Origin of the sequence: Pseudomonas sp. EA_35y_Pfl2_R111 (assembly GCF_963970955.1) — a bacterium.
Classification (GTDB): domain Bacteria; phylum Pseudomonadota; class Gammaproteobacteria; order Pseudomonadales; family Pseudomonadaceae; genus Aquipseudomonas.
In genome coordinates this window covers 55844-166322 of record NZ_CAXAOM010000005.1, presented here as the reverse complement: position 1 = coordinate 166322, position 110479 = coordinate 55844, and the positions used below count along the sequence as shown (strand labels likewise).

112 protein-coding genes (2 of these 112 cut by a window edge) are annotated in these 110479 nt (G+C 60.9%); 64 read left to right on the top strand and 48 right to left on the bottom strand.

Annotation, left to right across the window (positions count from 1 at the left end):
• Positions 1-818: the 5' portion of an amidase gene (locus AACY25_RS18445; protein ID WP_339526562.1), read on the bottom strand. Its footprint begins 892 nt before the window's first position; 818 of the gene's 1710 nt are visible here — the first part of the coding sequence; it begins with the start codon at positions 816-818; the stop codon falls past the left edge of the window.
• Positions 819-907: 89 nt separating this feature from the next.
• Positions 908-1612: a glutathione S-transferase N-terminal domain-containing protein gene (locus AACY25_RS18440; RefSeq protein WP_339526557.1), complete on the bottom strand. Its 705-nt coding sequence runs from the start codon at positions 1610-1612 to the stop codon at positions 908-910.
• Between the two features lie 136 nt (positions 1613-1748).
• Between AACY25_RS18440 and AACY25_RS18435 the strand changes: the two genes are divergently transcribed.
• Together AACY25_RS18435 and AACY25_RS18430 are read left to right on the top strand one after the other, a co-directional pair.
• Complete coding sequence (locus AACY25_RS18435; protein WP_339526555.1) at positions 1749-2186, top strand: HIT family protein; 438 nt, start codon at positions 1749-1751, stop codon at positions 2184-2186.
• 116 nt (positions 2187-2302) lie between these two features.
• Complete coding sequence (locus AACY25_RS18430; RefSeq protein WP_339526553.1) at positions 2303-2728, top strand: 3-isopropylmalate dehydratase; 426 nt, start codon at positions 2303-2305, stop codon at positions 2726-2728.
• A 24-nt stretch (positions 2729-2752) separates the two neighbouring features.
• Here the strand turns inward: AACY25_RS18430 and AACY25_RS18425 are convergent, their stop codons facing one another.
• The gene (locus tag AACY25_RS18425) at positions 2753-3655 is read right to left on the bottom strand and encodes a LysR family transcriptional regulator (protein WP_339526551.1); all 903 of its coding nucleotides are present in this window, start codon (positions 3653-3655) and stop codon (positions 2753-2755) included.
• A 141-nt stretch (positions 3656-3796) separates the two neighbouring features.
• Between AACY25_RS18425 and AACY25_RS18420 the strand changes: the two genes are divergently transcribed.
• Positions 3797-4555 (top strand): SDR family NAD(P)-dependent oxidoreductase, encoded by a 759-nt coding sequence (locus AACY25_RS18420; protein WP_339526550.1) that lies wholly within the window; start codon positions 3797-3799, stop codon positions 4553-4555.
• Between the two features lie 82 nt (positions 4556-4637).
• Positions 4638-5924: an FAD-dependent oxidoreductase gene (locus AACY25_RS18415; RefSeq protein WP_339526548.1), complete on the top strand. Its 1287-nt coding sequence runs from the start codon at positions 4638-4640 to the stop codon at positions 5922-5924.
• Between the two features lie 268 nt (positions 5925-6192).
• On the opposite strand, the gene AACY25_RS18410 is transcribed toward AACY25_RS18415, so the two are convergent.
• The 4 genes from AACY25_RS18410 to AACY25_RS18395 form a co-directional block, all read right to left on the bottom strand.
• Positions 6193-7455, bottom strand: a complete 1263-nt coding sequence (locus AACY25_RS18410; RefSeq protein ID WP_339526546.1) for an MFS transporter — start codon at positions 7453-7455, stop codon at positions 6193-6195.
• An 83-nt stretch (positions 7456-7538) separates the two neighbouring features.
• Positions 7539-8663 (bottom strand): alkene reductase, encoded by a 1125-nt coding sequence (locus AACY25_RS18405; RefSeq protein ID WP_339526544.1) that lies wholly within the window; start codon positions 8661-8663, stop codon positions 7539-7541.
• Between the two features lie 261 nt (positions 8664-8924).
• Positions 8925-9602: a type 1 glutamine amidotransferase domain-containing protein gene (locus AACY25_RS18400; RefSeq protein WP_339526542.1), complete on the bottom strand. Its 678-nt coding sequence runs from the start codon at positions 9600-9602 to the stop codon at positions 8925-8927.
• Between the two features lie 59 nt (positions 9603-9661).
• Positions 9662-10255 (bottom strand): TetR/AcrR family transcriptional regulator, encoded by a 594-nt coding sequence (locus AACY25_RS18395; RefSeq protein WP_339526540.1) that lies wholly within the window; start codon positions 10253-10255, stop codon positions 9662-9664.
• Between the two features lie 172 nt (positions 10256-10427).
• On the opposite strand from AACY25_RS18395, the gene AACY25_RS18390 reads away from it, so the two are divergent.
• On the top strand, positions 10428-11378 hold the full coding sequence (locus AACY25_RS18390) for a GlxA family transcriptional regulator (RefSeq protein ID WP_339526538.1): 951 nt from the start codon (positions 10428-10430) through the stop codon (positions 11376-11378).
• A gap of 360 nt (positions 11379-11738) precedes the next feature.
• Here the strand turns inward: AACY25_RS18390 and AACY25_RS18385 are convergent, their stop codons facing one another.
• Together AACY25_RS18385 and AACY25_RS18380 are read right to left on the bottom strand one after the other, a co-directional pair.
• The gene (locus tag AACY25_RS18385; RefSeq protein WP_339526537.1) at positions 11739-12002 is read right to left on the bottom strand and encodes a hypothetical protein; all 264 of its coding nucleotides are present in this window, start codon (positions 12000-12002) and stop codon (positions 11739-11741) included.
• 218 nt (positions 12003-12220) lie between these two features.
• Positions 12221-13126 (bottom strand): LysR family transcriptional regulator, encoded by a 906-nt coding sequence (locus AACY25_RS18380; protein WP_339526536.1) that lies wholly within the window; start codon positions 13124-13126, stop codon positions 12221-12223.
• Between the two features lie 143 nt (positions 13127-13269).
• On the opposite strand from AACY25_RS18380, the gene AACY25_RS18375 reads away from it, so the two are divergent.
• On the top strand, positions 13270-14013 hold the full coding sequence (locus AACY25_RS18375; protein WP_339526535.1) for an SDR family oxidoreductase: 744 nt from the start codon (positions 13270-13272) through the stop codon (positions 14011-14013).
• Positions 14014-14493: 480 nt separating this feature from the next.
• Here the strand turns inward: AACY25_RS18375 and AACY25_RS18370 are convergent, their stop codons facing one another.
• The 3 genes from AACY25_RS18370 to AACY25_RS18360 form a co-directional block, all read right to left on the bottom strand.
• Positions 14494-15222, bottom strand: a complete 729-nt coding sequence (locus tag AACY25_RS18370) for a substrate-binding periplasmic protein (protein ID WP_339526533.1) — start codon at positions 15220-15222, stop codon at positions 14494-14496.
• Between the two features lie 29 nt (positions 15223-15251).
• The gene (locus AACY25_RS18365) at positions 15252-15863 is read right to left on the bottom strand and encodes a LysE family translocator (protein ID WP_339526532.1); all 612 of its coding nucleotides are present in this window, start codon (positions 15861-15863) and stop codon (positions 15252-15254) included.
• Between the two features lie 148 nt (positions 15864-16011).
• Positions 16012-17085 (bottom strand): hypothetical protein, encoded by a 1074-nt coding sequence (locus AACY25_RS18360; protein ID WP_339526531.1) that lies wholly within the window; start codon positions 17083-17085, stop codon positions 16012-16014.
• Between the two features lie 350 nt (positions 17086-17435).
• On the opposite strand from AACY25_RS18360, the gene AACY25_RS18355 reads away from it, so the two are divergent.
• The 3 genes from AACY25_RS18355 to AACY25_RS18345 are packed head-to-tail and all read left to right on the top strand — an operon-like array spanning position 17436 to position 19395.
• Positions 17436-18557, top strand: a complete 1122-nt coding sequence (locus AACY25_RS18355) for a beta-ketoacyl-ACP synthase III (RefSeq protein ID WP_339526735.1) — start codon at positions 17436-17438, stop codon at positions 18555-18557.
• Entirely contained in the window at positions 18557-19168 is a 612-nt protein-coding gene (locus AACY25_RS18350; protein WP_282876503.1) for an RNA polymerase sigma factor, read from the top strand. The genes AACY25_RS18355 and AACY25_RS18350 overlap by 1 nt, the downstream gene beginning before the upstream one ends.
• Positions 19162-19395 carry a zf-HC2 domain-containing protein gene (locus tag AACY25_RS18345; RefSeq protein WP_339526527.1) on the top strand — a complete coding sequence of 78 codons (234 nt, stop codon included), beginning with the start codon at positions 19162-19164 and terminating at the stop codon, positions 19393-19395. Before AACY25_RS18350 ends, AACY25_RS18345 begins: the two co-directional genes overlap by 7 nt.
• A 111-nt stretch (positions 19396-19506) precedes the next feature.
• Here AACY25_RS18345 and AACY25_RS18340 read toward each other — a convergent pair whose 3' ends face one another.
• Positions 19507-20040, bottom strand: coding sequence for a hypothetical protein (locus AACY25_RS18340; RefSeq protein WP_339526525.1), 534 nt, complete (start codon positions 20038-20040; stop codon positions 19507-19509).
• Positions 20041-20167: 127 nt separating this feature from the next.
• Between AACY25_RS18340 and pgm the strand changes: the two genes are divergently transcribed.
• From pgm to AACY25_RS18325, 3 genes are all read left to right on the top strand, one after another.
• Positions 20168-21820, top strand: coding sequence for a phosphoglucomutase (alpha-D-glucose-1,6-bisphosphate-dependent) (gene pgm / locus AACY25_RS18335; RefSeq protein ID WP_339526524.1), 1653 nt, complete (start codon positions 20168-20170; stop codon positions 21818-21820).
• Positions 21821-21954: 134 nt separating this feature from the next.
• Positions 21955-22113 carry a DUF3309 family protein gene (locus tag AACY25_RS18330; protein ID WP_339412443.1) on the top strand — a complete coding sequence of 53 codons (159 nt, stop codon included), beginning with the start codon at positions 21955-21957 and terminating at the stop codon, positions 22111-22113.
• A gap of 104 nt (positions 22114-22217) precedes the next feature.
• On the top strand, positions 22218-22580 hold the full coding sequence (locus tag AACY25_RS18325; protein ID WP_339526523.1) for a winged helix-turn-helix domain-containing protein: 363 nt from the start codon (positions 22218-22220) through the stop codon (positions 22578-22580).
• 10 nt (positions 22581-22590) lie between these two features.
• Here the strand turns inward: AACY25_RS18325 and gluQRS are convergent, their stop codons facing one another.
• Together gluQRS and dksA are read right to left on the bottom strand one after the other, a co-directional pair.
• The gene (gene gluQRS / locus AACY25_RS18320; protein WP_339526522.1) at positions 22591-23478 is read right to left on the bottom strand and encodes a tRNA glutamyl-Q(34) synthetase GluQRS; all 888 of its coding nucleotides are present in this window, start codon (positions 23476-23478) and stop codon (positions 22591-22593) included.
• A gap of 63 nt (positions 23479-23541) precedes the next feature.
• Positions 23542-23985: an RNA polymerase-binding protein DksA gene (gene dksA / locus AACY25_RS18315; protein WP_090251641.1), complete on the bottom strand. Its 444-nt coding sequence runs from the start codon at positions 23983-23985 to the stop codon at positions 23542-23544.
• 196 nt (positions 23986-24181) lie between these two features.
• Between dksA and AACY25_RS18310 the strand changes: the two genes are divergently transcribed.
• Together AACY25_RS18310 and sfsA are read left to right on the top strand one after the other, a co-directional pair.
• Entirely contained in the window at positions 24182-25363 is a 1182-nt protein-coding gene (locus tag AACY25_RS18310; protein ID WP_339526520.1) for a pyridoxal phosphate-dependent aminotransferase, read from the top strand.
• Positions 25353-26060, top strand: a complete 708-nt coding sequence (gene sfsA / locus AACY25_RS18305) for a DNA/RNA nuclease SfsA (RefSeq protein WP_339526518.1) — start codon at positions 25353-25355, stop codon at positions 26058-26060. Before AACY25_RS18310 ends, sfsA begins: the two co-directional genes overlap by 11 nt.
• A gap of 167 nt (positions 26061-26227) precedes the next feature.
• Here the strand turns inward: sfsA and AACY25_RS18300 are convergent, their stop codons facing one another.
• Positions 26228-27406: a glycosyltransferase family 4 protein gene (locus tag AACY25_RS18300; protein ID WP_339526516.1), complete on the bottom strand. Its 1179-nt coding sequence runs from the start codon at positions 27404-27406 to the stop codon at positions 26228-26230.
• Between the two features lie 58 nt (positions 27407-27464).
• On the bottom strand, positions 27465-28367 hold the full coding sequence (gene bsrA / locus AACY25_RS18295; protein ID WP_339412430.1) for a LysR family transcriptional regulator BsrA: 903 nt from the start codon (positions 28365-28367) through the stop codon (positions 27465-27467).
• 82 nt (positions 28368-28449) lie between these two features.
• Here bsrA and AACY25_RS18290 point away from each other — a divergent pair, with 82 nt between their 5' ends.
• A complete protein-coding gene (locus tag AACY25_RS18290) occupies positions 28450-29559 on the top strand; it encodes an SRPBCC family protein (RefSeq protein ID WP_339526514.1) in 1110 nt (369 codons plus the stop codon).
• A 15-nt stretch (positions 29560-29574) separates the two neighbouring features.
• Here AACY25_RS18290 and cysZ read toward each other — a convergent pair whose 3' ends face one another.
• Positions 29575-30327 carry a sulfate transporter CysZ gene (gene cysZ, locus AACY25_RS18285; RefSeq protein ID WP_339526512.1) on the bottom strand — a complete coding sequence of 251 codons (753 nt, stop codon included), beginning with the start codon at positions 30325-30327 and terminating at the stop codon, positions 29575-29577.
• A gap of 273 nt (positions 30328-30600) precedes the next feature.
• Between cysZ and trxB the strand changes: the two genes are divergently transcribed.
• Positions 30601-31548 (top strand): thioredoxin-disulfide reductase, encoded by a 948-nt coding sequence (gene trxB, locus AACY25_RS18280; RefSeq protein ID WP_339526510.1) that lies wholly within the window; start codon positions 30601-30603, stop codon positions 31546-31548.
• A 57-nt stretch (positions 31549-31605) separates the two neighbouring features.
• Here trxB and AACY25_RS18275 read toward each other — a convergent pair whose 3' ends face one another.
• From AACY25_RS18275 to AACY25_RS18265, 3 genes are all read right to left on the bottom strand, one after another.
• Complete coding sequence (locus AACY25_RS18275) at positions 31606-32193, bottom strand: putative glycolipid-binding domain-containing protein (RefSeq protein ID WP_339526508.1); 588 nt, start codon at positions 32191-32193, stop codon at positions 31606-31608.
• 172 nt (positions 32194-32365) lie between these two features.
• Complete coding sequence (locus AACY25_RS18270; RefSeq protein WP_339412422.1) at positions 32366-32710, bottom strand: HopJ type III effector protein; 345 nt, start codon at positions 32708-32710, stop codon at positions 32366-32368.
• Positions 32710-33000: a DUF1244 domain-containing protein gene (locus tag AACY25_RS18265; RefSeq protein ID WP_339412420.1), complete on the bottom strand. Its 291-nt coding sequence runs from the start codon at positions 32998-33000 to the stop codon at positions 32710-32712. The genes AACY25_RS18270 and AACY25_RS18265 overlap by 1 nt, the downstream gene beginning before the upstream one ends.
• 264 nt (positions 33001-33264) lie before the next feature.
• Between AACY25_RS18265 and AACY25_RS18260 the strand changes: the two genes are divergently transcribed.
• Both AACY25_RS18260 and AACY25_RS18255 read left to right on the top strand, forming a co-directional pair.
• A complete protein-coding gene (locus AACY25_RS18260) occupies positions 33265-34266 on the top strand; it encodes an SDR family oxidoreductase (RefSeq protein ID WP_339526506.1) in 1002 nt (333 codons plus the stop codon).
• 23 nt (positions 34267-34289) lie between these two features.
• A complete protein-coding gene (locus AACY25_RS18255; RefSeq protein ID WP_339526504.1) occupies positions 34290-36089 on the top strand; it encodes a glycoside hydrolase family 15 protein in 1800 nt (599 codons plus the stop codon).
• A 1-nt stretch (position 36090) separates the two neighbouring features.
• On the opposite strand, the gene folX is transcribed toward AACY25_RS18255, so the two are convergent.
• The 3 genes from folX to folM are packed head-to-tail and all read right to left on the bottom strand — an operon-like array spanning position 36091 to position 37758.
• Positions 36091-36465: a dihydroneopterin triphosphate 2'-epimerase gene (gene folX, locus AACY25_RS18250; RefSeq protein ID WP_339412416.1), complete on the bottom strand. Its 375-nt coding sequence runs from the start codon at positions 36463-36465 to the stop codon at positions 36091-36093.
• Positions 36465-37025 (bottom strand): GTP cyclohydrolase I FolE, encoded by a 561-nt coding sequence (gene folE / locus AACY25_RS18245; RefSeq protein ID WP_339412414.1) that lies wholly within the window; start codon positions 37023-37025, stop codon positions 36465-36467. Before folE ends, folX begins: the two co-directional genes overlap by 1 nt.
• A 22-nt stretch (positions 37026-37047) precedes the next feature.
• Positions 37048-37758 (bottom strand): dihydromonapterin reductase, encoded by a 711-nt coding sequence (gene folM, locus AACY25_RS18240; RefSeq protein ID WP_339526502.1) that lies wholly within the window; start codon positions 37756-37758, stop codon positions 37048-37050.
• A gap of 265 nt (positions 37759-38023) precedes the next feature.
• Between folM and AACY25_RS18235 the strand changes: the two genes are divergently transcribed.
• The gene (locus tag AACY25_RS18235; RefSeq protein WP_339412410.1) at positions 38024-38320 is read left to right on the top strand and encodes a hypothetical protein; all 297 of its coding nucleotides are present in this window, start codon (positions 38024-38026) and stop codon (positions 38318-38320) included.
• Positions 38321-38324: 4 nt separating this feature from the next.
• On the opposite strand, the gene AACY25_RS18230 is transcribed toward AACY25_RS18235, so the two are convergent.
• Complete coding sequence (locus tag AACY25_RS18230) at positions 38325-38750, bottom strand: thiol-disulfide oxidoreductase DCC family protein (protein WP_339526500.1); 426 nt, start codon at positions 38748-38750, stop codon at positions 38325-38327.
• Positions 38751-38841: 91 nt separating this feature from the next.
• On the opposite strand from AACY25_RS18230, the gene AACY25_RS18225 reads away from it, so the two are divergent.
• Positions 38842-39795 carry a MerR family transcriptional regulator gene (locus AACY25_RS18225; RefSeq protein WP_339526498.1) on the top strand — a complete coding sequence of 318 codons (954 nt, stop codon included), beginning with the start codon at positions 38842-38844 and terminating at the stop codon, positions 39793-39795.
• Positions 39796-40003: 208 nt separating this feature from the next.
• Positions 40004-41782: an acyl-CoA dehydrogenase C-terminal domain-containing protein gene (locus AACY25_RS18220; protein WP_339526496.1), complete on the top strand. Its 1779-nt coding sequence runs from the start codon at positions 40004-40006 to the stop codon at positions 41780-41782.
• Positions 41783-41931: 149 nt separating this feature from the next.
• Here AACY25_RS18220 and AACY25_RS18215 read toward each other — a convergent pair whose 3' ends face one another.
• Positions 41932-42543: a hypothetical protein gene (locus AACY25_RS18215; RefSeq protein WP_339526494.1), complete on the bottom strand. Its 612-nt coding sequence runs from the start codon at positions 42541-42543 to the stop codon at positions 41932-41934.
• Between the two features lie 53 nt (positions 42544-42596).
• Entirely contained in the window at positions 42597-43058 is a 462-nt protein-coding gene (locus AACY25_RS18210; protein ID WP_339412401.1) for a PAS domain-containing protein, read from the bottom strand.
• A gap of 112 nt (positions 43059-43170) precedes the next feature.
• On the opposite strand from AACY25_RS18210, the gene AACY25_RS18205 reads away from it, so the two are divergent.
• The 8 genes from AACY25_RS18205 to AACY25_RS18170 all read left to right on the top strand — a co-directional run bounded on the left by AACY25_RS18205 (position 43171) and on the right by AACY25_RS18170 (position 48965).
• Positions 43171-43623, top strand: a complete 453-nt coding sequence (locus AACY25_RS18205; protein ID WP_339526492.1) for a flavodoxin — start codon at positions 43171-43173, stop codon at positions 43621-43623.
• On the top strand, positions 43623-44090 hold the full coding sequence (locus AACY25_RS18200; RefSeq protein WP_339412397.1) for a cupin domain-containing protein: 468 nt from the start codon (positions 43623-43625) through the stop codon (positions 44088-44090). Before AACY25_RS18205 ends, AACY25_RS18200 begins: the two co-directional genes overlap by 1 nt.
• Before the next feature lie 99 nt (positions 44091-44189).
• Positions 44190-44972, top strand: a complete 783-nt coding sequence (locus AACY25_RS18195; protein ID WP_339526490.1) for a class II aldolase/adducin family protein — start codon at positions 44190-44192, stop codon at positions 44970-44972.
• Positions 44969-45874: an alpha/beta fold hydrolase gene (locus AACY25_RS18190; protein ID WP_339526488.1), complete on the top strand. Its 906-nt coding sequence runs from the start codon at positions 44969-44971 to the stop codon at positions 45872-45874. The genes AACY25_RS18195 and AACY25_RS18190 overlap by 4 nt, the downstream gene beginning before the upstream one ends.
• A complete protein-coding gene (locus AACY25_RS18185; RefSeq protein ID WP_339526486.1) occupies positions 45853-46383 on the top strand; it encodes a DUF1569 domain-containing protein in 531 nt (176 codons plus the stop codon). The genes AACY25_RS18190 and AACY25_RS18185 overlap by 22 nt, the downstream gene beginning before the upstream one ends.
• Positions 46384-46487: 104 nt before the next feature.
• A complete protein-coding gene (locus tag AACY25_RS18180; protein ID WP_339526484.1) occupies positions 46488-46949 on the top strand; it encodes a hypothetical protein in 462 nt (153 codons plus the stop codon).
• Positions 46950-47091: 142 nt separating this feature from the next.
• Positions 47092-48003: an SDR family oxidoreductase gene (locus AACY25_RS18175; protein ID WP_339526482.1), complete on the top strand. Its 912-nt coding sequence runs from the start codon at positions 47092-47094 to the stop codon at positions 48001-48003.
• A gap of 194 nt (positions 48004-48197) precedes the next feature.
• Positions 48198-48965, top strand: coding sequence for a crotonase/enoyl-CoA hydratase family protein (locus AACY25_RS18170; protein WP_339412388.1), 768 nt, complete (start codon positions 48198-48200; stop codon positions 48963-48965).
• 9 nt (positions 48966-48974) lie between these two features.
• Here the strand turns inward: AACY25_RS18170 and AACY25_RS18165 are convergent, their stop codons facing one another.
• Both AACY25_RS18165 and AACY25_RS18160 read right to left on the bottom strand, forming a co-directional pair.
• Positions 48975-50513, bottom strand: a complete 1539-nt coding sequence (locus tag AACY25_RS18165; protein ID WP_339526480.1) for a sigma-54-dependent transcriptional regulator — start codon at positions 50511-50513, stop codon at positions 48975-48977.
• A 21-nt stretch (positions 50514-50534) separates the two neighbouring features.
• Positions 50535-51602 carry an AraC family transcriptional regulator gene (locus AACY25_RS18160; protein ID WP_339526479.1) on the bottom strand — a complete coding sequence of 356 codons (1068 nt, stop codon included), beginning with the start codon at positions 51600-51602 and terminating at the stop codon, positions 50535-50537.
• Positions 51603-51761: 159 nt separating this feature from the next.
• On the opposite strand from AACY25_RS18160, the gene AACY25_RS18155 reads away from it, so the two are divergent.
• Complete coding sequence (locus AACY25_RS18155) at positions 51762-53588, top strand: long-chain-acyl-CoA synthetase (protein ID WP_339526477.1); 1827 nt, start codon at positions 51762-51764, stop codon at positions 53586-53588.
• Between the two features lie 30 nt (positions 53589-53618).
• On the opposite strand, the gene AACY25_RS18150 is transcribed toward AACY25_RS18155, so the two are convergent.
• Positions 53619-53921 (bottom strand): I78 family peptidase inhibitor, encoded by a 303-nt coding sequence (locus AACY25_RS18150; protein WP_339526475.1) that lies wholly within the window; start codon positions 53919-53921, stop codon positions 53619-53621.
• Between the two features lie 238 nt (positions 53922-54159).
• Positions 54160-58518, bottom strand: coding sequence for a DEAD/DEAH box helicase (locus tag AACY25_RS18145; protein ID WP_339526473.1), 4359 nt, complete (start codon positions 58516-58518; stop codon positions 54160-54162).
• Between the two features lie 145 nt (positions 58519-58663).
• Between AACY25_RS18145 and AACY25_RS18140 the strand changes: the two genes are divergently transcribed.
• The 9 genes from AACY25_RS18140 to AACY25_RS18100 all read left to right on the top strand — a co-directional run bounded on the left by AACY25_RS18140 (position 58664) and on the right by AACY25_RS18100 (position 65793).
• The gene (locus AACY25_RS18140) at positions 58664-59593 is read left to right on the top strand and encodes an ABC transporter ATP-binding protein (protein WP_339526471.1); all 930 of its coding nucleotides are present in this window, start codon (positions 58664-58666) and stop codon (positions 59591-59593) included.
• Positions 59590-60351, top strand: coding sequence for an ABC transporter permease (locus AACY25_RS18135; protein ID WP_339412381.1), 762 nt, complete (start codon positions 59590-59592; stop codon positions 60349-60351). Before AACY25_RS18140 ends, AACY25_RS18135 begins: the two co-directional genes overlap by 4 nt.
• 159 nt (positions 60352-60510) lie before the next feature.
• Positions 60511-61740, top strand: coding sequence for an RNA polymerase sigma factor (locus AACY25_RS18130; protein WP_339526469.1), 1230 nt, complete (start codon positions 60511-60513; stop codon positions 61738-61740).
• A 135-nt stretch (positions 61741-61875) separates the two neighbouring features.
• Positions 61876-62220: a YciI family protein gene (locus AACY25_RS18125; protein ID WP_339526467.1), complete on the top strand. Its 345-nt coding sequence runs from the start codon at positions 61876-61878 to the stop codon at positions 62218-62220.
• Positions 62221-62275: 55 nt separating this feature from the next.
• Positions 62276-63061, top strand: coding sequence for a DUF899 domain-containing protein (locus AACY25_RS18120; protein WP_339526465.1), 786 nt, complete (start codon positions 62276-62278; stop codon positions 63059-63061).
• A gap of 17 nt (positions 63062-63078) precedes the next feature.
• Positions 63079-63507: a YybH family protein gene (locus AACY25_RS18115; RefSeq protein ID WP_339526463.1), complete on the top strand. Its 429-nt coding sequence runs from the start codon at positions 63079-63081 to the stop codon at positions 63505-63507.
• A gap of 173 nt (positions 63508-63680) precedes the next feature.
• Complete coding sequence (locus AACY25_RS18110) at positions 63681-64091, top strand: HPF/RaiA family ribosome-associated protein (protein WP_339526461.1); 411 nt, start codon at positions 63681-63683, stop codon at positions 64089-64091.
• Positions 64092-64347: 256 nt separating this feature from the next.
• Positions 64348-64818 carry a hypothetical protein gene (locus AACY25_RS18105; protein WP_339526459.1) on the top strand — a complete coding sequence of 157 codons (471 nt, stop codon included), beginning with the start codon at positions 64348-64350 and terminating at the stop codon, positions 64816-64818.
• Positions 64819-64941: 123 nt separating this feature from the next.
• On the top strand, positions 64942-65793 hold the full coding sequence (locus AACY25_RS18100; protein WP_339526457.1) for a CAP domain-containing protein: 852 nt from the start codon (positions 64942-64944) through the stop codon (positions 65791-65793).
• 138 nt (positions 65794-65931) lie between these two features.
• Here the strand turns inward: AACY25_RS18100 and AACY25_RS18095 are convergent, their stop codons facing one another.
• Positions 65932-66357 carry a helix-turn-helix domain-containing protein gene (locus AACY25_RS18095; RefSeq protein WP_339526455.1) on the bottom strand — a complete coding sequence of 142 codons (426 nt, stop codon included), beginning with the start codon at positions 66355-66357 and terminating at the stop codon, positions 65932-65934.
• Between the two features lie 72 nt (positions 66358-66429).
• On the opposite strand from AACY25_RS18095, the gene AACY25_RS18090 reads away from it, so the two are divergent.
• A complete protein-coding gene (locus AACY25_RS18090) occupies positions 66430-66939 on the top strand; it encodes a DUF2938 domain-containing protein (protein ID WP_339526453.1) in 510 nt (169 codons plus the stop codon).
• Positions 66940-66949: 10 nt separating this feature from the next.
• Here the strand turns inward: AACY25_RS18090 and AACY25_RS18085 are convergent, their stop codons facing one another.
• Positions 66950-67531 carry an NAD(P)H-dependent oxidoreductase gene (locus AACY25_RS18085; protein WP_339412367.1) on the bottom strand — a complete coding sequence of 194 codons (582 nt, stop codon included), beginning with the start codon at positions 67529-67531 and terminating at the stop codon, positions 66950-66952.
• Between the two features lie 152 nt (positions 67532-67683).
• On the opposite strand from AACY25_RS18085, the gene AACY25_RS18080 reads away from it, so the two are divergent.
• Both AACY25_RS18080 and AACY25_RS18075 read left to right on the top strand, forming a co-directional pair.
• Positions 67684-67989, top strand: a complete 306-nt coding sequence (locus tag AACY25_RS18080; protein WP_339526451.1) for a putative quinol monooxygenase — start codon at positions 67684-67686, stop codon at positions 67987-67989.
• Positions 67990-68087: 98 nt separating this feature from the next.
• The gene (locus AACY25_RS18075; protein WP_339526449.1) at positions 68088-68687 is read left to right on the top strand and encodes a DJ-1/PfpI family protein; all 600 of its coding nucleotides are present in this window, start codon (positions 68088-68090) and stop codon (positions 68685-68687) included.
• A 56-nt stretch (positions 68688-68743) separates the two neighbouring features.
• Here AACY25_RS18075 and AACY25_RS18070 read toward each other — a convergent pair whose 3' ends face one another.
• Entirely contained in the window at positions 68744-70096 is a 1353-nt protein-coding gene (locus AACY25_RS18070; RefSeq protein ID WP_339526447.1) for a sensor domain-containing protein, read from the bottom strand.
• Between the two features lie 211 nt (positions 70097-70307).
• Between AACY25_RS18070 and AACY25_RS18065 the strand changes: the two genes are divergently transcribed.
• The 3 genes from AACY25_RS18065 (at position 70308) to AACY25_RS18055 (ending at position 73034) form a co-directional block, all read left to right on the top strand.
• Entirely contained in the window at positions 70308-70991 is a 684-nt protein-coding gene (locus AACY25_RS18065; protein ID WP_339526445.1) for a response regulator transcription factor, read from the top strand.
• Positions 70981-72240: a sensor histidine kinase gene (locus AACY25_RS18060; RefSeq protein WP_339526443.1), complete on the top strand. Its 1260-nt coding sequence runs from the start codon at positions 70981-70983 to the stop codon at positions 72238-72240. Before AACY25_RS18065 ends, AACY25_RS18060 begins: the two co-directional genes overlap by 11 nt.
• A gap of 65 nt (positions 72241-72305) precedes the next feature.
• Positions 72306-73034: a carbonic anhydrase gene (locus tag AACY25_RS18055; RefSeq protein WP_339526441.1), complete on the top strand. Its 729-nt coding sequence runs from the start codon at positions 72306-72308 to the stop codon at positions 73032-73034.
• A gap of 53 nt (positions 73035-73087) precedes the next feature.
• Here the strand turns inward: AACY25_RS18055 and AACY25_RS18050 are convergent, their stop codons facing one another.
• Positions 73088-74470 (bottom strand): CSLREA domain-containing protein, encoded by a 1383-nt coding sequence (locus AACY25_RS18050; RefSeq protein WP_339526439.1) that lies wholly within the window; start codon positions 74468-74470, stop codon positions 73088-73090.
• 242 nt (positions 74471-74712) lie between these two features.
• A complete protein-coding gene (locus AACY25_RS18045; RefSeq protein ID WP_339526436.1) occupies positions 74713-75399 on the bottom strand; it encodes a GNAT family N-acetyltransferase in 687 nt (228 codons plus the stop codon).
• A 168-nt stretch (positions 75400-75567) separates the two neighbouring features.
• On the opposite strand from AACY25_RS18045, the gene AACY25_RS18040 reads away from it, so the two are divergent.
• The 3 genes from AACY25_RS18040 to AACY25_RS18030 all read left to right on the top strand — a co-directional run bounded on the left by AACY25_RS18040 (position 75568) and on the right by AACY25_RS18030 (position 76993).
• Positions 75568-76311 carry a class I SAM-dependent DNA methyltransferase gene (locus AACY25_RS18040; RefSeq protein WP_339526434.1) on the top strand — a complete coding sequence of 248 codons (744 nt, stop codon included), beginning with the start codon at positions 75568-75570 and terminating at the stop codon, positions 76309-76311.
• A 167-nt stretch (positions 76312-76478) separates the two neighbouring features.
• On the top strand, positions 76479-76703 hold the full coding sequence (locus AACY25_RS18035) for an addiction module protein (protein WP_339526432.1): 225 nt from the start codon (positions 76479-76481) through the stop codon (positions 76701-76703).
• Positions 76700-76993 (top strand): type II toxin-antitoxin system RelE/ParE family toxin, encoded by a 294-nt coding sequence (locus AACY25_RS18030; protein WP_339526430.1) that lies wholly within the window; start codon positions 76700-76702, stop codon positions 76991-76993. Before AACY25_RS18035 ends, AACY25_RS18030 begins: the two co-directional genes overlap by 4 nt.
• A gap of 102 nt (positions 76994-77095) precedes the next feature.
• Here the strand turns inward: AACY25_RS18030 and AACY25_RS18025 are convergent, their stop codons facing one another.
• The gene (locus tag AACY25_RS18025; RefSeq protein WP_339526428.1) at positions 77096-77797 is read right to left on the bottom strand and encodes an FMN-dependent NADH-azoreductase; all 702 of its coding nucleotides are present in this window, start codon (positions 77795-77797) and stop codon (positions 77096-77098) included.
• A gap of 118 nt (positions 77798-77915) precedes the next feature.
• On the opposite strand from AACY25_RS18025, the gene AACY25_RS18020 reads away from it, so the two are divergent.
• Positions 77916-78815, top strand: coding sequence for a LysR substrate-binding domain-containing protein (locus AACY25_RS18020; protein WP_339412349.1), 900 nt, complete (start codon positions 77916-77918; stop codon positions 78813-78815).
• A gap of 112 nt (positions 78816-78927) precedes the next feature.
• On the opposite strand, the gene AACY25_RS18015 is transcribed toward AACY25_RS18020, so the two are convergent.
• The 3 genes from AACY25_RS18015 to AACY25_RS18005 all read right to left on the bottom strand — a co-directional run bounded on the left by AACY25_RS18015 (position 78928) and on the right by AACY25_RS18005 (position 80464).
• On the bottom strand, positions 78928-79428 hold the full coding sequence (locus AACY25_RS18015) for a hypothetical protein (protein WP_339526426.1): 501 nt from the start codon (positions 79426-79428) through the stop codon (positions 78928-78930).
• Between the two features lie 223 nt (positions 79429-79651).
• Positions 79652-79960 (bottom strand): hypothetical protein, encoded by a 309-nt coding sequence (locus tag AACY25_RS18010; protein WP_339526424.1) that lies wholly within the window; start codon positions 79958-79960, stop codon positions 79652-79654.
• Between the two features lie 150 nt (positions 79961-80110).
• Positions 80111-80464, bottom strand: coding sequence for a MerR family transcriptional regulator (locus AACY25_RS18005; RefSeq protein WP_339412343.1), 354 nt, complete (start codon positions 80462-80464; stop codon positions 80111-80113).
• A gap of 83 nt (positions 80465-80547) precedes the next feature.
• On the opposite strand from AACY25_RS18005, the gene AACY25_RS18000 reads away from it, so the two are divergent.
• Positions 80548-81363 (top strand): aminotransferase class IV family protein, encoded by an 816-nt coding sequence (locus AACY25_RS18000; RefSeq protein WP_339526422.1) that lies wholly within the window; start codon positions 80548-80550, stop codon positions 81361-81363.
• 285 nt (positions 81364-81648) lie between these two features.
• On the top strand, positions 81649-82179 hold the full coding sequence (locus AACY25_RS17995; protein WP_339526420.1) for a DUF421 domain-containing protein: 531 nt from the start codon (positions 81649-81651) through the stop codon (positions 82177-82179).
• A gap of 294 nt (positions 82180-82473) precedes the next feature.
• Here AACY25_RS17995 and AACY25_RS17990 read toward each other — a convergent pair whose 3' ends face one another.
• The 4 genes from AACY25_RS17990 to AACY25_RS17975 form a co-directional block, all read right to left on the bottom strand.
• Positions 82474-83004 (bottom strand): REP-associated tyrosine transposase, encoded by a 531-nt coding sequence (locus AACY25_RS17990; protein WP_339526417.1) that lies wholly within the window; start codon positions 83002-83004, stop codon positions 82474-82476.
• Positions 83005-83999: 995 nt separating this feature from the next.
• Positions 84000-85658: a P-loop ATPase, Sll1717 family gene (locus AACY25_RS17985; RefSeq protein WP_339526414.1), complete on the bottom strand. Its 1659-nt coding sequence runs from the start codon at positions 85656-85658 to the stop codon at positions 84000-84002.
• Between the two features lie 126 nt (positions 85659-85784).
• Positions 85785-87035: a ribonucleotide-diphosphate reductase subunit beta gene (locus AACY25_RS17980; RefSeq protein ID WP_339412336.1), complete on the bottom strand. Its 1251-nt coding sequence runs from the start codon at positions 87033-87035 to the stop codon at positions 85785-85787.
• A gap of 398 nt (positions 87036-87433) precedes the next feature.
• Positions 87434-90343 carry a ribonucleoside-diphosphate reductase subunit alpha gene (locus AACY25_RS17975; protein ID WP_339526412.1) on the bottom strand — a complete coding sequence of 970 codons (2910 nt, stop codon included), beginning with the start codon at positions 90341-90343 and terminating at the stop codon, positions 87434-87436.
• Positions 90344-91059: 716 nt separating this feature from the next.
• On the opposite strand from AACY25_RS17975, the gene AACY25_RS17970 reads away from it, so the two are divergent.
• Positions 91060-91782 carry a response regulator gene (locus AACY25_RS17970; RefSeq protein WP_339526410.1) on the top strand — a complete coding sequence of 241 codons (723 nt, stop codon included), beginning with the start codon at positions 91060-91062 and terminating at the stop codon, positions 91780-91782.
• 10 nt (positions 91783-91792) lie between these two features.
• Complete coding sequence (locus AACY25_RS17965; protein WP_339526408.1) at positions 91793-93394, top strand: ATP-binding protein; 1602 nt, start codon at positions 91793-91795, stop codon at positions 93392-93394.
• 127 nt (positions 93395-93521) lie between these two features.
• Here AACY25_RS17965 and AACY25_RS17960 read toward each other — a convergent pair whose 3' ends face one another.
• The 4 genes from AACY25_RS17960 to minC form a co-directional block, all read right to left on the bottom strand.
• Positions 93522-94157, bottom strand: a complete 636-nt coding sequence (locus AACY25_RS17960) for an RluA family pseudouridine synthase (RefSeq protein ID WP_339526406.1) — start codon at positions 94155-94157, stop codon at positions 93522-93524.
• A 61-nt stretch (positions 94158-94218) separates the two neighbouring features.
• Entirely contained in the window at positions 94219-94473 is a 255-nt protein-coding gene (gene minE / locus AACY25_RS17955; protein ID WP_025165363.1) for a cell division topological specificity factor MinE, read from the bottom strand.
• Positions 94470-95285 (bottom strand): septum site-determining protein MinD, encoded by an 816-nt coding sequence (gene minD / locus AACY25_RS17950; RefSeq protein WP_339526404.1) that lies wholly within the window; start codon positions 95283-95285, stop codon positions 94470-94472. Before minD ends, minE begins: the two co-directional genes overlap by 4 nt.
• Positions 95286-95386: 101 nt before the next feature.
• The gene (gene minC / locus AACY25_RS17945) at positions 95387-96112 is read right to left on the bottom strand and encodes a septum site-determining protein MinC (protein ID WP_339526402.1); all 726 of its coding nucleotides are present in this window, start codon (positions 96110-96112) and stop codon (positions 95387-95389) included.
• 154 nt (positions 96113-96266) lie between these two features.
• Between minC and AACY25_RS17940 the strand changes: the two genes are divergently transcribed.
• The 11 genes from AACY25_RS17940 to alaS all read left to right on the top strand — a co-directional run.
• A complete protein-coding gene (locus AACY25_RS17940; RefSeq protein WP_339526400.1) occupies positions 96267-97193 on the top strand; it encodes a lipid A biosynthesis lauroyl acyltransferase in 927 nt (308 codons plus the stop codon).
• 125 nt (positions 97194-97318) lie between these two features.
• Positions 97319-98524 carry a patatin-like phospholipase family protein gene (locus tag AACY25_RS17935; RefSeq protein ID WP_339412325.1) on the top strand — a complete coding sequence of 402 codons (1206 nt, stop codon included), beginning with the start codon at positions 97319-97321 and terminating at the stop codon, positions 98522-98524.
• A gap of 267 nt (positions 98525-98791) precedes the next feature.
• The gene (locus AACY25_RS17930) at positions 98792-100012 is read left to right on the top strand and encodes an aspartate aminotransferase family protein (protein WP_339526398.1); all 1221 of its coding nucleotides are present in this window, start codon (positions 98792-98794) and stop codon (positions 100010-100012) included.
• Positions 100013-100187: 175 nt separating this feature from the next.
• Entirely contained in the window at positions 100188-101204 is a 1017-nt protein-coding gene (aruF, locus tag AACY25_RS17925; RefSeq protein ID WP_339412322.1) for an arginine/ornithine succinyltransferase subunit alpha, read from the top strand.
• 11 nt (positions 101205-101215) lie between these two features.
• A complete protein-coding gene (astA, locus tag AACY25_RS17920) occupies positions 101216-102232 on the top strand; it encodes an arginine N-succinyltransferase (RefSeq protein ID WP_339526396.1) in 1017 nt (338 codons plus the stop codon).
• Positions 102233-102323: 91 nt separating this feature from the next.
• Positions 102324-103787: a succinylglutamate-semialdehyde dehydrogenase gene (gene astD / locus AACY25_RS17915; RefSeq protein WP_339526394.1), complete on the top strand. Its 1464-nt coding sequence runs from the start codon at positions 102324-102326 to the stop codon at positions 103785-103787.
• Positions 103784-105148: an N-succinylarginine dihydrolase gene (gene astB, locus AACY25_RS17910; protein WP_339526392.1), complete on the top strand. Its 1365-nt coding sequence runs from the start codon at positions 103784-103786 to the stop codon at positions 105146-105148. Before astD ends, astB begins: the two co-directional genes overlap by 4 nt.
• Positions 105149-105239: 91 nt before the next feature.
• Entirely contained in the window at positions 105240-105527 is a 288-nt protein-coding gene (locus AACY25_RS17905; protein WP_339412316.1) for a topoisomerase II, read from the top strand.
• 29 nt (positions 105528-105556) lie between these two features.
• A complete protein-coding gene (gene astE, locus AACY25_RS17900; RefSeq protein WP_339526390.1) occupies positions 105557-106567 on the top strand; it encodes a succinylglutamate desuccinylase in 1011 nt (336 codons plus the stop codon).
• Between the two features lie 176 nt (positions 106568-106743).
• A complete protein-coding gene (gene ltaE, locus AACY25_RS17895) occupies positions 106744-107748 on the top strand; it encodes a low-specificity L-threonine aldolase (protein ID WP_339526388.1) in 1005 nt (334 codons plus the stop codon).
• Positions 107749-107870: 122 nt separating this feature from the next.
• On the top strand, positions 107871-110479 hold the 5' portion of the coding sequence (gene alaS / locus AACY25_RS17890; protein ID WP_339526386.1) for an alanine--tRNA ligase. It continues 16 nt past the right edge of the window; the window shows 2609 of its 2625 coding nt (coding positions 1-2609); the start codon lies at positions 107871-107873; its stop codon lies off the right edge, out of view.

The window sequence follows — 110479 nt, the reverse complement described above, 5'->3', positions numbered from 1 at the left end:
GCCAGGTCGGCATAGGCCGCTGGACGCACGTCGGAGGCCTTCGGGATCGCGACCCAGGGCTGCAGACGCCAGAGGTCACCACGGTTGTCCGGGTCATCGGCGACCACGATGTCGAGCACTTCGAGCAGATCGGCCATGGTTCGCGCATAGGGCACCACCACGTCCATGGTCGGCGTCAGCGGCCAGTTGCCGCGCACCGAAATCACCCCGCGCGACGGCGTGTAGGCACACAGGCCATTATTCGAGGCTGGGCCGCGACCGCTGGACCAGGTTTCTTCAGCCAGACCAAAAGCGGCAAAACTGGCGGCAGTGGCCGTGCCGGCGCCGTTGGATGAGCCCGAGGCGAAGGGCGCAGTAAGGTAGGCCGCGTTGTACGGGCTTTCCGCCCGGCCATAGACGCCGCGCTGCATGCCGCCGTTGGCCATGGGCGGCATATTGGTTTTGCCCAGGCAGATGGCCCCGGCGCCGCGCAGACGCTCGACGGTAAAGGCATCGCGATGGGCAACCAAGTCCTTGAAGGCCGGGCTGCCGGAGGCGGCGGTCAGGCCCTTGACCAGGTAGCTGTCCTTGGCGGTATAGGGGATGCCGTCGAGCGGACCGAGCGTCTCACCACGGGCGCGGCGTGCGTCGGATGCTTCTGCTTCCTTCAGTGCTTCAAGGTTAGGCACGACGACTGCGTTGAGTTGAGTCGATGTGTCGGCGCCGTTGTAGGTATCGATACGGGCGAGGTAGGCCTGCACCAGTTCGACCGCCGTGGTCTGGCCGGCTTCGAGCGCGGTGCGCAGTTCGGCGATGGAAAGCTCGGTTACCTCGATCATGCTGTCACCGCTGGCTGTTGAAGAGCGTTGTTCATATCAGTTCTCGTGACGCTGTTGGGTACGCATTGAATCGGTTGCTGGCGGTTCTTCTAACCGCGCGCTGGCGTGGCCAATCCCTTGATCACCGCTGGTCGAGCGACAAAGGCTTGCAGCACCCGCTGCACATTGCTGAAGCGCTCGAACTCCACCAGCTCGCTGGCCTCGTAGAAGCCCACCAGGTTTCGTACCCAGGGCAATACGGCGATATCGGCGATGCTGTAGTCCTCGCCCATGATCCAGCTACGGCCTTGCAGGCGTTGGTCGAGTACGCCGAGCAGGCGCTGGGATTCGGCTACGTAGCGGTCGAGCGGACGTTTGTCCGGGTAGTCCTTACCGGCGAATTTATGGAAGAAGCCGAGCTGGCCGAACATCGGGCCGATGCCGCCCATCTGCCACATCAGCCACTGCAGGGTTTCATAGCGGGTGGCGGGGTCCTGGGCTAATAGCTGGCCGGTCTTTTCCGCCAGGTAGATCAGAATCGCTCCGGACTCGAACAACGCCAGCGGTTTGCCGCCTGGGCCGTTGGGGTCGAGGATCGCCGGGATCTTGTTGTTGGGGTTGAGCGAGAGGAATTCTTCGCTGAGCTGATCGTTGCTGTCGAAGCTGACCAGGTGCGGCTCATAGGCCAGGCCGATCTCTTCGAGCATGATCGAGGCCTTGACGCCGTTTGGCGTGGGCAGCGAATACAGCTGCAGGCGCTCGGGGTGCTGGGCGGGCCATTTTTGCGTAATTGGGTAAGCGGTAAGGGCTGACATGGACGCTCCGAATGAGGTGGCGGAAAGGCTCAGGATAACGGTGATTGGCCATTTGGTCAGGTTGCAGATTTTTCCCCGCGCGCAGAAATCGGTATGGTTGGGGCCATCTCAACCCTCGCGCACTGGAGAACCCCCGATGAGCCTGCACGGCGAATACGACAACCAGAATATCTTTGCCCAGATCATCCGCGGCGAGGCCCCTTGCTACAAGTTGTATGAGGATGAGGATGTGCTGGCCTTCCTCGATGTGTTTCCGCAGTCCTTCGGTCATACCTTGGTAATCCCCAAGCGCTCGGCGGCGCGCAATATTCTGGAGATCGATGGCGACAGCCTGAACAAGGTGATGGCCGTGGTGCAGAAGCTCACGGGCGTGATCATCGACGAGCTGGAGCCAGCCGGGGTGCAGGTGGCGCAATTCAATGGCGCGCCGGCTGGGCAGACGGTATTCCATATTCATATGCATATCGTGCCGCGCTACGTCGGCGAAAAGCTCAGCGTGCACGCCGGCGGTAAGGCCGAGCCGGAAGAGTTGGCAGCATTGCAGGCGCGTCTGCTCAAGCGCATCGCGGGTTGATAAAAGCCTGGTTGCGGCGGCGCATCAGTCTGCACTTGAGGCCGGCCGCGTCAGAGGCAATACTCAAGCCGTTTTGCGGTTTTCTTTACTGTTTTCTGCGCCCATGGAGGGCTCCCATGCGATTGATTTGTGCCGTTTTACCGCTGTTGCTGTTGGCCGGCTGTTCGTCCTGGAAGCCCGCGCCAGAGGATGTCAAACCCGTGCCGGCGGACCGTTTGTTGGGCTATCAGGAGCCGCTGGGGCAGGGTGGAGAGTTGCAGGTCAATCGTGATGTCGGCGGCATGGGCGGCGGCTGCTATGTCGCTGTACTGGTCGACCGTAAGGTGGCCGCGCGCATCGGCGTGGGTGAGCAGGTGCGTTTCCAGGTACCAACCGGCACGCGGGTGCTGAGCATTGGTATTGATGAGATGGACGACACCTTGTGCGGCATGGGCCGCCTGCGTCGTGAACTGGCGGTGAAGGTTGAGCCGGGTTCGCAGCAGAATTTCCGCATCGTCAGCGATAACCGCAAGGGCTTTGACATCCTGCCGCTTAACCAGTAACGCGTCGCTTACCGGTGCCTGCTCTCAGGCGCCGGTGTGCTCGGCCAGCAACGCCTCCAACCACTGCATAAATGCCCGCACCCGCTGCGGCTGATGACGGCGCTGGGCGTAGAGCAAGCTGAGTGGCATGGGCGGTGGCAGATAATCCGGCAACAGGCTGTGCAGATGCCCGCTGGCCAGCAACTCGCTGACGCCGATCAGCGGCGCCTGAATAATCCCCAGGCCGCCCAGGCACGCGCCTTCATAGGCATCGATGTTATTGACCGTGACATTCCCCACCATCGGCAGTTGCTGCAGCGCGCCGCCGGCCAGGTATTCGAAACCGTCTGAGCGACTGCCGAGCACCGGCACGTAGTGGATGAGCCGATGCTGGGCCAGGTCATCAAGGCTCTGCGGCGTGCCGTAGCGCGCCAGGTAGGCGCTGCTGGCGCAGTTGACCATGGGCAATTGGCCGAGCGGTCGTACGATCAGGTTGGGCTCGTTGACCACACCGATGCGCAGCACGCAGTCGAAGCCTTCGCGCACCAGATCGACGCGCCGATCACTGCTGCTGATCTCCAGTTCGATACCTGGGTGCTGCGCGATAAATTCGCCCAGACGCGGTGCCACCAAGCGCCGCGCCACGCCGGTGGGCATATCAATGCGCAGGCGACCGCTAAGCTGCGCGCCGTCCTGGCGGAACAAGCCTTCCAGCTCCTCCATATTGGCCAGCATGTCCTTGCTGCGTTCATACAGCACCAGACCGTCCTGAGTCGGTTGTACTTTGCGTGTGGTGCGGTGCAGCAGGCGCGTACCGAGCAGGGCCTCCAGGCTCTGGACCTGCTGCGACACGCTTGACCTAGGCAACCCAAGGCTGTCGGCCGCCTGGGTAAAACTAGCCAGCTCGCTGACACGGACAAAGGTGCGCAGCAGTTCCAGGGTGTTCATGGGCAGGCGCTCCACTGGATTGTTCGTGGTTGATGATCAGTGTTTTCAATTTTGCTGAGTTTATCCAGCTTAACGCGAGCAATAACCTGTGCTCACTGATTTCAACCACTGCAGTACTCGTCAACTAAAGGGAGCACGCATATGACCCGTAAAATCGCACTGATCACTGGCGCCAGCCGCGGCCTGGGGCGCAACACGGCCCTGCACCTGGCAGCGCAGGGCATCGACATCATCGGCACTTATCACAGCCAGGCGGCTGATGCGCAGAGCTTGGCGACCGAGATCGAACAGCTCGGCGCACGTGCACTGATGCTGCAACTGGATGTCAGCCAGAGCAGCAGCTTTGCTGCGTTTGCCGCCGCTGTTACTGAGGGCTTGCAGAGCACATTCGGTCGCGGCGATTTCGATTTTCTGATCAACAACGCCGGCATCGGCATCCACGCCAGCTTCGTTGAAACCAGCGAGGCGCAGTTCGATCAGCTGGTGAATATCCAGCTCAAGGGGCCGTTCTTCCTCACTCAGCAGCTGTTGCCGCTGATCGCCGAGCAGGGCCGCATCGTCAACATCTCCACCGGTCTGGCGCGATTCAGCTTGCCGGGTTATGCCGCCTATGCGGCGATGAAAGGGGGCATCGAAGTGTGGACGCGCTACCTGGCCAAGGAGCTGGGACCGCGTGGTATCAGCGTCAATGTGCTGGCCCCCGGCGCCATCGAGACCGACTTCGGTGGTGGCGTGGTGCGCGACAACAGCGAGGTCAACGCCTTTATCGCCGCCAATACCGCCCTGGGCCGGGTCGGCCTGCCGGACGATATCGGCGGGGCGATTGCCATGCTACTGAGCGACGGCGGCCGCTGGATCACCGGGCAGCGGATTGAAGCTTCGGGCGGTATGTTCCTTTGACGCTGTTCATCCTGTGATCGGTCTGGCTACGTTTATCTGGCAGAGGCGTAGAATCCGCCCGGTTTAATACCGGAGACGGATCGTGAAGGGATTGCCGATTGCCATTGTTGGGGCCGGTACGGCGGGGTTGGCCGCGGCGCTGTTCCTCGCCCGCCAGGGTTTTAGCGTGCGCCTGTTGGAGCGTGTAGCGGAGCTGCAGCCGGTGGGTGCCGGGGTGTTGTTGCAACCTTCGGGGCTGGCGGTGTTGCAGCAACTGGGGCTGTTTGCCGAGTGCAGCGGCCTGGGGGCTGCGGTCAGCCGCTTGTACGGCACCTCGGGCAATGGCCGGGTGATTCTCGATACCCGTTACGCGCATTGGCAGGCCGGCAGCTTCGGCATGGGCATTCACCGCAGCGTATTGCTCACGGCTTTGCTCAACGCGGCGCGGCAGGCCGGCGTGCAGATCGAAACCGGCGTGCATATCAGCCGTTTCACCCAGCACGCCAGCCATGTGCAGCTGTATCGTCAGGACGAACAGCGTGTCGAGCAGCCATTCGGCGAGTTCGCTGCGCTGGTGCTGGCCGACGGCGTGCGCTCGGCCCTGCGCGGGCAGATGCAGGTCAAACAGTGGCTGCAGCCTTACCCCTGGGGCGCGCTGTGGAGCATTGTGCCGACTCCGGCTTCGTCGCCAAACGCACCGGATGCCACGGACCTGCGCCAGTGGTATCGGGACTGCGCGCAGATGTTCGGCATCATGCCCACCGGGCGTACTCACCTGAACCGCGAGCAGGCCCTAAGCAGCCTGTTCTGGAGCCTGCCGGTGGCGCAGTTTGGCGCTTGGCGCGAAGCCGGCTTGGCCGCCTGGAAAGCCCAGGTGCTGCAACTGGCCGGCAGCGCTGCCGAGCCCTTTGTTGAACTGATCGAGTGTCCAGAGCAGCTGAGCCAGGCGGTGTACGCCGATGTGCGCATGCAGCGCTGGCACGATGGCCGGGTAATCGCCATCGGCGACTGCGCCCACGCCATGAGCCCGCAACTGGGCCAGGGCGCGAATATGGCGCTGGTTGATGCGGCGGCTTTATCCGCTGCGGTTACCGGGCAGAGCACACCGAGCGACTGCGACTGGTCAGCCGTTTTCGCCGCCTACGCCAGCAGCCGGCGTGACCACTTGCGCTACTACCGCCAGGCCAGCCGCCTGCTTACCCCGCTGTTCCAATCTCACAGCCGCAGCCTGGCTTGGCTGCGCGACAGCGTTCTGCTGCTGGCCCGGCACAATCCATTTGGCCGTGCGCATGCGGTCAGCACCTTGGTGGGTGGGCGCAGTGGTTGGCTGCTGAGTGGCGCGGCGCGACCGTTGCAGGTATGGAATGGGCAGGCCAATGACGGCGGCTGATTTTGGTCGATTACAGCCTCTTGCAACTGGCAGCAGTCGGCCAGGAGCAGACACTCGCTTCCGAGGCAGAACGCCAGAAGCTCGATCAGTAGCTGAGAGCTGATCGCTACTATGTGAGAGTTATATTTGAGCTTCGTCGGGTTCACAATCTGACGAAAAACGCGCTGCAAAAGACTTTGAATAGTGCCGAGTAAAAACTATCGCCTTTCTTCACAGCGCCTCGGCTTGTGCTGCACGGAATGACAAGAGATCACTGCTGTCAGAAACCTCAGCCACAGCAACACCCCTTCAGCCTGCGATTACGGTAAGGCTGCAAGAACGGGGTCACCATCAACATAAGCCCCCCTACTGCCACCAACAGCCACAAGGCCGACTGGAAGTGACCCTCACTGTCACGCAGGTATCCCATGAGTAGCGGACCGGCAGCGCCGACCAGATAACTCTGCAACATCACAAAGGCAGTCCAGGCGCCAGCCTCCTCAGGTGTCGAAGCATTGTCCAGCGGTAAGGTCATACCCAAGGTAAAGGCACCTCCGGTACCAAAAGCCGCAATCGCAGCAGTCACCAGTGGCATGGCATCAGGCGCAACGGCCATCGCCAGGCTGCCCAGCAAGGCGATGCTGGAGCTCGCAGCAAGCAACAGACGTCGATCATCGCTGCGGCTGAGCAAGCCAAACACCGGGTTGGCGAGCATGAACCCCAGGGTATAACTGGCCAGGATCAAGCCTGCCGAGCTGGCGCTCTCGCCACGCTCGATATACATCGGTGCCAACCAGGCAACCAGGGCGTAGAACACCAGGTTGTTGCAGGCGAAAAACAGTGCGATCAGCCAGGCCGTGGGATTGCGCAGCGGCATCCTGGGCATCTGGGTCGAAGAGGTAGATACCGGCGCTCTCAGGCTCCGATGCTCGATGCCCACCCAGGCCATGATCGCCAGCAGTGCCGGCAGTACCCAGAAACCGCCCGCCCAACGCCAATCACCAATTAACTGATCGATCGGCCCGGTCGCCACCGCAGCAACTGTGCTGCCCAGACCGATGGCCGTTGCATAAATACCCATGAACAACGCGATACGATTCGGCGAGCGCGCCTTCACGTAACTGGAAAACAGCGTTCCGGCGACCGCGATACCCGCCCCCACTGCCGCAGTACTGGCAAACAACTGCCCAATGGAACCAGCCATCGCACGCAAGATGATCGCGGCGCCCAGCACGATCAGCGCCAGCAGGATGATCCGGTCACGCCCAAATCGATGCGCCAGCCAGGGTGTGGGCAATGCCAGCAATCCCATCAGCAAGGTTGGAATCGTGGTCAACAGCGAAGCCTGGGTATGTGTCAATCCCAGTTCATTGATTATGGACGTCAGCAATGGCCCCATGGAAACGATGCCTGGGCGCAGCGTGAGCGCGACGAGCAGGATACACACGACCACTGCTGCGGCTGACGGAGCACGGACCTCGCTGCCAGCCGAGACCGGATACGCCAGGCCTGGCGTGACATCGCGCTTGATCGGTACGGATTTGACAGACATGACGAAGACTTCCTACGCAGTGAGCAGTTACGCAGGCGTGTCCCCGTCCATTCGCGTCGAGGCCACGCCGCCAGATGTGAACGTCAGTCCGAGTAGGTCGGGTAGTCCGTCAGGCCCTTCTCCGCGCCACCGTAGACAGTGGCAGGATCCAGCGGGTTGAGCGGCCAGCCATTGGCGATGCGTTCGGGTAGATCGGGGTTGGCGATGAAGGGACGACCGAATGCGATCAGGTCGGCCAGCCCGGCCTCGATCAGCCGCTCACCACGCTCGGCGGTATAACGACCGGCGTAGAGAATCTTCCCGCTGAAGTTCGCGCGTACGTCACGGCGGAAGCTCTCGGGCAGATCCGGCGCGTTGTCCCAGTCCGCCTCGGCGATCGACACATAGGCCACACCTGCTGCCTCCAGCACCTTGATGGCTTCGATATAAGTGGTGTGCGGGTCTTCTTCGACCAGACCGATGTACACCCGGTCCTGATCGGTGCCGGTGAACAACGTGGTGAAGCGCACACCAAGGCGATCCGCGCCTACGGCAGCGGCCACGGCATCCACGATCTCGCGCAGAAAGCGCAGACGGTTCTCCAGCGAGCCACCGTAAGCATCATCGCGCTGGTTGGAATGTGCGGAGATGAACTGGTTGACCAGATAACCGTTAGCGGCGTGAATTTCCACGCCATCGAAACCGGCGTCGATGGCATTGCGTGCCGCCTGGGCGTACTGCCCCACCAGATCGCGGATTTCAGCCAGCTCCAGTGCGCGTGGAAGCGACGGCTGAACCAGCTCGCCGACACCAGGGCCGGTCTGAATGAACGCCTTGACCTTCTGCGCCTGAATGGCGGATGGCGCCACGGGCGCCTGCCCGTCAGGCTGAAGCGCGTTATGGGAAACGCGACCGACGTGCCAGAGCTGGGCGAAGATCACTCCACCTTCGGCATGTACCGCTTCGGTCACCTTGCGCCAGCCATCAATCTGAGCCTGGCTGTAGATACCGGGCGTCCAGGCATAACCCTGGCCACGCGGTTCGATCTGGGTGCCCTCACTGACCATGAAACCGGCACCGGCACGCTGGCGGTAATAAGTGGCCATCAGATCAGTCGCGATATCGCCTGGCTGGGCGCTGCGCTGACGAGTCAACGGTGGCAGCACGATGCGGTTCTTGAGGGTGATGCGTCCCATGTCGATGGGGGTAAACAGCGCGGCGTGTTTCATGATTCCTGTCCTCTGTGCAGGCGCCTGCACTTATCGACAGGCGCACGGGCGCGAATGGGCGCGCCTGGCGCCCAATGGGCTTGATGAGTGGGAGTGCGGCCCCTCTGCTCGAGAGGCCGCTCAGGCGTTACTTCTTGATCAACGGCAACTACTACTGCGGTGTTGTTGTGCGGTAGCGTTCGCGAAGGCGCTCAGAGCGGGTGCAAAGCACGCCCGCCCATTGCCTGCACGGGTTCGTCTGAACCCGGCAGATATCGCGAATCAAGCCAGCAGCTTGAGCAAAGCGTTGGCAGCAGACTCGGAACTAGCAGGGTTCTGACCAGTGACCAAGCGTCCATCGACGACAATGAAAGGCTGCCAGTCGCCAGCTTTCTCATAGCGTGCGCCAAGTGCCTGGAACTCGTCCTCGATGAGGAAAGGCACCACGTCGGTCAGCTCTACAGCCGCTTCTTCGCTGTTGGTGAAACCAGTCACCCGGCGGCCCTTGATCAGCGGCTCGCCATTCGCAGCCTTGACGTGGCGCAGCACGCCCGGAGCATGGCAGACGAAACCGATTGGCTTACCGGCGCGCTCGAAGTTTTCGATCAGAGCGATGGAGATGTCCGACTCTGCCAGATCCCACAGAGGGCCATGGCCGCCCGGGTAGAACACCGTGTCGAAATCCTCAGCCTTCACCTCACTGAGCTTCACCGTGCTGGCCAGGGCCTGCTGCGCGGCCGGATCAGCAGCGAAACGGTGGGTCGTCTCGGTCTGGAAGTCCGGCAGATCACTCTTGGGATCCAGAGGGGGGTGGCCACCTGCTGGCGATGCCAGCACGATATCAGCGCCTGCGTCCTTAAAGACGTAGTACGGGGCGGCGAACTCTTCCAGCCAGAAGCCGGTTTTCTTGCCGGTGTTACCCAGCTTGTCATGGGATGTCAGTACCATAAGAACTTTCATGATCATTGCCTCGTATTGAGCATTGCATTGGTTTCGACCGACCTTTGCCGGCCATGGGTTCACTGGTTATCAAGAAGACTTCGTGTCTGCAGCAGGACCTCTTCGAACGTATGGTGGGTACGGGCGATCTTGGTCATCACACTGGCCCCCAACCACATCGCATAGAGCCTCAGTGCCAACTGAGCAGGCGTAGTAACGATCGTTACCGTGCCATCCTCCACTCCTTTGCTGATCGCAGCCTCCAGCCGCTCGACGATCTGCGCGGTACCGCGCTGAAGTGCCAATCGCATCGATTCGGAGAGATCGGCGACTTCGGCACCCAACTTCACGGCCAGGCATTTACCGCACTCGACCTGACTGGTCTGGTTGGAGATCCACAGTTGCCAATAACGCATCAGCGCGTCATGGGCGCTGGTTGCTGGGTTCTGAAAAATACGATCCATGTCAGCGAAATAGGTCTCGAAGTAGTGCTCCAGCAGCGCCGTGCCGAAAGCGTCCTTCGAAGCGAAGTAGTGGTAGAAGGAACCCTTCGGCACGCCCGCGGCATTCAGCACCTCATTCAGCCCAACAGCAGAAAAACCTTTGCGGGAGATGATCGATTGGGCGGCGTTGAAAATGCGCTGCCGGGTCTGGTTGCTCTCATTGGTTGTCATGGCTGCCTGTCTCAGTAGACCAGTCGTCTAGTTCGTTGGGGCCATGTTAGGAATCGCCACTGACAGCAGCAATGTCATATCCGCAAGGATTTCGGACATGCACGACAAGCCGATTGCGCAAACCACCTAGCCCTCCGACAATCAGTGAATGCCCGCAGAAAGGAAGTGATCGATGCATACCGTGGCATTAGTGGTCTACCCGCAATTCCAAGCGCTGAGCCTGTCGGTCGGTTCCGTTTTCGAGTGCGCCAACCTTCTGCATGGCGCACCGGTCTACGGATTCACTCTGGTATCGGAGGCAGGTGGAACCGTGGTGTCGTCTCAGGGCTTCTCGGTCAATACCGAGGCTCTCGGCCTAGCTGGCTATGACACCATCATCGTCAGCGGCTACCTGGAGTTGGGTGAACCCAGTCCCGAGCTGCTGACATGTCTGTCGATTGCCAGCGAACAATCGCGGCGTATTGCATCACTGTGTACAGGTGTCTTCGTACTCGCCGAAGCCGGCCTGTTGGAGGGCAAACGAGCCACGACTCATTGGTTGCACGTGCCCGAGTTCAAGAAACGTCATCCCACCGTCAGAATCGATGATGATCGGCTGTTCGTGGTCGACGGGCAGATCTGGACGGGGGCAGGCATGAGTGCCGGGGTGGATCTGGCCCTGGCAATGGTAGAGAACGACCTGGGCCCTGACCTGGCCCGCCGCGTGGCCCGCAAACTGGTAATCGCCCAGCGCAGAGGAGCCGAGCAATCACAGCTCTCGGCGCTGCTGGAGATAGATCCGAAATCCGACCGCGTGCAGCTGGCCATGGCCTATGCGCGCGAAAATCTGCGTAGCGATCTCTCGGTCGAGGCACTGGCAGATGTCGCGCGACTAAGCCCTCGTCAGTTCAGCCGGGTGTTCCGCGAGGAAACCGGGAAAACGCCGGCGAAAGCAATCGAAAGCCTCCGATTAGAGGCCGCGCGCGTGATGATGGAGACGAGCCGTCATCCAGTAGAAGTGATCGCACGCGAGACTGGTTTCGGCGATCGTGAGCGCATGCGTCAGGCGTTTCTACGTGCCTATGGCAAGCCGCCGAAGCTGATGAGGGATGATCTATACGGAACAGCTAATGGCCATGGCTGAGCTCTCTGATCAGACCCCATCACCGAAAGATATATCCGCTTACATTCATAGCATCTTGTCTAGCGTGCCAGAGAGGCAACTGTCGTGCCTCCAAACTTTTCACAGGAAATTAGTCAAGGTTAGCTGGCGCTCGCAACAGGCAGCTTCCGGCCAAAAGCAATGGGATGGGCTCCCCCTCGCCTCGACATCTGAGCGCCAGACTGAAGGTGCGAACCACAGTTAACAGCGAGAGGGAGTCCACACATGAAGCTTATGCGCATTGGGGGCGACTTAACCAAGAACGTGTTTCAGGTCCATGGCGTCGGCTGCCATGAGAAACCGATTTAGCGGCAGCGTTTACAGCGCGAGCATTGGTTGCAGTTAGGCCTTAGCCGTCGAGCCTATTCTAGATATATCAACTGAAGCACAGGACGCGCTCAGGATCATGAATGATCGACCATGGCCTGGATGGCTGCCGATAGGATGTCGGAATGGTCTTGAAAAACTCGCCTCGGCTGTTTTTTGTTTTCCCGCGCCGACACTGGCGAGCTGCGTGACTCTCTCACCTTCCTCTGCATAAAGCGCCATTGAGAACAGCTTTTCAGCGTTTTCGCTTTCAAGTCGTAAGAAAATACTGGCACGCATAACGGCTGTTGTATTGCACTCAAAGCGTTACTAGCAGGTTGTAAATGGTGCGGTAAATAAACGCGGCTATTGCCTCATTGAATCAATAGCCTAGCGACCCATAGTGGCAGACCGTTATGGATCGCTGACCACCTGCTGGCGCGGCTGCGTGCATTCGAGGCCAAGACATCACACCACGCGGCCAACATCAATTGAGCTGATCCAACTCCAGCTGTAACTCAGCCGCAAGGAAAACGTTGCGAGTCCCGAAATGCGTCAGTCAGATGATCGAACACTAGGCGCACTCGACGTGGTACGGGCCCCTGCTGTGGGCGGTAGATGAACAGGTCCCAGGGTGGCGGCGCAAGGTCGTCCAGCACCCTTACCAGCCTGCCGCTGCGGACGAAGGGGCTGGCCAAGTAGGACGGGATCTGGCCAAAGCACGCGCCGGACAGAACTGCCTCCAACTCGGTATCGGCGTCGTCGCAGATCAGCACCGGTTGCCGGGGGCTGAAGCTCTGGCCGTCGGCAAACAGCCACGGCCAGGGTCTGCCATTGCGCTGGTCGATCAACGCCGACACGGGACAGGCGTCCAGCACCTGAATCGAGCGCGGCACGCCGGTCCGGTCGATCAGTTCCGGGCTGGCAACCACATGCATGGGAACGGGTGCCAGTGCCTTAGCAACGTAGCGACGGTCGCGTATCAAGCCAACCCGGATACCGATGTCGATCTGAGCCTCCACCGAATCAGTCATCTGATCTTCCAACCGCAAGTGGAACTGCAGGTCTGGATGAGCTGCCATCAGCGGCTGCAGAAACGGAATCAGATAGTGTCGGCCAATAGTTTGCGGTGCGGTGATCCCGATACGGCCTGAAAGCTCGGGTTCACTGCGGTGTGAGCGAAACAGTGCATCGAAGTGCTCGAGGGCCGAGCGGGCTTCCTGCGCATAGCCCTGGCCAAAGGCAGTGATGTGCACCTGACGGGTATTGCGGTGGAACAGCGGCTCGCCCAACTCAGCTTCCAGCGCCTGAACGGCGCGCGTGACCCCCTGCGGAGAAATGCCCAGCCGTGTGGCGGCTTCGCGAAAACTGCCGGACTCGGCAGCGGCGCAGAAGATCCTGACCATCTCCATGCGATTGAGCATGGGGTTACCCCCCTTCTATTCCCGAATTAGGAATAGCTTAATCCAAACATTTCCATTTATTGAGATTTGCTGCGGATCTACTGTGCTCGCAGGCCTGGAACATCTCCCGGCGCCATCCAACCAGTCACGATGAGGTACGCAGCATGAGCAACAACATTTCCGGAAAAGTTGTAATCATCACTGGCGCCAGCAGCGGTTTGGGCGAGGCAACGGCCCGCCATCTGGCAGCTAAAGGGGCACGTGTGGTCCTGGCGGCGCGGCGCAAGGACAAACTGGATGCCCTGGTAACGGAGCTGGTGGCCGCAGGTGGCCAGGCGGTTGCCTACCAGACCGATGTCACCTCCCAGGATGATGTCAAGGCGCTGATCCAGGGCGCGGTGGACACCTTCGGCCGCCTCGACGTGCTGGTCAACAACGCCGGCCTGATGGCTATCGCGCCCCTGAGCGAGGGGAGTGTGGACGAGTGGGACCGCATGATCGACATCAACATCAAGGGATTGTTGTATGGGGTTGCGGCCGCGCTGCCGGTGTTCCAACAGCAAAACAGCGGTCATTTCATCAATATCGCCTCGGTCGCCGGCCTGAAGGTATTCAGCCCAGGTGGTACGGTCTACAGCGGTACCAAGTTTGCGGTCCGCGCCATTTCCGAGGGGCTGCGCCATGAGGTTGGCGGTCGTATTCGGACCACCACCATCGAGCCGGGTGCCGTGGATTCCGAGCTCAAGTTCGGCAGTTCCCACCAGGCCAGCCGCGATTTCGTGGTCGACTTCTACCAGCAGGCCATTCCTGCCGAGTCGGTGGCTCGCGCTATCGCCTTCGCCATCGAGCAGCCTGCCGATGTCGACATCAACGAGATCGTACTGCGCCCGACGGTGCAGGAGTTCTAAACCAAGCAAGGCGCCTACGGGCGCTTTTGCTGTCAAACCGGCGGGTGCAGGAATACGCGATACAGACCAAACAGATGCAAGCCTGTAATTCGGCAGAACTACGCCATCGAAACACTGGTTAAGACGCTACCCCCAAGTCGACCTCGTAGTCGGGACAAGTTCTGGCCAGGCCCTCTTCAGACAGCCCAGGCGTAACTACTACTCCTGCTTCGGGTTCTGCTCACTGCACATATCAGGACTCTCGCTGAGCACAACGCGCCTGACATGCCCACTGTCGAAGAACTGAATCGCCACGGATTTTGTAGACAGCAGATGACCGCTTGTGGCCGCTTTCTGCCAGTCAAGCGATACAGCCTGCTGGTCAGATCAAACACAATCGTTGGTCAGCACAAGCGCAACTGACTGATCAGTTGTGTGCAATTACGCAGGCAAGCCGCGCACTGGTGAGTCCAGCCTTATAACGCTCGGTTGAGTTGTATTTCAGCGGTAGCGGGCGAGCATTTCGTCGAATTCGCCAGCCTGTTTCATCTGCACCATGGCGCGCAGCAGGGCCATGGTCGGCACATCCGGGGCGTCGCGGACGATGCAGGCGATGGGGTCGGCAGCCACTTCGCTGAGGCTGTGCAGCTTCTGCCCGGGTGCTTGGTGGCGGTTGAACCAGTGCAGCGAGAGTTCGTTGCTGATGGCGTAACGGTAGCGCCGGGCGCTGAGTTTGAGCAGTACCTGATCCTGGGTGCGGGCGTCTTCGCGTTGGATCTGCCCGCTGGCGAACAGCGGTTCCAGGCGCGGGTAGGTGAAGCCCAACACGGTGCCCAGGCGCACATTGAGCAGTTGCTCGGGCGCCAGTTGTTCGGGTTTAACGCCTACCAGCACATCGCGTTGAGTCATAAAGGGCAGGCTCCAGATATAGCGGTAGTGGCCGCTGTTGACCCAATTCGGGCTGACGTAGCAGCGCACATCGATCTCGCCGGTATCCAGCGCATGCTGCACGCGCATGCGCGGTATCACCACCAGCTCGGCTTTGCGCCCAACCTTGGCGGCCATGCGCTGTTGCAGGTCGACCAGAATGCCTTCCACTGCCTTGCCGTCTTCGATACGCACCATGGGCATGGCCCAGCTGTCGTTGATCGAGAAGCGCAGTGCCCGCTCTGCGGCGAATGAAGCGCCGCTCAGGACGAGCAACAACAGGGCGGGCAACAGCTTGGGCACCAGGGCAGATCCTTTGCGGTGTACGCAGTTCAGCGGGTCATCGGCAGGGCTGCGCCCATCAGTGCAAACAGCCCGCCGCAGCAGCGATTGAAGCCTTTGCCAGTGCGTTGCAACCAGGGCCGCACGCGATGAGCCATGCGCGCCAGGAGGTATTCAACACCTCCTTCGACCACGGCAAAGGTCAGTGCCATGATGGCGAACTGCAGCCAGAGGTCGCCGCGCGGGTCGAGAAACTGCGGCAGAAACGCGCCGAAAAACAGGATTACCTTGGGGTTGGACAGCGCCGACAGCAGTCCTTGGCGAAACAGCTTGAAGCCGCTGGTCTCGGTGGCTTTCTCGGCCATCGCGAGGTGCAGAGGCGGCGCGCGCCAGAGTTGAATGCCGAGCCAGATCAGGTAGGCACCGCCAAGCCATTTGAGAATGGTCAAAGCCTGCGCCGAGGCTTGCAGCAAGGTGCCGATACCGAGCATCGACAAGGCCATCAGCAGGGTAAAACCAAGCACTCCGCCGCTGACGGTAAACAGGGTTTTGCGATGGCCGTACAAGGCGCCATGGCTAAGCGCGAGCAGGCCGTTGGGGCCAGGCGTCAGCGACAGGCCAAATACTGCGGTAAGAAAGATCAGCCAGGTATGCAGCGCCATAAAGCAGGTATCCAGAAGCGGGAGAGTGCAGGGCAGAGCCTGCGTGCCTCTGTTTTTTCATGCTGTGACTGGATAGTCAAGCTGCCTTAAGTCGCAGGGCAGATATGCAAATGCAGCGGTCCTGCCCGCGAAGGCAGGACCGGCGCTATCAGCGGTTAGCTTCCTTGAAGTTATCGTCGGACGGCTCCTTGGTGTAGGCGCCCTGGTCGTGTACCAGTTTCTTGCTGCCATTCATCAAGGTGGTGATGCGGCTGTCGCTGGTTTTCGCCGAAGCGGCCTGGTTGCTGGTGCCGGTAATCAGCGGTGGGTTGCTGCTGAACGACCACAGGTAGTGCCACACGGCGGCATTGTGCTTCTCGGTCAGTTGCGTGGCGCCGAAGTACCAGGGCTTGAGCTCGCTGAAGGCGGTCATGTTCATCAGCCCGGTGTTGCTGTCGCCGATAAAGCCGGTGCTGCTGGCCCCAGAGGTGCGGTAGACCTCGAAGATTACGCCCTTGGTTTTCAGCTCGCTGACATAGGTGCGGCACACTTCGCCGACCCACTTGTTGCCCAGGAAGCTTTTCGCGTTGTTGGAATAGAAGGGATCGAGCAGAGCGACGCGCTTGGGCAGCAGCTTGCTGTTAACCGTGCCGGCAGTGACGGCATCGCTGATTTTCTTGGTCAGCACGATGGCCATCTGGTTGCCCAGTGAGTGCCCGGCAATACGGATATTGCTGCCGCTGTAGCCAGCGAGATTGGCTTTGTAGCTGTTGAACAGCAGGTCGCTGGCGGATTGGCTTGGGCCTGTGGCGTAAGCGCCGCTGCTGTTGCGCCAGCGCATGGCGCGCGGGCCGCTGGCGGTCCAGATCTTGGCTTCGGCATCCTTCACTTCGCCTTCATCGGCAAACTGGTTCCAGTACAGCACGCCGACGTTGTAACCGGCTGCGAGCCAGGCGTGGGCCAGGTCCAGGTCCGGGCCGCCGGCATCCTTGCGGTTGAAGGTTTCGCGGTTCTTCTTCTGGGTGGCGCCGTTCTGCCAGCCGTGGATGTAGATCAGGGTCGGTTTGCTGGCCACGTAATAGGCGTTGCTCTGGCCGGGTACGGCCTTCTGCCAGCTGTCGCCGTAACCGAACCAGTACAGGCCGTGGTCGAGATTTTGGAAGGTGCTGTCGGGGAACACGCCCACGGCGGCCTGGCTTAGGGAGGTAAAACTCAGCACCAGCAATAGAAGCAGCTTGCGCATGACGGAAACCTTTCTTGTTATTAGGGAAAGGCGAGCATATAGATTGTCCGACAATCATCCATCACCCGGACGGGTGATGCCGCGCAAGCACCAGTGCGCGCGGCCTAGCGGGATGTGTCTTGCGCCACGTTGTGAGCATCTTTGCCTCAATAGCCAACAGCTTGTTGCGGTTGTCCTGACGTGCTGAGCGGACGAAGACCCCCAGGCTGTGGCAAACTCCGTGGCTCGTAACAGGACGTTTCATGGATTGAGTTTGCTGAGCCTGTCAGCCGTTTTTTGCCCATGGCCTAGCCTGCCTGGGTGTATTGCATAACTGGCCGCTGCCTGCGGCGAAGAACAGAGGAATGACTGTGCATAACGTCGTGATCAGTGGTACCGGCCTCTATACCCCGGCAAGCAGTATTTCCAACGATGAGTTGGTGGAGTCGTTCAACGCCTTTGTCCAGCTGTTCAATGCCGACAACGCCGCAGCCATCGCCAACGGTGAAGTCGAAGCGCTGAGCGAATCGAGCAGCGGCTTTATCGAAAAAGCCTCGGGCATCAAAAGCCGCTTTATCATGGACAAGGCCGGCATCCTCGACCCTAAGCGCATGGCGCCGCGCATCCCGGAGCGCAGCAATGACGAGTGGGGCATCCTCTGCGAAATGGCCGTAGGCGCCGCCAAGGACGCCATGGCCCGCGCCGGCAAGACAGCCGCCGATATCGATGGGGTGATCGTTGCCTGCTCCAACCTGCAGCGCGCCTATCCGGCCGTGGCGATTGAAGTGCAGGCCGCGCTGGGCATTCAGGGTTTTGGTTATGACATGAACGTGGCCTGCTCCTCGGCCACCTTCGGCATTCAGGCTGCGGCCAACAGCGTGCAGCTGGGCCAGGCCCGCGCGATTCTGATGGTCAACCCGGAAATCTGCACCGGCCACCTGAACTTCCGCGACCGCGACAGCCACTTTATCTTCGGTGACGCCGCCACTGCAGTGATTATCGAGCGCGCCGACCAGGCCACCTCGAACTACCAGTTCGATATCGTCGGCACCAAGCTGATCACCCAGTTCAGCAACAACATCCGCAACAACTTCGGCTTCCTCAACCGCTGTGCGGAAGAGGGCGTTGGCGCGCGCGACAAGCTGTTCGTTCAGGAAGGCCGCAAGGTATTCAAGGACGTCTGCCCGATGGTCGCCGAGCTGATTGCCGCGCACCTGGCCGAGAACAAACTGAACGTCGGTGATGTGAAGCGCTTCTGGCTGCACCAGGCCAACCTCAACATGAACCTGCTGATCGCGCGCAAGCTGCTCGGCCGCGACGCCGAGCCAGGTGAGGCGCCGGTGATTCTCGACACCTACGCCAACACCAGCTCGGCCGGTTCGGTGATCGCCCTGCACAAATACCAGGAAGACCTGCCGAGCGGCGCCCTGGGCGTGCTCAGCTCGTTCGGTGCCGGTTATTCGATTGGTAGCGTGATCCTGCGTAAGCATTGATGGATTACCCGGCTGATCAGGCGCTGCTGACGCGTCTGCGTGCAGGCGAACAGAAGGCCTACCGTGAGCTGGTCGCCACTTATCAAGGGGCGATGCGTGCGGTGGCCTTTGCCATCGTCGGCAGCCGCAACGCCGATGAAGTGGTACAGGACGCCTGGTTGGCCGTGGTGCGCAGCCTCGATGGTTTTCAGGCGCGCTCCAGCCTGAAAACCTGGCTGCTGACCATCACCGCCAATACCGCGAAAACCCGCCTCAAGGGTAATCGCCGCGAAGTGTTGCTCGACGATATTCCCTCGCCCCACGGCAGTATTGGTGATGAGCGTTTCAGCTCAGATGGCCACTGGCTGCTGGCGCCGCATGCCTGGCATCACGACTCCCCGGAAGCGCTGCTGACCGAGGACGAATTGCGTGAATGCCTGGAGAAAACCCTGGCCAGCCTGTCTGAGTTGCAGGGCAGCGTGTTGCACCTGCGTGAGCGTGAAGGGCTGGAGTTGGAGGAGATTTGTAATCTTTTACAGGTCTCGCTCTCCAATGTGCGGGTGCTGCTGCACCGTGCGCGTCTCAAGGTTTTTGCGACGCTGGAGCATTTTGAGGAAACCGGCCAATGTTGAGTTGTAAGCAGTTGGTGGCCCAATCTAGCGAATTTCTTGATGGCCAGCTGGGCCTGCGTATGCGCATGTCCGTGCGCCTTCACCTGGCCATGTGTCAGCATTGCCGGCGGTTTATCCGCCAGATGCGCCTGAGTCAGGCGGTTCTGCGTCAGCTACCGCCCGGGCAGAGCGCCGAGTTGGATGCGTTAGCCGCCAAGCTGGCGGAATTGCGCCGCAAGCATTCCTAGAAAACTGTTTACGAGCTCGCGAGCTAGAACCAAGCAAGGCGCTACGTTAGTTACCGCCTGCGGCTATTTTTAACGCAGGCTGGCCGACGCGCAGCAGGTCGTATGCCCGTTTTATTCGGCTTCTTGCGCGGCTTTAAGCGCCTCATAAGCCGGCGCGGCGTAAATGCCGACTTCCACTGCCAGCTCCATCACCCGCGCCAGGTCCGTGCTGTACACCAGCACGGCTTGCAGCTCGTCATCCAGCGCTTCGCTGAAACCCAGCAACACGTAGCCCTTGGTTTCCGGCGATAGGCTGGAAAGTTGTACCTGGATGCGGTTTAGCGCTTTCAGCGGCTCGACTTTCACCAGTTGCTTGGGCTTGAGCACAAAGCTCACTTCCGGGCCGAACGACTCGGTGATCTGCTGGAACAGTGCGTCATAGCTGTCGGCCTGAAACAGCACGGTTTCCGGCAGGCTGCCGACCACTACCCACTCGCCTAGCGGAATGGGAAAGCTGTCATCGAAGTTGATATCTGGGTTGGCGGCGAGGAATGCCTGTGGGTCGGCATAGGCCTGGGCCGCCTCGTCAGCGATGCGCGCGACGTCTTCCGCCAGCATGCAGCCCGAGCTTATCTTGCTGATCAATTCTTCGAGCTGGGCTTTCATTTGGGTCATCCTGCGGCAAGAAAATGGGCCGCAAGGATAGCCTAATCCTGTCTGCAAGCGCTGCGTCTAGGCGCGATGGCCTGTTAAGCTGCCGCTTTTTACGGGTTCTATCCTCTTCGGAGTTTCTATGAGCGCACGTCTTCATCCCTTGGCCGGTCAGCCGGCGCCTGTTTCCTTGTTAACCGATATCACCGCGCTGCTGGCGGCCTATTACGACCTGCAGCCGGACCCGAGCATGGCCAGTCAGCGAGTGGCCTTCGGCACATCCGGGCATCGCGGCAGCTCTCTGACGCACAGCTTCAACCAGGCCCATGTGTTAGCGATCAGCCAGGCCATCTGTGACTACCGGGCGGCCCAGGGCATTAACGGCCCGCTGTTTATCGGCGCCGATACCCATGCGTTGTCGGCGCCTGCGCTGGACAGCGCGATTGAAGTGTTGGCGGCCAACGGTGTGCAAACCATGATTTCTGCCGGCGGTGAGTTCACCCCGACGCCGGCCATCAGCCAAGCCATCCTCGTGCATAACCGGGGCCGTGATAGCGGCCTTGCCGATGGCATCGTCATCACGCCGTCGCACAACCCACCCGACAGCGGCGGCTTCAAGTACAACCCAACCAATGGCGGCCCGGCTGACAGCGATATCACCACCTGGGTGCAGAACCGCGCCAACGTATTGCTCGAAGGTGGTTTGCGTGAGGTCAAGCGAATGCCGCTGGCGCAGGCGCGGCAGGCCGCCAATGTGCAGGAATACGATTACCTCGGCAGCTATGTGAGTGACTTGGGCAACGTGATCGACTTCGCCCCGATCCGTGCCGCTGGCCTGCGCCTAGGTGTCGACCCGCTGGGCGGCGCTGGGGTGCATTACTGGGCACGCATCGCCGAGCAGTACGGCCTCAATCTGGATGTGGTGAGCGAGAACATCGATCCGCAGTTCGCCTTTATGAGCCTGGACTGGGACGGCCAGATCCGCATGGACCCATCCTCCAGTCACGCCATGCAGCGCCTGATCGGCCTGAAAAATGGCTATGACGTCGCTTTTGCCTGCGACACCGACTACGACCGCCACGGCATCGTCGCACCAAGTGTTGGTTTGCTGCCGGCCAATCACTTCCTCAGTGTGGCCATCGATTACCTGTTCCAGCATCGCCCGCAGTGGAGCGCCAGCGCGGCGGTGGGCAAAACCCTGGTAAGCAGCGCGATGATCGACCGCGTCGCTACGCGCCTGGGCCGGCCGATGCAGGAAGTGCCGGTGGGCTTCAAGTGGTTTGCCGGCGGCCTGTTCGACGGATCCCTCGGTTTTGGCGGCGAAGAGAGCGCCGGGGCGACCTTCCTGCGCCGTGATGGCCGGGTCTGGACCACTGACAAGGACGGCATCGCCCTGGCGCTGCTGGCTGCGGAAATGACCGCAGTGACTGGGCGTGATCCTGGCGAGCTGTATCAAGGCCTGAGCGATGAGTTCGGCGCGATCTATGCCGACCGCGTCGACGCGCCGGCCACACCTGCGCAGAAGAAGACCTTGGGCAAACTCTCGCCCGCGCAGATCAGCAGCCGTGAGCTGGCGGGTGACGCCATCACCCAGGTGCTCGACAAGGCGCCGGGCAACGGTGCGGCGGTTGGCGGGATCAAGGTGATCAGCGAGGGCGGCTGGTTCGCCGCGCGGCCGTCGGGCACCGAAGATATATACAAGATCTACGCCGAAAGCTTTCGCGATGCGGAGCATTTGCAGCGTATTTTCAGTGAAGCGCAGCAAATTGTTGATGGTGCACTGGCAGCGGAGTAGGTGTGAGCCTGTTGGTTCGATAGCGCACTGACGGCTACCGCTATGGCGTGCAAGGTGAAGGGGCGCTCACGCTTAGGTGCCATCTCGGCACCTGCTGATCCGGCGCATTGCAGTGACTCATTAAGGAGAACGCCATGAGCCTGGGTACCATTCTGTTGATCGTGCTGATTCTATTACTGATCGGCGTCATACCCGCCTGGCCACACAGCCGAAGCTGGGGTTACGGACCATCGGGCGGTTTGGGCGTGGTGGTGATTGTGCTGTTGGTGCTGCTATTGCTTGGGCACATATAACCGCGACCTTATCTCTCGAACGGTTGCTGCGCAGTAGGTTTGCTACTTTCGCCTGATCAGGTCAGACGTTAGTCTGCGCAGCGAACTCCCCCCGTGGTCGCCGCATGTACCGTCTTGATCTGAAAATCCGCCTGTATAACGGCCCTGATATTGCAATCGGCCCCGGCAAGGCCGAGCTGTTGGCGGCCATCGCGCAGCACGGCTCAATCAGCGCCGCTGCCCGTGCCATGGATATGTCGTATCGGCGCGCCTGGCTGCTGGTGGAAACCATGAATCGCAGCTTCAAGCAGCCGCTGGTCAGCACCCTGGCCGGCGGCAAGCACGGTGGCGGCACGCGATTGACCGAAACCGGTGAACAGGTGCTAGAGCACTATCGGGCGTTGTGCGCGCGAGCCCTAGCCGCAATAGAGAATGATTGCGCGGAGCTGGCTGAACTGTTGAGCGAGCCTCCGGCCGAAAAAAGCTGATCCAGAGTGTTTAGCGCAACTGCGCCTCGGCGAGCGTCAGGCTGCGCGGAATGCGTGTGGCATCCCAGTGCTGGCTGGCCCAGCGCAGCAGCTCGCCGGGCTGGCCATAGCTGGCGCCGTCCGGCAGTGCCTGACCAAGCGCACGCAGGGCGCGGATTAGCAGCGGAGTGGCCTGGTCGGCTGGCAGCGGTGGCGAACGGTAGGATTTGCCCAGCTTGTGGCCATCCGGCTGGATAATCAGCGGCACATGCAGGTAGCGCGGTTGCGAGAAACCGAGCAGTTCCTGCAGGTACAGCTGGCGCGGGGTGGAGTCGAGCAGGTCAGCGCCGCGCACAACGTCGGTCACGCCCTGCCAGGCATCGTCGAGTACCACCGCCAGCTGGTAGGCATACAGGCCATCGCGGCGGCGAATCACGAAGTCGCCCACCTCGCGGCCCAAGTGCTGGCGGTAATCGCCCTGCACGCGGTCGACAAAGTGGTAGCTCAGCTCCGGCACGCGCAGGCGAATCGCGGCATCGGCAAAACCGTGGCTGGCGTTGCGACAGGTGCCGGGGTAAATGCCCTGGGTGCCTTCCAGTTGCTTGCGCGAGCAGGTGCAGGCGTAGGCCAGACCCTGGCTGAGCAGGCGTTCGACCAGGGCGGCATATTCCCCGTGGCGCGCGCTTTGCCGTACCAGCTCGCCATCCCATTCGAAGCCGTAGCTTTCTAGGGTGCTGAGAATGCCTTCTTGGGCGCCGGCCACTTCCCGTGGTGGGTCAAGGTCTTCCATGCGCAGCAGCCAGCGGCCATTTACCGCGCGCGCGTCAAGGTACGACGCAAGAGCTGCGACCAGTGAGCCGAAGTGCAGATAACCGCTAGGGGTGGGGGCGAAGCGGCCGATATACGCGGGTGTGTTCATTTGCCGTGGCACACACAGGGAGGCAGAAACAACAGAGGGTGCCGAAGCACCCTCTGGGTCAGATCAGGAACCGATCTGTTTTTCTTTGATTTCCGCCAGCGTTTTGCAATCAATGCAAAGGGTGGCGGTGGGGCGTGCTTCCAGTCGGCGGATGCCGATTTCTACGCCGCAGGAATCGCACCAGCCGTAGTCGTTGTCTTCGATCAGTTGCAGGGTTTCGTCGATCTTCTTGATCAGCTTGCGCTCGCGATCACGGGCACGCAGTTCCAGGCTGAATTCTTCTTCCTGGCTAGCGCGATCCGCTGGATCGGGGAAGTTGGCTGCTTCGTCCTGCATATGGTGCACAGTACGATCAACTTCCTGCATCAATTCAAGCTTCCACTTGTTGAGGATGCCGGTGAAGTGGGCGCGCATCGGCTCACCCATATACTCCTCGCCCTTTGTTTCTTTATAGGGCTCGAAACCACGAGTCAGTTGGCTGCTTTTTGCTTTTGCTTTGGTGGGCATGGATGACCGCCTCTCACTCTCTCTAATCCACTGCGCAGGACGGTGTCCCTTGCCGACCCTACATCGAGTAGAACCGGCCCTGCGGCTGCAAGCGGGCGAACTTACCAGAACAACTCGGCCTGCGCCACTCCCGGTTGTCGAAGCTGCGCCGGGTATGCTTTAGAATCCGCGCCTTATCTCCCAGGCAGACAGTCCCATGGCCCAGTCCTACAGTGCGCGCAGCCGCGCCATAGAACCTTTTCACGTGATGGCGCTGCTGGCCCGCGCCAATCAGTTGCAGGCCGACGGCCATGATGTGATTCACCTGGAAATCGGTGAGCCGGACTTCACCACCGCCGCGCCGATTGTCGCTGCCGGGCAGGCGGCTCTGGCCAATGGGCACACCCGTTACACTGCTGCACGTGGCCTGCCAGCCCTGCGTGAAGCGATCTCCAGCTTCTATGACCAGCGTTACGGTCTGGATATCGACCCGCAGCGCATTCTGATCACCCCGGGTGGCTCGGGCGCCTTGCTGCTGGCCACCAGCCTGCTGGTCGACCCTGGCAAGCACTGGTTGCTGGCCGACCCGGGTTACCCCTGTAATCGTCACTTTCTGCGTCTGGTCGAAGGCGCGGCGCAGCTGGTGCCAGTAGGCCCTGAGGTGCGTTATCAACTGACGTCCGATCTGATCGAGCGCTATTGGGATCAGGATAGCGTTGGCGCGTTGGTGGCATCCCCGGCCAATCCGACCGGCACCTTGCTTAGCCGTGATGAGCTGGGCGGGCTGTCGCAGGCGCTGAAGGCGCGCGGCGGCCATCTGGTGGTGGATGAGATCTACCACGGTCTGACCTACGGCGTGGACGCGGCCAGCGTGCTGGAAGTGGACGATGAGGCCTTCGTGCTCAACAGTTTTTCCAAGTATTTCGGCATGACCGGCTGGCGCCTGGGCTGGCTGGTGGCGCCACCGGCCGCCGTGCCGGAGCTGGAGAAACTGGCACAGAACCTCTATATCAGCGCGCCGAGCATGGCCCAGCATGCCGCCTTGGCGTGCTTTGCGCCGCAGACCCTGGACATCCTCGAACAACGTCGCCACGAGTTTCAGCGCCGCCGCGATTTCCTCCTGCCGGCGTTGCGTGAACTGGGCTTCAAGATCGCCGTGGAGCCAGAGGGCGCCTTCTATCTATATGCCGATATCAGCGCCTTTGGTGGCGATGCCTTTGCCTTTTGCCAGCACTTTCTGGAAACCGAGCATGTAGCCTTTACCCCTGGTCTGGATTTCGGCCGCTATCTGGCGGCGCAGCATGTGCGGTTTGCCTACACCCAGGATCTGCCGCGCCTGCAGCAGGCGGTGGAGCGGATCAAGCGTGGCCTGATCAGCTGGCAGTCCCATGCAGTTTGATCCGCCGCTGGAAGAGGGCCGTCTCCTGCGCCGCTACAAGCGCTTTCTCGCCGATATCGAGACCGCTAGCGGCGAGCTGCTGTGCATTCACTGTCCCAACACCGGTTCGATGCTCAACTGCATGGGCGAAAACTCAAAAGTCTGGTTTAGCCGCAGCAACGACCCCAAGCGCAAGTTGCCGGGCACTTGGGAGATCGGCGAAACGCCGCACGGCCGTCTGGCGGTGATCAACACCGGGCGCGCCAATGCTTTGGTCGAAGAAGCACTGCGCGCCGGGCTGATCAGCGAGTTGAACGGTTTTACCAGCCTCAAGCGCGAAGTGCCTTACGGCCAGGAACGCAGCCGGATCGACTTTCGCCTGGACTACCCAACAGGCGCGGCGTTTGTCGAAGTTAAGAGCGTTACCCTGGGGTTCGAAGGCATTCGCGTAGCCGCATTTCCCGACGCGCGCACCGAGCGCGGCAGCAAACACCTGCGCGAACTGGCTGCACTGGCCCGTGAGGGGATCCGCGCGGTGCAGTTGTACTGCGTGAATCTGACGGACATCGACGCGGTGCGCCCGGCCGAGGAAATCGACCCGGCCTATGCCGCTGCGTTGCGTGAGGCGGTGAGTGCCGGTGTCGAAGTACTGGCCTATGGTGCCGTCATCAGCGCGCAGGAAGTGCGTCTGATCAAACGTCTGGATGTGCTGTTGTAGGGGAGGGCTTTCGGCTCTGGCATCCTGCTTCGCGATCCACATGGATGTGGTGAATGCCGCAGGCCCGCCGGCAGCGGGTGCGGCCCTACCTCCTGCATCCATGCAGTCGCAGCCGCGACAACAGCGGTAGAAAACTCGCCGCTAAAGCGCCTCCCGCAGCGGTTCGCTCAATGCTGCGTTCTGCCGGCAGGTAACGCTTGCGCAGGCCGCATGGCACTGCGCAGATGCACTTCGAACAGCTCGACAATCGCCGGCCAGCCCTGGCGTGAGGCATGCAGCCGCGCATTCAGGCGTACCCGGCGCAGACCTTCGTGGTCGCTCAGCAGCCAGCTGGCGGCGTCGATAAATCCGTGCTCATCTTCGGCCACGGCCAGCGCGCCGTTATGCCCGTGGCGGATATGTTGCGCGGCCGCCGCTTGATCAAATGCCACCACGCCAAGCCCGGAAGCCAGGGCTTCGAGCACCACATTGCCGAAGGTTTCCGACAGGCTGGGAAACACAAATAGGTCGCCTGAGGCGTAATGCGCAGCCAGCTCTTCGCCGCGCTGCAGGCCGCAGAGCACCGCATTAGGCAGTTGCTGCTGCAGGCTGGCGCGCTGCGGGCCATCGCCGACCAGAATCAGTTTCAGCCGCCGCTGCGGGTGCGCCTGTTGCAGCGCCTGAAAGCTTTTGCTGAGCAGGGCCAGGTTCTTTTCTGCGGCCAGGCGGCCGACATGCAGGATGGCGATGTCCTGCTCCGCCAGGCCCCAGCGCTCGCGCAAAGCTGCGCAGCGTTTGGCCGGGTGGAACAGCTGGCTGTCGACGCCCCGCGAGAGCAGTTCCAGATTGTCGAAGCCACGGCGTTGCAGTTCGATCTGCTGGCTGACGCTGGGCACCAGGGTCATCTGCGAGCGGTTATGGAACCAGCGCAGGTAATTGGTCAGCAGGCGGGTTAGCAGGCCAAAGCCGTAATGCCCGGTGTATTGCTGGAAGTTGGTGTGAAAACCGCTGACCACCGGGATCTGCAAACGGCGCGCGGCGCGTAGGGCGGACAAGCCCAGCGGCCCTTCGGTGGCGATATACAGCACATCCGGGCGCTGGTGTTGCCAGTTGCGCAAGAGCTTGTGCAGCGACGACTGACCCCACTGCAAACCGGGGTAGCCGGGCAGCGGCCAACCACGGGTTAGCAATAAGTCCTGATCGGCAGCACCGCGCGGGTCGACGCTCTGTCGCGGACGCACCAGTTGCACGCGATGGCCACGGCCACGCAGACCATCGACCAGGCGACCGAGGGTATTGGCCACGCCGTTGATTTCCGGTGGGAAGGTTTCGCTGATCAGCGCGATATGCAGGGAAGCTGTGCTCATGGCAGCAGTGTCCGCTGCCGCTATGTAATGACTGTGACGCTTTGGTTGCGTTTGTATGTCAGTCGAGCAGCTCGAGTAGTTGCTGGCGCAACCAGGCGTGCGCTGGGTCGAGGTGCTGCTGGTGATGCCAAATTAGGCTGACCTGCACCGGCGGCATATCGAAGGGCAGCGGCGCGATTTCCAGCGCGTGCACTGGGGCGAAGGCCTCGGCCAGGCGTGCAGGCACGGTGCCGAGCAGATCGGTCTGAGCGACGATGGCCGGGATCGGCAGGTAGTTGGGCAAGTGCAGTGCCGCTTGCCGGCGTACCCTGGCTGAACCTAGGACAATTTCCAGTGGTGAGCCACGGCCGGCGCGCGGGGTTACCGTGATATGCCGGGCCTGCTGGTAATCTTCCAGGCTCAGCCCGCCAACGAAGGCCGGGTGGCCGGCACGGCCGATGGCTACCAGGGGTTCTTCGCGCAGCGGCGCGTAATGCAGGTCGGGCGAATCGAAATGCAGATAGTCGATGGCCAGGTCCAGCGCGCCGTTTTCCAAGCGCTGCACCAGGCTGTCGGCATCATCGGCTTGCACCAGCAGCTCGACCTGCGCAGCGCTGCGCGCCAGATGCGCCTGCAACATGGGCAGCAACGCGGCCTGGGCATAGTCGTTAAGCGATAGGCTAAAGGCGTGCGGCGTCTGCGGGTCAAACGGCTCGGCCGGGCCTAGGCCGGTCTGCAGCAGGCGCAGCGCCTGACGCACCGGCACATACAAGGCCTGAGCGCGGGCGGTGGGAGTCATGCCACGGGCGGTGCGCTGGAACAGCTCTTCGCCGAGTTGCTGGCGCAGACGGGCGAGGGCGTTGCTTACCGTCGACTGACTCAGGTGCAGGCGCTCGGCGGCGCGGGTCAGGTTGCCTTCTTGCATCAGGGCATCGAAGACCAGCAGCAGATTAAGGTCGAGCTGACGCAAATTCGTTATCAAGAATAATGCTCTTTTTAAATATCCATTATTCGAATGATCTGGCCGCGCCTAGACTGCTGTCAATCCGCACAGGAGTACCGCCGTGGCCTATAACAACGACAATGCCCAGGCTTTCCGCACACGTTATCGGGATGCTATCCACCCGCTGTACAACCCCTGGCTGCATGCCGCCTTTGTCCTGGCCTACGGCCTGACCTGCATCAGCCTGCTGTGGCGTACGCTGGAGGCGGTGGCGCTCTGGCAATGGCTGCTGGTGCCGCTGAGCCTGGTGTTCTTCAGCTGGGGCGAATATCAGGTGCACAAGCGGCTGGGGCACAACAAGACGCGCTTCGGCCAGCTGTTCTACAAGCGCCACACCGGCGATCACCACAGCTTTTTCGTCGAAGGCCAGATGCGCTACGAGACGCCGCGCGACTGGCGGGTGATCCTCTTCCCCGCCTGGCTGATCGTACTCTACAGCCTGCCGCTGCTGGGCATCTGGTGGCTGCTAGCGCCTATCGACGGCAACCTTGCCGCGCTGTTCGCCGGTAGCATGCTGCTGGGGTATATGAGCTATGAGGTGGTGCATGCCTGCGAGCACCTGCCGGCCGAGCACCCGCTTACGCGATTGCCGTGGATTCGCCAGATGCGCCGCCTGCATGCGCTGCACCATCGCCGTGAGCTGATGCATTCGCGCAACTTCGGTATCGTCCATCCACTGATGGACTGGCTGTACGGCACCTTGCACTGGGAACCGGAGCCGACCTATCAGCAGAACCGCCAGCAGCATCGCATTCGCCTCACCCGCTCGGCGGACGAGGTGTTGAGTTATGCCGCCGCGCCTATTCATTGGCCAGAATGGCACCCGTCCTCATTGCGCATCTACGGCCGCGAGGGTGCGTTGCTCGCCGGTGAGGTATTTGAGGAAGATATCCACGCCGGCGGCCGCGCCGGCCATCTGTGCTGGGATGTGCTCGACTATCAACCGGCACGCCGCTGGCAGGCCAGCGCCCGCGGCGATCACGGCCTGGGGTTGCTGCTGACCTACGAGTGCCTGGAAGTGGAGGGCGGTTGTCAGTTTGTCCGTACCCTGGAATACGGCTTCGACGGCCTGCTGATGCGCCTGGCCAACCGCCTGCTGCTGAGCCGGCGGATTGAGCGCGAATCCCAGGCCTCGATGCAGGCGCTGCGCGCGGTGCTTGAGCGCAGCTAGCCTGCAGACTAGAGATTAAGGAGCGGGCGTCAGCGCCTGCTCGCCGCGTTCACGTACCCAGAACAGCGTGGCGCCGGCCACGGCTGCCGGCATCATCAGGATATTCAGCCCAGGCACCAGCAAGGCGGCGTAGGTGATGCCGCCAAAGCCGAGGCTCTGCCAGCGTTTCTCCCGCAACCAGGCGAGCATGTCCTGCCAGCTCATCTTGTTGTTGTCCGCCGGATAGTCGATGTACTGAATCGCCATCATCCATATGCCAAACAGCAGCCACAGCGGCGCGGCGATCAGGTTGACCACCGGGATAAAGGTCAGGATCAGCAGGGCGATGGCGCGCGGCAGAAAGTAGCCCAGCTTGCGCAATTCACGACCCAGGGTGCGCGGCACCATGGCCATCAGCTCGGCCCAGCTAAACGGCGGAAAGTCGTCCTGGCCGCGTACCACCACTTCGACCTTTTCCGCGAGAAAACCGTTAAACGGCGCGGCGATGATATTGGCCAACAGGGTGAAGCTGAAAAACACCATCAGCAGTACCAGCACCACAAACAGTGGCCACAGCACGTATTCGAGAAAGCTCAGCCAGCTCGGCAGGGTGGGCATAAAGGTGTCGACCCAGCCGCCGAACTGCTGCATGGCCACGTAAATCAGGCCAACGAAGAGCAGCAGATTGATGGTCAGGGGCAGTAGCACAAACAGCCGCAGGCCAGGGCTCAGGACCAATTTCAGGCCTTCGCTGAGGTATTGCGGGCCGGTTAGTACGGGAGCGGGCATGGGGAGAGTCTCCGCGAGGTTGAAGTCGCGCCGACCTTACCGGCTTTGCGTGGTAGGTGAAAGCCTCTGCAACGGGCGCTAACGATTGCCTGGACGCGTTATAGGGCTTGCCTATGCAAGGCATTGGCAAAGCATATTTCCGCCGTGCGTTGGGCGGGCATAGGCTGCGCAGCATGTCTTTACGGGGCTTCCACCCTTACAGCCTTCCCCAGGTATTCGTGGATGCCTTCTTTTTTATTGTGGTGCTGCCGGCATGGCCGGGAGGAGTTGCTGATGTCTGCTGATCGTCATGCCCGCGTAATTATTCTGGGCTCCGGCCCTGCCGGTTATAGCGCTGCGGTCTACGCTGCGCGCGCCAATCTAAAGCCGCTGTTAATCACCGGCCTGCAGGCCGGTGGCCAGCTGACCACCACCACCGAGGTGGATAACTGGCCGGGCGATGTACATGGCCTGACGGGGCCGGCGCTGATGCAGCGTATGCAGGAGCATGCCGAGCGCTTCGAGACGGAAATCGTCTATGACCATATCAGTGCCGTGGACCTGGCCGGCAAGCCGTTCACCCTGGTGGGTGATAGCGGCACCTACAGCTGCGATGCGTTGATTATCGCCACCGGTGCCAGCGCCCGTTATCTGGGCTTGCCCTGCGAAGAAAGTTTTATGGGCAAGGGTGTTTCCGCTTGCGCCACCTGTGATGGTTTCTTCTACCGTAATCGCGATGTAGCAGTGGTCGGTGGCGGCAATACGGCGGTGGAAGAGGCGTTGTACCTGGCCAATATCGCCAGCAAGGTGACCCTGGTGCACCGCCGTGAAACCTTCCGCGCCGAGAAAATCCTGCAGGACAAGCTGCAGGCGCGGGTCGCCGAAGGCAAGATCGTCCTCAAGCTAAATGCCGAAGTGGATGAAGTGCTTGGCAACAACATGGGCGTGACCGGCGTCCGGGTGAAGAACAACGATGGCAGCTTTGATGAGTTGAGCGTTGACGGCCTGTTTGTTGCTATCGGCCATACACCGAACACCTCGTTGTTCGAGGGGCAACTGGCGCTTAAGGATGGTTATCTGGTGGTCAACGGTGGCCGCGACGGTAACGCCACTGCTACCAGCATGCCCGGCGTGTTTGCCGCCGGCGATGTGGCGGATCACGTTTACCGCCAGGCGATCACCTCGGCCGGCGCCGGTTGCATGGCGGCGCTGGATGTTGAGCGTTATCTCGACGGTCAATAAGCCTGAGAATGCAAAAAGCCTCGATTGATTCGAGGCTTTTTGCTGTCTGATATCTGCTTATACCCAGGTATTGAGCTTCAAATCCCTCGAGCTCATGCGCAGAAACTGGTCGCTGGCTCTGACCAGCAAGGCATGCTCGTCGACGGTCAGCTCGCTGCTCTTTCTGCCCTGCGCTTCGCTGCGGTATAGGGTTGTCCTGCCTTCTTCACGCAGGCGCTGGTAGCGCTGGCTGCGTGCTTCAACCTTGAGCGTTAGCAGGTCGACATAGGCGACTTGCATCAGTTCGCTCTGCCCGGTTTCCAGGGCGCAGCGTTGCAGGGCTGGGGTGTGGGGAAAGGGTGATTCGGAGAGCATAACCTGCTGGCATTCGCTGAGGTCTGGGCGTGGTTCGCCGTTGTGGAACCAGTTGCCACGGATATCGCGCTTGAGGTTGAGGCTGCGCTGGCCGTGGTTGTCGACCTTCAGCCACAGGCGACGAAAACGCCAGCGTGGGTCGCAATTGAGCACATAGGTGGCGGCGATGCTGTGGCCTTGCAGGCTCTGCATCAGATGACTGGTGGCGTTGATGCCGTGTTCATCGATATTCAGGCGCAGGTTTTCCACGCCCGGGTTGTGCCATGGTTTCCATACCAAGGTCTGCTGCATCAAGCGACTCCAAGCCAGGTAGGGTTGGAGAAACCGGGAGAGCGCGGCCACAAAGCTGCACGGAGCACCGTCCCTGGTGTTCTCGTTCAAGTAACGGCGCGCAGCATAGGGGGATTTAAGTGTGATGTCTGTCAGCTTTTACCGACAGTTGCGCAAGTTTTTGCGCGGGTGATTACAAGCTGTTGCGCTGCAGCGACGGCTGCTCGAAGCGCACGCCCGCCAGGCCGGTATCCATCAGTGCGCGGATATTGCCGTGGTCGCTGCCGCTCGGGGTGGCCAGCACGCTGCGGTAATGTTCGCCAAAGCACAGCAGGGTTTCTTCCAGGCTCAGGCCTTCAAGCAGCGCCAGGCCGAGGGTCTTGCATGACCCTTCATTCTGCCCGGCAGCGCTATGCACCTTGCCATTGCTGAATGCGCAGGGTTGGTACTGGTAATGCTCGGCAATAAACGCCAGGGTTTCGGCGAAGGTGAAGTGTTCGCTGCGCAGCTTGGCGCGAAAGTCGTTGAGGCTGCTCATTACTTTTTTCCTTTACTGAAGGCGGCCTGTTGCTCGGCACTGGCTTCCTTCTGGTATTTGGCTTTCCACTCGGCATACGGCATGCCGTACACCTCTTCACGCGCTTCATCCGGGGTGATGGCGACACCGATGTCGTCGGCGGCGGCCTTGAACCACTTGGACAGGCAGTTACGGCAGAAGCCGGCAAGATTCATCATGTCGATGTTCTGTACATCAGGGCGTGAGCGCAGGTGTTGCACCAGGGTGCGAAAGGCGGCGGCTTCAAGTTCGAGGCGTTCTTGTTCGGTCATGGCAATACTCTGCGGTAGAAAATGTTGGCGGCGGCGCAGGCTATAGCGCTGCGGGACGATAATACCCCGCTGGATATGACAGGCACAGGGCGGCAAGGAACCGTGGTGCTGCTATTAGGGTGAACTTGGGCGAAGCGGCGAAGGTCATTTTTAGTGAGCGTCGCGTGTCGGCGCGCCCTGCATGTGAGCCTGGAGGCCCTGCCTGATGCCAGTTATTTCCCCGTTTTGCCTTGGCGAGCAAGGCAGATGTTAGGTGCATCAGCCATGGCCCTGAAGCGAAATGAGGTGGTCGTGGTCTGCGGCGCCTCGGCCGGTATCGGCCGCGCCGCTGCCGTGGCATTTGCCCGGCGTGGCGCCAAGGTCGCATTGCTTGCCCGTGGCAGGGTTGGCCTGGCAGCGGCGCAGGCAGAGGTTGAGGCGGCAGGCGGGCAGGCGTGGGTGCAGGCCCTGGATGTGGCCAATGCTGAGCAGGTCGAGGCCGCTGCAGCACGAATAGAGGTTGAGCTGGGCGAGATCGACATATGGGTCAATAACGCGATGCTCACCGTGTTCTCGCCGGTCGCGCAAATGACTGCCGACGAATATCGCCGCGTCACCGAGGTTACCTATCTGGGCATGGTGCATGGTACCTGTGCGGCGCTTCGGCATATGCGCCCGCGCAATCGCGGCACCATTGTGCAGGTTGGTTCGGCGCTGGCCTATCGCGCCATTGCGTTGCAGTCAGCCTATTGCGCGGCGAAATTCGCCTGCCGGGGGTTTACCGATGCGTTGCGCGTCGAGTTGATGCAGGAAAAAAGCCGCATTCATCTGACCATGGTGCATCTTTCCGCGTTTAACACGCCCCAGTTCGACTGGGCGCGCACTCGCATGGAGTGTCAGCCGCAACCGGTACCGCCGATTTTCCAGCCGGAAATCGCCGCGCGCGGCATCGTATGGGCGGCCTATCACCGTCGCCGAGAGGTGTGCGTCGGCTTTCCTGCGGTCAAGGCGATCTACGGCAACAAGCTGGTGCCCCGCTTTGCCGACTGGGTGCTCAGCCGGCAGGGCTACGACAGCCAGCAGAGTGAGCAGCCGTTGCCTGTGGGGCGGCCGGACAATCTGTTCAGTGCGGTGGAGCAGGACATGGGCAGCCATGGCCGTTTCGACCAGCAGGCGCGCGATTTCAGCTGGCAGCTGTGGTTGACCATGCACCGCCGCCTGCTGACGCTCGGCTTGTTTATCGTATTGGCCATCATGCTGCTCATCGGCATAGGACTACTGGGCTGAACCCGCTCCCCGAAGAGGCCGCTATGTCTCAACCTATTGAGGATTACGCCTTGATCGGCGATCTGCGCTGCGCTGCACTGGTCGGGCGCAATGGCAGTATCGACTGGTTTTGCCCGCCACGCTTCGACGCGCCGGCCTGTTTTGCAGCGTTGCTTGGCCGTGCTGAGCATGGCCACTGGCAGTTATCGCCGGTTGGCGAAGTGCTGGAGGTCCGCCGCTACTATCAGCCAGATACCTTGGTCCTGTGTACCGAGATGATCACCGCGAGCGGTCGCGTAAAAATTACCGACTGTATGCCGCTGGGTGATGACATCACTCTCTTGCGGCGGGTTGAGGTGCTATCCGGGCAAGTCGCGATGCGCATGAGCCTGCTCCCCCGTTTTGGCTATGGTGCCCGTGCTGCAGAGTGCGAGCACAGCGAGGCAGGAGTGAGCGCCTGGAACGGTGAGGAGCGCCTGCTGCTACGCAGCGATCAACCCGCCGACGTTGAGGAAGGGCATATTCGTGCTCTGTTTAGCCTGGGTGTGGGTGAAAGTCGCAGTTTTCAGCTTTGCTACCTGTCCCCTGGGCAAGTGCCCGGGGCGTTGATCGACAGTGCGCAGCAGGTGGAAGACTGCGCCAAAGCGTGGCGAGGCTGGGTCGTACAGTGCAGTTACCATGGCCGCTGGCGTGAGGCCGTGGTGCGTTCGTTGATCACCCTCAAAGCGCTCACCTATGCGCCCAGCGGTGGCATGGTCGCCGCGCCAACCACGTCGCTGCCGGAAGTTATTGGCGGCGAAGCGAATTGGGATTACCGCTTTTGCTGGATCCGCGATGCGGTGCTGGCGCTGGATATCCTGCTCGATTCCAACTACTTCGATGAAGCGCGCCACTGGCGCGACTGGTTGCTGCGTGTGTTGGATGGCGAGGATGGCGAGCTCGCTGTGCTCTACAGCGTTAGCGGCGAAGCACCGCTAGACGAAGAGCAGCTGAGCTGGTTGCCGGGCTATAAGGGTTCACAGCCTGTGCGCATTGGCAATGCTGCGAGCACCCAGCATCAGCTCGATCTGCAGGGTCAACTGATTGACCTGTTGCATTTGGCGCGCCGCAGCGGCGTAGACATGTACCCGGAAACTTGGCAGCGCCAATGCTCACTGGTCAATGACCTGGTCGAGCGCTGGCGTGACCCTGACGATGGCATCTGGGAGCTGCGCGGCGAGCGTAGGCACTTTACCCACTCCAAGATCTACGCCTGGGTTGCGTTCGACCGCTCGATCCGCGACGCCGAGACATTCGGTTGGGATGCGCCACTGGCACGTTGGCGCCAGGCCCGTGACGAGCTGCGTGCGGACATTTGCCGCAATGGCATCGACACCGCGCGAGGTGCGTTCAAGCAGAGTTACGAGGAGGCGGAGCCCGACGCCAGTCTACTGATGATTCCGCTGCTGGGCTTTCTTCCCATCAAGGATGAGCGGGTGCAGGCGACTATCGCCTGGGTGGAGCAGGAGCTGTATCGCGATGAACTGGTCTATCGATTCCGCCAGACAGACGCCTTTGCAGGCGAGGAGGGCGCGTTCTTGCCGTGTTCATTCTGGCTGGTTGATAACTGGGTGATGAGCGGCCGCGACCGCGAGGCCGAGGCCCTGTTTGAGCGCCTGTTGGCATTACGCAACGATGTCGGCCTGCTCGCCGAGGAATACGACCCCCGGCATGGGTTTCTGGGCAATTTCCCGCAGGCTTTTTCTCATCTGGCCTTGATCAAGAGTGCCTATCTGATCGAAGCCTGCGAGCGCGTGCATCGTGGCGGAGAGCCGGAGCGACACTCCTATAAGCCGGTGGACTGAATCAGCCGCGGTGCCCGGCCAGGGTAATCGACACCGACTCGGCAAAGCGCAGGGCGTGTAGCTTGTCCACTTCCACTTCGGCGTAACGCACGTCCGGGTTGGCCATCACCAGGTCAAGAATCTCCTGGGTCATGCGCTCCAGCAGGGCGAAGCGGTTTTCTTCAACGTGGCGAATCACCGCCTTGGTGATGGTGCGGTAGTTGAGGGCGTGGTCAATATCGTTATCGCGCACCGCTTCTACGGCGGGGTAGAGGATGGTCAGGTTGATCAGCACATCCTGCTTGTTGTTGATCTCCTCTTCCTTGATGCCGATGTAGGTGCGCAGGCGCAGGTCTTTGACGCGGATGCGCGCCATCCCAGGTTCCAGTCGCGGCATTACTTGCTCCGTCCGATCAGTTGCAGGAATTCATGGCGAGTGTTGCAGGATTCGCGGAAGGCTCCAAGCATCACCGAGGAGGTCATCACCGAGTTCTGCTTCTCCACGCCGCGCATCATCATGCACATGTGTTTGGCTTCGATTACCACGGCCACGCCGGCGGCGTTGGTGACCAGCTGGATCGCGTCGGCAATCTGCTTGGTGAGGTTTTCCTGGATCTGCAGGCGCCGTGCATACATATCGACAATGCGCGCCACTTTCGACAGGCCGAGCACCTTGCCGGTGGGGATATAGGCCACATGAGCCTTGCCGATAAACGGCAGCATGTGGTGTTCGCACAGCGAGTACAGCTCGATATCACGGACGATCACCATCTCGTCGTTATCCGACTCGAACAGTGCGCCGTTGACCACTTCTTCCAGGCTCTTGTGGTAGCCGTTGCACAGGTACTGCATGGCCTTGGCGGCACGCTTGGGCGTATCCAGCAGGCCTTCGCGTTCGGGGTTTTCACCGACACCGAGCAGGATCTCGCGGTAGTGGTCGGGCAGTTCTGGGGTCATTACAGGGTCCTCGCGACCAGGCTCATTTGAGATGGCGGCCGCCGTTGACAGTCAGTGTGGTACCGGTGACGTAGGGGTTGTCGAGCAGGTAGCGCAGGCTTTGGTAGATCACTTGAGGCCCGGGTTCGATGCCCAGTGCCGATTTATTCAGGGTTTTGCGGCGGTAATCGGCGTCGTCGTCCGGGTTGAACATGATCAGCGCCGGGGCGATACCGTTGACCTTGATCTGCGGGGCGAAGCGTGCGGCAAACGACAGCGTCAGGCTGTCCAGTCCGGCCTTGCTGGCGCTGTAGGCCGGGCGCTTGGCGCTGCCCTTGCGCGCCACGTCATCGCTGATATGCACGATATCGGCGGGCGTTGAGCGCGCCAGTAGGGGCTGGCAATGCAGGTTGATCAGATAGGGCGCGAGCATGTGCACGCTAAACAGCTGCTGAAAGGCTGCGGCCTCTTCGCCCGGCGCTTCTATCAGCCAGTCGGAGGCGTTGTGCACGATGGCGCGCAGGCTGTCGGTATGGCTCTTGAGCAGTTCGATAAACGCCAGGATGCCGGCTTCACTGGCGAAGTCCGCATGCAGGGCCAGGGCGCCGCGTTGCCTGAGCGCATCAATGCCGTCGCGTTCGCTGCGGTAGGTGACGATTACTTGGTGGCCGTCATCCAGCAGGCGCTCGGCACAATACAGGCCGATGCGCTGGCTAGCTCCGGTTATCAGGATGGGGGCGGCGCTGACGCTCATGCTCGACTCGGCAGAAAGAAAAGGGTGGGTTCAGCGACGCTGCGCCGGGTTACCTGACCAGGAAGACGCGGCCTCAACTGAACCAGAGGTAAAGTTATACCAGCACTGGTCTTTGTACAACCATGCGCCCTGTGCGGGTACTGGTCTATTACCTACCGTTTAGCCTATTTCATTGAGCTGTATCGGTATTTTTTGCACGTTCGGGCTGAATAAAATTGTTTTTATCGTGTACAAGATTGTTTTTCTTGTACAGGTATATGCCGTTATGAAGCCGTGGCAGTTAAGCATCGCAGTGCTGTGTGGGCGGGTGCGCCATGTCGAGGTGCTCACCCTGCGCTGCTGTGGCTACAAGGTGCGGGTGGTCAGCAAGGCTGGCAGCGTGCGCACGCTGGAGTATGCGTCGGGGCGCCCGCTATGGCCTGGGTTGGCATTGCTCAAGGCGTGTTTACGGCGCTGCGGCGTGCAGCAGATGCTGTTGCTGCAGCCGGAAAGCCACGATGAAATTATCGGTCGTCCTGCGTTGCTTGAACCTGATCCAGGCCTGTGGATCAAGCTGCGCTGATGGCTTATTGCGGTTTTTTGCTGACAATGCACGCAGCGTTTCTGCAGCGCCGACTGGCATCCGGGTGGGGCAGCCAATCGAGGTGCGGGCGTAGCCGGCAGAATAGTTGGTAACCGAGTTCCAGCAGAGGCCGAAATGCCGGCCAGGTCAGTGGCACTGCCCAGCGCTCAAGGCCGGCGGCGCGCCAGCTCCATAGCGTGGCGTCCAGGCCGGTGACCCATTGACCATCAGCGAAGCGGGCATGCAGGCGGTTCTGCAGGGTTTCTCGGCTGTGGCCGACGGACTCGAGATGAAAGTCATCGAGGCCGATATCGACCAAGCACAAACGCTGCACGTCGGCGCGCTGACGCAGCAACTGGATCTCGCGGGCGCACAACGGGCAATCGCCATCGTAGTAAAGGGTCAAGGGCCAGCAGGGCTGCTTGTTCATGGTCTAACTCTTTGTATAGGTCTTGTACAAAGTATGCCGGAAATAGCTGAGTTACAATGCGCGCAACATTTTTTCTGTGATACCTGCGCCCATGTCCGATCACGTTGGTACTGCATCCCTCGTTTCGAATGCTCTCAAGCAGGAAGAGTTATTTCCTATTCGTGAAGTGGCGCGCCTGACCGGCGTCAATCCAGTCACCCTGCGGGCCTGGGAGCGGCGCTATGGGCTGATCCAGCCAACCCGCACCGATAGTGGTCATCGCCTGTATTCGCAGGTGGATATCGAGTCGGTGCGCAGCATCCTGGCGTGGATCGAGCGCGGTGTGGCGGTGAGCAAGGTTGGCAAGATTCTGGCCAAAAGCAGCTCAATCAAATCCGCCAGTTCACCGGTCTATGAAGAGGTCAGCGCCAGCGAGTGGGGCGAGTGGCAAGCCCAGCTGCGCCGCGCTATCAGCGCCTTCGACGAGCTACGCCTGGATCGTCTATACGGTCAGATTTTCTCCAGCTACCCGCTGCCGGTGGTGTTCCAGGACATCCTGATGCCGCTGTGGCAGGAGCTGCTGCTGCGGCAGGACGAATATGGCCAGACCAGCGAATGGCTGTTCCTCGATACTTTCCTGCGTGCCCGTACTTTGCAACGCTTGCAGGTGTTGCGCGCCCAGGTTGAGGAGCGCGTGCTGCTGGCAGCCTTGCCGGGCCATTGCCGCGAGCTGGAACTATTGGTCGCCGGGTTGCTGCTGAGCAGCGCCGACACCGCCGTCAGCGTGCTGGGGCTGGGTCAGCCGCTGGAAGAGCTGACGCTGATCTGCGAAAAGATGCAGCCCCAGGCGCTGGTGCTGTTCTCCAACCAGCCGCCCAGCGATGACCTGCCCAAGGTGCTCTCGCGCCTAGCGCTGGCGCTGGACTGTCCACTGGTGATGGCCGGTGATGGTGCCGATCTTGCCGAGGAAAGCCTTAGTGGTTCGCCGATTGCCTGTTTGGGCAATGAAGGTCGCCTGATGCAGCGTCGCCTGCAGCAGTTTCTGGCTGGCAACCTGGATACCTGATTTCTTCTATTAAGTACGCCTGAATAAGCGCGGTCGCCGTTATGGCAGCCGCGCTTTCGCATGCCTGCAATTTGTTGTCGATCCCGATTAGTTGTACAGCCTGTACAGAAAATTGCTTGCCATATGGAGCTTTAGGCTATACAAGAGCTGTACATTATTTATATGTGTACAGCATTAAGCCACTTGTACAGCTTGAGGACTGCGTAACATGACTCAATACCGCGCACCCCTTCGTGACATGCGTTTCGTTTTTGACGAGGTGCTCGACGCTTATGCCACCTTGCAGTCGCTGCCTAGTCAGCGCGAGTTCGGAGACGACCTCGGTGGCGCCATTCTGGAAGAAGCTGCCAAATTGGCGGAGAACGTACTGGCCCCGCTCAATGGCCCTGGTGATAAACAGGGCTGCCATTACGATCCGGAAAGTAAATCGGTCAAGGCGCCGGACGGTTTCCGCGTCGCTTATCAGCAGTTCGCCGAAGGTGGCTGGACCGCTCTGGCCTGTACGCCCGAGTTCGGCGGCCAGGGCTTGCCCCATGTGCTGAACATGATGGTCGAGGAGATGGTCTGTTCGGCCAACTTGTCGCTGGGCATGTATCCGGGTCTGACCCATGGCGCGATCAATGCGCTGACCGCTCACGGTGCCCGTGAACTGCAGGAGCGCTATCTGCCGAAACTGATCAGCGGCGAATGGACCGGCACCATGTGCCTGACCGAGCCGCAGTGCGGCACCGACTTAGGCTTGATCCGCACCCGTGCCATACCGCAGGCGGACGGCAGCTATGCCATCAGCGGCACCAAGATCTGGATCACCGGCGGTGAGCACGATCTGGTCGACAACATCATGCACCTGGTGCTGGCCAAGCTGCCCGATGCACCGGATAGCGTGAAGGGGATTTCGCTGTTTTTAGTGCCCAAGTTCCTTGCAGACGGCAGCCGTAACCCGGCGTTCTGTGGCGGCCTGGAACACAAAATGGGCATCAAGGGCTCGGCCACCTGTGTGATGAACTTCGAAGGCGCCCAGGGCTGGCTGATCGGCGAGCCGAACAAGGGGCTCAAGTGCATGTTCACCATGATGAACTCGGCGCGCCTGATGGTCGGCATGCAGGGCCTCGGCATTGCCGAAAGCGCTTATCAGGTCAGCCTGGGCTTCGCTAAGGAACGCCTGCAAAGCCGCTCGCTGTCCGGCCCGAAAGCGGCTGATAAGCCGGCCGATCCGATCATCGTGCACCCGGATGTGCGGCGCATGTTGCTGCGCCAGAAGGTGATGATCGAAGGTTGCCGCGCGCTGGCTTATTTCACCGGTTTGCATGAAGACGTTGCCCATGACCACGAAGACCCAGCCGTGCGCGAGCAGGCCGATGATCTGGTGCAGCTGCTGACTCCGGTAGTGAAGTCCTTTCTCACTGATGAAGGCTTCAACTGCGCCAACGAAGGCCTGCAGGTGCTGGGCGGCTCCGGCTTCACCGAAGACTGGGGCATTGAGCAACTGGTGCGTGATTCGCGGATTACCCGCATTTATGAAGGCACCAACGGCATTCAGGCGCTTGATCTGGTCGGCCGCAAGTTGGGCCTGGGTGGCGGTCGCGCGGTGCGCAATTACTTCGCCCTGGTCGAGGGCTGGCTCAAGGCCAACGCCGAAGCTGAGCATGTGGCGGCCGTAGGTGCAGCGCTCAAGCAGTTGCAGCAGGCCACGCTGTGGATCGCCAGTGAGGGGTTGAAAGATCCCGAGCAGGCTGGTGCGGCAGCCACGCCTTACTTGCGTCTGTTTGCGCTGACCAGCCTGGCCTGGATGTGGGCGCGCATGGCTGCGGTGGCCAAGGCCAAGCTGGCGGCCGGCAGTACGGAAACCCTGTTTTATGGTGCCAAGTTGAAGTCTGCGGACTTCTTTGTGGCGCGCATTCTGACTGAAACCGACAGCCTGCTGGCGGAGGTCAACGCCGGCAAAGCCACGCTGATGGCCTTTAGTAATGAGGAGTTTGCTGCCTGAAACGACTGCGCAATCCGGTAGCCATCAGTACCGCCCATTTTCGGCCGCCGGATTTTTTTATCCCTGCTGCAGGCATTTGTCCTGCACTTTAGGCCCGCCTGATAGCGGGTCTTTTTTTGTCCGGTATTTGCTCTGCATTCTCGGGCGCTTCAGCAACGCACGATATGCAGCCGTTGTTCCTGCTGTAGGTGCTGCTGGTAGATAAACTGGCGCAGCTGCTCATCGCTTTGCGGGTCTTGGGGGTGGAGCTGATAGGCCAATAGGCCGTCCTCGGTTTCGCGTACGAATACCCCGGCCACGGCAATCGCCGTATGCTCGTCCACCGGCAGCACCAGCTGAAAACGCTTGGGCGCTTTGCGTCGTGCCCGATGCTCGATCAATGCGCCATTCATCGACAGCTGGTGAATCCACAGGTCACTGGGCTGCGCGCTTGGCGTGTGCAGCGGCAACGGCTCGGCCAGTGGCGAGCGCCAGGCGCGATTGACTTCACCTTCATCGAAAATCTGTGGAGCGCTGAGCTGCAGGCAGGGGGCGTTCTGCTCATCCCGGCTAAGGTGCAGGTCAAAGGTCAGGCGCTGATTGGCGATGTGTGCGTGCAGGCTCAGCGGTTCATCGGCTGTGCAGTGCAACAGCAGTTCGCTGAGCTGCTTGCCAATATCTACTGGCAGGCGCGGCTTGCTGCGCGACGGCGTCGTCACCGGTTCGTGCAACTGGCTGATAAACGTCAGTTCAGCCTGGGTCAGGAGGGCCTGTTCTTGCATGGATGCGGTCTAATATCGAGCTCTTGAAGCTGTTCTGACCGCTGCTATGGCGATTAGTTACTGCCGGTCGTCAGCTGCAAACGCAGCAGTTCGGCCTTGAGCTCGGCCAATTCAGCTTCCAATTCCTTCACCCGCTCCTGGGCCTGAACTTGTTCGGTGACGTTCTTCTGGATACCGATGTAGTACGTCAACTGGTCAGCATCGTTAACCACCGGGGTGATCGACAGTTCGTTCCAGAACGGCGTGCCGTCCTTGCGGTAGTTACGGATGATCTGCCGGCACGGACGGTGCGCCTTCACCGCTTCGCGGATAGCAGTCAGGCCCGGCTGATTGCGGTCATCGGCCTGCAGAAAGCGGCAATCTTGGTAAAGAATGTCTTCGCTGGCGTAACCGGTGAGCTTCTCAAAGGCGGGATTGGCATAGATCAGGATGTTGTCCTCACCTTCCTGTTCAGCCACCACGATGCCGTCGTTGGAGGCGTTGATCACCAGTTGCAGCAGTTTGGCGTTGATCATGAGGCGATTTCCCAGTCTATGTCGGCTGCATTCTAAAACATCCGGGCGGGCTGTCCACTTGCGGCATAATGCCGAGCTTATTGATTTGGTTCTGACTGTTTCGGAGTTTTGCATGAAGATCGCCATCCTTTCCGGTTCGGTGTACGGCACCGCCGAGGAAGTTGCCCGCCACGCCGAACGTCTACTCAACGCCGCCGGCCTTGAGGCCTGGCATAACCCACGCGCCAGCCTGGCGGATATTCAGGCCTTTGCTCCCGAGGCTTTTCTGGCGGTGACCTCGACCACCGGCATGGGTGAATTGCCGGATAACCTACAGCCGCTGTATTACGCCATTCGCGATCATCTGCCGGCCTGGAACGGCCTGCCGGGCGGGGTGATTGCCCTGGGTGATTCCAGCTATGGCGATACCTTCTGCGGCGGCGGTGAGCTGGTGCGCGAGCTGTATGCCGAGCTGGGCATCCGTGAGGTGCAGCCGATGCTGCGGCTGGACAGCAGCGAAAGCGTGACTCCGGAAACCGACGCGGAGCCTTGGTTGGCAGCGTTTATTGCGGCGCTGCAAGGCTGATGCACCCGCGCGCGCAGGAACTGATTAGCGCGCTGCAGTTGCAGGCGCATCCGGAAGGTGGCTATTACCGCCGCCTTTACGAATCGTCGGCGCAGCTGGAAAACGGCCGGCTGTGCGGCACTGCGATTATCTTCCTGTTGCCTGCCGGCGCGGTTAGCCGTTGGCACCGGGTGGACGCCGACGAGCTTTGGCACTTCTATGAAGGTGCGCCGCTGGAGCTGTTGGTAGCTGAGCAGCCGGATGCGGTGCGTGGTGCGCGATTGGGCCCGGTGACCATCGGCCAACTGCCGCAGCGCTTGGTGCCGGCTCATGCCTGGCAGGCGGCACGCAGCAGCGGGGCGTTTACCCTGGTCGGTTGCACGGTAACCCCGGGTTTCGACTTTGCCGGCTTCCAGCTGCTCAGTGATGATCCCCAGGCCCAGCGCGACTGGCCCATGCTTGCGCAGCTGCATCCCGAGCTGGTTTGACTCGCAAGGCCACCACGCTGGCCGCCAGAGCGACTCACCTTTGCGGCATCCCTCGCTAGACTCCTTGGCACTTCAATAACAAAAGCCGAGGAATCGATCATGACCGTTGCCCATGCACTGCCTGTTGTCAGCCTCAAGGATCAGGTGTCCGCTGCCGAATGGCAGACCCGCGTGGACCTGGCCGCCTGTTACCGGCTGATCGCCTTGTACGGCTGGGATGACCTGATTTTCACCCATATATCGGCGAAGATTCCCGGCAGCGAAGATTTCCTGATCAACCCCTACGGCCTGATGTTCCACGAGATCACCGCCTCCAGCCTGGTGAAGATCGACCTGGCCGGCAACAAGCTGATGGACAGCCCCTTCGACATTAATCCGGCCGGCTACACCATCCACAGCGCGGTGCACGAAGTGCGTCACGATGTCGGTTGCGTGTTGCATATCCACACGCCAGCGGGGATCGCCGTGTCGGCGCAGAAGCAGGGGTTGCTGCCGTTGTCGCAGCAGTCGCTGTTCGTCCTCGCCAGCCTGGCCTACCACGGCTATGAAGGCGTGGCGTTGAACCATGATGAGAAGTCGCGCCTGCAGGCGGATCTCGGCGAGAAGAACTTTATGATCCTGCCCAACCACGGCCTGCTTACCGCCTTCGGCAGCATCGCCGATGCCTTCCTCGGCATGTTCACCCTGCAGCGCGCCTGCGAGATTCAGGTGATGGCGCAAAGCGGCGGCACCGAGCTGATCCATATTCCGCAACAGGTTCTCGACGGTGCCCGGGCGATGATCGCCGGGGTGATGAAAAGCCCGCAGGGCATGGGCGGCGCACTGCCGTGGCCGGCGCTGCTGCGCAAGCTCGACCAACAGATGCCGGGTTATGCGGCATGACCGCGTTGCCTGGGATTGCCCTGGCGGATTGGCGTAGCGCGGGCCGGGATTTCAGCTTTAACGGCCATGGCATCCGCTACTGGACAGCCGGGCAGGGTGAGCCGTTGCTGCTGATTCACGGCTTCCCCACCGCCAGTTGGGATTGGCACTACCTATGGAGCGCTTTGGCCGAGCGGTATCAGGTAATTGCCTGCGATATGCTCGGCTTTGGCGACTCGGCCAAACCGCGCGGGCATGCCTATAGCCTGCTGGAACAGGCCGACCTGCAGCAGGCGCTGTTGGTGCATCTGGGTATCGCGAAGCCGGTGCATGTATTGGCCCATGATTATGGCGACAGCGTGGCCCAAGAGCTGCTGGCACGGCATCAAGAGGGTCGCGTGCAACTGGCCAGTTGCGTATTTCTCAATGGTGGGCTGTTTCCGGAAACCCATCGTCCGGTACTGGTGCAGAAGCTGCTGCTCAGCCCCATCGGCCCGCTGATCGGCCGGCTATTTAGCCGCAAAAAATTGGCAGCCAGCTTTGCCAAGGTATTCGGTCCGCAGACCCAGCCAAGCGTTAGCGAGCTGGATGATTTCTGGAGTCTGATTGCCGTCAACAACGGCCCAGGGGTGATGCACCGACTGATTCGCTATATGCCCGAGCGCCGCGTGCAGCGCGAGCGTTGGGTGGCGGCGATGCAGGCCACTGCTGTGCCGATGCGGGTGATTGATGGCGCTGTCGACCCAATCTCTGGGGCGCATATGGTGGCGCGTTACCGTGAGCTGATTGTCAAGCCGGACACCGTGCTGCTGGATGGCATTGGTCATTATCCGCAGACCGAGGCACCCGCAGAGGTGCTCGCGCATTTTGTGCAGTTCCGTGAACGGCTGGAGGCCAACGAATGCAACGACGTACTCTCCTGAAAGGCGCCGCTCTTGGCGGTGTGGCGGCGCTGGGCGCGGGTTTCTGGGCATTGCCAAGTGGAGACGCGCCAGCTGCGGTAAGCCTCGATGCAGTCGGGAGGCTGCTGGCTGGCCTGGTCGATCAGCCGTTACTTAGCCTCAAGGGCTGGAGCCCGGCCGAGGTATTCAACCACTGCGCGCAGAGCATCGAGTACTCCATCAGCGGTTACCCCGAACTCAAGCCCGGCTGGTTCCGCAGCAGCGTTGGCCCGCTGGCGTTTAGCGTATTTGCCGCGCGGGGGGCCATGCGCCATCCGCTGAACGAGGCTATCCCCGGTGCCGCGGCCTTAAACTCGCCGGCCAGCCAAGCCCAGGCACTGCACCGTTTGCAGCAGGCTTTTGCCGACTTTGCCGCCTACCAGGGCGAGCTGCAGCCGCACTTTGCCTACGGCGCGCTAAGCCATGCCGACTATGCCCAGGCCCATGTGCTGCATCTGTATAACCACCTCAGCCTTATCCGTCCGGCCTGAATGCCTGCTTGAGTGAGTTGCGCGACCACTGATCAAAAACATCGAACCCTCGAAGCCAGCGCACAGTCGGTTTTTATGTACGCACTCACTACGAGGATGGAACGATGAATGACAAAACCAAGCTGTGCGCAATGATCTTCAGTGGCTTGCTGGCGTTTTCCGCCTTACCTGCTGTGGCAGGCGGTGCCTCACCGACCGGACCTACCGACCCGGCTGGACCAACCTCGCCGGTACCACCAAGCATCCCACCTGCTGATACCGATACCGGTATAAATAACGGTACCGACGCCAATACTAATGGCACGAGCCCTGGCCAGGGCACTGGCACCGGCACCGGTATGGATAATGGCACTGGCACTGGCACTGGCACGGGTATGGATAGTGGCACCGGCACCGGCACCGGCACGGGTACCGCGCCTGGTAATGGCGGCGGCTCCAATAACGGTGGAGCAGGTACCGGCACTGGTACTGGCACTAGCACTAGCACTAGCACTGGTAGTGGTAGCGGCACCGGCAGTGGTACGGGTAGCGGTGCCGGTAGCGGCGCTGGTACTGGCGGTCAGTAGTAACCAGTCAGTGAACCGCGCTCGGGTGGCAGGATCATCCTGCCACCTTATCGAGCACCATTCAGCGCTGCTCGTACCTATTGTGACCAGCGCTCGACTGCTGGACACTCGGGAGCATTGTTAATCTGCCGAGGAATGCTGCATGAGCGACGCCATCCGTTTTCAAGATCAGGTTGTAATTGTCACCGGAGCCGGCGGCGGCCTGGGTCGTGCCCATGCACTGCTGTTCGCCAAGCACGGTGCCAAGGTGGTGGTCAATGATCTGGGCGGCAGCACCCACGGGGAAGGCGCCAACGCTTCGGCAGCGGACAAAGTGGTCGAGGAAATTCGCGCTGCTGGCGGCACCGCAGTGGCCAACCATGACTCGGTGACCGACGGCGAGAAGATCGTGCAGTGCGCCTTGGGCAACTTTGGCCGCATTGATGTGGTGGTGAATAACGCCGGCATCCTGCGCGACAAGACCTTCCACAAGATGGAAGACGCCGACTGGGATCTGGTTTACAAAGTCCACGTCGAAGGCGCCTACAAAGTCACCCGCGCCGCCTGGCCGCATATGCGCGAGCAGGGTTATGGCCGCATCATCTTCACCGCATCCACTTCGGGCATCTACGGCAACTTCGGCCAGTCCAACTACGGCATGGCCAAGCTGGGCCTGTACGGCCTGACTCGTACCCTGGCCATCGAAGGGCGCAAGAACAACATCCTGGTGAACGCCATTGCCCCTACCGGCGGCACGCGCATGACCGAAGGGTTGATCCCGCCGCAGGTGTTCGAGCAGCTCAAGCCCGAGCTAGTCAGCCCGCTGGTGGTGTACCTGGCCAGTAGCGCCTGCGAAGAAACCTCCGGGTTGTTCGAAGTCGGCGGTGGTTGGATGGGCAAAGTGCGTTGGGAACGCAGCCTCGGCGCCGGTTTCGACCCGCGTGAAGGCTACAGCCCGGAGGATGTGGCCGCCAACTTTGCGCAGATCTGCGACTTCGAAGGCGCAGCTCATCCGAAGGACAATATCGAGGCGATGAAAGAGATGATGGCCAACCTGCAGAAGTTCGCCCTCTGATTGCGCCACTCTGGCGGGGAGATCGGTCAGCAGGCTGATTTCCACCGCGCAGGGCTTTAAGGTGAAGGCCGGCTAAATGCCGGCCTTCGGCTTTTTAGCTGTAGGAGCGGGCCATGCCCGCGAAATGACCATCGCGGCAATGGGCGTGGGCGTCCCGACGTTCCTACATCGAACACACTGCGCAGGAGTTCGCCATGAGCGTCATCATCGAAAAAACTGGCCCAGTTACCACCTTGATCATTAACCGCGCCCAGGTGCGCAACGCCGTCGATCGGCCAACTGCCGAGGCGCTGGCTGCGGCCCTGCGAGCCTTCGAGGACGATAAGCAAGCGCGGGTGGTGGTGTTGGCGGGTGCCGGCGGGACCTTCTGCGCCGGTGCTGATCTGGGCGCGGTGGCCGAGGGTGCTGAGCGTGCCAATCGCCTGGAAACCGAGGGCGACGGACCGATGGGGCCAAGCCGCATGCAGCTAAGCAAACCGCTGATCGCCGCCATCGAAGGCCACGCGGTAGCCGGCGGTCTGGAGCTGGCGCTGCTCGCCGACCTGCGGGTGATGGCCGATAACGCCGTGCTCGGGGTGTTCTGCCGACGTTTTGGCGTGCCGCTGATTGACGGCGGCACCGTGCGCTTACCACGGATTATCGGCCAGGGACGCGCGCTGGATCTGATTCTGACGGGGCGTCCGGTAATGGCCGAAGAGGCGCTAAGCATGGGGCTGGTCAATCGGGTGGTCGCAGCTGGCAGCGCGTTGGCCGTCGCCCAGCAACTGGCCTTGGAAATTGCCGGCTTCCCGCAACGTTGCATGCTCGCCGACCGCGCCAGCGCCTATGCGCAGTGGGACTTGCCGTTCGCCGAAGCCATGGCTAATGAATTTGTCGGCGGCATGGCGGTGGTCGCCAGTGGTGAAACCCAGGCCGGCGCGCAGCGCTTCAAGGAAGGCACTGGGCGTCACGGCACGTTCTGAGCGGCGTATTTACGGCTTGCCCGGAATCCCGTATTTGCGCAAGCGCATGGCAATCGCGCTGTGCGAAGTGTGCAGGCGGGTTGCCAGTTGCCGGGTCGAAGGGTGGCTGGGGTAGAGCTTCTCCAGCAGATTCTTTTCGAAGGCGTCCACCGCCGCTTCCAGGCTGCTGACTTCGCCATCGGCCTGCTGCGCGGCCACGGCGGTGCCGGCGATATCCAGATCATCGATCTGCACCAGATTGCTTTCGCAGATGGCAGCGGCGCGGAAGATCACGTTTTGCAACTGGCGCACGTTGCCCGGCCAGCGGTTGCCCAGCAGCGCCGGGTAGGTGTCGGGCGTCAGGCGGCAGGGCAGGCGCTGGATCTGCGCGCAGGCCTGCTGCATAAAGTGCCGCGCCAGCAGCAGGATGTCCTGGCCGCGTTCGCGTAGCGGCGGTACTTCCAGGTTAAGCACGTTGAGGCGATAAAACAGGTCCTCACGGAATGCGCCTTCACCGACCATCTTTTCCAGGTTGCGGTGGGTGGCGCTGAGGATGCGCACATTGACCTTGACCTCGCTCTGCCCGCCGACGCGGCGAAAGCTGCCGTCGCTTAAAAAACGCAGCAGCTTGGCCTGCAGGTAAGGCGACATTTCACCAATCTCATCGAGAAACACCGTGCCTTGGTTGGCCAGCTCCAGCAGCCCCGGCTTGCCGCCACGCTGGGCGCCGGTAAAAGCGCCGGGGGCGTAGCCGAATAGCTCGCTTTCGGCGAGGTTCTCCGGCAAGGCCGCGCAGTTCAACGCAAGAAACGGCGCAGTACGCCGCGTGCTGATGGCATGGCAGGCGCGGGCGACCAGTTCCTTGCCGGTGCCGGTTTCGCCTTGTATCAGCAATGGCGCATCCAGGGTGGCGACGCGCTGGGCGCGGGTTTTCAGGCTGCGGATCGGCGCGGAATCACCGAGCAGCGAATCAAAACCTTCGGCGTGGTCATGGTGCAGCGCCGCCAGGCGTTCGCCGATACGGCTCGGCGCGTACAGGCTAAGCAAACCGCCGGCCAGATGCCGTGCGCCGCCGTCGACGCCTTCGGTGATCGGTTGCGCATCCAGCAGCAGGGCCTGGCCCTTGAGCGTGACCTCGCGCATCGGCAGGCGGAAGCCCTGGTCGAGCAGTTCCGTTTGCAACTGCTGGTCGGCGAATAGCTCGCCAATGCCCAGCCCATCAGGTTGCTGGCCGGACAGCTCAATCAGCGCCGGGTTAGCCAACAGCACGCGGCCCTGGCTGTCGACCGCCAGCACGGGGTCGGTCATGGCGGCGAGCAGGGCGTCGAGTTGCAGATGACGACGCTGGCCGGGGAGGATGTCGACGACGGTTACCGCCTGCACGCCATGGACCTTGAACAGCGCCTCGCGCAGCTCATCGAGCACTGCGGGGCTCAGGGTCGGCGCGTCGATATACACGTTCGGCGGCACCATCTCTACCGCGTCCAGGTTGAGATTGCGCCCGCCGAGCAGGGCCAGCACTTCCTGGGTGATGCCAACGCGATCGATAAAGGTGACGTGAATACGCATGGAAACGGGCGGCCGACTGGTTTACAGGTGCGCCAGTATGCCCGGTCTGCGAGCCTTAGTTAAATCTGTCGACTCGCCGGCAACCTGTTGTTGGTAGGCTTTCGGTGACAGGCCAAACCAGCCTTTGAAGGCTTTGTAGAAGGCGCTTGGCTCGCTGAAACCCAGTTCGCGGCTGAGCGCCTCGATCCGGCAGCCGGGCTGCTGCAGCCGTTGCAGCGCGTGTTGGCGACGTACTTGGGCCAACAGGTCAGAGAAGCAGCAGTCTTCTGCACGCAGGTGCCGGTGCAGGGTTTGCCGGCTGATGGTCAGGTGCCGCGCTATACCGTCTGCCGACAGATCTCCGCTGAGCAGGTTCTGCTCGATCAACTGCAGCACCTGCAAGCGGGTGCTGTGCTGCGTTGGCAATTGAGCCTGCATAGCACTCACGCGTTGCTGCATCAGGTCCTTGAGATAGGCATTGGCCCCCAGCACTGCTAGCTGTAGATCACTCTCCAGCAGGTCGAGGTAATCGAAGGGCTCGGCAAAGCGTGGCTGCACCCCGAATACCTGCCGGTAGATCGTCGGGGGCGCCAGTGGTGCATGGCGAAAGCCCACGGCCTGCGGCATCAGTCGCACCCCCGTGAGCTGACGCGCCCAGCACAGCGCGGAACTGAGGCTGTGCTCGCTGACTACGGGGTGGCCGAGCAACGGCGCGTTGAACAGAAAGTGGATACGCACCCGCCCGCCCAATGGCTCGACGCGCAGGTGCTCGCCCTCGCTCATCACTGGGATATAGCGGCGAAACAGTTCAATGGCCTCACCCAGCGTGGCGCTCTGTGCGGCCAAATGGGCAACTGGCCCGCGGGTGTGCAGGCCGCGCTGCTGGCCAACGAGCAGGCCGATCTCCGCACGTGCACCACGGCTGGCTGCGCGCTGCCAGAGGTGCAAGGCCCAGCGCACCGGCACGCGCATCTCCAGGTTTTTCAACTGCTCCAGCTCGACGCCCAATTCGTCCAGGTCATCCGGGCCGGCCAGGTCGAACCCCTGCAGAGACAGGTACAGATCAAGCAACTGTGAAGCGGTTGCACTAGGTGTGTGGGCCAGTGGCATGGGATGTCCTTTTCCAACCAAGAGGTGCTCGATTGTGCGCCGTCGGTGAGACAAATTGCCACTGCGATGCAACCTCTGGCTATTAAACGCACAGCAGCGAGCGACTAGATTGACCGGCAAACAACATCGAGTGCTTCGCACCGCCTGGAGTCCTGCACCATGAGTCATGCTGACCTGATCACCTTGCCCCGCCTGCTGTCCCGCTTGCCTCGTTTGCTTGTCGATCTGCCCGCTATCGTCAAGGGGCTGCATATTGGCAACCGCAGCCGTGGCGCTTACCCCGTCAGTCTGGCCAGTTGTATCGAGGAAGCGGCGCGCGACAATCCGCATGGCGTGGCGCTGATTCAGGGCGACGAACAACTGAGCTACGCCGAGTTTGACCGTTGGGCTAACCAGTTGGCGCACTACCTGCGTGCCCAGGGTTTGCGCCAGGGCGACAGCGTGGCGCTGATGTTCGAGAACCGCTTCGAGCTGCTCGCTGGTGTCGTTGCCTGCGCCAAGCTTGGTGCGGTCAGCGCACTGATCAACAGCAGCCAGCGCGGCCGCGTGCTGGCCCACAGCATCAGCCTGGCAACGCCGCGCATGGTGCTGGTGGGTGAGGAGTTGCGGGAAGCCTTTACGGAAATCGCCGCTGAAGCGGCGCTGCCGGCCGATGCCTGTCATTACTTTGCCGACCGTCCCACCTGGCGCGATCCAGGTGAGGCGCCGGCCGGCTGGCAGCACCCGGCCGCCGCGCTGCACGATTATCCCGTCGATGCGCCGTTGCTGGAACGCGCGGTACGCGCCGACGACCCCTGTTTCTATATCTACACCTCAGGCACCACCGGGTTGCCGAAAGCCGTGGTGTTCAACCACGGGCGCTTTATGAAGGGCTACGGTGCCTTCGGTTTTGCTGCCGTGCGCCTGGGCCGCGAGGACCGCATGTACGTCAGCCTGCCGTTCTATCACGGCACCGCCATGGTGGTGTGCTGGGGCTCGGTACTGGCCGGCCAGGCGGCGCTGATCATGGTGCGCAAGTTCAGCGCCAGCCGTTTCTGGGATGAAGTGGAGCAGCACCGGGCGACCGCCTTCGGTTATGTCGGCGAGCTGTGCCGCTACCTGCTCGACCAGCCGGTACGCCCCAGCGACGCCACCAATCCGATCCGCGTGATGGTCGGGAACGGCCTGCGTCCGAGCATCTGGCAGGCGTTCAAGCAGCGTTTCGCGGTCGAACGGGTGGTTGAGCTGTATGCCTCCAGCGAGGGCAATATCGGCTTTACCAATCTGCTCAATCTCGACAACACCGTGGGCTTCTCGCCCTATCCCTACGCCATTGTTCGCTACGACCAGGAGCGCGAGGCACCGCTGCGTGAGAACGGCCACCTGCAGCGTGTGGCCAAAGGCGAGGCGGGCCTGTTGCTGGGCAAGATCACCGACAAATCGCCGTTCCATGGTTACACCAATACCCGTGACACCGAACGCTGCATCCTGCGCGATGTGTTCGAGCCCGGTGACGCCTGGTTCAACACGGGCGACCTGATGCGCGATATGGGCTTTCGCCATGCACAGTTTGTCGACCGCCTGGGAGACACCTTCCGCTGGAAGGGCGAGAACGTTTCCACCACCCAGGTCGAGGCGGTGCTCGATGCTGTCGTCGATGTCAGCGAGACTGTGGTCTATGGCGTCGAAGTACCCAACACCAACGGGCGTGCCGGTATGGCCTGCATCCGTCTGGCCTGCGCGCCGGATGGTTTTGATTTTCAGGCGCTGCTAACCCACCTGCGCCAGGAGCTGCCGGCCTACGCCGTGCCGCTGTTCTTGCGGCTGAGCGCAGCAATGGAAACCACCGGAACCTTCAAGCACAAGAAAGCCCCATTGAAGGAGCAAGGCTATGACCTCGAACGCTGCAGCGATCCGCTGTATGCCTGGCTGCCCGGCAGTGATCGTTACGTGCCACTGACCCGCGAGTTGCAAGCGACTATCGCCGCAGGTGGTTACCGCTACTAAGGACTAACAACCTGTCACGACTGAGCCGCATTACCCGCACGTCAGACGAATAATCGCTTCGCTTTCATCGATATCGATATTCAGGCGCTGCGGGTTGTAATCCATGGTGGCGGCGTCGCCTGGGGCGAGTACGCGGACCTTTTCCGCGCCGGCCTGCCGGCGGGTCTGTTCGACGGTTTCCGCCGAGGCGAACTGGCCGAGCATGGTTTGTACGGCCTCGGCGGTGCATTCGCTCGGCGGCTCGGCGGCTTGCTCGCTCGCCGTATCGCGGGAACCGCAGCCGGTCAGGGCGACCAGCAGGAGCAAGCCGATGGGGAACAGTCTGGCGGACATGCGCAAATCCTCGTTTCGATATCAGATCGCCGGCGCTGCGGCGGTATGCCTGTTTACCATAGGCCAAGGGATAAATGAGCGTCGGCTATCTCATCAGGTGACGTATGCACGCGGGCAAAAGCCCTCCGAGCGGCAGTGGGCTGGCGCTCGGAGGAGGGCGCGGCGGTCGATGGCGGGCGTGGCGGTGTGCGCCGCGACAATCGCCGCAAGCCCGACCTACCAATGAGCGTGGTTGGCTTTAGGGCTGTGATCCGGCGCGATAGGGGCGCTGACTCGGGGGCGTTGGCAGGCCGGGTTGGCGGATCAGCGCGGCTTGCCATTCGCCTGCGGTGAAAGTGTCGGCCTGTTGCAGCAGCTGGATCTTGCCGGCGATCAGGTTCGCGACCGGCACGCCGTCGCGGTATAGCAGGCGGTTGCCGGCCAGGGCCGGCACCTTGTTACCGGGCAGCAGGGTGCCGAGCAGGTTCAGCGGGTCGCAGGCGGAGAGGCTGATCAAGGTGCCGTCGCTCGGGCGTTTGCGCACCTCACGCAACAGCGCGACGGCTTCTGGCAGGGCGAATTGTTCGCCGACCACGCCGGCGACGAAGCGCCCGCCGCGGATTTCGCCGCGTGCTTCCAGACGTTGATAGACCCGTAGGAGTTCGCGCCAGGACGGCAGCCAGTCGGCCTCGCGCTCCAGCAGGCGCCAGCAGACCACGCCATAGCGGCGCAGCAGCGTGCGGGCGATATGTTCCAGAGCTTCGGCGTTCGGTTTGTTTTCGGCTTCCTCGCCACGACCGCGCAGCAGCGCCCAGCGGCCGGCGTCCTGCATATTGGCCAGGGCGCGGTGGGCGCGGCGCTTTTGTTGGTTGCGTTTGGCCGCCGGCAACAGCAGCGAGCGCAGCCCGGCGAAGCTGTCGGCATTGGCCAGGCCGAGGGCCACCAGTTCGCCGAGGCAATCCTCCAGTTCGCTGCGTAGCAGATGCGCTTCGTCCTGCAATTCGTCGAAGAACAGCGCGCCCTGGTTGGCCAGTACCTGGCGCAGGCGTTCGGCGCGTGGCGAGGGTTCGGCGGTTGGCGTTTCGCCCAAACAGGCACGCCACAAACCGAGGCTCTTGCGCGGCAGCAGCACGATAGGCGTGCTGCGCAACGGGCCGCCGCTGGAGCGGTTGCGCCCGGCCAGGCGACACCATATCAGCCGTCCGGAGCGACACAGATCGTCGAGCCAGTTGATCCCGTAATCGCTGACCCGGCTCGGCAGTATTTCGCTTTCCCAAGCGCCGGCCGCCTGGAAACCTTCCAGCAGGGCCAATATCCCGGCCAGGGTTTCGGCGCCGCGCCCCCGGTTGCTCGGCGCCACGCGCTGCCAGTCAAACAGAAAACGCATAAAGTCGGCGCGGTCCACTGGCTCGATTTCGCGGCGCAGGCGTTTGACCGTGTAGCGATGGATACGCGCTAACAGATGACGTTCACACCACTCTTCTTCCAGGCTGCCTGGCGAAAATCGCCCGCGCAGCACGTAGCCTTCGCGCTCCAGGGCGAGCAGGGCGAGATTGATCGCCGATTCATCCTGGCGCAGATCAGCGGCGATTCGCGTCAGGCTCAAGGGCCCGAAGCCGCTAAGGCGGGCGCGCAGCAGCTCGACCAGGGCCGCGTCCGCTTGCCACTCCGCATCGAAGCCGGCCGGCGCCTGGATCGTTGGTTTGAACATGGCGTGCGGCTGCAGCGCCTGCCATTGGTTAAGGCGTTCGGCCGCCAGCCATAGCGTCGGTCCGCCATCCAGATGCAGGCAGGTAGCGCGTTTGCCTTTGGCCAACTGCGCCAGCCACGCAGGCCAGCCGCTATTGGCCTGCGCCTCGGCCTGGGTGATGGCGCCGAGGCTGAGCAAGGCTTCGTGCATCTCGTCGGCGTCGCGTACCTCGGGCCAGGCTTCCTGGCGCACCGCGTCTATAGCCTCGGCATCCAGGGCGCCGAGGTCGTCGCCGGAGGCCGGGTCGCTCCAGCGCCGGCTCTGTACCGCCTGGGTGCGGCGTTCCTCGATTGGAGCGTCGTCGAGGTAGGCGTAGGGCCGGGCATTGAGAATTTCCGCAGCCAGCGCCGAGGGCGCCGGCAGGTCGCGGGCGATCAGCTCTATATCGCCGGCTTCCATGCGTCGCAGCAGGGCCAGCCAGGCTTCGCTGTCCATGGCCTGGTGCAGGCAGTCGTCGAGGGTCTGCGCCACCAGCTGATGGTCGGGAATTTCGCGTTCGTAGACGATATTTTCCAGGCAGGCCACCTGGTCGGGAAACACCGTGGCCAGCAGGTCTTCGCTGCGCATGCGTTGCAACTGCGGCGCCACCTTGCGGCCACCGGTGAAACGCGGCAGGGCCAGGGCGACGCCGGCGTTCCAGCGCCAGCGCACGGCAAACAGCGGCGCATCCAGCACGGCCTGAATCAGCAGTTGCTCGGCGCTGTTGGAATGCAGGTAGCGCCACACCTCGTCCAGCGGAAAGCTTTGGCTGGTGGCCAGTGAGAGGATCAACGCGTCCTCGGTGGCGGCGGCTTGCAGTTCGAAGTTGAAGCTGCGGCAGAAGCGCTTGCGCAGCGCCAGGCCCCAGGCCCGGTTGAGGCGGCTGCCGAAGGGCGAATGGATGATCAGCTGCATGCCGCCGGATTCGTCGAAGAAGCGCTCCATCACCAGCCGCCGCTGGGTCGGCAGGCCGCCCAAGGAGGCGCGGGCACGGGCCAGGTATTCGACTATCTGTTGCGCAGCGGATAGGTCGAGGCCGATGGTTTGCATCAGCCAGGTGATGGCGTTTTCGATTGGGTTTTCGTGGCTCAGGCGCTGCTCGATCTGCTCGCGCAGCCGCGCCACCCCGGCCGACAGCTCGTCGCTGCGCCCCGGTGCTTCGCCGAGCCAGAACGGGATATTCGGCGGCTGGCCCTGGGCGTCCTCAACCCGCACCTTGCCCGGTTCCACGCGCAGGATGCGGTAGGACTGGTTGCCCAGTTGGAACACGTCGCCGGCCAGGCTCTCGACGGCGAAGTCCTCGTTGAGCGTGCCGACCTGAAAGCCCTGGGGTTCCAGCAGCACGCTGTAATCGCCGGCATCGGGGATGGTGCCGCCGCTGGTGATAGCTGTCAGGCGCGCGGCGCGCCGGCCGCGCAGGCGACGATTCACCGCGTCGCGATGCAGGTAGGCGGCGCGTACGCCCTGGCGGCCGCTATAGCCTTCGCTGAGCATCTTCAACAAGGCGTCGAAGCTGGCGCGGGGCAGGTCGTTATAGGGCGCAGCGCGGGTCAGCAACTGATAGAGCTCGTCCTCGCCCCACTCGCGGCAGGCCACCTCGGCGACTATCTGCTGGGCCAGCACGTCCAGCGGCGCATGGGGAATTTGCAGGGCATCCAGCTCGCCGCGTTGCACGCAGTCGAGCAGCGCGGCGCACTCGATCAGCTCATCGCGCGATTGCGGAAACAGCCGGCCCTTGGGCGTGCCGCCGACGCTGTGGCCGGAGCGGCCGACCCGCTGCAGAAACGCGGCGATGCTGCGTGGCGAGCCGAGCTGGCAGACCAGTTCGACTTCGCCGATATCGATGCCCAGCTCCAGCGAAGCGGTGGCTACCAGCACGCGCAGCTCGCCGCGCTTGAGGCGCTGTTCGGCATCCAGGCGCAGCTCCTTGGCCAGGCTACCATGGTGGGCGGCGACCGCCTCAATGCCCAGGCGCTCGGATAGATGACGGCTCGCGCGCTCGGCCAGGCGCCGGGTGTTGACGAACACCAGGGTGGTGCGGTGTTGCTGCGCCAGTTCGGCCAGGCGTTCGTAAACCTTGTCCCAGGTTTCGTTGCTCATTACCGCATCGAGCGGCACGGGCGGGACTTCGATGGCCAGGTCACGGGCGCGGGTGTAGCCGATATTGACGATATGGCAGGGGTCAGCTTGGTGACTGCCGAGCAGAAAGCGCGCCACTGCCTCCAGCGGTTTTTGCGTGGCGGACAGGCCGATGCGTACCAGGCGCCGTTGGCACAGCGCCTCCAGGCGTTCGAGGCTGAGCATCAGGTGGCTGCCGCGTTTGCTACCGGCAATGGCGTGGATTTCATCGACGATCAGGCTGCGACAATCGGCCAGCATCGCGCGTCCGGACTCGGAACCGAGCAGTACATAGAGCGATTCCGGGGTGGTCACCAGGATATGCGGCGCCTGCTTGCGCATCGCCAGGCGCTCAGCCTGGGTGGTGTCGCCGGTGCGTACCGCAGTGCGGATCTGCACATCGGCCAGGCCCTGGCGTTGCAGCTCGGCACGGATGCCGGCCAGCGGCTCTTCGAGATTGATGCGGATATCGTTGGACAGCGCCTTGAGCGGTGAGACGTAAAGCACGCTGCAACGATCGGCCAGCTCGCCGCCCTCGGCCAACCCTTCGCGCACCAGGGCGTCGATGGCGGCGAGAAAGGCGGTCAGCGTCTTGCCCGAGCCGGTGGGCGCTGCCACCAGCGTCGAACGGCCGGCGGCAATCGCCGGCCAGGCCTCGATCTGCGCCGGCGTCGGCGCGCCGAAGCGTTGGCGAAACCAGGCCGCGACTGCTGGGTGAAATGTCGCCAGCGCAGCGTCGGCCGGAGTGGTTATGGCAGGGATAGCGTCCATGCGGTCCATCATGCTGGCGTGGCGGCTTCGTCTCAATGGCCGCTTATCCAGACTGCATCATTGCCACCCGTACACGCGGGGCTTGCTTCGCCCCCCCAAAGGTTTCATACACTCTGCGCTTGTATTCTTCAGCCAAGGCCATCCCGTGCAACCGGTGATCTCGATTCAGCAACTGAGCAAGACCTACGCATCCGGCCATCCGGCGCTGCAAAACATCGACCTGGATATCCGCAAGGGCGAGATATTCGCCTTGCTCGGCCCCAACGGCGCCGGCAAGACCACGCTGATCAGCATTATTTGCGGCATCGTCAATCCCGGTTCCGGCAAGGTGCTGGTGGGCGGCCACGACATCATCAAGGACTACCGCGCCGCCCGTGGGCAGATCGGCCTGGTTCCGCAGGAGCTGGTCAGCGATGTGTTCGAGACCGTCTGGGCGACGGTGAAATTCAGCCGTGGGCTGTTCGGCAAGAAGCCCGATGCGGCCTATCTCGAACAACTGCTCAAGGATTTGTCGCTGTGGGACAAGCGTGACGCGAAGATTTTCGAACTGTCCGGCGGCATGAAGCGCCGGGTAATGATCGCCAAGGCGCTCTCCCATGAACCGCAGATTCTGTTTCTCGACGAACCTACCGCCGGCGTCGATGTGGAGCTGCGCCGCGATATGTGGAACATGGTGCGCCGTCTGCGTGAGCGTGGCGTGACCATTATCCTCACCACCCATTACATCGAAGAGGCCGAGGAAATGGCCGACCGCATTGGGGTGATCAGCAAGGGCCGGATCATTCTGGTGGAAGACAAGCAGGCGCTGATGCACAAGCTCGGCAAGAAACAACTGACCCTGCAACTGCAGCAACCGTTGGCAAGCATTCCCGCCGAGCTTACGCGCTACGCGTTGGAGCTGGCTGATGATGGCCATGCCCTGGTGTTTACCTTTGATGCGCAAAGCGAACATACCGGCATCGCTGAGCTGCTCAAGGATTTGGCCCAGCACGGCATCGACTTCAAGGATTTGCAGTCCAGCCAAAGCTCGCTGGAAGAAATCTTTGTCAGCCTGGTCAAGGAGTCGCGCGCATGAATTTCTATGCCATCAAGGCCATTTATCTGTTCGAACTGGCGCGCACCTGGCGCACCCTCCTGCAGAGCATCGCCACCCCGGTAATCAGCACATCGCTGTATTTTGTGGTGTTCGGCTCAGCCATCGGCTCGAGCATGACCCAGGTACAGGGCGTCAGTTACGGCGCGTTTATCGTGCCGGGGCTGATCATGCTGGCGCTGCTCACAGAGAGCATCTCCAACGCCTCGTTCGGTATCTATATGCCCAAGTACTCGGGGAGCATCTACGAGCTGCTGTCGGCGCCGGTGTCCTACCTGGAAATCCTTGTCGGCTATGTCGGCGCGGCAGCTACCAAGTCGATCATTCTCGGCTTGGTGATCCTGCTCACCGCGCGGCTGTTTGTGGATTTCGAGATTCTCCACCCGTTCTGGATGCTGGCGTTTCTGGTGCTCACTGCGCTGACCTTCAGCCTGTTCGGCTTCATCATCGGCGTCTGGGCCGATGGCTGGGAGAAGCTGCAGGTAGTGCCGGCGCTGATTGTCACGCCGTTGACCTTTCTCGGCGGCGCTTTCTACTCAATCAGCATGCTGCCGCCGGCCTGGCAGACAGTGACGCTGTTCAACCCGGTTGTGTACCTGATCAGCGCCTTTCGCTGGAGTTTCTATGGCGTGTCCGACGTCAAAGTCGGCCTGAGCCTGGCGATGATCCTCGGCTTTCTGCTGCTGTGCATTCTGGCCGTGGGCTTTATCTTCAAAACCGGTTATCGGCTGAAAAGCTGACATAAAGCTGATTGCGGTAGATCCTATGTTTATCTGCAAGGCCTGCAACTTTGTAGGGAGGATCGGGACGCGTAGCCGACGCTGTTTTCATCCACCAACCGCGATGGTGGATGAAAACAGCGTCATCCACCCTACATAACTCTGTTAGTGGGAGGCGTGATGGATACGGCCTGGCAGGCCCAGCTGGCGCAGCTCTACCGCAATGAATCGCGCCGCGTGCTGGCTACCCTGATTCGCCTGCTGGGCGATTTTGACCTGGCCGAGGAGGCGCTGCACGAAGCCTTTCGCGCGGCCATGGAGCAGTGGCCGCAGAGCGGTGTGCCGGCCAATCCACGGGCCTGGCTGGTGTCGGCGGGCCGCTTCAAAGCCATCGACAACCTACGCCGGCAGCGGCGTTTTCAACCCTTGGATGACCACCTTGACTTGGCCGATGACGCGCTGCTGGACGAGGGCGAGTCGCTCGAAGACGACCGCCTACGGCTGATCTTCACCTGCTGCCACCCGGCGCTGGCCAGCGATGCCCAGGTAGCCCTGACCCTGCGCGAAGTCTGCGATCTAGGCACCGAGGACATCGCCCGCGCCTTCCTCACCACGCCCGCCACCCTGGCGCAGCGCATCGTTCGCGCCAAGGCGAAAATTCGCGATGCACGTATCCCCTATGAAATGCCTGGACGCAGCGAATTGCCGGAGCGTTTGGACGCCGTGCTACGGGTGATTTACCTGGTATTCAACGAAGGCTATTTCGCCAGCTCCGGCGATTCGCTGACTCGCGCGCACCTGTCCGATGAGGCCATCCGCCTGGCGCGTTTGCTGCTGGAGCTGCTGCCCGAACCGGAAGTGCAGGGCCTGCTGGCGCTGATGCTGTTGCACGAGTCGCGGCGCAGTGCGCGCAGCTCGGCCAGCGGTGAAGTGGTGCTGCTGGAGGCGCAGGACCGCCGCCAGTGGGACCGTGCGCTGATCGCCGAAGGCGACGCGCTGGTGCTGCAGGCTCTGCATTCGCGGCGTTTCGGCCCTTACACCCTGCAAGCGGCGATTGCCGCTGTGCATGCCGAAGCCGCCCACGCCGAACAGACCGACTGGGCGCAGATCGTCGGGCTCTACGATGCTTTGCTGCGGCTCAATCCCTCGCCGGTGATCGAGCTTAATCGCGCTGTGGCGGTGGCCATGCATGACGGCCCCGAGGCCGGGCTGGCGTTGATTGACGCGCTGCTGGCTAGTGGTGAGCTGGCCGATTACCACCTGGCCCATGCCGCTCGCGCTGATCTTAATCGCCGCCTGGGCCGTGTAGCGCCTGCGCGCGATGCTTATCAGCGGGCGCTTGAGCTGGCCCAGCAAGGCGCGGATCGGCAGTTTCTGCAGATGCGCCTGAATGAGTTGCCGACCGCCTAAGCCGCCATCCGCCTGGCGGATAAGCGCAGCTTGGCTACCGTTGGTCGGGCCTGAAAATATTTTGTATGGCGCTGTCGATTCAGCGTCGCGCCATTCGATTAGTCAGTAACCGCGCCACACCCCCCGGAGAACGTCATGAAATACCTGTGTCTGGTCTACAGCAACGAGCATGAGCTGCACAACTCGCCCGACAGCCCGCGTGACGAAGAGTGCTTCGCCTATGCCGAGTCGGTAGCCGATAGCGGCCGCATGCTTGCCGCCGAAGCGCTGGAGTCGGTACAGACTGCCACCACGGTACGCATGCGCGGCGGCAAGCTGTCGATCATCGACGGCCCGTTCGCCGAAACCAAGGAACAGTTGGCTGGTTTCTATCTGGTGGAAGCCCGTGACCTTAACGAAGCCATTCAACTTGCTGGGCATATTCCAGCGGCGCGCGTCGGTTGCGTGGAAGTCCGCCCGGTGCGCGAGCTGCAGGTCTAGGCCACAGGCTGCGAGCCTGGCAGCGTGATCAATCAACGGAAGAGGAACACTAGCCATGAGTCGTCCTGAATACCCCAAGATTGCCAGCCGTGAGCAGTGGCTGCTTGCCCGCAAGGCCTTGCTGGCCAAAGAGAAGGCGCTGACTCAGCAGCGCGATGCACTGAACGCCGAGCGTCGCCAGCTGCCGATGGTCAAGGTCGAGGCCGATTACCGTTTTCATGGGCCCGAGGGTGCAGTGGGTCTGGTCGACCTGTTCGCCGGGCGCAGCCAATTGATCGTCTACCACTTCATGTACCACATGGACCGTGGCGAGGGCTGCGACGGCTGCTCCTGCGTGGCTGACAATATCGGTCACCTGGCCCACCTGCATGCCCGCGATACCACGCTGGTGATGGTTTCCCGTGCGCCACTGGCGGATCTGCAAGCGTTCCAGCGGCGCATGGGCTGGACCGTGCCCTGGTATTCCTCGCTGGGTAGCGCCTTCAACTACGACTACCACGCCACGACCGACGAGCAGGTCGCTCCGGTCGAATACAACTACCGCGACAAGGCCGAACTAGAGCGGCTTGGCCTGAATTACCACGTGCAAGGTGAGCAACCCGGCGTCAGCGTATTTCTGCGCGATGGCGCACAGGTCTATCACTGTTACTCCAGCTATGGCCGTGGCCTGGAAATGCTCATGAGCAGCTTCCACTACCTCGACCTCACGCCATTCGGTCGTGGTGAAGGCTGGGACGGTATGCCCGATCTGGACGGCAAGGGCCTGCACTGGACCCGCCTGCACGACGAATACCAGCAACCGGCAGCAGCCCATGATTGCTGCGCCTCAACCAAGCCCTAAACGTAAGGAGTACGACCATGAGCAACGCACAAACGCAAATTCAACAGCAACTGGACTCCTGGGCTGCGGCCTGCCGCGCCAAGGACGTTAGCCAGATCATGCGCCACTACGCCGAGGATGTGGTGGCCTACGATGCCATCGGCCCGCTGCGCTTCCAGGGCCGCGCGGCCTATCAGGTGCATTGGCAGGCCTGCATGGAAATGTGCAGTGGCCAGGCGTTATTTGAGATCCATCAGCCGAGCTTTTTGCTCAGTGATGGGCTGGCCGTGGTGCACTACCTGTTCCACTGTGGCGGCAGCGATGACAAGGGCGAAATGCAAAGCAGCTGGATGCGCGTCAGTCAGTGTTTCCGCCTGCAGGGCGGGCAATGGCTGATCGCCCATGAGCATTTCTCCATGCCGTGCGATATGGAAAGCGGAAAAGTTTTGTTTGATTTGCAGCCCTAGCCTTGCAACTCACGGGGCGCAAGGGCTGCAGCCAACCAGCGGTGGTTGCGCTGCAGATTTGTGGTTACGACCAACGTCTTAGTACTTGCCTAAAGGGGGGCTGAGTGGCGTAGGCTGGAGTCGTCGCCTTGCTTGGCGACGCTATTCGCGAACAGTTGAAGAAGGAAAGCTATATGCAAATCCAAGTTCACAGCGATAACCACATCGAAGGCAGTGCCCGTCTGGTTGAGTGGGTCAGTGCCAGTGTTGCCAGCAAGCTGGAGCGCTTCGATGACGAGTTGACCCGTATCGTTGTCCATCTACATGACGACAACGGTGCCAAAGCCGGCGCGCATGACAAGCGCTGCCAGATCGAAGCACGGCCAAAGGGCCTGCAACCTATTTCCGTCACCCACAAGGCCGAGTCACTGGAACAGGCCATCGACGGCTCCATCGAAAAACTGCACCACGCCCTTGAGCACCAATTCGGCAAGCTGCGCAGCAAGCGCGCCACCCCTCTGCACACCAACCAGTCGGCTGATATAGGTCAGGATGCATTGTTGGAAGAAGACTTTCTCGCCGAGGAGCAGCTGCGCGCGGTCTAACAAAACGCTCCGGGCGGCCGGCCAGGCTGGCTGCCCCATCTATTCATTACACGCGCCCCTGCAGTCTTCTGCGGGGGCGCTGTCGTTTCCGGGCCTGGGTTGTGCGCTGCCAGCGGCAACAGCCGGCCTGGAGCGGCAAAGCGCTGCCTCTTTGTCCAAGGTGGAATGAGCGCTAAGCCCCGGTTTTGCTGGCTTGTCAGTGGTTGGCCCATATTCTGCAGAAATGCCTGCCAGCTGACCTATGCAGGGATTCGCCATGACCAGTATTTCCAACAACTCGCCGCTGGCGAGCTACTTCACCAGCACCGCCAAACCCAGCACGGCTGGGGCCGCAGGCAGTGGCAGCAGTACCGAAAAACCGACCAGCGCGCCGGACCCGCTTGCGGAAATCCGCCGCTTTGCCAGCGGCATGGTGGCCAACAGCCGCGGCGGCCTGCTGCGCGCGATGCATGCCGAGAGCAGCGGCGCCAGCAACGCGATTGCCAGTGATCGCTTCCGCCCTGTGGCCGAGCCGGAGAGCGATACCTCGAAAATTGCCCTTCCGGATGTCGCCGAACTGGATCGCGAAGACGCTGCCAAGCTGCTGGCGCAGATCAACAAGTTGGTCGATGCCGGCCTGGACAAGAGCGATAGTTTCGTCGGCTACAACGGCGAGCAGCAGACCGACTCGCTGGCTACCTATCGCGATTGGTTGCAGGCCAGGGGTGGCGTCAGCATTTACGTATAAGCGCTCGGCCACCGAGTTTGCCAGTCGGCTACCTGCGCGTTGGGCTGGTCTCAGCGCGCGAGGTGCGCCAAGATCACCCGACCACAGTGATGGGCATACCGCATGCTCAGGTCGAGGGGATTTATGGCTAGCAAGGAATTTATTCGGGCGTTCGCGGCCGTGGGGTTGGCGCTGGTGTGCGCTGCGGGTGCGCAGGCCGCCGAGGAGGCGCAACTGGTTGGCTTGATCAACAACTATCGCAGCGAAGTGCAGCGTTGTGGCGATCAGGCTTCCGCCGAGTTGCCGCCGCTGACGGCTGATCCGCGTCTGGTGCAGCCAGTGGGTCGCTCGGGGGATTTGCAGCAGGCGATGAGTGCAGCGGGCTATCCGATGGTCAACGTGCAGGCCATCAGCCTGTCCGGCCCGCGTGATGCGGCTGCGGCGCTGAAAGTGCTGCAGGAGAGCTTCTGCAAGATCGTGCTTGATCCGCAGTTTGTCGATATCGGCGTCAATCGGCAGGACCGCGAGTGGCGCATTCTGCTGGCCCGGCCGCTATTGGCCGCGCGCCTGGGCGACTGGCAGGCGGAAGGGCAGAAGCTGCTTGAGCAACTCAATAGCGCCCGTAGCACGGCGCGCCAATGCGGCGACCAAGCCTTTGCCGCTGCAGCCCCGCTGGTGTGGAATGCCACCTTGGGCAGCACCGCCGAAGCCCATAGCCGTGCCATGGCCAACGGCAATTTCTTCGATCATCAGGACCCCGATGGCCGCACCCCCGGCGACCGTGCAGAACTGGCCGGTTACAGCGGTCAGCGCGTCGGGGAAAACATTGCTGCCGGCCTGGATAGCGCGAGCAAAGTGGTCGACGGTTGGCTGGCCAGCCCCAGCCACTGCGCCAACCTGATGAACCCGCAATTTAGCGAACTGGGCGCGGCCTACGCCAACGATCCCAAGAGCGACGCGGGGATTTACTGGACGGCAGTGTTTGGCGCGCCGTAGGCAGCCGGCGACGTTGAGGCATAGGGGGTTTGCGGGTCGAAAAGCCTAACGTGTATTGCGCGGTTGGCTGTTATTGGTGGTTTGCTCATCAAGGTGGACAAGCTTCGCGTTGTCCACCCTACAAACGGGGCCAGACAGCTATTTACCCGATGATTTGGCTTTGACCTGGGCCGTGGTGCGGGCGGCCAGGTTCATCAGTTGCTGGAACTTCGGGCACTCCAGGTGGTTTTCCGCTGGGCAGGAGGCCGCGTGGCGCAGGCCGTCGCGGATGGCGCTTAGGCGTTTGATGCTGCGGTCCAGCTCGTCGGCCTTGGCTTGCAGTTGTGCGCGATCAATCACTGGCTGGGTGCCTGCGGCGAGCATGCTAGCGATCTCATCCAGAGAAAATCCCGCTTCGCGGCCTAGGGCGATCAGCGCCAGGCGCTGGATCACCGATTCGCTGAATACCCGCTTGAGGCCGTTGCGGCCGATGGAGCGGATCAGGCCTTTCTCTTCGTAATAGCGCAGCGTCGACGCCGGCAAACCGGACCAGTGCGAGACTTTGCCGATATCCATCTCTTTCATCCTTGACCTCAAGTTGACTTGAACTGGCAGGCTTATCAAAACAGCCTTTCAGACAAAGCAAAAGAGGTGGATATGAACAGTCAATTGATCCTGCAGGTGCTCTTGGTGGGCGTGGGTGCAACGCTGCTGATGGATGCCTGGGCGCTGGTGCGGCGGCGCTTGTTCGGCATTGCCTCGCTGGACTACGCCCTGGTCGGCCGCTGGCTGGGGTATATGCGCCATGGCCGTTTTCAGCATGCGGCCATCGGTAAGGCGCAACCGGTGCGTGGCGAGCGGTTGCTGGGTTGGTGCAGCCATTACCTGATCGGCGTGGCCTTTACCGGCCTGTTTGTGCTGTTGGTGGGGCCGCAGTGGCTGTGCCGGCCAACGCTGCTACCGGCGCTGTTGCTCGGCGTTGCTAGCGTGGCCGCACCGTTGCTGCTGATGCAGCCGGGGTTCGGCATGGGATTGGCGGCCTCGCGGATGGCCAATCCCTGGCAGGTCAGGTTGCGTGCGTTGGTCACCCATCTGGTGTTCGGCTTTGGTGTGTACCTGGTCGGCTGGCTTGGGGCGCAGCTGTTGGCCTTACCCCTCTGCCGCTAAGGTCGGCTGCTTAGCGCAGCACCTGCGCCAGATGCTGCTCGTAGCGCAGGATGTCGGTCTCGATGGCGGGGCGCTTCATCACGTCGACGCAGAGGAAGGTTGGCAGAGCGTTCATGCCGAGAAACTGGTTGGCCTTGTGGAAGGGCAGGTAGACGGCGTCCACGCCCTTGCCTTCGAAGAAGTCAGTCGGGTCGTCGAAGGCTTGCTGCGGCGCGTTCCAGGTCAGTGACAGCAGGTACTGCTTGCCCTGAATCAGGCCGCCGCTGCCGTATTTCTGCGAGGCGTCCGAGCGGGTGCGGCCGTCGCTGGCGTAGAGGCTGCCGTGGCCTTCGGTAAACACCTCGTCGAGGTACTTTTTCACCGTCCAGGGCGCGCCCATCCACCAGCCTGGCATCTGATAGATGATCACGTCGGCCCAGAGGAATTTCTGCACTTCCTCGGCGACGTCGTAGCCGCTGTCGATATGGGTCTTTTTGAGGTCGAAGCCGGCGCGATCGAGAAAGGCCAGTGCGGTGTCGTGCAGGGTGGTGTTGTAACGACCAGCGGAGTGGGCGAACTGTTTACCGCCGTTGAGTAGCAGGATCTTCTTCATGGCATGGGCCTCGGGAAATTGATGGCGGCATGCTAGGACGGGCGCTCGGGTAGAAACAGCCGCTGGCGGGCAAATGACATGTGACTAAAACGCATGAATAAGCCTGTTTTGGCTGTTGTAGGGTAAATAAACCCACCCGCCAGGAGCCCCAGATGGCTGATCAATACGGATTTATCCTGCATGCCCACACCCGCCCGGAAAAAGCCGCGGAGTTCGAGGCGCTGTTCCGCGCCTATGTCGAGCCCAGTCGCGCCGAGGCGGGCTGCATTGCCTATCACATGCTGCGCGACAGCCAGGACCCGACGCTGTTTATCTTCTACGAGGTCTGGCAGACGCAGGAGCACCTGGCGATTCACAGCGCCTTGCCGCATATGCGCGAGTTTTATGAGCGACGCATGGACTACCTGCGCAGTGATTTCGAGATCCGCGAGATCGAGATGCTTAGCCCGGCGGGCTGACGGCTCGCGTCTGTATGGCTGTTGCCGCGTGTGTCTGTGTCTATGCCACGGCAGCTACCGGGCAGAGAATGGCCAGACTCCATTGCGCAGGGCACGCCATGCATATCGCCATTCTCACCTTTGACGGCTTCAACGAGCTGGATTCGCTGATTGCCCTGGGCATTCTCAACCGTATCAAACAGCCGGGCTGGCGCGTGTCTCTGGCAGCGCCAAGCGAAACAGTGACCTCGATGAACGGCGTGAAGCTGCATCGTCAGGCGCGGCTGGATGAGATCGAATCATTCGATGCGGTGCTGGTCGGCAGCGGCATCAAGACCCGCGAGATTGCTCAGGACGCAGACGTGATGCAGTGGCTGGCGCGGCTTGATCCTGCACGTCAGCTGATAGGCGCGCAGTGCTCCGGCACGTTGCTGCTGGCCAAGGCCGGCTTGCTGGCAGGCATTCCGGGCTGCACCGACCTCACCACCAAGCCATGGGTACAGGAGGCTGGCATTGAGGTGCTGGAACAACCCTTTTTCGCTCGCGGCAATCTGGCCACTGCTGGTGGTTGCCTGGCCTCGATCTATCTCGCCGCCTGGACGCTGGCGCACCTGGTTGGGCGCGAGGCAGCGGCCGAAGCGCTGCATTATGTGGCGCCGGTCGGGGAGAAGGAGGAATACGTGGCGCGGGCGCTGAGTAATATCGAGGCCTATCTGTAGGCGCGTTTTTTCGCTGTGAAGGGGCGGAGGTTATCCGTCGCGAGAGCCGCCAGGCCTTAATTCAGCGGCTTTTCAACCACCACATAACGCTTGCCGCCACTGCGTTTGGCCACGTACATGGCTTCATCCGCATGACGTACCAGTTGCAGCTCACTCTGGCCGTGCTCGGGGTGCACCGCGATGCCCAGGCTTGGCGTACTGGTCAAGGTGTGCCCTTCCAGCAGGTAGGGCGCGCTGAGGGCGGCAATAATCTTCTCGGCCACCAGGGTGGCATCTTCCTGGCGGCCGATGTTGTCAACGATCACGGCGAACTCGTCGCCGCCCAAGCGGCCCACCGTATCGGACTCGCGCACGCACTGGCGCAGGCGCCGCGCCACTTCCTGCAGCAGCAGGTCGCCTGCGCTGTGGCCGAAGCTGTCATTGATCTGCTTAAAGTTGTCCATATCGAGATACAACACCGCCAGGCGCAAGCTGTCTCTTTTGGCCCGCTGCAAGGCACTGCGTAAGCGGTCGAGAAACAGCGTGCGGTTCGACAGTTCAGTCAGCGGGTCGTACTGGGCGAGAAACTCCAGGCGCGACTGCGTGCGCTTGCGCTCTATCGCCGCTGCCACCTGACTCGCTACGAACTGCAGCAGCTCCTGGTCCTGTTCGTTGTAACGCACGCTGGCACTGTGGTTCTGCAACACCAGTGCGCCGAGAGTCTGGGTGCCCGAAATCAGCGGCACGCCCAGCCAGTCGAGGGCATGCGCAGTGGCCGCTGTACCATGCAGGGCAAGCCACTGTGGGACTGTTGCAGGGGTTAACAGCAGGGCGTTGCCCGTGCGAACCACCTCTGCGCAGAAAGCGCGGGTGACGGCTGGGGCGCCGCACGGATCGACCTGATAGGCAACGCTGAGCTGGTCACTCGCAGCGTCGTGTAGCGCTACGCAGAAGTGCTTGGCCGGCATTAATTGTGCGATCACCTCATGTACACGGCCGTAGAGCTTGTGCAGATCGCTAACCGCGTGGGCCGCTTCCGATACCGCATACAGCGCCGCCTGTACCGCCTCGGCACGTTTGCGCCGCGAAATATCGCGCGCCACACCGACGCGCACTTGCTCGGCTTCAAGCCACTGGGCAGACCACATGATGTGGACGATATGGCCGTCTTTATGGATATAGCGGTTTTCATGGTCGTGCGAGGGCTGGCCCGAATTGATGTGCTTGATCAGCGCCCGGCTGGCGGCGTGGTCGTCCGGGTGCATGAGTTCAAAGGCAGTGCGGCCAATCATCTCCTCGGGCCGGTAACCAAAAACCCGCTCGCTGGCCGCGCTAACGGAGAGAAAGCGGCCGTCGATATCCACTACGCAGACAACGTCCAGCAGCAGATCCAGTAGCTTGTCGTGAGGCAGGTGTGAGTTTGAGGTCATGGCCGTGAATATACTGTGCGGCCCGCAAGCTTCCTAGCGGGATGATTTTTCGCCAAGCGTGAGTCGCCTCAAGGCTGAAATGCACAGTAGCGGTTGTAGTTGTGGCATTGCAGGATGAGTCATTGGCCACCGCCGAACGGGTGGCGTTAATCGGCACGATCACCCAAGCAGTTTTTCAACTGTTCGCCAACGACCGAAAAGTGGGGCTCTTATGCATGTGCTGATTGTCGAGGACAACCCGGACATCATCGCCAACCTGTACGGCTATTTGGAGCCGCTGGGCTATACGCTGGATGTGGCGCGCAACGGTAATGCCGGCGTCGCGTGCGCTACGGGCGGTTGCCATGATGCGATCGTCCTCGATCTGTCGTTACCGGGGTTGGATGGCATGGAGGTGTGCCGCACGCTGCGCCGGGAATATCAGCTGACCACGCCGATCCTGATGCTGACCGCGCGGGACACGGTGCACGACAAACTGGCCGGCTTCGAGGCCGGGGCTGACGACTATTTGGTCAAACCTTATTCCCTGCCCGAGCTGGATGCCCGCCTGAAGGCGCTGGTGCGCCGCTCGCGCAATGAGCATGTGCAAGCGCTACTGAGTTTTGGCGAACTTTGCCTGGATGCCGGTATCGGCCGAGCCACGCGCGCAGGGCTTCAGCTCGATCTGACCCCCACGGGTTACAAGATTCTCAGCGCACTGATGCGCGCCGCGCCAAGGTTGATGACGCGCGAAGAGATCGAGCGCCAGGTGTGGGGGGACAATCCGCCGGAGAGCGATGCCCTGCGCACTCATATCCATACCCTGCGCCGCGCGCTCGATAAGCCGTTCCCCCAACCAATGCTGCTGACGCTGCCAGGCATCGGTTATCGACTGGTGGCGCCTGATGAAACCTAGGCTCTCGCTCAAACAGCACATCGCACTCGCCTATATTCTGCTGGCGGTTACGTTGGCCGGTGTCTTTGGCCTGGTTTCCTATATCTCCGTGGGGATTGTTGAGGAACAGATCATCGATGTACGTCTGGCCAAGATGGCGGACGGGCTGATTAGCTCGGTGCAGCAGGACCAGCTGCCGAATGCGCCCGCAGATGTGCGCTTTCTGCGCGACGCCAATATTCCGCAGGCGCTGCGCCAACTGCCTGTGGGCATTCACGAGCTGACGCTCGCCAATCGGCATGTCCATGCCGTGTTACGCGAGCACGGCGGCAGTCGTTATGCGGTGGTGCAGGAGGTGGATGAGCTGGCGCATACGGAATTGATCATCCTGCTGTCTCTGGCCAGCGGCTTTGCCGTCAGCGTATTGCTCGCCGTTGTGCTGGGCATGCTCAGTGCGCGGCGGCTGATCGCCCCGGTGGTGGCGCTGGCCGATGCGGTGCAGCGTAATGCCGGGTCGACGGAGCTGCCGTCGCTTAACGCGCACGATGAAATTGGCGTTCTGGCACGTGCCTTCGCCAAGCGCACCGACGAACTGCAGCAGTTTCTCCAGCGCGAGCAGATGTTTACCGGCGATGTCAGCCATGAATTGCGCACCCCTTTGACTGTCATGCTCGGCGCAGCGGAAGTGCTGACCGCGCAACTGGCCGACCAGCCGGCGCAATACGCCACGGCAGAGCGCATCCGCCGCGTGGCTGGGGAAACCGCGCAGCGGGTCAGTGCACTGCTGCTCCTGGCACGTGCTGCAGAGACGCTGGATGCACCTCGCACCGTGCTAAACGTCATTATTGAGGCGGAAATGGAGCGTTACCGGCCTCTGCTGCAGGGCAAAACGGTCGAGTGTCGGCTGGAGTGGCGTGAGCAGGTCACAGCTCATGTGCGCCCCGAGTTGGCGGGAATCATTATCGGCAACCTGCTGCGCAACGCTTGCCAGCATACCGAGCAGGGCAGCATTACCGTGCAGCTTGGCGCTGGCTGGCTGGTAGTCGAAGACAGCGGTACGGGCATTCCCCAACGAGTGCGCGAGCGCTTGTTCGAACGCTTTGTGCACGAGGGGCATTGGCCGGCACACGAGGGCTCGGGCCTGGGGCTGTCGATTGTAAAACGCGTGGCTGATCATATCGGTTGGGACGTGCGCCTGGAGACTGTGCCGGGCGGGGGCACCCGTTTCGTCCTGTCATTTCCAGCGCTGCCCACCACTCAAACCTCTTAACGCCGTCTTAACGCCGGGGTGGCTATGGTGCGGCTTCCGTGAGCAAGCTATTCAAGAGGAAGCGCATGAAAAGAGCATTGATCGCAGTGGGTCTGTTGTTGTCATCCGGCATGGCGTTCTGCAGTGACGGCGCCGCCTGGGACTACAGCGGTGCCAAAGGGCCGGAGAACTGGGCCAAGCTCAGCCCAGAGTACGGGGCGTGCGCCGGGAGCAATCAGTCGCCGATCAACCTGAGCGGGTTTATCGATGCCAAGTTGCAGCCCATTGCCTTTGCCTACAACGCCGGCAGCGCTGAAATTCTTAACAACGGCCACACCGTTCAAGTAAACGCTCAGGCGGGTAGCTCCATCGTCGTGGACGGTATTCAGTTCGAGTTAAAACAGTTCCACTTTCACGTGCCGAGTGAAAACCTGATCAATGGCAAATCCTTCCCCATGGAAGGGCACCTCGTACACGCCGACAAGAATGGCCACCTGGCCGTTGTAGCAGTCATGGTGAGCGAAGGGGAAGCCAATGAGGCGCTGGAAAAAGCCTGGGAGCAAATGCCGAAAAAAGGCGAAAAACTGGCGCTGACCGCAGACATTTCCCCGCTGGAAATCCTCCCGGAAAACCGCGATTACTATCGCTTCAACGGTTCATTGACCACGCCACCGTGCTCCGAGGGCGTGCGCTGGCTGGTGATGAAACAGCCGATTACTGCATCCAAAGCGCAAATAGAGAAGTTCTTGTCGGTGGTGCATCACCACAATAACCGCCCGGTGCAAGCGATCAACGCCCGCCCGGTGTTGGAGTAAACGCAGCAGGTTCCTGCGAGCCGGGCGGGTTGTGGAAAACTGCCCGGCGCCGCCTAGGGCTGCGCTCGTTCATATGCACCCAAGTCGCAGACGGCGACGCCATCAGCATCGCCATCGAGCGGACGTGGCTGGCGGCGTTGATCATGCCCGCTGCAGGAGCCGAGCCCGGCATCCAGGGCCATGCTGCCGGGGCGCAAGGCCAGTGTATGAGTCAGGCCGCCATGGTACGCCAGTGGTTCGAGCAAGTGACTGAACACCCGCTCGCCGGCTTCGTGAAGGTCCGCCGTGCAGCTGCTGGTTGGCGACGTGGTCAGCAGGCCGACCGCGCGATAGCTGGAGACGGGCCCGTAGGTGATGCAGTCGACGGCCTGATCACTTTCATACGGATCGTAGTTGCCGACCATCAGGCTGTTGCGGATCAACACCTCGCCCCGGTTCACCAGGCCCGGGCCGCTGGAGGCAGCGATGCTGACGTTGATCAGGGTGGCGCTCGGTAGCGGCTCACTGGAAGATTCCACATAGCCGTTGTAGAGGGCGCTCCAGTTATTGCTCAGGGTGCTGTTGCTCAGCTTTAACAGTCCCGTGCCTGTGTTGAATATGGCGCCGCCACCGCCCATTTCTGCGTGCTGATTGAAGCTGAACAGGCTGCGCGCGATATCCGCCGTGCCCAGGTTGTAGAGTGCGCCGCCATGCCCGCGGTCGGCCTGGTCATCAACGCTGTTACGCTCGAACTGGCTATCGCGCACCAGCAACTCACCGGTATTGAAGATGGCGCCGCCGCGGCCGAAGTTGTTGCCGTAATACAGCCCCATCGCCTTGCTGCGCTGGAACGTTGAGGCATAAATCTGCGCGCTGCCGTAGTTGGCCAGAGCCCCGCCCTGGCCCCAGGCGAATGCTTCGGCAAGCGGCGGTGGGCTGGCTATCGAGTGCGGGGTGCTGACCTGGTTATTGTCCAGGCGCACCTGGCGCAACAGCAGCTGAGCATGGTTTTCCAGCGCGCCGCCATTGCGTGCCGAGCGGCCGTTTTCCAGGCTTAAACGCAACAGTGACAGACGCGCGCCTGGGCGCACTTCGAACAGGCGGCTCTCGACCTGGCTGATAATCCGCGTGCGCTGCTCGCCACTGCCCTGAATCGTCAGCTCGCCCAGCACATCGAAGTCGCCATCAAGATTGTCGTCCTCATCGCCGGCAAAGCCGCTGGCATCCGGCAGGCTCGGCCGGCTGAGCAGATAGTTGCCGGGCGCCAGGCGAATATGCTGCACGCCGCCGGCCTGGGTGGCCGCCGTGATCGCATCACGCAGGGAGCAATGGGCATCACAGACGCCGTCGTATTCATCGGCGCTCAAGGTGACCTGCCACGGCTCGCCAGCGATCGCGCCAGTAGTCGTTAGCAGGCCGCAGAGAAACGTTATCCGGCTATTTAGGGCGCGCGGCATAGGGGAACTCCTTGTCAGTGAGCAACAATCAGGGGCTTGAATCTATGCGGCCCGCTAACGGCCCGGCGTCACTGGCAACGCGAGGGGCGATTGCTCGGCGCACGTAACGGCTATGGCCAAATGCTTAGCTGGCGCTGCGGGTAACTGCCTCAGGTGTGGAGTGCGAGGCTGCGTGGGGAGTTCAGTCGTCGGCAGATTTGCGGACGGAAGGTGTGTTTACCTCGTGGAAAGCTGCGCATTGCTCAATGCACGATAAGCCGCTCGCGCACCAGCGCCTGCGCCTGCTGGGCCATTTGGTCGAGCAGGCGGTCGCGCTGTTTCTCCGCGTCGCTCATGGCCCGCTTGCCGTGCTGCTTCATCAGGTAGGCGTGGATCTGCCGGACTTCCGTGGATTGGAAAATCGGCGCCAGGTCCTGCACCGCCAGCATGCCGTCTGCGCTGTGGTTGCGAGTGCTCATCAGTACCTGCGGCCCGCGCGCGGCCAGCACCTGAAAACCCATGGCCTCGAAGGTCGCGACCTTGCCCGCCACGCAGGCCAATTCGGCATGCGGGTGGCGGCTGGTCATCTGCTGCAGCATGGCGCGGGCAATGCCGTGGCGGCGTTGGCTGGCCTGCACGGCCATATACGCCAGGGTGCAGGCTTCCGGAGCATCCTTGGCCGGCAGGTACAGGGCAAAGCCCAGCACCTGGGACGGGTCCTGATCACTAAGGGCCAGGATCAACCGCGCGCTGCTCTGCTGTTCACTGTCCATGGCCTGCAGGTACAGGTGCATCTCGTAGCCGATCACGTACTGGTACAGCTGATACAGCGGGTTGCTGGGCGTCAGCGACACCGGGCTGATGTCGCTGAGGTAGTCCACCACCATCTGCAGCACCTGGCTGTTCAGCGATTCGGGTGGCGGGCTATCCAGGTGTACAAGGGTGAACATCGTCAGTCTAGCTCCGGGGCGGGCGCGATTGGGCGGGCGGCGAGGGCAGCATTGTAACGCCCTCGGGTTTGCTCCTGACCATGCGTCAGTGAGTATCTGCACGGGGTTGGCCTGGCTTCGACTATGATGCGCCACCTTAAAAAGCCGCTCGTCCATCATCAGGTCACTATGTCCGTTAATGCCCTCTATACCGACCTGTCTGATTATTACGATCTGATGTGCGCGGATATTGACTATCAGGCGCAAAGCCACTGCATACACCGGCTGCAGCAGCTGTTCGGCAACGCCGGCAGCCGCCACCTCGATCTGGCGTGTGGGACAGGGCCGCATGTGCGCCATTTTATCGATGCCGGCTACATCAGCAGCGGCCTCGACATTAACCAGCCGATGCTGGACAAGGCCGCCATACGCTGCCCGCAAGCGCACTTTGCCTTGCAGGATATGTGCGGTTTCAGCGTGAGCGAGCCGCTGGACCTGATCACCTGCTTTCTCTATTCCATCCATTACAGCGGCGGTATCGAACGGCTGAAAGCCTGCATCGCCAGCGCCCATGCGGCGCTCGCAGTCGATGGGCTGTTCTGCTTTAACGTGGTCGATAAGGGCAAAATCGACAACAGCCTATTTGCCGCGCACAGCACCCAACACGCTGACGACCACTTCACCTTCAGTTCCGGCTGGCATTACGCCGGTGCGGGCGAGCAGCAGGTATTGCGGCTACAGATTGAAAAGACCACGGCCGGTGAGACCCTGGTGTGGCACGACGAACACCCCATGGTGGCGGTGGGCTTTGTTGAATTGCAGGCGCTATTGCGGCCTTACTTTGACGTGCATGTGTTTGAGCATGACTACCAGAAGCTTATCCCGTGGGATGGGGTTTCCGGCAATGCGCTATTTGCCTGCGTAAAGATTTAACGGGTTGAGTCACAGCGCGGGCGGGCCGCGTTGTGTTGTCCGTGAGATGCGAATAGCGTGTTGCGAACATGCGCTGGTTTTCCCCTTGTAACGCACAGGTACCGAACCATGGCACCTGCTAGCCATCCGTGCCAAGATTTGCCGATAGACAAGCGAGAGGTTTTTCCATGGATCTGCAGAAAATTGAGGATGAAGCTCTTCACCTTCCCAAGAAGGAACGTGCGCAGTTGATCCAGCGTTTGGTCCTGAGTCTGGAGAGCCCCTCAGAAGAAGAGCTTCGATCAGACTGGTTGCTTGAAGCACGACGGCGAGCAGAAGAGCTTGATAGTGGCTCGGTTCAGGCTGTACCCGGTGATGAGGTGATAAAGAAGGCTAGGGCCCTGATTCGATGAATTATTCTTTTCACCCGGCAGCGGAAGCCGAGTTTCTTGAATCAGTCGGTTATTACGAATCGAAGGTTCCTGGATTGGGTGGGGCCCTCGTTACGGAGTTCGAGGCCCTGGCTACCTTGATTGGCGAATCACCAAAAGCCTGGCTAGTTGAGCTTGAGCCAGATATCCGCAGAGTTCCCCTTCACCGCTTTCCGTTATCCATCGGTTACCGGGAAAAGCCTGACGGCTTTCAGGTTCTGGCTGTTGCCCATCACCGCCGACGCCCGCAGTACTGGCTTGGTAGGCGTTAACTCCCCTAGCGTTTTTGACCATCAAGGTGGACAAGCTTCGCGTTGTCCACCCTACAACTGCGCGCCTACAGGCCCATAAGCGCGCGGTGCTGACCATCGGTTTCAGGCCGGCTCTGGCGTGCGATTTACCTGCAGCGCTTGCTGCAGTTGCGCCACCAGAGCATCGACCTGGTTCATCGCTTGCGCCACAGACTCGGCCAGCAGCTCACCGCCGACTTCCTGACCCTCGATGGCAATCTGGTGCACCTGGGTAATGCCGATAAAGCCGAGGGCGGTGATCAGGCTGGGTTCCAGATGGTTCATATGCGCCATCGCGCCGCCAACGCCAAAGCCGACCCCGCCTCGGGCCGAGAGAATGACGGCATGGCGGGGGCGGTCAGCGAGCATCGGCACGTAAGGGTCGAGCGGATTACTTTCATCGATCTCCACCGTTCTGCCGGCACGCACGACCTGATCGACCCAGGCTTTGAGCGCGGCCGGCATGCCGAAGTTATAGAGCGGCGCGCCGATCACCAGCACGTCTGCGGCAATCAACTCATCGACTAATTGGTCACTTTCGACCAACGCGTCCTGCATCCACGGCTCGCGCTGCTGCTCCGGGGTAAAGGCGGCGGCAATCCAGTCGTGGTCGATGATCGACGGCGGGTTCTGGCCGATGTCGCGGTAGGTGAGGGTGTCTTGCCCACGACGGGCCAACCATTGGCTGACAAAGCGCTGAGTGAGGTTGCGGCTGTGTGAACCGTGCAGATCTTTGCCGGCGAGGCCGGGGCGGGCGCTGGTATCCAGGTGCAGGATATGTGGCATGTCGAGTCTCCTTTCGAAGTTGAATTCATCTGTTATTCACTGCAAGCTCAGGCTAAGTTCAGCCCGCACGGGCGACAAACGACGATTATTTTCAGGTATGGATGAGGAGGGTTCATCTATGGCGCAACGCTGGTTACCTTCGCTTTCCGCCTTGCGGGCCTTTGAAGCGGCTGCCCGCCACGAGAGTGCCAAGCAGGCCGCGGAAGAACTCTCGGTGACTGCCACGGCGATCAGTCACCAGATTCGGACCCTGGAAGAATCGCTCGGCGTTGCCTTGTTTCTGCGCAAGCCGCGCCAGCTTGAGTTGACCGCCCAGGGGCGTGAGTTGCAGCAAGTGCTGGAAAGCGCTTTCGACAGCATCAGCGCAACGGCTAGACGCCTCAGTGCGTTGCCCTGTCGTCAGGCCATTACGCTCAGCACCACGCCAGCCGTGGCGGTGCGTTGGTTGTTGTCCTGGGTGTGCATGCTGCGCGATGCCCACCCGACTATCGACCTGCGTATTCACGCCTCCCATGAGCCGGTGGCTCTGGATGGCGTCACTGCAGATATCGCCATTCGTTACGGCGACGGCCGCTGGCCGGGGCTGGTCGCCGAAAAGCTGTTCGACAACACCTTTATCCCGGCCTGCAGCCCACACCTCGGCTTGCACGATGCGGCCGAGCTGCCCAAGCATTCGCTGATTCATTTTCGTAATCAGGCCGTTGTTTCTTCACCGCTGGATTGGGCCATATGGCAGAAGAAGGCCCAAGTGCCGGGGCTGGATGTTGGCGCCGGGCTGGTGTTCTCCGACGAGACCCATGCCATCTCGGCCGCCGTCGGCGCGCAGGGTGTGGCGTTGATGAGTCGCCAACTGATCGAGGATGAGCTGAGGGAAGGGCGGCTGATACAGCCCTTCGGCCCGGAGCTGGAAGGCAAGCCGTTCTTTCTGGTGTACCCGGAGAGCCGCAAGAACGACCCGACCATTCAGGCGGTGCGCGATTGGGTGATGGCCGTGCCGGGCGGGCTGTGTACGCTTTAGGGTGGCGGTATAGCTTGGATTGGTCCGCCTTCTTGCCCAGGCGCTTTGGCGTCAGGCTGCCTTGCGGGGTGGTGTCGTGTTCTTGGTGCCGCTACTTACGCATTTCGCGCATCTAAGCCGAAGGCTCCGCCGCATGGTTTGGCTGTGACATGAGGCTTTTGGTTTTGGCCGCAAGCACGGCGGCCTGAAGCGCGCTCAGGGTTTTCTTACCCGCCGGATACTCAAACACTTTGCTCTCCGCCAGCGTGTAAACGTGCTCGCCGTTGTTCAGCGTGACCTGCAGAAATGCCAGGTGATCCGTCCATGAGCGATAACGGCGCACCATAAACAGGCTGTGTTTGGAGGTGACCGAGCGAATGCGGGTCAAGGGAATCTGCCGTTGACCCGCGTCGCGGGAAATCACCAGCTCATCGTTATGGATAAACGCAGGGCCACATTTTCTGACCCTGAAATATTCAACGGCAAAGCGGCCCCACAGGATAAACAGCACCGGTACAACCACCCATACCTCGGCGCGTTTCATATCGGGCAGGGTGAACAGCAACAGAACGCCGACCGTGACGAAAATGGCGAGGGTAACGAAGCGGTAGAAATAGACGCTCTGGAATTCCATGAGGGTCAGAAATCGGGTGTCCATACGCGTGTTATCCCTCGACGTTGTGCGATTGAGCGCTGATGGGCTATCCGGCATTTGAGCAGAGCAGGACGCTGGCTGCGCTAGCCAAACGTGAAATATATGCTCTGCCCCTGTTTCTTATGGATGCTTTCAATTGATATCTAGCCGCAGACTTCGCACCGCTTATAGAAGGGTGTCGCGTGCCCCAGCTGCATCTGGGCTATTCGCTATGCTCGCTTTCGAAACGTCGCGCTACATAGCTCATCACGATACCGGCGACGATACCGATGGCTCCACAGGTAAACCCCATTGGCCTGTTTGTCATAAAACCGACGTTCTTCACATGGACTGGTAAGCCGAGCAGGCCGGTAAAAAGCAGCATCGCAACCGACATGGCAATCAGAAATATGCCGCCTGCTCGCCACGACTGGGTGGCAATGCCCTTGCTTCGGCAATAGGCAAACGCGATGCCCAACGGCAGCAGAAACTGGGTCGCGAGGAATAGGATCAGGTTGCTGCTGTCGTTCATCGTCGTCTGCTTCTGTATGGGGTCCGAGCAGGGTATTGCATCTGCTCGACATGCCGGGTGATCTGTCGCGCAAAACGGTCGTGAGCGTAGCGGGCGAGCCCGATGGCGCGTTTTTCATCCACTACTGTGGCGGTTGTCCGGGCTACTCACTCAGTCGCGCTCAACTTCCTGAAGGAAACTCTCCAGAATCGTCCGGCTTTGGGCCAGCTCCGCTGTCTTCTGATCGGCAATACGGATTTGCTCATGCAGGACGCTACGTAGCTCATCGCATGGCTCAAAAGCGAGGCCTTCGCCTCTCACGCACGGCAAGAATTTCAAGATGGTCGCCAGGGTCATGCCGGCCGCGCCGAGCAATCGGATGCGCTCGACGGTTCGTAATTCTTCTGCCGCGTAATCGCGATACCCGCTTTCGGTGCGCCTCGGTTTCAGCAGCCCTTCGGTTTCGTAGTAGCGGAGCATGCGTATGCTCACGCCAGAACGCTTGGATAACTCACCTATTTTCATAGCATTTTCCGCCTTGACTCTCACAGTGCTGTCAGGGTCGATGATAGGGGCTCGATTAATTGAGCACCATCAGGAGATATCTTATGACGACCCATCCGCACACCTATCTTTCCTATATCAATGGACATCCTGGCACCGCTGCGCAGTTGAACCCTCTGGCGTTCGCAGGGTTCGCTCACTTCACGGCGATGCAGGTGAGAGACGCCAAGATCAAGGGGCTGGATCTTCACCTCGATCGTCTGCGCAATGCCTCCTTGGCGTTTTTTGGCCGGGCACCGTCCGATGAGTTGCTGCGCTCGTACATACGGATGGCGATTGAAGAGGGGGCAAGAGATCAGTCGCTGACGCTTACCGTCTTTTCACCTCACGGCGAGTTCATCGCCGATAGCATGAATGTGGAGCCTGCCGTATTTGTCCGTACTGCAGCCCCATCCGTCGGGCCGAAAGGTCCCTTGCGGTTGAGCGCAATTGAGCATCAGCGGCCGCTGGCTGCAATCAAACATGTCGGTGAGGTTGGCAAAACCTATTACCTTCACCAAGCCATACGACAGGGCTTTGACGATGCGGCTTTTGTGAATGAACGTGGGTATTTGAGCGAGGCCACGATATGGAATCTGGTCTTCTGGGACGGTGAGGCAGTGATCTGGCCCAAGGCCGATATGCTGAAAGGCACCATGATGGGCATCGTTCAGCGTCAGCTTGAACGCCTTGAGGTGCCCCAGCGCCACGAGTTCATCAGTCTTGACCGCTTGAAAGCGCTTTCCGGCGCGGCTGTGATGAACTCATGGACCCCAGGGATTCCAGTCACAGCTATTGCTTCCCATACCTTTGAAGAGGCCAGGCCGTTTATCGAGCTGTTGCATAAGGCCCACGAGGCTGAACCCGCCGAGCTCCCCTGAAATGCTCAAAACGAAAAAGGGGCGTGGATAAATCTGCCTCCTTCCGGCAGATAAGCTGCGCGTTACCCGCCCTACAACTGTCCATTATTGCGTAGGGTGGATGACGCGTTGTTCATCCACCATTTGGCGTGTCGGTTGTCCGGGGCTACTCGCTGCTCCGTGATAGAGGCGCGCTGAGGTGTAGAGCCGGGTAGTGATCGGCGCAGGGCATCAAGGGTGCGTACCCACGCACAAGGGTGGGTACGATCAAACGTTGTGTACAGCTAACGCGAAAGGAGAGCAGTGATGGACGGTATGTTTTTCGATGGTGGGCAGGTGCTCGTTCGCACGGTAACGGTGGGCGTGCTGGCATATATCAGCCTGGTGCTTTTCCTACGCCTTTCGGGCAAGCGCACGTTGTCAAAAATGAATGCCTTCGATCTGGTCGTCACCATCGCGTTGGGCTCGACGCTCGCTACCATTCTGCTCAGCAAGGACGTTTCCCTGGCCCAGGGCGCGCTGGCCATGGCCTTGCTAATTGGCCTGCAATACCTGGTCACGTGGACCAGTGTCCGTGTCCGCTGGGTACGTCGCCTGGTTACCGGAGAGCCGACGCTGTTGTTCCACCGTGGCGAGTTTCTGCCCGGCGCCATGCGAGCGGCCCGAGTGACCGAGGATGAGGTGCGTTCTTGCATTCGGTCTGCAGGTATTGAGGCGCTCGCGGATGTTGAGGGCGTTGTTCTGGAAACCGATGGCACGTTCAGTGTGGTTAAGCGTGGCTCAGGCGGGGAGCGCGCTTCGAGTTTGGCGGGGTTGGCGAGGCCGGATAAGCGTTAGCTGTGCGGTATTAGCGACTGCCGATTGGTGTTTTGCGTCGCCTGTGAGGTCGCGGATTGAAAGGCAAAAGCCTCGTGCGGTATTGGTTTTTGTTGATGGCTTGTTTATCACGGTGGACAAGCTTTGCGTTGTCCACCCTACAAATGCCCATCACCGCGTAGGTTGGATGGTGCTCTATTCATCTACCGTTGTTGCGGTTGTCCGGGCTACACGCCACGTCCCCGCGCATGGGTGTCCGTAGGGTGGATGAGGTTTTTTTTCATCCACCGTCGCGGTGGTTGTTCGGTTACATGTTCACTCACCATAACCACTATCGATCTGCTTCGGCTCGACACACCAATCTGCAGAATAAAGACCCGTTGCCACTGCACGGTGAAAGCTTGAATAGGGCCAGTCCGCCAGCCGTTCGACATACCCATGCTTTAGCGGATTTGAATGGATGTAGTCGAAGTGGCGTTGGTAATCCCCTTCATCGCGGATCAGGTGTTCCCAGTAGCGCCGCTGCCAAATACCGCGCTCGCGTCGGCGCTGTTGATTGACGGAGCGGGCTTCGGTGATTGGCAAGCGTTTGGCGAAGGCGAACTTGATGACCTTCCAGCGCAAGGCAAAGTCGGTATCGCCTGGCGGTAGCGTCCACATGCAGTGCATATGTTCAGGTAGTACCACCCAGGCGTCGATATGGAAGGGATGGCGCAACCGCGTCGCGCGTACCGACTCGCGCAATAGATCGATTTCACGGATCAGCAGATTGCTGCTGCGGTCACTCAAGTTGACGGTAAAGAAGTAAGTGGCACCGGCAACACGGGTGCGGCGGTAGTTGGGCATGGCGGCTCATCCTTGAGCGTTTGGGTGTTTGAACCATTGTGGACAAGCTTCGCGTTGTCCACCCTACACCCGGTATGCCGGTGATCCGTAGGGTGGATGACGCTCTTTTCATCCACCGTTGCGGTGGTTGTCCGGGCTACTTGCTGATGATTTGCTCAGTGAGCCATTGAAGCTCATTTTCTTGGAGCAGGTTTCGAACTGAGTGTTAGCCATGGGCATGGCTCGTCACGCTTGGGCTCTGTGTACAGACGCCGCTTATAAGTTGTCTGGTCGAGCGGTTCCGCCCTTACGGCGGCTCACTTTTGGCAAACGCCCGGATGGCCGGCCCCGCCAAAAGTAAGCAAAAGGTCTTGCCCCTTGCATTCGGGTCTCGCTGCGCTCGACTTCCCTCGTTCCATCATTGCTCCAGGGGCCCGCCGCGAAGGGCCATCCCTGGCCCATCGCGGCTCTCACGGCATCCATGCCGCTCAACCCCTTACGTAACGATTCCGCTCGGCCTGCTGATGGGGCGTTTGGCGTCGTCTGTGAGGTCGCGGATTGAAAAACAAAAGCCTCATGCGGTGTTGGTTTTTGTTAATGGTTTGTTTATCACGGTGGACAAGCTTCGCGTTGTCCACCCTACGCCGGAATATCGGTGATCCGTAGGGTGGATGACGCTCTTTTCATCCACCGTTGCGGCGGTTGTCCGGGCTACTCGCTCTTCGCTCTGCCTTCCACAAACCACCCAAACAACGCGGTCCCCGAATCCCGTCAGGAGGCCGAGCGGAGGTGCTGTGGAGAGGGGCGTTTGGCATGGATGCCAAACGAGGAACGATGGGCCAGGGATGGCCCACCGTGACGACGCTCGGAACAGCGCCGGAGTTGAGCGCAGCGAAACCCGGATGCCGGGCGCGCTTTCTCTTTGGTTACCTTCTCTTTGCGCGCGCAAAGAGAAAGTGACTCGCCGTAAGGGCGAAATCAGTAACAGAAGAATGAATCTATTTGTAGGGTGAACATTAATCCAAATTTTCAATCTCAAAGACTTCATGCTTGTCAGCAATTATGTCTAGTGCGCGATGTAGCATTTTATGAACTTTCATATGTTCGGCTCTTCGTATTTCTCCTCTTGAAATAGACGACTGATCGATATAGGACCATATGAAGGTTTCGGTTGCTCCTGCTTTTACTCCAAGTGCACCAACTTTGTATAGGCAGGAGAACATTGTTGCTAAAACATCGGACTCCTTGATGCCTTTGCTGTCATAGTATTTTTTAGAGGCAATTGTGCATGGATCATTGTTCTTGTACTCATACAGCGACATCATTGATTCTTCAAGTTTTGTGTCTTTTATTAACGACCTTGTAAATGTTGACTTGACTCCTCGTAAAACTTCCACAGTATCTTCGAATGAAGGGTACACATCACCCCATTCTTCCTTTAATGATTTTAATCGTTTGGTTGAGTACTGTGCTTCTGCCGCTAGAAGCGCTCGCCAAGAAACGCGCTCTCTGTCATAGGCTATTGAGAAGCACTCGTTAATAAATTGAAGAATGTCTCGCGGCCTTCTTAATGATCGTTCAATTATAAAATCTAGGGATGTTTGTCCGCCGCCTTTTCGTGGTTTTGGAAATATATGATCGAATGTAATTTTTTCTTTTGTGTATTGGCTTTTGAATACTTCATTTGTTCTGAGTTCTATTAATTTTTCTAGGTCTTCGGGGGACCATTTGATATCCAGTAAATATGATTCGTATTTTTCTTCTTGGAAGCCAGAGTCTCTTGTTTTGTCAAAAACAAGTTCCAGTAAGTCTTTGCGCAATGCTGCAATAATTTTCACTTGCCTTATCTTGCGAAAGGTTTTTATTTCTTCAATTAGTGCTCGAATGAAGTGGCATCGCGTGTCTGTACTTGCCCAGTCCTCGTCAAGTTGATCAATTAGGATGAAGAATTTTTTCTGAGGGTCTGTAAATGAATGCTCGGCAAGAAGCTCCAGCATTTCATTGAGCTTCTTTATTTGTAAGCCGTTAACAACTTGGCTTGCTCTCTGTTTGATTTCTAGTCTTGTTTCTTCGGAAAGCCTTTTTGCGCCCTCTAAGGATAAATCTAGTCCGTGATATTTTGATCCGATTGTCGCTTTGGTGTCTCTCTCGAGTTTGTTTGTTATTTCTTTTAAATGCTCACTTGTATCAAGCCAGAATTTATCACTCCACTCATTGAAGTATTCGATGGCTTTTTTCTTTGCCGCGTCTCTGCTAAATGCTGTTAGAATACCGTCTAAAAAGCCGCGACTATCTACCTCGGTTTTTATGTCGTATCTGAGCTTTAGAAGCTCGACTGTTAATACGTGTCTCCAAAGCAATCTATAGAATAGATCTAGGTTTATTCCGAGCTCTTCAAAAAATTGAATAATATCTGAGTTTTCGAGAAATCTGAGTGATATGTCGTTTGGGTCTAGCCTTATGCTCTTAGGGGCTAGTTCCTCTATCTTATATATGAGGGCACTTTTTCCTGAGCCGGTTCTTCCAAGTATTATTGAAGTTGGGCTGTCGATAGACGTCAAAAGATTGAGGTGGCCGTTGTCAACGAAGCATTTTTTAAGTAGCTCTGTGTCGGCTTCTGCATCTAAAGCCCCGATTTTTAAGTTCCTTGTTATTTTTATTTTCGAATCTTCCATAAGTCTCTCTTGTAAATTGTGTTGTGACAGAAATGAAAAGCCCCGCACTAGGCGGGGCTTTTCGTCTTTGTCGCTGCCCCGAACTTCAATTCCAGGTAAAGCGCTAACTAAGTGGTTAGTGAGAAATCAATCCCAGCTCAACGCCCCACCAGTCTGATACTCAATAACCCGCGTCTCGAAGAAGTTCTTCTCTTTCTTCAAGTCCATGATTTCGCTCATCCATGGGAACGGGTTAGAGGTACCTGGGTACTCTTCCTTCAAACCAATCTGGGTCAGACGACGGTTGGCGATAAATTTGAGGTAGTCCTCCATCATCGCGGCGTTCATGCCCAGTACGCCGCGCGGCATGGTGTCGCGTGCGTATTCGATTTCCAGCTGAGTGCCCTGCAGAATCATCTGAGTGGCTTCGTCTTTGAGCTGGGCATCCCACAGGTGCGGGTTTTCGATCTTGATCTGGTTGATCACGTCGATGCCGAAGTTCAGGTGCATGGACTCGTCACGCAGGATGTACTGGAACTGCTCGGCCACGCCGGTCATCTTGTTGCGGCGACCCATGGAGAGAATCTGGGTAAAGCCGCAGTAGAAGAAGATGCCTTCCAGTACGCAGTAGTAGGCGATCAGGTTGCGCAGCAGTTCTTTGTCGGTCTCAACCGTGCCGGTGTTGAAGGTCGGGTCGGAGATCGAGCGGGTGTATTTAAGGCCCCAGCTGGCTTTCTTCGCGACCGATGGAATCTCGTGGTACATGTTGAAGATCGCGCCTTCATCCATGCCCAGCGATTCGATGCAGTACTGGTAGGCGTGGGTGTGGATCGCCTCTTCGAAGGTCTGGCGCAGGATGTACTGGCGGCACTCCGGGTTGGTGATCAGGCGGTACACGGCCAGGGCCAGGTTGTTGGCAACCAGGCTGTCGGCAGTGGAGAAGAAGCCGAGGTTGCGCATGACGATGCGGCGCTCGTCGTCGGTCAGGCCGTCCGGGGTTTTCCACAACGCGATGTCCGCGTTCATGTTTACTTCCTGCGGCATCCAGTGGTTGGCGCAACCATCCAGATACTTCTGCCAGGCCCAGTCGTACTTGAAGGGTACGAGCTGGTTGAGGTCGGCGCGGCAGTTGATCATGCGTTTTTCGTCGACGGCTACGCGTGCGGCGGTGCCTTCCAGCTCGGCCAGACCTTCGGCGATGTCGAGTTGGTCGAGCGAGGCTTTAGCGCGGGCGACGGCGTCGCTGTCATCGCTGGCCACGGCGCGGGCTTCAACGGCTGCAGCGCCGCCAACCTGATCAAGTTTGTCGATGCTCATGTCTGCCATGTGGGCAGTGGCTTTGTTGGTTACAACGGCTTCGGCGCCGTCTTCCTTGTCAAATTCATCCCAGCTCAGCATGGCTTGGCTCCTGCTTGCGGGCCGGTGAAATAACCGACCTGTGTGGATATACAGTCTTTATTGTGTTCCGTTGCGTACAGCGCGCAAGGGCAAAACGGGTACCGCTGGTCGGGGTGGCTCTAGTGGCCGGTGTTGCCCCGAGGCCCACGCCGGTAAGGGCAGGGGCAGGTAATAAGTGGGGAGGGCGGTGTTGCTTTTGCCCCTCTCCCTAGCCCTCTCCCCGAAGGGGCGAGGGGATAAAACGGTGTGTCGCTTGTGCTCTTTGCTCGACATTCGAGCGCGTAGCTGAGCGAGTGAGCGCTAGGCGCCTGGTAGGTTGGAACCCCTTAGCATACGACTGTATGTGATGGGGGCCGACCTACCGGGCAACAACGCGCGCGCCGCTCAGATCCGCGCGCTTATTGGCACGCTTCGCAGTCTGGTTCGTCGATCGCGCAAGCCTTTGGAACTGGAGCTGGACCTGCGCTCATTTCCACTTCCGGGGCCTTGGCCGGTGCTGCGCTCAGGCCATCGTTGCCACCACTGGACACCGCATTCAACTTGCTGGTGCTGATGGTGGACTTCTCGGTGCTGGTCGCGGCCAGGGCACGGAGGTAGTAGGTGGTTTTCAGGCCACGGTACCAAGCCATGCGGTAGGTCACATCGAGCTTCTTGCCCGAAGCGCCGGCGATGTACAGGTTCAGCGACTGCGCCTGGTCGATCCACTTCTGGCGACGGCTGGCAGCGTCAACGATCCACTTGGTGTCGACTTCAAACGCGGTGGCGTAGAGGTCTTTGAGTTCTTGCGGGATGCGCTCGATCTGCTGCACGGAACCGTCGTAGTACTTGAGGTCGTTGATCATCACCGAGTCCCACAGGCCGCGGGCTTTGAGGTCGCGAACCAGGTACGGGTTGATCACGGTGAATTCGCCCGAGAGGTTCGATTTCACGTAGAGGTTCTGGTAGGTCGGTTCGATCGACTGCGATACGCCGGTGATGTTGGCGATGGTCGCGGTCGGTGCGATGGCCATGATGTTCGAGTTGCGGATGCCTTTCTGCACACGGGCACGTACCGGGGCCCAGTCCAGGGACTCGGTCAGGTCGACGTCGATGTACTTCTGGCCACGCGCTTCGATCAGGATCTGCTGCGAATCCAGCGGCAGGATGCCCTTGCTCCACAGCGAGCCTTCGAAGGTGGAGTAGCTGCCGCGCTCGTCGGCCAGGTCACAGGAGGCCTGGATGGCGTAGTAGCTGACAGCTTCCATCGACTTGTCGGCAAATTCCACGGCGGCGTCGGAGCCGTACGGGATGTGCTGCAGGTACAGGGCATCCTGGAAGCCCATGATGCCGAGGCCGACTGGACGGTGCTTGAAGTTGGAGTTCTTCGCCTGCGGCACGCTGTAGTAGTTGATGTCGATAACGTTATCGAGCATGCGCACAGCGACCTTGATGGTCTTCTGCAGCTTGGCGGTGTCCAGCTTGCCGTCGACGATGTGGTTCGGCAGGTTGACCGAGCCCAGGTTGCACACGGCAATTTCGTCGGCGTTGGTGTTCAGGGTGATCTCGGTGCACAGGTTCGAGCTGTGGACCACGCCCACGTGCTGCTGCGGGCTGCGCAGGTTGCACGGGTCTTTGAAGGTCAGCCATGGGTGGCCGGTTTCGAACAGCATGGAGAGCATCTTGCGCCACAGGTCTTTGGCCTGGATGGTCTTGAACAGCTTGATCTTGCCGCCGTACTGGGTCAGGGCTTCGTAGTACTCGTAGCGCTCTTCGAAGGCTTTGCCGGTCAGGTCGTGCAGGTCTGGCACTTCGGACGGGCTGAACAGGGTCCACTGGCCGTCGTCGAACACGCGCTTCATAAACAGATCAGGGATCCAGTTGGCGGTGTTCATGTCGTGGGTGCGGCGACGGTCGTCACCGGTGTTCTTGCGCAGCTCGATGAACTCTTCAATGTCCATGTGCCAGGTTTCCAGGTAGGCGCAGACCGCGCCCTTGCGCTTGCCGCCCTGGTTAACTGCTACTGCGGTGTCGTTGACCACTTTGAGGAACGGCACAACCCCTTGCGACTTGCCGTTGGTGCCTTTGATGTAGGCGCCCAGGGCACGTACTGGCGTCCAGTCGTTGCCCAGACCGCCGGCAAACTTGGACAGCATGGCGTTGTCGTGGATGGCGTTGTAGATGCCCGACAGGTCGTCCGGCACGGTGGTCAGGTAGCACGACGACAGCTGCGGACGTAGGGTGCCGGCGTTGAACAGGGTTGGCGTCGAGGCCATGTAGTCGAAGGACGACAACAGGTTGTAGAACTCGATGGCGCGGTCTTCTTTCTGCTTCTCTTCAATCGCCAGGCCCATGGCCACGCGCATAAAGAACACCTGTGGCAGTTCGAAGCGGGTGCCGTCCTTGTGGATGAAGTAGCGGTCGTAGAGGGTCTGCAGGCCCAGGTAGGTGAACTGCTGATCGCGCTCGTGGTTGATCGCCTTGCCGAGTTTTTCCAGGTCGAAGGTGGCCAGGATCGGGTTGAGCAATTCGTACTCGATACCCTTGCTGATGTAAGCCGGCAGCGCCTGTGCGTACAGCTCGCTCATCTCGTGGTGGGTGGCGCTGGTAGCCACACCGAGGAAGCCCAGGCCTTCGGCGCGGATGTTGTCCATCAGCAGGCGCGCGGTGACGTAGCTGTAGTTCGGCTCACGCTCGACCAGGGTACGCGCGGTCATCACCAGGGCGGTGCTGACGTCGCTTTGCGCTACGCCGTCATAGAGGTTCTTCAGGGTTTCTTTCTGGATCAGCGCGCCGTCGACTTCCGCCAGGCCTTCGCAGGCTTCGGTAACGATGGTGTTGAGGCGACCCATGTCCAGCGGCGCAACCGTACCGTCGAGGTGGGTGACGCGAATGCTTGGGTGCGGCTGAGCGACTTCGGTGGCGGCGTCGGTCTTGCGCGCCTGGCTGCGCGATTCGCGGTAGATCACGTAGTCGCGGGCAACTTTCTGCTCGCCGGAACGCATCAGGGCCAGTTCAACCTGGTCCTGGATTTCTTCGATGTGGATGGTGCCGCCGGATGGCATGCGGCGCTTGAACGTCGCGGTGACCTGCTCGGTCAGGCGCGCAACGGTTTCATGGATACGCGACGAGGCGGCTGCAGTGCCGCCTTCAACAGCGAGAAAGGCCTTGGTGATGGCAACAGTGATCTTGTCATCGGTGTAGGGCACCACGGTGCCGTTACGTTTGATCACGCGCAGTTGACCGGGCGCGGTGGCGCTCAGGCTCTGGTTGTCATCGGTGGCCTGCGGCGCATTGGCCTGCGGGTTCTCGCGGGAGGTGTCGGTGTGCATGAATATCTCCATGTTCTGTATTTGTTAGATGGACGCTTTAACTGTCGATCACTGCGAACAACGCTCGTTCATTCCATTTCATCAATGCCATGGGCGCAGCCAGAGGCCGAACACATGGGGACTTGCAAATTGGGCAGGGAGGTACAACTAAAGCGCCCTCCTGGCTCAAGAGTCCTACGTCAAGGTATTTTTGCACCTCAACTACTACATCTAGTGGTGCAACCGCGTGTGCGGTTGGCGCTTTATCCATCCTCAGGCGCGCCGGGCGCTGCGCTGAAGTGTGGCCTGCTGCGGTAGAGCAGACGCATTGCAAAGGTCTTTCAGGCGTCCGGTGACGGGCTGGGATCAGGCCGTGTGCGAGTCATTCTTTTTGTGTCCGGTTGCCAGGCTAAACCCAACATGTGGTGGGTGTCGCGCGATTGGCATACAAGATAATGCGCTATCTGGGGTATTGCAAGGCGATAGAGCAAGAACAACCTGTGGATAAGTTGTGGGTGAATTGTGGGTTAAACGGCGCGATTGGCGGCAAGCCCGCGTGCTTGCTGGGGTGTACCGTTCGTCGGTGTTGAGCGGGCTTTTTCCATGGTTCGCCCAGAGGTGGCCTATCTCATAGGCCAATACTACATCTAGTGTTTTTACAGAAATATGGCATGCGCTATGCAGTGCCTGGGGCATTGATACAATGCCGGCCGTTTCCGTGTTGTCAGGAGTCCGTCGTGGAGCAGCAGTCGTGGCACATTCTTATTGTCGAAGACGACCAGCGCCTGGCCGAGTTGACCCGTGAGTACCTGCAGAGCAATGGCCTCAATGTGTCCATCGAGATGGACGGCGCGCAGGCCGCCGCGCGGATTTTGCAGGAGCAGCCCGACTTGGTGATTCTCGACCTGATGTTGCCGGGCGAAGACGGTTTGTCGATCTGCCGCAAGGTGCGCGGGCAATATGAGGGGCCGATCCTGATGCTCACCGCACGTACCGATGACATGGACCAGGTGCTGGGCCTGGAAATGGGCGCGGACGACTATGTATGCAAGCCGGTGCGCCCACGCGTGCTGCTGGCGCGTATTCGTGCATTGTTGCGTCGCCATGAAGGCAGCGAGGCGCAGGCGCCTAGTGAGCGCCGGCGTCTGCAGTTCGGCCCGCTGGTGATCGATAGCGCCATGCGTGAGGCCTGGCTGGGCGAGCAGGGCATCGAGCTGACCAGCGCCGAGTTCGACCTATTGTGGCTGCTGACCTCCAATGCGGGGCGGATTCTCTCGCGTGAGGAAATCTTCAACGCCCTGCGCGGCATCGAATACGACGGCCAGGACCGTTCCATCGACGTGCGCATTTCGCGCATCCGCCCGAAAATCGGCGACGACCCGATGCACCCACGGCTAATCAAGACCGTGCGCAGCAAGGGTTATCTGTTTGTCGCCGAAGCGGCTGAAGCGCTTATATGAATTCGCGGCCATGAACTCGATCTTCCTGCGCATCTATGGCGGCATGCTCGCTGTGCTGGTGCTCGTGGCGCTGCTCGGCGTCGGTGCGCTGCAACTGCTCAACGAAGTGCGGGTCGATCAATACCGTGAGCGCCTGGCCCAAGGCACCTTCCGCCTGATGGCCGATAACCTCTCACCGATGGTGGATATCGAGCGGCGTCGCGCGGTCACGGTGTGGGGGCGTTTGCTCGGTATTACGCTGCGCGTTGAACCGCTGGAAAGCGCCGGGCTGGACAGCGGCGCGCGCAACAGCCTGCGTCGCGGTCAGGTGCTGGTGCAGCAGACCGGCCCGCACGAGGCGCGCATCATCAGTCAGCTGGATGGGCAGCCGTTGCTGCTGATTGCCGATGTGCAGCAGGTCAGCGAGCAGCTGGCCCGCGCCACCAGTTTTCTGCTGATCGATGAACTGGTGCGTTACCCCTGGGATGAGCAGCCGCGCCGGCTGGCAGGGCTGAAAAAGGACAAACAGTTCGGTTTCGACCTGCGCCTGGTGCGTCTCGATCAGGCCGACCTCGACCCCGATCAGCGCCGCCGTGTGGACGAAGGCGACACGGTGATGGCGCTGGGCCGTGGCGGCGACAGCATTCATGTGTTCTCCGGCATCGTCAATACGCCCTGGGTGCTGGAGATCGGCCCGTTGTATCAGATGGATCCGTACCCTGCGCAGTGGCTGGTGCTGATCGGCGCACTTGGGCTGAGCCTGATTGGGCTGATGGTTTATCTGCTGGTGCGGCCGCTGGAACAGCGCCTGAGCGATCTGGAAGGTGCCGCCACGCACATTGCCAGTGGCCGCCTGGATGCCCGTGTGCCGACCCGTGGTAGCGACTCGGTCGGGCGTTTGGCCGCCGCCTTCAACGCAATGGCTGAGCACTTGCAGCGCTCGCTGAGCATTCAGCGTGAGATGGTCCGTGCAGTGTCCCATGAGCTGCGCACGCCGGTGGCGCGGCTGCGTTTCGGCCTGGAAATGATCGGCGACGCGGAAACCGATGCGGCGCGGCGCAAATATATGGAGGGCATGGACAGCGATATTCAGGACCTCGACAAGCTGGTCGACGAAATGCTCACCTACGCGCGTCTGGAGCAGGGCGCGCCGGCACTGAACTTCCAGCAGGTCGACCTGGGCGAGCTAATTGATCAGGTGATCACCGAACTTGCACCACTGCGCGCCAGTGTGCGAGTTGAACACGGCCCCTCACGTGACGCTCTGGATGGTGGCGGCGCCTGTGTTGAAGCCGAGCTGCGTTACCTGCACCGCGCTCTGCAGAACCTGGTAAGCAACGCCATGCGCCATGCCGAATCACGGGTGCGGGTGAGCTATCAGGTGGGTCAGCAGCGTTGCCGCCTGGATATCGAAGATGATGGCCCCGGCGTGCCGGAAGAGGCCTGGGAGCGCATCTTTACGCCGTTCCTAAGGCTGGACGACAGCCGCACCCGCGCCTCGGGCGGGCATGGCCTGGGCCTGTCCATCGTGCGGCGGATTACCTACTGGCACGGCGGCCGCGCACAGATCAGCCGTAGTGAAGAGCTGGGTGGGGCGTGTTTTAGTCTGATCTGGCCGCGCAAGCAGGGCTGAAAGCAGCCTGGGTGCAATCCGGGCTACGGAGTGAGTTCAGCCTCGTAGGGTGGATGGCGCATTACCCATCCACCAACGGTAATGGTGGATGAAAACAGCGTCATCCACCCTACAGTTTGTGTCAGCTTTAGAACGGTGCCGGACACTCGAAGCGCATCCGCTCGCCCGTTTGTGGGTGAGTCAGGCTAAGCATGCTGGCGTGCAGGCACAGGCGCGGGTAAGCGGTCAGGGCTTGCTCGTGGGCATACAGGCCGTCACCGAGCAGCGGGTGGCCGATCGATAGCATATGCACACGCAGCTGGTGCGAGCGGCCGGTGATGGGCGTCAACTCAACGCGGCAATGTTCGGTGTGACGTTCCAGGATTTTCCAGTAGGTCAGGGCGTGTTTGCCTTGCTCGTGATCGACAACGTGACGCGGCTTGGTCGGCGGATCGTAGCGCAGCGGCAAATCGATGCTGCCACTATCCAGCTCGGGTTGGCCCCAGCACAGCGCGGTGTAGGCCTTCTCGGTCTCGCGGTCATGGAACTGGCGGGACAGCTCGCGGTGGCTGTCGGCGTCGCGGGCCAAGACGATAATCCCCGAGGTTTCCCAGTCCAGGCGATGGACGATGCGCGCTTCCGGGTAGCCGTTTTCCTGCAGGCGAGTCACCAGGCAATCGCGGTTGTCCTCGGCGCGGCCGGGCACCGAGAGCAGCAGGGTGGGCTTGTTGATCACCAGCAGGGCGGCGTCCTGGTGGAGAATTTCGACATTCGACAGCGGCATGGGCTTTCCACAAATAGAAACGGCGGCCTGGGCCGCCGTTGCATGCTCTCAACCAATCAAATCAACGGTCGGGAAGCGTGATGTTGAGTTCCAGAATGGAACAGCTGCCCTGGTTTTCCAGTGCAACCTGTACTTGGTCTGAATCGATATTCACGTACTTGCGGATCACCTCGACCAGTTCTTGCTGCAGGGCCGGCAGGTAGTCCGGCTGGCTGCGCTGACCGCGCTCGTGGGCGACGATGATTTGCAGACGCTCTTTCGCAATGGACGCCGTAGTTTCTTTCTTGCGTTCACGAAAGAAGTCAAAAATATTCATTCACGACCTCCAAACAGGCGTTGCATGAAGCCTTGCTTTTTCACGTCGAGGAAGCGGTGCGCCACTTCCTTGCCCAGCAGGCGGTCAACTGCATCACTGTAGGCTTGGCCCGCATCGCTCTGGTCATCGAGAATCACCGGCACGCCCTGGTTCGAGGCCTTGAGTACGGCTTGCGACTCAGGAATGACGCCGAGCAAGCGGATGGCGAGGATTTCCTCGACGTCTTCCACGCCGAGCATTTCGCCTTTAATCACACGCTCAGGGTTATAGCGGGTTAGCAGCAGGTGTTCCTTGATCGGCTCTTCGCCTTTCTCGGCGCGGCGCGATTTGCTTGCCAGCAGGCCAAGCATGCGGTCCGAGTCACGTACCGAGGACACTTCCGGGTTGGTCACGACAATCGCTTCATCGGCGAAGTACATGGCCAGATGCGCGCCTTTTTCGATACCGGCCGGCGAGTCGCAGACCACGTATTCGAAGGTTTCGCGCAGCTCGTTGATGATTTTTTCGACGCCTTCCTGGGTCAGCGCGTCTTTGTCACGTGTCTGGCTGGCAGCCAGCACGTAGAGATTTTCCAGGCGCTTGTCTTTGATCAGGGCTTGCGAGAGGGTCGCTTCGCCGTTGACCACGTTGACGAAGTCATACACCACGCGGCGTTCACAGCCCATGATCAGGTCAAGGTTACGCAGGCCGACGTCGAAGTCGACGATGACAGTCTTGTGCCCGCGCAGGGCGAGGCCGGTACCGATGGCAGCGCTGGTGGTGGTTTTACCAACGCCACCTTTGCCGGACGTAACAACGAGGATCTTGGCCAAGGTGATTCACCCCAAAATATAGAAAATACGCAGGTTTCCATGGCCTATTTCAGGCTTCCGGGTGCCCTGTCTGTGTCCTTGAAAAGTGGCGGCAGTATCCGTTAAAGGCGGGTGATGTTCAACACGTCACCCGACAGGCTGACATGCACCGCTTCGCCCCAGAGCGGGTCACGGCGCAAGTCTTCGGCCACCTTGTAATGGCCGGCGATGGAGAGCAGTTCCGCGCCCATCTGCTGGCAGAAAATCCGTGCCTTGAGATTGCCCTTGATGCCCGCCAGTGCCCGGCCGCGCATCGGTGCGTAAACATGGATGTTGCCATCGGCGAGAAGTTCCGCACCGGCACTGACCGGGGCCAGGACGATCAGGTCGCCGCCCTGGGCATACACCTGCTGGCCGCCGCGCACTGGGCTGGTGATGATCTTGCTCGGTTTGAGTTCGGGTTCGGCGGGTTTTTCCGGCTTCGCTGGGGCCAGGTCGATGGCGCGCTCACGGGCGCCGGAAGGCGGCAATACAGGCAAATCCAACGCTTCAGCCGCGCTGATATCGGCTTCGCGGTTGGCGCGGATCGCCAGAGTGCGCAGGCCGTGCTTGCGGCAGACCGCCATCAGCTCGGCCAGATCGAGCATGCCTTCGCCTTCCGGAAGCTTGTCCAGAGCCAGTACCAGCGGGGTATTGCTGAAGAAGGCTGGGGCCTGGGCGACTTTTTCGCTGAGCTGTTGGTCGAGGCGGGCGAGGTCGTTGTGCGCCAGCTCCATCACGGTGATGGCCAGCATGCTGCCTTTAAGCTGGAATACAGGGTCTTGCTCGAGGAGATCGGCTTGGCTCATGGTCTGCCTGGGGCGGCCTTATAGCGGCTTTATAGAAGTAGCCCGGACTTATAGCGAGAACGCCGCGCGCTCGCAAGCTGCGCACTGTGAAACCGGGCGGCGAACAAACTCCTGATAGAATGCCGCGCTTTATTGCGTGCCTCGGACCTGTTTTATGGATCGCCCTGTATTTCGCGCTTATTTTCTGCATCCACGTTTCTGGCTGTTATGGCTGGGCCTGGGCCTGCTGTGGCTGATTGCCCAGCTGCCTTATAAGGTCTTGTTGTGGCTGGGACGCTGCCTGGGCAGCGTGATGTATCGCCTGGCCAGTTCACGGCGCAGGATTGCCGCGCGCAATCTGAAACTGTGTTTTCCACAGATGCCGAGGGCCGAGCGCAAGGCGCTGCTTAAAGAGAATTTCGCCTCCACCGGGATTACCTTCTTTGAGATGGCCATTGCCTGGTGGTGGCCCGCAGAGCGTCTGCGTCGCCTGGGTACCATCGAAGGGTTGGAGCATCTGCGCCAGGCCGAGGCCGACGGCCAGGGCGTGATCCTTATGGCGCTGCATTTCACCACCCTGGAAATGGGCGGCGGCCTGCTTGGTATGGCCCAGAACATGTACGGCATGTACCGCCCACACAAGAATCCGTTGTTCGACTACGTGCAACGTCGCGGTCGCGAGCAGCGCCTGCTCGGGGTGATTGGCCGTGATGATGTGCGTGGCATGCTCAAGCTGCTGAGGGCCGGTGGTGTGGTCTGGTATGCGCCGGATCAGGACTACGGCGCGCAGCGCAGTGTGTTCGTACCCTTGTTCGGTACCCAGGCGGCCACCGTCACTGCTACCAGCAAGTTCGCCCGCATGGGCCGCGCTCAGGTTATTCCCTTTACCCAGCAGCGCTTGCCCGATGGCCAGGGTTATCGCTTGGTGATCCATCCGCCACTGGCAGATTTCCCCACTGAGAGCGAAGAGGCCGACTGCCTGCGGGTCAATCAGTGGATTGAGCAAGCCATCAGTGTCTGCCCTGAGCAGTACCTGTGGGCGCACCGCCGCTTCAAGACGCGGCCGCAAGGCGAGCCGAAGCTATATAAGAAGAAGCGTTAGTTTCTGATTAGAGCCGCCATCCAATTGGCGGGTTGTTCGGTTGAAGTTGGTTTTCTTGGCGCCTGATGGTTCCGTGTGCGCCTGGCAGGCTCCTATACTGGCTGAAAAACAACAGGAAGCAGCCTATGCCGTACACCGCTCCAACCAGTCAGCCTGTCACCGGGCTGATTCTCTCCGGTGGCGGCGCACGGGCGGCCTATCAGGTGGGGGTGCTGGCGGCGATTGCCGACCTGCTGCCCAATGCTGCGCACAATCCTTTTCCGGTGATCGTCGGCACTTCGGCGGGGGCCATCAATGCAGTGGGCCTGGCCTGCGGTGCATTGCACTTCACTGAGGCCGTACGCCGGCTGACCAGTGTTTGGCAGGGCTTTCATACCCATCAGGTGTACCGCAGCGATTGGCCAGGCGTATTGCGCCAAGCCAGCCGTTTTATCGGCCACAGCTTGCTCGGATTAGGTGGTCAGGCACCGGTGGCGCTGCTCGACAGCTCGCCGTTGGCCGATCTGCTTGGGCGGGAGTTGGATTTCAGCGGAATTGCCGCCGCCGTGCGTCACCGCCAGCTGCGCGCCGTGGCAGTGACCGCTTTCGGATATGAAACCGGCCAGGCGGTGACCTTCTATCAAGGCCGCGCCACCATTGATCCCTGGTTTCGTCATCGCCGCGTCGGCGTGCCAACGCGGCTGGCACTGGAGCACCTGCTGGCCAGCGCTTCGATCCCGCTGATTTTTCCGCCGGTAAAGATCAACCGTGAATACTTCGGTGATGGCGCGGTGCGCCAGTCCGCTCCGATCAGCCCAGCCTTACACCTGGGTGCGACGCGGGTGTTGGTGGTTGGCGTCAGCGGCAATCCGGCGGCCGGACCGCAGGCCCAGGTGCCGGTGGTGCGCCCGCAGCAGAGCCGGCCTCCGAGTCTGGCGCAGATCAGTGGGCATATGCTTAACAGCACCTTTATTGACAGCCTGGAAAGCGATATCGAGCTGCTTGAGCGGCTTAACCAGATGGGCCGACTGATTCCCGCCGAAAATCACCCGCGTGGCCTGGGCCTCAAGCCAGTGGATGTGCTGGTGATATCCCCCAGTCAGCCGTTGGACCTGATCGCCGCGCGCCATCGTCATGAACTGCCCAAGGCGCTGCGTCTGTTTCTACGTGGCCCTGGGGCAACCAAGGCCAGCGGCGCCGGTGTGCTGAGTTACCTGCTGTTCGAGCCGGGTTACTGCAATGAGTTGATCGAACTGGGTTATCAGGACGCCATGGCCCAGAAAGCCCGCCTTATCGAATTTCTCTGTCTGGACAGCCCGCCAGTGCCGGCGGTGATTCCGGTAACTGCCTAGCCAGGCCATTACCTCTTGTTTGATCCCGGCTGCCTGTGCGGCCAAATTCCTTTTCCGCGTGGCCGAGAAAACCGCGCCAAGGCGGGTGGCTGCATTTAAACTGCGCCTTCCCGATGCTTTCTGTCGCATTTGCGAAAGCTGCGGTTTTCCTCGGGTTGGCGCTATAAGAAGTTGTCGCATGGCGGCAATGCCGGCCCCGGATCAGTCCCTACAATCCTTCACATCGCCTGCTATTGAATGCAGGTGTTCCTCGTTAGGAGAGCTCAGATGTCCGTTCAGCACGACCCGGTACAGCGCGCCGATTTCGACCAGGTGATGGTGCCCAACTACGCACCCGCTGCCTTTATTCCAGTACGTGGCGCCGGTTCGCGCGTGTGGGATCAAAGCGGTCGCGAGCTGATCGACTTTGCCGGCGGCATTGCCGTCAACGTGCTGGGCCACGCCCATCCGGCGCTGGTTAAGGCGCTGACCGAGCAGGCTGGCAACCTCTGGCACGTATCCAACGTGTTCACCAACGAGCCGGCCCTGCGCCTGGCCAAGAAGCTAATCGACGCCACGTTCGCTGAGCGCGTGTTCTTCTGTAACTCGGGCGCCGAAGCCAATGAGGCTGCCTTCAAGCTGGCCCGGCGTGTAGCCCACGACCGGTTTGGTCCGGAAAAGTACGAAATCATCGGTGCGACCAATAGTTTCCACGGTCGCACTCTGTTTACCGTCAGCGTCGGCGGTCAGCCGAAGTATTCCGACGGTTTCGGCCCGAAGATCCAGGGCATCAGCCACATCCCTTATAACGACATTGAAGCGCTGAAGGCCGCAGTATCGGACAAGACCTGTGCCGTGGTGCTGGAGCCGATTCAAGGTGAGGGCGGCGTGCTGCCGGCTGACCTGGCTTACCTGCAAGCGGCCCGCGAGTTGTGCGATAAGCACAACGCGCTGCTGGTGTTCGACGAAGTGCAGAGCGGCATGGGCCGCTGCGGCGAATTGTTTGCCTATATGCACTACGGCGTGACCCCGGACATCCTCTCCAGCGCCAAGAGCCTGGGCGGCGGTTTCCCGATTGGCGCGATGCTCACCACCAGCGAGCTGGCCAAGCACCTGGCGATCGGCACCCATGGCACCACCTACGGCGGCAACCCGCTGGCCTGTGCGGTGGGTGAGGCGGTGGTTGACATCATCAACACCCCTGAAGTGCTGGCTGGCGTTAAAGCCAAGCATCAGCGTTTCAAAGCCAAGCTGGAGCAGATCGGCCAGCAGTACGGCGTGTTCAGCGAAATACGCGGCCTCGGCCTGCTGATCGGTGCGGTGCTGTCCGATGCCTGGAAAGGCAAGGCCAAGGCGATTCTCGACGCCGCTGCGGTAGAGGGCGTGATGGTGCTGCAGGCCAGCCCGGACGTGGTGCGTTTCGCCCCGAGCCTGGTGGTGGAAGACGCCGATATCGATGACGGTCTGGCGCGTTTCGAGCGTGCCGTGGCCAAGCTGGCTCAAGCCTGATTGCCGGTCTGGTCCGCCGCGAGTGCGGTGGACCAGGCTGTGCCCGCTCGACCCACGGATGGATTGAGCAAACAGCAAGGAAGCCCGTCTCTGTGTGTGCCGCAGCGTTTGTTGCGGTTTTCTCTAGGCCGCCCGGTTTGGGCAGCTTGGAGCTTTTATCAAAAGGAGTGACACCATGCTGGTGATGCGCCCCGCGCAAATGGCCGACCTCACTGAAGTGCAGCGTCTCGCCGCGGACAGCCCGGTTGGTGTGACTTCACTGCCGGACGACAGCGATCGTCTGCGCGAAAAAATCGCCGCATCGGAAGCTTCGTTTTCCGCCGAGGTCAGCTTTAACGGTGAAGAAAGCTACTTCTTCGTCCTCGAAGACAGCGAGAGCGGCCGCCTGGTCGGTTGTTCCGGCATCGTCGCCTCGGCTGGCTATTCGGAGCCGTTCTACAGCTTCCGTAACGAAACCTTCGTGCACAACTCCCGCGAGCTGAAGATCCATAACAAGATCCACGTGCTCTCGCTGTGCCACGACCTCACCGGCAACAGCCTGCTGACCAGCTTCTACGTCGAGCGGTCGCTGGTGAACACTGCCTGGTCGGAACTCAACTCGCGCGGTCGCCTGCTGTTTCTCGCCAACCATCCGGAGCGTTTTGCCGATGCGCTGGTGGTGGAAATCGTCGGTTACAGCGACGAGGCCGGTGATTCGCCATTCTGGGATGCGGTGGGGCGCAACTTCTTCGACATGAACTACACCGAGGCCGAGCGCCTGTGTGGTCTGAAGAGCCGCACCTTCCTCGCCGAGCTGATGCCGCATTACCCGATTTATGTGCCGCTGCTGCCCGATGAGGCGCAAGAGGCCATGGGTCAGGTGCATCCGCGGGCGCAGATCAGCTTCGACATCCTGATGCGTGAAGGCTTTGAAACCGACCACTACATCGACATCTTTGACGGCGGCCCAACCTTGCATGCACGTACCTCGGGCATCCGCTCGATTGCCCAGAGCCGTGTGGTGCCGCTGCGTATCGGTGAGCCGGTCAAAGGCGGGCGGCCGTATCTGGTGAGTAACGGCCAGCTGCAGGATTTCCGCGCCATCGTGGTGGATCTTGATTGGGTGCCGGGTAAGCCGGTCACCCTGAGTTTGGCGGCCGCCGAGGCCCTGGGCGTCGGCGAAGGCGTTAGCGTACGCCTGGTTGCGGTTTAAGGAGTTAGCGCATGATCGTTCGTCCCGTACGCAGCGCCGACCTTCCGGCCCTGTTTGACCTGGCACGCAGCACCGGCGCTGGCCTGACCACTCTGCCCGCCAACGAGGAGCGCTTGGCGCACCGCGTGGGCTGGGCCGAGAAAACCTTCCGTGGCGAAGCTGCGCGTGCCGATGCCGACTACTTGTTCGTGCTCGAAGACGACAATGGCGAGGTGGTCGGTATTTCGGCCGTTGCCGGTGCCGTGGGCTTGCGTGAGCCCTGGTACAACTACCGGGTCGGCCTGACGGTCAGCGCCTCGCAGGAGCTGAATATCCACCGCCAGGTGCCCACGCTGTTCCTGGCCAACGACCTGACCGGCAACTCCGAGCTGTGCTCGCTGTTTTTGCGCAGCGATCAGCGCAGCGGCCTGAATGGCCGGCTGCTATCGAAGGCACGCTTTCTGTTTATCGCCGAATTCCGCGAGCTGTTCGGCGACAAGGTGATTGCCGAGATGCGCGGTATGTCCGATGAACAGGGCCGCTCGCCGTTCTGGGAAAGCCTCGGTCGGCACTTCTTCAAGATGGAGTTCAGTCAGGCTGACTACCTCACCGGCGTGGGCAACAAGGCCTTTATCGCCGAGCTGATGCCCAAGTTTCCGCTTTATACCTGCTTCCTCTCGGAGGATGCGCGCAACATCATCGGCCGCGTTCACCCGGACACCGAGCCGGCGCTGGCCATGCTCAAGGGCGAGGGTTTCAGCTATCAGGGCTATGTAGACATCTTTGACGCTGGCCCGGCCATCGAGGCCGAAACCGCGAAAATTCGCGCGGTGCACGACAGCCAAGTGCTGGTGCTGGCCGTCGGCACCCCGGGCGATGACGCGCCGCGTTTTCTGATTCACAACCGCAAGCGCGAAGACTGCCGGATTACGGCCGCACCGGCACGCCTGGCCGCCGGCACCCTGGTGGTCGACGCACAAACCGCCAAGCGCCTGCAGCTGTCTGCGGGCGACCAGGTGCGCGCGGTCGCGGTTTCCGCTCGCGGCTAAAGCCGCTTGCCCAAGTAGTGCGACGCCGCTGTCTCTATTTGCCGATCCGGCGCAGGCCGGGTCTACACCTTGCTGGGAGTGATAAAACAAGATGAGCACTCATTACATTGCCGGTGCCTGGCACGCAGGCCAGGGTGAAGCCCTGGAATCGCTCAACCCGGTCAGCCAGGAAGCCATCTGGCAGGGCCAGGCCGCCAGTGCCGCGCAGGTTGATGCTGCCGTACAAGCCGCCCGCAGCGCATTCCCGGCCTGGGCCTCGCGCTCGCTGGATGAGCGCATTGCCGTGCTTGAGCAGTTTGCCGCCACCCTGAAAAGCCATGCTGATGCGCTGGGTCACTGCATTGGTGAGGAAACCGGCAAGCCGCTGTGGGAAACCGCCACCGAAGTCACCAGCATGGTCAACAAGGTCGCCATCTCGGTACAGAGCTACCGCGAGCGTACCGGTGAGAAGAGTGGCCCGTTGGCCGACGCTACCGCCGTACTGCGGCACAAGCCGCATGGCGTGGTCGCAGTATTTGGCCCGTACAACTTCCCCGGCCACCTGCCCAACGGCCATATCGTCCCGGCTCTGCTGGCGGGTAACTGCGTGGTGTTCAAGCCCAGCGAGTTGACCCCGAAAGTCGCCGAGCTGACCGTTAAATGCTGGATCGAAGCCGGCTTGCCGGCGGGCGTGCTTAACCTGGTGCAAGGTGCGCGCGATACCGGTGTGGCGCTGGCCGCGCATGACGGTATCGACGGTTTGTTCTTCACTGGTTCCAGCCGTACTGGCAACCTGCTGCACAATCAGTTTGCCGGGCGCCCGGACAAGATCCTCGCCCTGGAAATGGGCGGCAACAACCCGCTGGTGGTCGATCAGGTCGCTGACCTCAACGCCGCCGTGTACACCATCATTCAGTCGGCCTTTATCTCCGCTGGTCAGCGCTGTACCTGCGCGCGCCGCCTGCTGGTGCCGCAAGGCGCTTGGGGTGACAGCCTGCTGGAACGCCTGGTGGAGGTTGCCGCAAGCATCAAGGTCGGCAGCTTCGACGCCCAGCCTGCGCCGTTTATGGGCTCGGTAATTTCTCTGGCCGCCGCGCAGCACCTGATCAAGGCCCAGCAGCACCTACTGGCCCATGGTGCCAAGCCACTGCTGGAAATGACCCAGCCGCTGCCCGGCGCCGCCTTGCTTACCCCTGGCATCATTGATGTGACTGAGGTGGCCAATCGTCCGGATGAAGAGTTCTTCGGCCCGCTGCTGCAGGTGATTCGCTACGCCGATTTTGATGCGGCCATCGCCGAGGCTAATAACACCCAGTACGGTCTGGCCGCTGGCCTGCTGTCCGATTCCAAGGCCCGCTACGAGCAGTTCTGGCTGCAAAGCCGCGCCGGTATCGTCAACTGGAACAAACAGCTGACCGGTGCCGCCAGCACCGCGCCGTTTGGCGGTGTGGGTGCCTCCGGCAACCACCGCGCCAGTGCCTATTACGCAGCCGATTATTGCGCCTACCCGGTGGCCTCGCTGGAATCCGACAGCTTGAGCCTGCCTGCCACCCTGACACCCGGAGTAAGCCTGTGAGCCAAGTATCCAAAGCTTCTGCATTCGAAGTAAATTTTGATGGCTTGGTCGGGCCGACTCACAACTACGGTGGTCTGTCCTACGGTAACGTCGCCTCGCAGAGTAATAGCCAGGTCGCCTCCAACCCGAAAGAAGCGGCCAAGCAGGGCCTGGCCAAGATGAAGGCCTTGATGGATATGGGCTTCAAGCAGGGTGTGCTGGCCCCGCAAGAGCGCCCGAATGTTGCTGTGCTACGCAGCCTGGGCTTTACCGGGACCGACGCGCAGGTGATCCAGAAGGCCGCGAAAGACGCCATGCCGCTGCTGGTCGCCAGTTGCTCAGCTTCCAGCATGTGGACGGCCAACGCCTGTACGGTCAGCCCGAGTGCCGATACGGCCGATAGTCGCGTGCATTTCACCGCCGCCAACCTCAACTGCAAATTCCACCGCTCGATCGAACACCCGACCACCAGCCGTGTGCTCGGCGCGATGTTCGCCAATGAGCAGCACTTCGCCCACCACGCGGCGTTGCCGGCAGTCGGTCAGTTCGGTGATGAAGGTGCAGCCAACCACACGCGCTTCTGCAAAGGCTATGGCGATGCTGGCGTGGAGTTTTTCGTGTTTGGCCGCAGCGCCTTCGACAGCCGCTTCCCGGCTCCGCAACGCTACCCGGCGCGGCAGACTCTGGAAGCTTCGCAGGCGGTTGCCCGCTTGCACGGCCTGAGCGATGACGGCGTGGTTTACGCCCAGCAGACGCCAGCGGTGATCGACCAGGGTGTGTTCCACAACGACGTGATCGCCGTGGGCAATGGCGAGGTGCTGTTCTATCACCAGGACGCCTTCCTCGACACCGACAAGGTGCTGGCCGAGCTGAGCGACAAGCTCGCCCGCCGAGGCGGCAACTTCCAGGCCGTTTGCGTGCCGCGTGATGCGGTGACGGTGGAGGATGCGGTCAAGTCCTATCTGTTCAACAGCCAGCTGCTGAACCGCGCCGAGGGCGGCATGCTGCTGATCGTGCCGGAAGAGTGCCGCAACAACGCCAATGTCTGGTGCTACCTGGAGCAACTGACCAGCGGTAATGGGCCGATTCGCGAGGTCAAGGTGTTCGACCTTAAGCAGAGCATGCAGAACGGTGGAGGCCCGGCTTGCCTGCGCCTGCGCGTGGCACTCAAGGAACACGAGCTGGCAGCGGTCAATCAGGGCGTGATCATGACTCCGACTCTGCACGACAGCCTCAATGTCTGGGTCGACAAGCACTACCGTGATCGCCTGAGCGAAAACGATCTGGCTGACCCACAATTGCTCAATGAATGCCGCGCGGCCTTGGACGAACTGACGCAGATCCTTAAACTGGGCGCGGTTTATCCATTCCAATTAGCTTGAGTAGGGTGGGTCACGCTTTATCGACCCACCATGACGGGCTGGGTGGATGTAAAAACGACATCCACCCCACGCCAATACCTGTGGAGATTTTATGAGCGACGCCCTGCAACTGATCCTCGAAGACACTGACGGTACCCAGCTGGAAACCTCATGCACGCGTTTCGCCGTGATTTGGCAGGGCCAGGAAATCTGGTTCCAACAGGTTGGCAACAACCAGCTGATGATCGGTGTAGACGTGGAGGAGGGCGCTGCCGAATACGCCAATCTGCTGCTGCGCCCGCTGGCCACCAACCTGGTCAGCCTGGAGCTGGAAATGGAAGCTGCTGGTCTGGCGGACGAAGACGGCGATCATGTGCATGGTCCTGACTGCAACCACTAAGAGCCCCTTTACGCTCTGAGGAAATGCCTATGCTTGCCCTCGGCAAACTGCTTGAACTGACCCTGGCCGGCTATGAACCGGCAGCGAAAATTCAGCTGACCCCCGAGGGTACGCGTTTGCGTTGGCTGGCCGAAGGTGCGTTGGAAATAACGCCGCCAGTAGCCAGCGACAATGGCATGGACCTGCTGTTGTCTGCCGGCATCCATGGCAATGAAACCGCGCCGATTGAATTGCTCGACCGTCTGCTGCAGGGCATTGCCCGCAACCAGCTGAAGCCGCGCGCGCGCATTCTTTTTCTGTTTGGTAACCCTGCTGCCATGCGCAGCGGTGAGCGTTATATCGAGCAGGACATCAACCGTCTGTTCAACGGTCGCCACGATCAGCACACCGGTGCCGAAGCGTTACGTGCCTGTGACCTGGAGCATCTGGCAGCAACCTTCTTCAGCAAGCCAGAGCGCACCCGCCTGCATTACGACCTGCACACCGCGATTCGTGCATCGAAGATCGAGCAATTCGCCCTCTACCCGTTTCAGGAAGGCCGCCCGCGCAGTCAGCGTGAACTGGCGCGCTTGAGCGCTGCCGGAATCGAGGCGGTGCTGCTGCACAACAAGAGTTCGATCACCTTTAGCGCCTATACCTACACCCAGCTTGGGGCGGAAGCCTTCACCCTCGAGCTGGGCAAGGCGCGGCCGTTCGGGCAGAACGAACTGGTCAATCTGGACCTGCTCGAATTGCATCTGCAGGCGTTGATCGAAGGCCGCGATCCCGAGGGCGCAACGGATGATCTGGGCGAGCTCAAGCTGTTTGCCGTGGCGCGCGAAGTGATCAAGCACAGCGACGCCTTCAAGCTGCACCTGCCGGCTGATATCGAGAATTTCAGCGAGCTGCCGGTGGGCTACCTGCTAGCCGAAGACCTGGCCGATACCCGCTGGGTGGTGGATGAGCCGGGCGCACGCATTATTTTCCCCAACCCCAAGGTCAAGAACGGCCTGCGCGCCGGCATTCTGATTGTTCCCGCCGAAGGCGTGCAGCTGGCTTGAGCCAGTAGGGTGGATGGCGCTTTCTCCATCCACCAATTGGGGCGTGTCTGGTGGATGAAAAAGACGTCATCCACCCTACGCAATCTGTCCTGCGTTTTCTCGCCCGATCTGTACCTTGTTTGCCTAAGTGGCGCGCTTTAGCATCGGGGCTTCGCCCCATCTAAGGACTGCCCGCCATGCCCGTTATCGACCTGCGCAGCGACACCGTCACTCAGCCGACTCCTGGCATGCGCGAGGCCATGCAGGCCGCCGAACTGGGTGATGACGTGTACGGCGAAGACCCTACGGTCAACCGCCTGGAGCAGTTTCTGGCTGCTGAGTTGGGCTTTGCGGCGGCGCTGTTTGTGCCCACAGGCACCATGAGCAACCTGCTCGGGCTGATGGCTCATTGCGCGCGCGGTGACGAATACATCGTCGGCCAGCAGGCGCACACTTATAAATACGAAGGTGGCGGCGCGGCGGTGCTCGGTTCGATCCAGCCGCAGCCCATTGATGGCGAAGCCGATGGCTCTCTGGACCTGGCCAAGGTTGAGGCAGCGATCAAGCAGGATGACTTCCACTTCGCCCGCACCCGCCTGCTTGCGCTGGAAAACACCATGCAAGGCAAGGTGCTGCCGCAGGCGTATCTGCAGGCCGCACGTGAGCTGACCACGCGGTGCGGCCTGGCCCTGCATCTTGACGGCGCGCGTTTGTATAACGCGGCAGTCAAACTGGGCGTGCCGGCGCGGGAAATTACTCAATACTTCGATTCGGTGTCGGTGTGCCTGTCCAAGGGGCTCGGCGCACCGATTGGCTCGGTGCTGTGCGGCTCAGTCGAGCTGATCGGCGAGGCACGGCGTCTGCGCAAGATGGTCGGCGGCGGTATGCGCCAGGCCGGCATGCTCGCCGCGGCTGGCTTGTATGCCTTGCAGCATCAGGTGGAACGCTTGGCTGAAGATCACTCCAACGCTGAGCGATTGGCCGCCGGCTTGCGCGAGCTAGGTTATGCGGTGGAGCCGGTGCAGACCAATATGGTCTACGCCCAGGTTGGCGAGCAGGCCGGCGCGCTGAAGGCTTTCTGCGCCGAGCGTGGGATCAAGCTCAGCGCCGCGCCACGGCTGCGTATGGTCACGCACTTGGATATCTCCACTGCGGATATTGATCAGGTGGTCGCAGCTTTTGCAGAATTCCGTTCGCATTGAGCGAATAGTGAGCAGTTAATAGCTGTTATCTATCAATAAAGGCACTAGCCCCCTAGCGCAGGCCCGATATAATGCGGCCCTTTGCCGGCTTTGTCGTGGCCGCTGGTTTTTGGAAGATTCCTATGAAAAGCGCAGAAATCCGTGAAGCCTTCCTCAGCTTCTTCGAACAGAAGGGACACACCCGTGTCGCCTCCAGCTCCCTGATTCCGGGCAACGACCCGACCCTGCTGTTCACCAACGCGGGGATGAACCAGTTCAAGGATTGCTTCCTCGGCCTGGAGAAGCGTGCCTACACCCGCGCTGCCACCAGCCAGAAGTGCGTGCGGGCCGGCGGTAAGCACAACGACCTGGAAAATGTCGGTTACACCGCACGTCACCACACTTTCTTCGAAATGCTCGGCAACTTCAGCTTTGGCGACTATTTCAAGCGTGACGCCATCCATTTTGCCTGGGAGTTCCTCTCCGGCGAAAACTGGCTGAAACTGCCCAAGGAAAAGCTCTGGGTTACCGTTTACGCGACGGACGATGAAGCCTACGACATCTGGACCAAGGAAGTCGGCGTGCCGGCCGAGCGGATGATCCGTATCGGCGACAACAAAGGTGCGCCATACGCCTCCGATAACTTCTGGACCATGGGCGACACTGGCCCGTGTGGCCCGTGCACCGAGATTTTCTTCGATCACGGCGAGCACATCTGGGGCGGCCCACCCGGCAGCCCGGAAGAAGACGGTGATCGCTACATCGAAATCTGGAACAACGTGTTTATGCAGTTCAACCGGACTGCCGACGGCGTGCTACACCCGCTGCCGGCGCCGAGCGTGGACACCGGCATGGGGCTGGAGCGCGTTAGTGCGGTGCTGCAGCACGTCAACTCGAACTACGAGATCGATCTGTTCCAAAGCCTGCTGAATGCCGCGGCCAAGGCTATCGGTTGCGCCAACGAGGGCCAGGCTTCGCTGAAAGTGGTGGCTGACCATATCCGCTCCTGCGGCTTCCTGATCGCCGATGGCGTAACGCCGTCCAACGAAGGCCGCGGCTACGTGCTGCGTCGTATCATTCGTCGCGCCTGCCGTCACGGTAACAAGTTGGGCGCCAAGGGCAGCTTCTTCTATCAGATCGTCGCTGCGCTGGTAGCTGAGATGGGCGATGCCTTCCCTGAGCTGAAACAGCAGCAGGCGCATATCGAGCGTGTACTGAAAACCGAAGAAGAGCAGTTCGCCAAGACCCTGGAGCAGGGCCTGAAGATTCTCGAGCAGGATCTTGCCGAGCTCAAAGGCACGGTGATTCCGGGCGATGTGATCTTCAAGCTGTACGACACCTTTGGCTTCCCGATGGACCTCACCGGCGACATCGCCCGTGAGCGCGAGCTGACGCTGGATGAAGAAGGCTTCGAGCGCGAAATGCAGGCGCAGCGCGAGCGCGCTCGTTCTGCTAGCGCGTTCGGCATGGACTACAACAACCTGGTCAAGGTCGACAGCGAAACGGTTTTCCTCGGCTATAGCGCCGCCTCCGGCAACGGCAAGGTGCTGGCTCTGTTCAAGGCTGGCCAGGCGGTGGATACATTGGCGGCAGGCGAGGAGGGCGTTGTGGTCCTCGATCAGACGCCCTTCTACGCCGAGTCTGGCGGGCAAATCGGTGACTGCGGCTTCCTGCAAGCCGCTGGCGTGCGCTTTGACGTGCGCGATACCACCAAAGCCGGTGGCGCTTTCCTGCACCACGGCGTGGTGACCGAAGGCAATCTGCAAGTCGGCGCTGCCGTCGCGTCCAATGTTGAGGCCGATGTCCGCAAAGCCACCTCGTTGAACCACTCGGCCACCCACTTGCTGCATGCCGCCTTGCGTCAGGTGCTGGGCGAGCACGTACAGCAGAAAGGCTCGCTGGTGGACAGCCAGCGCCTGCGCTTCGACTTCAGCCACTTCGAGGCGATCAAGCCTGAGCAGATTAAGGCGCTGGAAGAGATCGTCAACGCCGAAATCCGCAAAAATACTGCGGTTGAAACTGAAGAAACTGATATCGAAACCGCCAAGAACAAAGGCGCCATGGCGCTGTTCGGCGAGAAGTATGGCGATAACGTGCGCGTGCTGAGCATGGGTGGCAGCTTCTCGGTTGAGCTGTGCGGTGGTATTCACGCCTCGCGTACAGGTGATATCGGCTTGTTCAAAATCACCAGCGAAGGCGGTGTGGCGGCAGGTGTGCGTCGAATTGAAGCAGTTACCGGTGCTGCAGCGTTTGACTACCTGAATGGCGCGGAAGAACAGCTGAAAGAAGCTGCAGCGCTGGTCAAGGGCAGTCGCGATAACCTGCTGGACAAGCTGGTCGGTGTGCTGGAGCGCAACCGTCAGCTGGAAAAAGAGCTGGAGCAGCTCAAGGCCAAGGCGGCCAGCGCGGCAGGTAATGACCTGGCCGGTTCGGCGGTCGACGTCAAAGGCATCAAGGTGCTCGCGGCGCGTCTCGACGGCCTGGATGGCAAAGCGCTGCTGGCGATGGTCGATCAACTGAAAAACAAGCTCGGCAGTGCGGTGATCCTGCTCGGCGGCGTGCAGGAGGACAAGGTCGTGCTGGTGGCTGGTGTGACCCAGGACCTGACGGCCAAACTGAAGGCCGGCGAGCTGATGAAGCAAGCCGCTGCGGCAGTTGGCGGCAAAGGTGGCGGTCGTCCGGACATGGCGCAAGGCGGCGGTATCAATGCTGCGGCGTTGGATGGTGCGCTGGCGCTGGCCGTGACCTTTGC

Coding starts and splice junctions, on each gene's coding strand:
- AACY25_RS18440 (WP_339526557.1), bottom strand. CDS start 1,612: ATGTCAGCCCTTACCGCTTACCCAATTACGCAAAAATGGCCCGCCCAG.
- AACY25_RS18380 (WP_339526536.1), bottom strand. CDS start 13,126: ATGCTCAATCGCATGGAGATGGTCAGGATCTTCTGCGCCGCTGCCGAG.
- AACY25_RS18035 (WP_339526432.1), top strand. CDS start 76,479: ATGGATCTGCAGAAAATTGAGGATGAAGCTCTTCACCTTCCCAAGAAG.
- AACY25_RS18075 (WP_339526449.1), top strand. CDS start 68,088: ATGCATATCGCCATTCTCACCTTTGACGGCTTCAACGAGCTGGATTCG.
- folX (WP_339412416.1), bottom strand. CDS start 36,465: ATGCCGCGACTGGAACCTGGGATGGCGCGCATCCGCGTCAAAGACCTG.
- AACY25_RS18190 (WP_339526488.1), top strand. CDS start 44,969: ATGACCGCGTTGCCTGGGATTGCCCTGGCGGATTGGCGTAGCGCGGGC.
- AACY25_RS18180 (WP_339526484.1), top strand. CDS start 46,488: ATGAATGACAAAACCAAGCTGTGCGCAATGATCTTCAGTGGCTTGCTG.
- AACY25_RS17975 (WP_339526412.1), bottom strand. CDS start 90,343: ATGCACACCGACACCTCCCGCGAGAACCCGCAGGCCAATGCGCCGCAG.
- AACY25_RS18230 (WP_339526500.1), bottom strand. CDS start 38,750: ATGAACAAGCAGCCCTGCTGGCCCTTGACCCTTTACTACGATGGCGAT.
- AACY25_RS18200 (WP_339412397.1), top strand. CDS start 43,623: ATGCACCCGCGCGCGCAGGAACTGATTAGCGCGCTGCAGTTGCAGGCG.
- trxB (WP_339526510.1), top strand. CDS start 30,601: ATGTCTGCTGATCGTCATGCCCGCGTAATTATTCTGGGCTCCGGCCCT.
- AACY25_RS18160 (WP_339526479.1), bottom strand. CDS start 51,602: ATGCCACTGGCCCACACACCTAGTGCAACCGCTTCACAGTTGCTTGAT.
- AACY25_RS17905 (WP_339412316.1), top strand. CDS start 105,240: ATGAGCGACGCCCTGCAACTGATCCTCGAAGACACTGACGGTACCCAG.
- AACY25_RS17930 (WP_339526398.1), top strand. CDS start 98,792: ATGTCCGTTCAGCACGACCCGGTACAGCGCGCCGATTTCGACCAGGTG.
- AACY25_RS18390 (WP_339526538.1), top strand. CDS start 10,428: ATGCATACCGTGGCATTAGTGGTCTACCCGCAATTCCAAGCGCTGAGC.
- AACY25_RS18310 (WP_339526520.1), top strand. CDS start 24,182: ATGGCCCAGTCCTACAGTGCGCGCAGCCGCGCCATAGAACCTTTTCAC.
- AACY25_RS18265 (WP_339412420.1), bottom strand. CDS start 33,000: ATGACCGAACAAGAACGCCTCGAACTTGAAGCCGCCGCCTTTCGCACC.
- AACY25_RS18030 (WP_339526430.1), top strand. CDS start 76,700: ATGAATTATTCTTTTCACCCGGCAGCGGAAGCCGAGTTTCTTGAATCA.
- AACY25_RS18065 (WP_339526445.1), top strand. CDS start 70,308: ATGCATGTGCTGATTGTCGAGGACAACCCGGACATCATCGCCAACCTG.
- AACY25_RS18170 (WP_339412388.1), top strand. CDS start 48,198: ATGAGCGTCATCATCGAAAAAACTGGCCCAGTTACCACCTTGATCATT.
- AACY25_RS18410 (WP_339526546.1), bottom strand. CDS start 7,455: ATGTCTGTCAAATCCGTACCGATCAAGCGCGATGTCACGCCAGGCCTG.
- AACY25_RS18000 (WP_339526422.1), top strand. CDS start 80,548: ATGACGACCCATCCGCACACCTATCTTTCCTATATCAATGGACATCCT.
- AACY25_RS18130 (WP_339526469.1), top strand. CDS start 60,511: ATGGATACGGCCTGGCAGGCCCAGCTGGCGCAGCTCTACCGCAATGAA.
- AACY25_RS18090 (WP_339526453.1), top strand. CDS start 66,430: ATGAACAGTCAATTGATCCTGCAGGTGCTCTTGGTGGGCGTGGGTGCA.
- AACY25_RS18005 (WP_339412343.1), bottom strand. CDS start 80,464: ATGAAAATAGGTGAGTTATCCAAGCGTTCTGGCGTGAGCATACGCATG.
- AACY25_RS18435 (WP_339526555.1), top strand. CDS start 1,749: ATGAGCCTGCACGGCGAATACGACAACCAGAATATCTTTGCCCAGATC.
- AACY25_RS18330 (WP_339412443.1), top strand. CDS start 21,955: ATGAGCCTGGGTACCATTCTGTTGATCGTGCTGATTCTATTACTGATC.
- AACY25_RS18225 (WP_339526498.1), top strand. CDS start 38,842: ATGTCCGATCACGTTGGTACTGCATCCCTCGTTTCGAATGCTCTCAAG.
- AACY25_RS17990 (WP_339526417.1), bottom strand. CDS start 83,004: ATGCCCAACTACCGCCGCACCCGTGTTGCCGGTGCCACTTACTTCTTT.
- AACY25_RS18360 (WP_339526531.1), bottom strand. CDS start 17,085: ATGCGCAAGCTGCTTCTATTGCTGGTGCTGAGTTTTACCTCCCTAAGC.
- AACY25_RS17935 (WP_339412325.1), top strand. CDS start 97,319: ATGCCGTACACCGCTCCAACCAGTCAGCCTGTCACCGGGCTGATTCTC.
- AACY25_RS18115 (WP_339526463.1), top strand. CDS start 63,079: ATGAGCAACGCACAAACGCAAATTCAACAGCAACTGGACTCCTGGGCT.
- sfsA (WP_339526518.1), top strand. CDS start 25,353: ATGCAGTTTGATCCGCCGCTGGAAGAGGGCCGTCTCCTGCGCCGCTAC.
- AACY25_RS18105 (WP_339526459.1), top strand. CDS start 64,348: ATGACCAGTATTTCCAACAACTCGCCGCTGGCGAGCTACTTCACCAGC.
- ltaE (WP_339526388.1), top strand. CDS start 106,744: ATGCCCGTTATCGACCTGCGCAGCGACACCGTCACTCAGCCGACTCCT.
- AACY25_RS17965 (WP_339526408.1), top strand. CDS start 91,793: ATGAACTCGATCTTCCTGCGCATCTATGGCGGCATGCTCGCTGTGCTG.
- AACY25_RS18400 (WP_339526542.1), bottom strand. CDS start 9,602: ATGAAAGTTCTTATGGTACTGACATCCCATGACAAGCTGGGTAACACC.
- astA (WP_339526396.1), top strand. CDS start 101,216: ATGATCGTTCGTCCCGTACGCAGCGCCGACCTTCCGGCCCTGTTTGAC.
- AACY25_RS18070 (WP_339526447.1), bottom strand. CDS start 70,096: ATGACCTCAAACTCACACCTGCCTCACGACAAGCTACTGGATCTGCTG.
- AACY25_RS18015 (WP_339526426.1), bottom strand. CDS start 79,428: ATGGAATTCCAGAGCGTCTATTTCTACCGCTTCGTTACCCTCGCCATT.
- AACY25_RS18100 (WP_339526457.1), top strand. CDS start 64,942: ATGGCTAGCAAGGAATTTATTCGGGCGTTCGCGGCCGTGGGGTTGGCG.
- AACY25_RS17960 (WP_339526406.1), bottom strand. CDS start 94,157: ATGCCGCTGTCGAATGTCGAAATTCTCCACCAGGACGCCGCCCTGCTG.
- AACY25_RS18145 (WP_339526473.1), bottom strand. CDS start 58,518: ATGGACGCTATCCCTGCCATAACCACTCCGGCCGACGCTGCGCTGGCG.
- AACY25_RS18210 (WP_339412401.1), bottom strand. CDS start 43,058: ATGATCAACGCCAAACTGCTGCAACTGGTGATCAACGCCTCCAACGAC.
- AACY25_RS18045 (WP_339526436.1), bottom strand. CDS start 75,399: ATGTTCACCCTTGTACACCTGGATAGCCCGCCACCCGAATCGCTGAAC.
- AACY25_RS18220 (WP_339526496.1), top strand. CDS start 40,004: ATGACTCAATACCGCGCACCCCTTCGTGACATGCGTTTCGTTTTTGAC.
- AACY25_RS18275 (WP_339526508.1), bottom strand. CDS start 32,193: ATGCAGCAGACCTTGGTATGGAAACCATGGCACAACCCGGGCGTGGAA.
- AACY25_RS18260 (WP_339526506.1), top strand. CDS start 33,265: ATGGCCCTGAAGCGAAATGAGGTGGTCGTGGTCTGCGGCGCCTCGGCC.
- AACY25_RS18350 (WP_282876503.1), top strand. CDS start 18,557: ATGGATTACCCGGCTGATCAGGCGCTGCTGACGCGTCTGCGTGCAGGC.
- astE (WP_339526390.1), top strand. CDS start 105,557: ATGCTTGCCCTCGGCAAACTGCTTGAACTGACCCTGGCCGGCTATGAA.
- AACY25_RS17985 (WP_339526414.1), bottom strand. CDS start 85,658: ATGGAAGATTCGAAAATAAAAATAACAAGGAACTTAAAAATCGGGGCT.
- folM (WP_339526502.1), bottom strand. CDS start 37,758: ATGAGCGTCAGCGCCGCCCCCATCCTGATAACCGGAGCTAGCCAGCGC.
- AACY25_RS18095 (WP_339526455.1), bottom strand. CDS start 66,357: ATGAAAGAGATGGATATCGGCAAAGTCTCGCACTGGTCCGGTTTGCCG.
- AACY25_RS18405 (WP_339526544.1), bottom strand. CDS start 8,663: ATGAAACACGCCGCGCTGTTTACCCCCATCGACATGGGACGCATCACC.
- AACY25_RS18185 (WP_339526486.1), top strand. CDS start 45,853: ATGCAACGACGTACTCTCCTGAAAGGCGCCGCTCTTGGCGGTGTGGCG.
- AACY25_RS18165 (WP_339526480.1), bottom strand. CDS start 50,513: ATGCGTATTCACGTCACCTTTATCGATCGCGTTGGCATCACCCAGGAA.
- dksA (WP_090251641.1), bottom strand. CDS start 23,985: ATGCCCACCAAAGCAAAAGCAAAAAGCAGCCAACTGACTCGTGGTTTC.
- AACY25_RS18050 (WP_339526439.1), bottom strand. CDS start 74,470: ATGCCGCGCGCCCTAAATAGCCGGATAACGTTTCTCTGCGGCCTGCTA.
- AACY25_RS18375 (WP_339526535.1), top strand. CDS start 13,270: ATGAGCAACAACATTTCCGGAAAAGTTGTAATCATCACTGGCGCCAGC.
- gluQRS (WP_339526522.1), bottom strand. CDS start 23,478: ATGAACACACCCGCGTATATCGGCCGCTTCGCCCCCACCCCTAGCGGT.
- AACY25_RS18215 (WP_339526494.1), bottom strand. CDS start 42,543: ATGCAAGAACAGGCCCTCCTGACCCAGGCTGAACTGACGTTTATCAGC.
- AACY25_RS18340 (WP_339526525.1), bottom strand. CDS start 20,040: ATGAAAGCCCAGCTCGAAGAATTGATCAGCAAGATAAGCTCGGGCTGC.
- cysZ (WP_339526512.1), bottom strand. CDS start 30,327: ATGCCCGCTCCCGTACTAACCGGCCCGCAATACCTCAGCGAAGGCCTG.
- AACY25_RS18150 (WP_339526475.1), bottom strand. CDS start 53,921: ATGTCCGCCAGACTGTTCCCCATCGGCTTGCTCCTGCTGGTCGCCCTG.
- AACY25_RS18085 (WP_339412367.1), bottom strand. CDS start 67,531: ATGAAGAAGATCCTGCTACTCAACGGCGGTAAACAGTTCGCCCACTCC.
- AACY25_RS18055 (WP_339526441.1), top strand. CDS start 72,306: ATGAAAAGAGCATTGATCGCAGTGGGTCTGTTGTTGTCATCCGGCATG.
- AACY25_RS18195 (WP_339526490.1), top strand. CDS start 44,190: ATGACCGTTGCCCATGCACTGCCTGTTGTCAGCCTCAAGGATCAGGTG.
- AACY25_RS17940 (WP_339526400.1), top strand. CDS start 96,267: ATGGATCGCCCTGTATTTCGCGCTTATTTTCTGCATCCACGTTTCTGG.
- AACY25_RS18120 (WP_339526465.1), top strand. CDS start 62,276: ATGAGTCGTCCTGAATACCCCAAGATTGCCAGCCGTGAGCAGTGGCTG.
- AACY25_RS18175 (WP_339526482.1), top strand. CDS start 47,092: ATGAGCGACGCCATCCGTTTTCAAGATCAGGTTGTAATTGTCACCGGA.
- AACY25_RS18365 (WP_339526532.1), bottom strand. CDS start 15,863: ATGGCGCTGCATACCTGGCTGATCTTTCTTACCGCAGTATTTGGCCTG.
- AACY25_RS18135 (WP_339412381.1), top strand. CDS start 59,590: ATGAATTTCTATGCCATCAAGGCCATTTATCTGTTCGAACTGGCGCGC.
- aruF (WP_339412322.1), top strand. CDS start 100,188: ATGCTGGTGATGCGCCCCGCGCAAATGGCCGACCTCACTGAAGTGCAG.
- AACY25_RS18385 (WP_339526537.1), bottom strand. CDS start 12,002: ATGCGTGCCAGTATTTTCTTACGACTTGAAAGCGAAAACGCTGAAAAG.
- AACY25_RS18300 (WP_339526516.1), bottom strand. CDS start 27,406: ATGAGCACAGCTTCCCTGCATATCGCGCTGATCAGCGAAACCTTCCCA.
- AACY25_RS18420 (WP_339526550.1), top strand. CDS start 3,797: ATGACCCGTAAAATCGCACTGATCACTGGCGCCAGCCGCGGCCTGGGG.
- AACY25_RS18205 (WP_339526492.1), top strand. CDS start 43,171: ATGAAGATCGCCATCCTTTCCGGTTCGGTGTACGGCACCGCCGAGGAA.
- folE (WP_339412414.1), bottom strand. CDS start 37,025: ATGACCCCAGAACTGCCCGACCACTACCGCGAGATCCTGCTCGGTGTC.
- AACY25_RS18125 (WP_339526467.1), top strand. CDS start 61,876: ATGAAATACCTGTGTCTGGTCTACAGCAACGAGCATGAGCTGCACAAC.
- pgm (WP_339526524.1), top strand. CDS start 20,168: ATGAGCGCACGTCTTCATCCCTTGGCCGGTCAGCCGGCGCCTGTTTCC.
- AACY25_RS18425 (WP_339526551.1), bottom strand. CDS start 3,655: ATGAACACCCTGGAACTGCTGCGCACCTTTGTCCGTGTCAGCGAGCTG.
- AACY25_RS18255 (WP_339526504.1), top strand. CDS start 34,290: ATGTCTCAACCTATTGAGGATTACGCCTTGATCGGCGATCTGCGCTGC.
- AACY25_RS18025 (WP_339526428.1), bottom strand. CDS start 77,797: ATGCCACATATCCTGCACCTGGATACCAGCGCCCGCCCCGGCCTCGCC.
- minC (WP_339526402.1), bottom strand. CDS start 96,112: ATGAGCCAAGCCGATCTCCTCGAGCAAGACCCTGTATTCCAGCTTAAA.
- AACY25_RS18395 (WP_339526540.1), bottom strand. CDS start 10,255: ATGACAACCAATGAGAGCAACCAGACCCGGCAGCGCATTTTCAACGCC.
- AACY25_RS18020 (WP_339412349.1), top strand. CDS start 77,916: ATGGCGCAACGCTGGTTACCTTCGCTTTCCGCCTTGCGGGCCTTTGAA.
- AACY25_RS18345 (WP_339526527.1), top strand. CDS start 19,162: ATGTTGAGTTGTAAGCAGTTGGTGGCCCAATCTAGCGAATTTCTTGAT.
- AACY25_RS18010 (WP_339526424.1), bottom strand. CDS start 79,960: ATGAACGACAGCAGCAACCTGATCCTATTCCTCGCGACCCAGTTTCTG.
- AACY25_RS18430 (WP_339526553.1), top strand. CDS start 2,303: ATGCGATTGATTTGTGCCGTTTTACCGCTGTTGCTGTTGGCCGGCTGT.
- AACY25_RS18060 (WP_339526443.1), top strand. CDS start 70,981: ATGAAACCTAGGCTCTCGCTCAAACAGCACATCGCACTCGCCTATATT.
- AACY25_RS17995 (WP_339526420.1), top strand. CDS start 81,649: ATGGACGGTATGTTTTTCGATGGTGGGCAGGTGCTCGTTCGCACGGTA.
- AACY25_RS18325 (WP_339526523.1), top strand. CDS start 22,218: ATGTACCGTCTTGATCTGAAAATCCGCCTGTATAACGGCCCTGATATT.
- AACY25_RS18080 (WP_339526451.1), top strand. CDS start 67,684: ATGGCTGATCAATACGGATTTATCCTGCATGCCCACACCCGCCCGGAA.
- AACY25_RS18155 (WP_339526477.1), top strand. CDS start 51,762: ATGAGTCATGCTGACCTGATCACCTTGCCCCGCCTGCTGTCCCGCTTG.
- AACY25_RS18235 (WP_339412410.1), top strand. CDS start 38,024: ATGAAGCCGTGGCAGTTAAGCATCGCAGTGCTGTGTGGGCGGGTGCGC.
- AACY25_RS18270 (WP_339412422.1), bottom strand. CDS start 32,710: ATGAGCAGCCTCAACGACTTTCGCGCCAAGCTGCGCAGCGAACACTTC.
- AACY25_RS18110 (WP_339526461.1), top strand. CDS start 63,681: ATGCAAATCCAAGTTCACAGCGATAACCACATCGAAGGCAGTGCCCGT.
- astD (WP_339526394.1), top strand. CDS start 102,324: ATGAGCACTCATTACATTGCCGGTGCCTGGCACGCAGGCCAGGGTGAA.
- minE (WP_025165363.1), bottom strand. CDS start 94,473: ATGAATATTTTTGACTTCTTTCGTGAACGCAAGAAAGAAACTACGGCG.
- AACY25_RS18040 (WP_339526434.1), top strand. CDS start 75,568: ATGTCCGTTAATGCCCTCTATACCGACCTGTCTGATTATTACGATCTG.
- AACY25_RS17980 (WP_339412336.1), bottom strand. CDS start 87,035: ATGCTGAGCTGGGATGAATTTGACAAGGAAGACGGCGCCGAAGCCGTT.